The organism is Gilliamella sp. ESL0250, assembly GCF_013345045.1.
In the GTDB taxonomy this organism is placed as follows: domain Bacteria; phylum Pseudomonadota; class Gammaproteobacteria; order Enterobacterales; family Orbaceae; genus Gilliamella; species Gilliamella apicola_H.
On record NZ_JAAEDV010000001.1, the window covers coordinates 230686 to 346028 of the forward strand.

95 protein-coding genes and 1 pseudogene (2 of these 96 only partly in view) are annotated in these 115343 nt (G+C 33.9%); 69 read left to right on the forward strand and 27 right to left on the reverse strand.

The annotated features are described in order from the left end of the window. The 4 genes in view from lpxK to GYY69_RS01100 are tightly spaced (at most 17 nt apart) and all read left to right on the forward strand, a layout consistent with a single transcriptional unit that may run on beyond the window. Positions 1–32, forward strand: the 3' portion of a protein-coding gene (gene lpxK, locus GYY69_RS01085) for a tetraacyldisaccharide 4'-kinase (RefSeq protein WP_174796022.1). The gene continues 976 nt to the left of window position 1, outside the view; 32 of the gene's 1008 nt are visible here — the last part of the coding sequence; its start codon lies off the left edge, out of view; it ends in the stop codon at positions 30–32. A gap of 3 nt (positions 33–35) precedes the next feature. Then, entirely contained in the window at positions 36–221 is a 186-nt protein-coding gene (locus tag GYY69_RS01090) for a Trm112 family protein (RefSeq protein ID WP_174796023.1), read from the forward strand. Positions 222–238: 17 nt separating this feature from the next. Continuing rightward, positions 239–1003: a 3-deoxy-manno-octulosonate cytidylyltransferase gene (kdsB, locus tag GYY69_RS01095; protein WP_174796024.1), complete on the forward strand. Its 765-nt coding sequence runs from the start codon at positions 239–241 to the stop codon at positions 1001–1003. A gap of 3 nt (positions 1004–1006) precedes the next feature. Then, entirely contained in the window at positions 1007–1699 is a 693-nt protein-coding gene (locus GYY69_RS01100; protein WP_174796025.1) for a DUF2461 domain-containing protein, read from the forward strand. A 914-nt stretch (positions 1700–2613) separates the two neighbouring features. Here the strand turns inward: GYY69_RS01100 and GYY69_RS01105 are convergent. Beyond that, positions 2614–4212, reverse strand: a complete 1599-nt coding sequence (locus GYY69_RS01105) for a phosphoethanolamine transferase (protein WP_174796026.1) — start codon at positions 4210–4212, stop codon at positions 2614–2616. Positions 4213–4514: 302 nt separating this feature from the next. On the opposite strand from GYY69_RS01105, the gene GYY69_RS01110 reads away from it, so the two are divergent. The 20 genes from GYY69_RS01110 to sstT all read left to right on the forward strand — a co-directional run bounded on the left by GYY69_RS01110 (position 4515) and on the right by sstT (position 31284). Then, on the forward strand, positions 4515–4733 hold the full coding sequence (locus tag GYY69_RS01110; protein WP_238786499.1) for a Flp family type IVb pilin: 219 nt from the start codon (positions 4515–4517) through the stop codon (positions 4731–4733). Positions 4734–5663: 930 nt separating this feature from the next. Then, on the forward strand, positions 5664–5918 hold the full coding sequence (locus GYY69_RS01115) for a Flp family type IVb pilin (protein ID WP_202984914.1): 255 nt from the start codon (positions 5664–5666) through the stop codon (positions 5916–5918). A gap of 204 nt (positions 5919–6122) precedes the next feature. After that, the gene (locus GYY69_RS01120; protein WP_202984915.1) at positions 6123–7442 is read left to right on the forward strand and encodes a CpaF family protein; all 1320 of its coding nucleotides are present in this window, start codon (positions 6123–6125) and stop codon (positions 7440–7442) included. A gap of 221 nt (positions 7443–7663) precedes the next feature. Further along, positions 7664–8365 carry a type II secretion system F family protein gene (locus GYY69_RS01125; protein ID WP_174796028.1) on the forward strand — a complete coding sequence of 234 codons (702 nt, stop codon included), beginning with the start codon at positions 7664–7666 and terminating at the stop codon, positions 8363–8365. Positions 8366–8368: 3 nt separating this feature from the next. Continuing rightward, complete coding sequence (locus GYY69_RS01130) at positions 8369–9241, forward strand: type II secretion system F family protein (protein ID WP_174796029.1); 873 nt, start codon at positions 8369–8371, stop codon at positions 9239–9241. Between the two features lie 82 nt (positions 9242–9323). Beyond that, positions 9324–10670 (forward strand): tetratricopeptide repeat protein, encoded by a 1347-nt coding sequence (locus GYY69_RS01135; RefSeq protein WP_174796030.1) that lies wholly within the window; start codon positions 9324–9326, stop codon positions 10668–10670. 44 nt (positions 10671–10714) lie between these two features. After that, entirely contained in the window at positions 10715–11593 is an 879-nt protein-coding gene (locus GYY69_RS01140) for a hypothetical protein (RefSeq protein WP_174796031.1), read from the forward strand. A 26-nt stretch (positions 11594–11619) separates the two neighbouring features. Next, positions 11620–13023, forward strand: a complete 1404-nt coding sequence (locus GYY69_RS01145; protein ID WP_174796032.1) for a type II and III secretion system protein family protein — start codon at positions 11620–11622, stop codon at positions 13021–13023. 18 nt (positions 13024–13041) lie between these two features. Then, positions 13042–14205, forward strand: a complete 1164-nt coding sequence (locus GYY69_RS01150) for a hypothetical protein (RefSeq protein ID WP_174796033.1) — start codon at positions 13042–13044, stop codon at positions 14203–14205. A 33-nt stretch (positions 14206–14238) separates the two neighbouring features. Next, positions 14239–14727, forward strand: a complete 489-nt coding sequence (locus GYY69_RS01155) for a TadE/TadG family type IV pilus assembly protein (RefSeq protein ID WP_174796034.1) — start codon at positions 14239–14241, stop codon at positions 14725–14727. 3 nt (positions 14728–14730) lie between these two features. Next, a complete protein-coding gene (gene tadF, locus GYY69_RS01160; RefSeq protein ID WP_174796035.1) occupies positions 14731–15486 on the forward strand; it encodes a tight adherence pilus pseudopilin TadF in 756 nt (251 codons plus the stop codon). A gap of 26 nt (positions 15487–15512) precedes the next feature. Next, on the forward strand, positions 15513–17528 hold the full coding sequence (locus GYY69_RS01165; protein WP_174796036.1) for a TadE/TadG family type IV pilus assembly protein: 2016 nt from the start codon (positions 15513–15515) through the stop codon (positions 17526–17528). Positions 17529–18066: 538 nt separating this feature from the next. Further along, positions 18067–18528, forward strand: a complete 462-nt coding sequence (locus GYY69_RS01170; RefSeq protein ID WP_174796037.1) for an A24 family peptidase — start codon at positions 18067–18069, stop codon at positions 18526–18528. Positions 18529–19544: 1016 nt separating this feature from the next. Continuing rightward, complete coding sequence (locus GYY69_RS01175; RefSeq protein WP_202984916.1) at positions 19545–20780, forward strand: NRAMP family divalent metal transporter; 1236 nt, start codon at positions 19545–19547, stop codon at positions 20778–20780. A 14-nt stretch (positions 20781–20794) separates the two neighbouring features. Next, positions 20795–21571: a 5-oxoprolinase subunit PxpA gene (locus GYY69_RS01180; RefSeq protein ID WP_174796149.1), complete on the forward strand. Its 777-nt coding sequence runs from the start codon at positions 20795–20797 to the stop codon at positions 21569–21571. A gap of 161 nt (positions 21572–21732) precedes the next feature. Continuing rightward, positions 21733–23331: a 5-oxoprolinase subunit B/C family protein gene (locus GYY69_RS01185; protein WP_174796039.1), complete on the forward strand. Its 1599-nt coding sequence runs from the start codon at positions 21733–21735 to the stop codon at positions 23329–23331. Next, positions 23324–25072, forward strand: coding sequence for an acetyl/propionyl/methylcrotonyl-CoA carboxylase subunit alpha (locus GYY69_RS01190; RefSeq protein ID WP_174796040.1), 1749 nt, complete (start codon positions 23324–23326; stop codon positions 25070–25072). The genes GYY69_RS01185 and GYY69_RS01190 overlap by 8 nt, the downstream gene beginning before the upstream one ends. A 133-nt stretch (positions 25073–25205) precedes the next feature. Next, a complete protein-coding gene (locus tag GYY69_RS01195; protein ID WP_194240576.1) occupies positions 25206–26555 on the forward strand; it encodes an SWIM zinc finger family protein in 1350 nt (449 codons plus the stop codon). After that, positions 26545–29859 carry a hypothetical protein gene (locus tag GYY69_RS01200; RefSeq protein WP_174796041.1) on the forward strand — a complete coding sequence of 1105 codons (3315 nt, stop codon included), beginning with the start codon at positions 26545–26547 and terminating at the stop codon, positions 29857–29859. Before GYY69_RS01195 ends, GYY69_RS01200 begins: the two co-directional genes overlap by 11 nt. A gap of 183 nt (positions 29860–30042) precedes the next feature. After that, positions 30043–31284 (forward strand): serine/threonine transporter SstT, encoded by a 1242-nt coding sequence (gene sstT, locus GYY69_RS01205; RefSeq protein ID WP_442902768.1) that lies wholly within the window; start codon positions 30043–30045, stop codon positions 31282–31284. A 197-nt stretch (positions 31285–31481) separates the two neighbouring features. On the opposite strand, the gene GYY69_RS01210 is transcribed toward sstT, so the two are convergent. Next, positions 31482–32552, reverse strand: a complete 1071-nt coding sequence (locus tag GYY69_RS01210; RefSeq protein ID WP_174796042.1) for a DUF3829 domain-containing protein — start codon at positions 32550–32552, stop codon at positions 31482–31484. 1208 nt (positions 32553–33760) lie between these two features. Here GYY69_RS01210 and acuI point away from each other — a divergent pair. Beyond that, positions 33761–34756, forward strand: a complete 996-nt coding sequence (gene acuI, locus GYY69_RS01215) for an acrylyl-CoA reductase (NADPH) (protein WP_174796043.1) — start codon at positions 33761–33763, stop codon at positions 34754–34756. A gap of 174 nt (positions 34757–34930) precedes the next feature. Here acuI and GYY69_RS01220 read toward each other — a convergent pair whose 3' ends face one another. Continuing rightward, positions 34931–35995 (reverse strand): DUF3829 domain-containing protein, encoded by a 1065-nt coding sequence (locus GYY69_RS01220; RefSeq protein ID WP_174796044.1) that lies wholly within the window; start codon positions 35993–35995, stop codon positions 34931–34933. Between the two features lie 785 nt (positions 35996–36780). On the opposite strand from GYY69_RS01220, the gene GYY69_RS01225 reads away from it, so the two are divergent. From GYY69_RS01225 to ggt, 8 genes are all read left to right on the forward strand, one after another. Then, positions 36781–37008 (forward strand): ChaB family protein, encoded by a 228-nt coding sequence (locus GYY69_RS01225; RefSeq protein WP_065639159.1) that lies wholly within the window; start codon positions 36781–36783, stop codon positions 37006–37008. A gap of 687 nt (positions 37009–37695) precedes the next feature. Next, a complete protein-coding gene (locus GYY69_RS01230) occupies positions 37696–39132 on the forward strand; it encodes a 6-phospho-beta-glucosidase (protein WP_174796045.1) in 1437 nt (478 codons plus the stop codon). A gap of 27 nt (positions 39133–39159) precedes the next feature. Beyond that, on the forward strand, positions 39160–39477 hold the full coding sequence (locus tag GYY69_RS01235; protein ID WP_065639161.1) for a PTS cellobiose transporter subunit IIB: 318 nt from the start codon (positions 39160–39162) through the stop codon (positions 39475–39477). Positions 39478–39631: 154 nt separating this feature from the next. Then, positions 39632–41632 (forward strand): PRD domain-containing protein, encoded by a 2001-nt coding sequence (locus GYY69_RS01240; protein ID WP_174796046.1) that lies wholly within the window; start codon positions 39632–39634, stop codon positions 41630–41632. 14 nt (positions 41633–41646) lie between these two features. After that, positions 41647–41985 (forward strand): PTS cellobiose transporter subunit IIA, encoded by a 339-nt coding sequence (locus GYY69_RS01245; protein WP_065639215.1) that lies wholly within the window; start codon positions 41647–41649, stop codon positions 41983–41985. A gap of 15 nt (positions 41986–42000) precedes the next feature. Continuing rightward, entirely contained in the window at positions 42001–42486 is a 486-nt protein-coding gene (locus GYY69_RS01250; protein WP_174796047.1) for a hypothetical protein, read from the forward strand. A 14-nt stretch (positions 42487–42500) separates the two neighbouring features. Beyond that, on the forward strand, positions 42501–43850 hold the full coding sequence (gene celB / locus GYY69_RS01255; protein ID WP_174796048.1) for a PTS cellobiose transporter subunit IIC: 1350 nt from the start codon (positions 42501–42503) through the stop codon (positions 43848–43850). 622 nt (positions 43851–44472) lie between these two features. Beyond that, positions 44473–46176, forward strand: coding sequence for a gamma-glutamyltransferase (ggt, locus tag GYY69_RS01260; protein WP_174796049.1), 1704 nt, complete (start codon positions 44473–44475; stop codon positions 46174–46176). Between the two features lie 131 nt (positions 46177–46307). Here the strand turns inward: ggt and rplI are convergent, their stop codons facing one another. Genes rplI through rpsF form a run of 4 tightly spaced genes read right to left on the reverse strand, consistent with a single transcriptional unit; the run spans position 46308 to position 47687 of the window. Further along, entirely contained in the window at positions 46308–46757 is a 450-nt protein-coding gene (gene rplI, locus GYY69_RS01265) for a 50S ribosomal protein L9 (protein WP_065639166.1), read from the reverse strand. Positions 46758–46779: 22 nt separating this feature from the next. Continuing rightward, on the reverse strand, positions 46780–47007 hold the full coding sequence (rpsR, locus tag GYY69_RS01270) for a 30S ribosomal protein S18 (RefSeq protein ID WP_025314965.1): 228 nt from the start codon (positions 47005–47007) through the stop codon (positions 46780–46782). A gap of 4 nt (positions 47008–47011) precedes the next feature. Beyond that, a complete protein-coding gene (gene priB, locus GYY69_RS01275) occupies positions 47012–47317 on the reverse strand; it encodes a primosomal replication protein N (RefSeq protein ID WP_446718871.1) in 306 nt (101 codons plus the stop codon). Continuing rightward, entirely contained in the window at positions 47304–47687 is a 384-nt protein-coding gene (gene rpsF, locus GYY69_RS01280; RefSeq protein WP_174796051.1) for a 30S ribosomal protein S6, read from the reverse strand. The genes priB and rpsF overlap by 14 nt, the downstream gene beginning before the upstream one ends. Positions 47688–48166: 479 nt before the next feature. Between rpsF and GYY69_RS01285 the strand changes: the two genes are divergently transcribed. The 10 genes from GYY69_RS01285 (at position 48167) to msbA (GYY69_RS01330) (ending at position 60611) form a co-directional block, all read left to right on the forward strand. Then, positions 48167–48514, forward strand: coding sequence for an HIT domain-containing protein (locus GYY69_RS01285; protein ID WP_174796052.1), 348 nt, complete (start codon positions 48167–48169; stop codon positions 48512–48514). Positions 48515–48521: 7 nt separating this feature from the next. Then, on the forward strand, positions 48522–49151 hold the full coding sequence (locus GYY69_RS01290; RefSeq protein ID WP_174796053.1) for a hypothetical protein: 630 nt from the start codon (positions 48522–48524) through the stop codon (positions 49149–49151). Next, positions 49152–50195, forward strand: coding sequence for a beta-N-acetylhexosaminidase (gene nagZ / locus GYY69_RS01295; RefSeq protein ID WP_174796054.1), 1044 nt, complete (start codon positions 49152–49154; stop codon positions 50193–50195). Continuing rightward, a complete protein-coding gene (locus GYY69_RS01300) occupies positions 50176–51417 on the forward strand; it encodes a sigma 54-interacting transcriptional regulator (RefSeq protein ID WP_174796055.1) in 1242 nt (413 codons plus the stop codon). The genes nagZ and GYY69_RS01300 overlap by 20 nt, the downstream gene beginning before the upstream one ends. Positions 51418–51653: 236 nt before the next feature. Continuing rightward, the gene (locus GYY69_RS01305) at positions 51654–52577 is read left to right on the forward strand and encodes a glycosyltransferase family 2 protein (protein WP_174796056.1); all 924 of its coding nucleotides are present in this window, start codon (positions 51654–51656) and stop codon (positions 52575–52577) included. Between the two features lie 19 nt (positions 52578–52596). After that, positions 52597–53403 carry a glycosyltransferase family 32 protein gene (locus GYY69_RS01310; protein ID WP_174796057.1) on the forward strand — a complete coding sequence of 269 codons (807 nt, stop codon included), beginning with the start codon at positions 52597–52599 and terminating at the stop codon, positions 53401–53403. A 12-nt stretch (positions 53404–53415) separates the two neighbouring features. Then, positions 53416–55590: a glycosyltransferase gene (locus GYY69_RS01315; protein WP_174796058.1), complete on the forward strand. Its 2175-nt coding sequence runs from the start codon at positions 53416–53418 to the stop codon at positions 55588–55590. Between the two features lie 286 nt (positions 55591–55876). After that, positions 55877–56974, forward strand: a complete 1098-nt coding sequence (locus tag GYY69_RS01320) for a glycosyltransferase (RefSeq protein ID WP_174796059.1) — start codon at positions 55877–55879, stop codon at positions 56972–56974. A 101-nt stretch (positions 56975–57075) separates the two neighbouring features. Then, positions 57076–58812 carry a lipid A export permease/ATP-binding protein MsbA gene (gene msbA / locus GYY69_RS01325; protein ID WP_174796060.1) on the forward strand — a complete coding sequence of 579 codons (1737 nt, stop codon included), beginning with the start codon at positions 57076–57078 and terminating at the stop codon, positions 58810–58812. Positions 58813–58838: 26 nt separating this feature from the next. After that, positions 58839–60611 carry a lipid A ABC transporter ATP-binding protein/permease MsbA gene (msbA, locus tag GYY69_RS01330; RefSeq protein ID WP_174796061.1) on the forward strand — a complete coding sequence of 591 codons (1773 nt, stop codon included), beginning with the start codon at positions 58839–58841 and terminating at the stop codon, positions 60609–60611. Positions 60612–60646: 35 nt separating this feature from the next. Here the strand turns inward: msbA (GYY69_RS01330) and GYY69_RS01335 are convergent, their stop codons facing one another. Then, positions 60647–61714: a glycosyltransferase family 2 protein gene (locus tag GYY69_RS01335; protein ID WP_174796062.1), complete on the reverse strand. Its 1068-nt coding sequence runs from the start codon at positions 61712–61714 to the stop codon at positions 60647–60649. A gap of 19 nt (positions 61715–61733) precedes the next feature. Beyond that, entirely contained in the window at positions 61734–62711 is a 978-nt protein-coding gene (locus GYY69_RS01340; protein WP_174796063.1) for a glycosyltransferase family 8 protein, read from the reverse strand. A gap of 150 nt (positions 62712–62861) precedes the next feature. Here GYY69_RS01340 and GYY69_RS01345 point away from each other — a divergent pair, with 150 nt between their 5' ends. Further along, entirely contained in the window at positions 62862–63827 is a 966-nt protein-coding gene (locus GYY69_RS01345) for a glycosyltransferase family 8 protein (RefSeq protein ID WP_174796064.1), read from the forward strand. Positions 63828–63848: 21 nt separating this feature from the next. Here GYY69_RS01345 and GYY69_RS01350 read toward each other — a convergent pair. The 3 genes and pseudogenes from GYY69_RS01350 to GYY69_RS01360 all read right to left on the reverse strand — a co-directional run bounded on the left by GYY69_RS01350 (position 63849) and on the right by GYY69_RS01360 (position 67349). Beyond that, positions 63849–64610 (reverse strand): annotated as a pseudogene (locus GYY69_RS01350) (IS5 family transposase). Positions 64611–64778: 168 nt separating this feature from the next. Continuing rightward, positions 64779–66377, reverse strand: coding sequence for a phosphoethanolamine transferase (locus GYY69_RS01355; protein WP_174796065.1), 1599 nt, complete (start codon positions 66375–66377; stop codon positions 64779–64781). A gap of 30 nt (positions 66378–66407) precedes the next feature. Beyond that, the gene (locus GYY69_RS01360; protein ID WP_174796066.1) at positions 66408–67349 is read right to left on the reverse strand and encodes a glycosyltransferase family 8 protein; all 942 of its coding nucleotides are present in this window, start codon (positions 67347–67349) and stop codon (positions 66408–66410) included. Between the two features lie 150 nt (positions 67350–67499). Here GYY69_RS01360 and GYY69_RS01365 point away from each other — a divergent pair, with 150 nt between their 5' ends. The 4 genes from GYY69_RS01365 to tsaB all read left to right on the forward strand — a co-directional run bounded on the left by GYY69_RS01365 (position 67500) and on the right by tsaB (position 72405). Further along, positions 67500–68477 (forward strand): glycosyltransferase family 8 protein, encoded by a 978-nt coding sequence (locus tag GYY69_RS01365; RefSeq protein ID WP_174796067.1) that lies wholly within the window; start codon positions 67500–67502, stop codon positions 68475–68477. 11 nt (positions 68478–68488) lie between these two features. Continuing rightward, positions 68489–69463 carry a glycosyltransferase gene (locus tag GYY69_RS01370; RefSeq protein WP_174796068.1) on the forward strand — a complete coding sequence of 325 codons (975 nt, stop codon included), beginning with the start codon at positions 68489–68491 and terminating at the stop codon, positions 69461–69463. Between the two features lie 325 nt (positions 69464–69788). Further along, positions 69789–71693 (forward strand): helicase C-terminal domain-containing protein, encoded by a 1905-nt coding sequence (locus GYY69_RS01375; RefSeq protein WP_174796069.1) that lies wholly within the window; start codon positions 69789–69791, stop codon positions 71691–71693. A gap of 31 nt (positions 71694–71724) precedes the next feature. Further along, positions 71725–72405: a tRNA (adenosine(37)-N6)-threonylcarbamoyltransferase complex dimerization subunit type 1 TsaB gene (tsaB, locus tag GYY69_RS01380; protein ID WP_174796070.1), complete on the forward strand. Its 681-nt coding sequence runs from the start codon at positions 71725–71727 to the stop codon at positions 72403–72405. 52 nt (positions 72406–72457) lie between these two features. Here tsaB and GYY69_RS01385 read toward each other — a convergent pair whose 3' ends face one another. Further along, positions 72458–72724, reverse strand: coding sequence for a GrxA family glutaredoxin (locus GYY69_RS01385; RefSeq protein ID WP_174796071.1), 267 nt, complete (start codon positions 72722–72724; stop codon positions 72458–72460). 811 nt (positions 72725–73535) lie between these two features. On the opposite strand from GYY69_RS01385, the gene GYY69_RS01390 reads away from it, so the two are divergent. The 4 genes from GYY69_RS01390 (at position 73536) to GYY69_RS01405 (ending at position 76449) form a co-directional block, all read left to right on the forward strand. Then, a complete protein-coding gene (locus GYY69_RS01390) occupies positions 73536–74225 on the forward strand; it encodes a DUF2884 family protein (RefSeq protein ID WP_174796072.1) in 690 nt (229 codons plus the stop codon). Positions 74226–74288: 63 nt separating this feature from the next. Next, positions 74289–75140 carry a bifunctional methylenetetrahydrofolate dehydrogenase/methenyltetrahydrofolate cyclohydrolase FolD gene (gene folD, locus GYY69_RS01395; protein ID WP_174796073.1) on the forward strand — a complete coding sequence of 284 codons (852 nt, stop codon included), beginning with the start codon at positions 74289–74291 and terminating at the stop codon, positions 75138–75140. A gap of 75 nt (positions 75141–75215) precedes the next feature. After that, complete coding sequence (ppiB, locus tag GYY69_RS01400) at positions 75216–75707, forward strand: peptidylprolyl isomerase B (protein WP_174796074.1); 492 nt, start codon at positions 75216–75218, stop codon at positions 75705–75707. Next, complete coding sequence (locus GYY69_RS01405) at positions 75676–76449, forward strand: UDP-2,3-diacylglucosamine diphosphatase (RefSeq protein WP_174796075.1); 774 nt, start codon at positions 75676–75678, stop codon at positions 76447–76449. Before ppiB ends, GYY69_RS01405 begins: the two co-directional genes overlap by 32 nt. On the opposite strand, the gene modC is transcribed toward GYY69_RS01405, so the two are convergent. From modC to modA, 3 genes are read right to left on the reverse strand one after another with little or no spacing between them, the layout of a single operon-like run. Beyond that, a complete protein-coding gene (gene modC / locus GYY69_RS01410) occupies positions 76428–77108 on the reverse strand; it encodes a molybdenum ABC transporter ATP-binding protein (protein ID WP_174796076.1) in 681 nt (226 codons plus the stop codon). The genes GYY69_RS01405 and modC overlap by 22 nt on opposite strands. Before the next feature lie 5 nt (positions 77109–77113). Next, positions 77114–77803, reverse strand: coding sequence for a molybdate ABC transporter permease subunit (modB, locus tag GYY69_RS01415; protein WP_174796077.1), 690 nt, complete (start codon positions 77801–77803; stop codon positions 77114–77116). Positions 77804–77834: 31 nt separating this feature from the next. Beyond that, positions 77835–78587 carry a molybdate ABC transporter substrate-binding protein gene (gene modA, locus GYY69_RS01420; RefSeq protein ID WP_174796078.1) on the reverse strand — a complete coding sequence of 251 codons (753 nt, stop codon included), beginning with the start codon at positions 78585–78587 and terminating at the stop codon, positions 77835–77837. A gap of 285 nt (positions 78588–78872) precedes the next feature. Here modA and GYY69_RS01425 point away from each other — a divergent pair, with 285 nt between their 5' ends. The 9 genes from GYY69_RS01425 to amtB all read left to right on the forward strand — a co-directional run bounded on the left by GYY69_RS01425 (position 78873) and on the right by amtB (position 89106). Then, positions 78873–79661 (forward strand): TOBE domain-containing protein, encoded by a 789-nt coding sequence (locus GYY69_RS01425; protein WP_174796079.1) that lies wholly within the window; start codon positions 78873–78875, stop codon positions 79659–79661. Between the two features lie 15 nt (positions 79662–79676). Next, positions 79677–81149, forward strand: a complete 1473-nt coding sequence (gene modF / locus GYY69_RS01430) for a molybdate ABC transporter ATP-binding protein ModF (RefSeq protein WP_174796080.1) — start codon at positions 79677–79679, stop codon at positions 81147–81149. 383 nt (positions 81150–81532) lie between these two features. Beyond that, positions 81533–83536: an excinuclease ABC subunit UvrB gene (gene uvrB, locus GYY69_RS01435; protein WP_174796081.1), complete on the forward strand. Its 2004-nt coding sequence runs from the start codon at positions 81533–81535 to the stop codon at positions 83534–83536. A gap of 25 nt (positions 83537–83561) precedes the next feature. Further along, the gene (locus GYY69_RS01440; protein WP_174796151.1) at positions 83562–83912 is read left to right on the forward strand and encodes a RidA family protein; all 351 of its coding nucleotides are present in this window, start codon (positions 83562–83564) and stop codon (positions 83910–83912) included. A gap of 169 nt (positions 83913–84081) precedes the next feature. Next, the gene (gene purE / locus GYY69_RS01445; RefSeq protein ID WP_174796082.1) at positions 84082–84582 is read left to right on the forward strand and encodes a 5-(carboxyamino)imidazole ribonucleotide mutase; all 501 of its coding nucleotides are present in this window, start codon (positions 84082–84084) and stop codon (positions 84580–84582) included. Position 84583: 1 nt separating this feature from the next. After that, positions 84584–85654, forward strand: a complete 1071-nt coding sequence (purK, locus tag GYY69_RS01450; protein WP_174796083.1) for a 5-(carboxyamino)imidazole ribonucleotide synthase — start codon at positions 84584–84586, stop codon at positions 85652–85654. A 48-nt stretch (positions 85655–85702) separates the two neighbouring features. Beyond that, the gene (gene dgt / locus GYY69_RS01455; protein WP_174796084.1) at positions 85703–87190 is read left to right on the forward strand and encodes a dGTPase; all 1488 of its coding nucleotides are present in this window, start codon (positions 85703–85705) and stop codon (positions 87188–87190) included. 275 nt (positions 87191–87465) lie between these two features. Further along, entirely contained in the window at positions 87466–87804 is a 339-nt protein-coding gene (glnK, locus tag GYY69_RS01460) for a P-II family nitrogen regulator (protein ID WP_160432205.1), read from the forward strand. Positions 87805–87825: 21 nt separating this feature from the next. Further along, entirely contained in the window at positions 87826–89106 is a 1281-nt protein-coding gene (gene amtB, locus GYY69_RS01465; RefSeq protein WP_174796085.1) for an ammonium transporter AmtB, read from the forward strand. Between the two features lie 121 nt (positions 89107–89227). Here amtB and GYY69_RS01470 read toward each other — a convergent pair whose 3' ends face one another. The 5 genes from GYY69_RS01470 to fdhD all read right to left on the reverse strand — a co-directional run bounded on the left by GYY69_RS01470 (position 89228) and on the right by fdhD (position 94990). Further along, on the reverse strand, positions 89228–89704 hold the full coding sequence (locus tag GYY69_RS01470; RefSeq protein ID WP_174796086.1) for a hypothetical protein: 477 nt from the start codon (positions 89702–89704) through the stop codon (positions 89228–89230). Between the two features lie 979 nt (positions 89705–90683). After that, positions 90684–91619, reverse strand: coding sequence for an EamA family transporter (locus GYY69_RS01475; RefSeq protein ID WP_174796087.1), 936 nt, complete (start codon positions 91617–91619; stop codon positions 90684–90686). A 179-nt stretch (positions 91620–91798) separates the two neighbouring features. Then, positions 91799–93037 (reverse strand): nucleoside permease, encoded by a 1239-nt coding sequence (locus GYY69_RS01480; RefSeq protein WP_174796088.1) that lies wholly within the window; start codon positions 93035–93037, stop codon positions 91799–91801. 56 nt (positions 93038–93093) lie between these two features. Beyond that, positions 93094–93912, reverse strand: coding sequence for a purine-nucleoside phosphorylase (locus tag GYY69_RS01485; protein ID WP_174796089.1), 819 nt, complete (start codon positions 93910–93912; stop codon positions 93094–93096). Between the two features lie 271 nt (positions 93913–94183). Further along, complete coding sequence (gene fdhD / locus GYY69_RS01490) at positions 94184–94990, reverse strand: formate dehydrogenase accessory sulfurtransferase FdhD (protein WP_174796090.1); 807 nt, start codon at positions 94988–94990, stop codon at positions 94184–94186. Positions 94991–95177: 187 nt separating this feature from the next. Between fdhD and GYY69_RS01495 the strand changes: the two genes are divergently transcribed. Beyond that, positions 95178–95708: a DedA family protein gene (locus tag GYY69_RS01495; protein WP_174796091.1), complete on the forward strand. Its 531-nt coding sequence runs from the start codon at positions 95178–95180 to the stop codon at positions 95706–95708. On the opposite strand, the gene mscM is transcribed toward GYY69_RS01495, so the two are convergent. The 3 genes from mscM to GYY69_RS01510 form a co-directional block, all read right to left on the reverse strand. Next, positions 95705–98323 carry a miniconductance mechanosensitive channel MscM gene (mscM, locus tag GYY69_RS01500; RefSeq protein WP_174796092.1) on the reverse strand — a complete coding sequence of 873 codons (2619 nt, stop codon included), beginning with the start codon at positions 98321–98323 and terminating at the stop codon, positions 95705–95707. The two genes, GYY69_RS01495 and mscM, sit on opposite strands and share 4 nt — an antisense overlap. A 4-nt stretch (positions 98324–98327) precedes the next feature. After that, positions 98328–99176, reverse strand: a complete 849-nt coding sequence (gene asd / locus GYY69_RS01505) for an archaetidylserine decarboxylase (protein ID WP_174796093.1) — start codon at positions 99174–99176, stop codon at positions 98328–98330. A 343-nt stretch (positions 99177–99519) separates the two neighbouring features. Next, positions 99520–100932 carry a sodium:proton antiporter gene (locus GYY69_RS01510; RefSeq protein WP_174796094.1) on the reverse strand — a complete coding sequence of 471 codons (1413 nt, stop codon included), beginning with the start codon at positions 100930–100932 and terminating at the stop codon, positions 99520–99522. Between the two features lie 243 nt (positions 100933–101175). Here GYY69_RS01510 and rlmF point away from each other — a divergent pair, with 243 nt between their 5' ends. Together rlmF and dld are read left to right on the forward strand one after the other, a co-directional pair. Continuing rightward, complete coding sequence (gene rlmF, locus GYY69_RS01515) at positions 101176–102150, forward strand: 23S rRNA (adenine(1618)-N(6))-methyltransferase RlmF (RefSeq protein WP_174796095.1); 975 nt, start codon at positions 101176–101178, stop codon at positions 102148–102150. Positions 102151–102331: 181 nt separating this feature from the next. Further along, on the forward strand, positions 102332–104029 hold the full coding sequence (gene dld / locus GYY69_RS01520) for a D-lactate dehydrogenase (RefSeq protein ID WP_174796096.1): 1698 nt from the start codon (positions 102332–102334) through the stop codon (positions 104027–104029). A 152-nt stretch (positions 104030–104181) separates the two neighbouring features. On the opposite strand, the gene mutS is transcribed toward dld, so the two are convergent. Continuing rightward, complete coding sequence (gene mutS, locus GYY69_RS01525) at positions 104182–106740, reverse strand: DNA mismatch repair protein MutS (RefSeq protein WP_174796152.1); 2559 nt, start codon at positions 106738–106740, stop codon at positions 104182–104184. An 854-nt stretch (positions 106741–107594) separates the two neighbouring features. Between mutS and GYY69_RS01530 the strand changes: the two genes are divergently transcribed. Beyond that, the gene (locus tag GYY69_RS01530) at positions 107595–107780 is read left to right on the forward strand and encodes a hypothetical protein (protein WP_174796097.1); all 186 of its coding nucleotides are present in this window, start codon (positions 107595–107597) and stop codon (positions 107778–107780) included. 876 nt (positions 107781–108656) lie between these two features. Here GYY69_RS01530 and pssA read toward each other — a convergent pair. Together pssA and ydiK are read right to left on the reverse strand one after the other, a co-directional pair. Then, complete coding sequence (gene pssA, locus GYY69_RS01535) at positions 108657–110012, reverse strand: CDP-diacylglycerol--serine O-phosphatidyltransferase (RefSeq protein WP_174796098.1); 1356 nt, start codon at positions 110010–110012, stop codon at positions 108657–108659. Between the two features lie 199 nt (positions 110013–110211). After that, positions 110212–111264: an AI-2E family transporter YdiK gene (ydiK, locus tag GYY69_RS01540; RefSeq protein WP_174796099.1), complete on the reverse strand. Its 1053-nt coding sequence runs from the start codon at positions 111262–111264 to the stop codon at positions 110212–110214. Between the two features lie 101 nt (positions 111265–111365). Between ydiK and eco the strand changes: the two genes are divergently transcribed. From eco to GYY69_RS01560, 4 genes are all read left to right on the forward strand, one after another. Next, positions 111366–111860, forward strand: coding sequence for a serine protease inhibitor ecotin (gene eco, locus GYY69_RS01545; protein ID WP_174796100.1), 495 nt, complete (start codon positions 111366–111368; stop codon positions 111858–111860). A 338-nt stretch (positions 111861–112198) separates the two neighbouring features. Then, a complete protein-coding gene (locus tag GYY69_RS01550; protein WP_174796101.1) occupies positions 112199–113308 on the forward strand; it encodes an extracellular solute-binding protein in 1110 nt (369 codons plus the stop codon). 101 nt (positions 113309–113409) lie between these two features. Further along, entirely contained in the window at positions 113410–114546 is a 1137-nt protein-coding gene (potG, locus tag GYY69_RS01555; protein WP_342354051.1) for a putrescine ABC transporter ATP-binding subunit PotG, read from the forward strand. Between the two features lie 279 nt (positions 114547–114825). Next, positions 114826–115343: the 5' portion of an ABC transporter permease subunit gene (locus tag GYY69_RS01560; RefSeq protein ID WP_174796154.1), read on the forward strand. The gene runs 394 nt beyond the window's last position; the window shows 518 of its 912 coding nt (coding positions 1–518); the start codon lies at positions 114826–114828; its stop codon lies beyond the right edge, outside the window.

A 115343-nucleotide genomic window follows, 5' to 3' on the forward strand; every position in this document is an offset into this window, starting at 1 on the left:
TATTAGCCAAGACAAAATCTCAAAGAGAATAAAACATGAAAGAAATCTTATTAAGTGCACTTGCTTGTCCTAAATGCCATGGGCAACTACAATATGATGCCAACAATCAGCAGTTAATTTGCCAAGCAGATAATCTAGTTTATGCAATCAAAGATAACATTCCTGTATTGCTAGAAAGTGAAGCAAAGCCACTTAATCAATCACAGCCTGTTCAAGAATAAGAGTTAAGGTATTAATTATGAATTTTTCAGTTATTATTCCTGCTAGGTATGCTTCAAGTCGTTTGCCAGCTAAACCGCTAGCGGATATTCATGGTAAACCTATGATTGTTCGAGTGATGGAGCAAGCAAAAAAATCGTCAGCCACTCGAGTGATTATTGCAACAGATCATCAACAAGTTTTTGACGTAGTCAAGGAGTATGGCGGTGAAGTCATTCTTACTAGTGACAAGCATAATTCGGGTACTGAAAGGTTAGCAGAGGTCATTAATGCTTATCAGTTTGCTAATGATGAAATCATTGTCAATGTACAGGGGGATGAACCTTTAATTCCACCTGTTATTATTGATCAAGTGGCTGAAAACTTAGTGCAATATAAAACCGGAATGGCAACATTAGCGGTGCCTATTGCTTCTGTTGAAGAAGCATTTAATACCGGTGCAGTTAAAGTTGTGACCGACAAAGATGGATATGCGCTTTATTTTTCTCGTGCTACGATTCCTTGGGAACGAGATCGTTTTGCTAAATCGGTTGATCTATTAAAACAATCCAGTATTGGTGACTTTTATCTTCGTCATATTGGTATTTATGCTTATCGTGCTGGCTTTATTCGTCAGTATATCAACTGGGTGCCATCTTCACTTGAGCAAATTGAGATGCTAGAACAACTTAGGGTACTTTGGTACGGTGAAAAAATTCATGTTGCAGTGGCAAAACAGCCTCCTGCAATAGGGGTTGATACGCTAGAAGATTTAGAAAAAGTAAGAGCATTATTTAAGAGGTAAGCAATGGCAAACTTCACTGGTTTTACACAAGCAGGGCTTAATTTTTTGCAAGATGCTTGGATAAATAACAGCAAACCTTGGTTTGAACAACATCGCGCTATTTATGATAACGATTTAGTTAAACCCTTTAGGCTTTTGGTTGAGCAACTAGCACCAGAGATGCTTAAAATTGATAAATGGTTTGAAACTCGCCCTGCAATTGGTAAAACGATTTCACGTATTCATCGTGATACTCGTTTTTCAAATGATAAATCACTTTATCGTAGTCGCTTATGGTTGACCTTTAAACGACCTAATCGAGATTGGAAAGAAGCACCCGCTTACTTTTTTGAAATTAGCCCAAGTAGTTATCAATATGGACTTGGTTATTATTGTTCATCAAAACAAACGATGGATATTTTTCGAGAAGAAATTCGTAATGATACTAAGAAGTTTTTAGCGATGACGCATTGCGTTAAAAAACCATTTGAGCTTGTTGGTGAAAGTTATAAACGACCGTTAATCAAAGAGCAAGATGCAAAAATAGCAACATGGTATAACCGCAAAAATCTTGCTGTTATGGTAACAAGTGAGCATATTGAAGATGTGTTAAGTAGCGATTTGCCCAACAAATTAATGAAAGGATTTAAACAATTAGTCCCGCTTTATGATTATTTAATGCGAGTGGAAATGATCAAAAATATACCAAAACTGTAATTTACTTTGAGTAGCAGTAATGTTTAATTTATCACTATTGCGTTTTAGAATTATATTTTTACATATTTAAATGATGTTTTGATATTAACTATTTGGAAAATTTAATATTAATTCTTTTACACCATTTATAATAAATTATGTTTCAACACAAACTAGCAAAAAACATGATTTTATAGGTGGCTTCAATCCCCTCCTTTACTATAAAACGCATTATGTTTCCTATACTGGCATATAAAACCAAAAAAGAATACATAGTGGTAAAGGTATTAATATTGAAATGGATGTAAACAATTTAACAAAATTCACGAAACCAGCGAGTCCAAAAACGGATGGTAAAACAAAAAGCGTGATATGTACCTTAATTGTGATATGGCATAATCAGCAAATATTTGAAGATTCAAAAAATAGAAAAAATATTAACTTCTACAATGTAGTTAAACTGTATAAAGCGATTTCAGCTAAAAAGCCTTATGCATTTTTAGAGGATTAGCTTAATCGTCAAGTGTAAACAGCCCAGCGTTTTCCTACAACATATTTTCGCAAGACGAGTTCTTTCAACAGTTGACTTAAAGTTCTTGCCGAAACGTTATATCTCTAATCACAGAAAATGTGCCCACAAGTTTGATATACCTAAACGTGATTTATGTTATCAATAACCTGTTCTTACTAGGCTATTAGTGATGGGTAATTTAAGTCGTTAGGCTCACTGTTAATAATGCGTAAGCCTTACTGGAAAATTATCCACATTCTCAACTAAGTCTACTATTGAAAATAAACGAGACAAGCATGTAATAGCAAAAACAGGGGTATTTGTTAGGTTATTTATCTTTTTTGACAACGCTAACAAGCTAGCCCCTCTTTAATGCTATTGCGTCGATATTCGCAGTTTGTTACTCAACATATTAAGTAAAGGATTAGTGCTTGTTAAGCACTTCTAAAAAAGGCATGACATTACCGTCTGGCATAAATACTCGATCATTACTTTTTTCTTTCTCAAGAATAGTTTGATCAATATTGTATCCTAATAGAATAGATAAAATATATTTATTCATCAGCCCACTTAAATAACCTGTTGATCCTCGAAACGATTCGATAAATTGGCAGTCATAGTGGTGATTAGTTGATGTAAACATAAATGGAATTAAAAACTGGTCAGGATTGTTTCCTATACCGTGCCCTACATTAACAATCTCACCATGATCCGAGGTATAAATCACAGTATAATTATCACTATATTTATTGATAACATCATACAAGGCCTTAATTGTACGATCGGTATGATGAATAGTCAGATCATATTCTTCGACGTCAGGTAAAGCCTGCTTATCAACTTCATCATAATTTTCATAGGGTTTATGGCTACCACGCAAATGGACAAAAATAAATTTTTTCGGTGAATTATCGTTTTGTAGGGTTGCTTCTAATAGCTGACTCAAACTAATATCATATTTTTTGTCACTAAAGGAGACAACATCACTTTTACGTGCGATAAAACCAAATTTAGTATTAAATGAACCTTGAATTTCCTGCGCAATCGAAGCTAGCCAATAGGTTTTGTAATGATTAAACTTAGCCATTTCAATAATCGATTTATTATTAAATAAATTATCACTACTTTCGGGTACACTGAATGAAAGTGTCATTGGTATAGAATCCCTAGTAAAAGCTGCTGTAGAGTGGCTATTTTGGATAATACATCCTCCATTTTGACTAAAAATATTGGTCATAAAAGGAGTCGTTTGCTTATGATAACCATAGGCGCTATAACGGGTTACTAAAGAAGATTCGCCCATGATAAATACGATCAAGTCTTTATCGGATTTGTTAGGCGGTAAAAGAACAGCTTCATTAAATTTTTCAATTTCATGAATATTTGAATAGATATCTGTTGATGTATAACTAACCAGAAGATAGGATAAATTACCCAATGCAGCGGGATAAAACCTACGAACTATATCTGCACTATTTTTATAATGTCCTAGTTTAATTTCATTTTTTGTGATTGAGGCGGGAGCCATAGTACAAATAATTACTAAGATAAGTAGATAAACTGTTAAGGGGATTAGTGGTCTAAATTTAACAGAAACTACTTTTCTAAAGATAAATAAAATAAGAAAAGTCGCAATAAATGCGGGTCCTGTTATGATTAAAACTTGTTTAGACATTGACAATGCTTCATGAGAATTAGTCTCTACAATAGAGTCAAGCACGCCATCTGATATTATTTGTCCGTAATAGATGGAATAACTTATTTCGGACAAAAATAGAAATAGAAATAGTGTGCTAAGGGCAATAATAAAATAGTGACGGCTACAAAGACCGATATGCACAAGTACAATAAAACATAATGTTGTTGTTAAGATAATATACAGAAACAGTTCCTTAAACACGAACTTTTCATACGCATAACCGGATTTTGTAAAATATACATAAGCTAAAATAGCACTAAGGATGATATAAACCAACAGTAAAATAAGAGAAGACCAATTTTTTTTAGCTCCAAATAATTTCATTATATTACCTTACCTTTATTATATTTTTGACATATTTTCAAATTAGAATAACCAATTGTTTTATTTAAATAGTTATATACTGAATCAGCTTTTATTTCAACTATTAAAGAACTTTATTATAAAACAATATAGCTATAATAAAATAAATATAGTTGGATGATATTTGGCAAACAATAGTTTATGTAAAATACACTATTAGCTTGAATTTTATTCAATTTGTTATTAGAATAAAAAAAGATATTAAAATAAAAAACAATTCATTGATATAACAATTATAAACAATATGGTATGGAGAAAATGTGATGATATCTGCAGTGAATATTCTAGTTGGCTCTTTTCTTGCTAAATTTGTGCAAAATAAGCAAGGTGTATCAGCAATTGAATATGCGATTATATCGGCTGGAATTACAACAATGGTATTAACGATATTTAAAGGACAACAAGGTTTTTTGGTATACGATATGTTTAATAGTGTATTTTCGTCCTTAAAAGATAAATTAGCCGTAATTGCTAGTTGGTAATGACGGCCTTTATTATATAGTTTATTAAACGAAATAGGTAGGAAGTTGCTAATTGTTGTTAGATTAATATTTGTTAAAAAATTAATCTAACACTTTCTTGTTACTGGCAATATATAGATGATTACATCATAATGAAAAATATGGGCTATTGATTTAGCAAAAAGGTTTTGGTCAATAGCTAGACAATTTGTAACAGACTAGAAAAGCCAGATAACGGGAGTTTATTTCATCGAATAGTAAAAATGAACGCTATTAAACAATAAATTATGATCTCAATTTTCCAATTAAATTTGAAAAAACCATAGAAAATAAATGAAGGCGACAAGCTAAACGGCAAACAAGAGTGTATTTATTTTGATAATGAGGTCATATCAAGAAATACGAGAGCATCAAGTTATTAACGCATGTGATTTTTATCGCATAAACCAAATATTCAATAACTCCGTCATTCCTCAAATAAGTGGACAAGCAGAAAGAGTAATTCACTCTTTAAATGGAAATGGAGCATATTCAGCAAATATCTATTGATTCAATAAACCGGAAACACCAAATTAAGTGGTGTTTTGGAAAAACGCCTTATGAGTTTTAGAGGATTATTTTAATTATAAAGTGTAAACAACATCGTGTTTTTCTAAAACATTAAAATGCTATGTATTCTACAGCTAAACCGAAAGCAAACGAATTTTGCCTTTATTTATACTGATATATTCACACAAATTTTTAGTTTAAATATCAATCTGAAATAAAGGTATGTTTAGTAATCATTTTTTTTCACATTATTGATTATAATCAATTTTTAAATGGTGGTTAATTGAAATTTTTTGATGAATAATTAGCTATTTTAAATTTATATATGTATAATGTTTAAGCTTTCGATAAGAAGGTAAATCAATTAAATAAAAAATGTAAGAAATATTTAAGGAGAAAATTATGATGTATTTATCAGCAGTTCATGCTCAAGTAAGAAACGCCTTGGGCAAATTTGTTAAAAGTGAACAAGGTGTAACTGCGATCGAATATGCAATTGTTGCAGCTGGTGTTGCTGCTGTTGTATTAGCTATCTTTAAAGGTGATAGTGGTCCTGTCCATGATATGTTACAAAGTGTATTTAGTTCATTAAAAAATAAATTAACAAGCACAATAGGTGCAGCTATTAGTGGTACACCTGGTACTCCAAGCCCATAAGTAATTATGGCGTTCAAGGGATATTTTACTTTTATAAGGACGGTTATTATCGGTAGATAATTAGAATATAATCGTCGTTTTAATAGTTAAAATCCCTTAGGGATCTATCTTGGTATAGATTATTGTCGTTATTCTTACAAGTAAAAGTTACTAGAACTGTTTATCGGTTTCTAGTAGCTTTTGTTAATTTACGATCAGTTATTAATGAAAAGCACTATGGTTAATGAACGATTTAAGTTTCCTGAAGAATGGAGTAAAGTTCGTGATTTAGTTTTTCAAGTCCTTGATTTGGAACTTATTGAGCAGTTAAAGAATGAACCAACTAAAATTCAACGTGAAGTGCAAAATGTGATTAGGGATATCGCTAATTCAGGTAACGCTTATATTTCAACTGATGAATCCAATGTATTGGCTGGTATGATTTGTGATGAAATCATTGGTTATGGTCCAATTGATTCATTAATGAAAGATGAAACTGTCAGCGATATTTTGGTTAATGGTCCTTATAGTATTTATGTTGAGCGGGGAGGAGTCCTTAGCAAAACGGATAAATTTTTTATTAGCGAACGCCAGCTACTTGATATTGCAAGACGCTTAGTTAACAAAGTAGGCAAAAATATCGATGAGTCGCACCCGTTAGTTGATTCTCGGATGCCGGATGGTAGCCGGCTTAATGTTGTTATTCCACCAATTGCTATTGATGGCACCTCGATGTCAATTCGTAAATTCGGTGCTGGTCGTCGCACATTCCATGATTTAATCAACTATGGTTCTTTAAACGAAGACATGGCTAACTTTTTAGTCATTGCGGCGCGTTGTCGGATGAACATTATTATTTCCGGTGGAACGGGTTCGGGTAAAACCACAATGCTAAATGCATTATCTGGATTTATTGGTGAGCATGAACGTACTGTTACGCTTGAAGATGCTGCCGAATTAAGACTACAACAAGACCATGTGGTTAGAATGGAAACAAAAGTAGGCGGAGAAGATGGTCGCGGAAGAATAACTATGCAAAATCTATTAGTTAACGCACTACGGATGAGGCCAGACCGAATTATTTTAGGGGAGTGTCGTGGTGAAGAGGCATATGAAATGCTTCAAGCCATGAATACTGGACACAATGGCTCAATGTCTACACTACACGCCAACACGGCTAAAGATGCATTATCTCGCCTAGAAAGCATGATTATTATGGCTCAGCCTGAATTGCCGATGGTTGCAATTAGGCACTATATTGCTTCTTCGGTTAATTTTATCATTCAGGTTTCTCGCCTTCCAGATGGGCAACGTAAAGTAATGAGTATTACTGAAATTATGGGTTTAGAGTCTGAAAATATTGTTACTCATGATGTGTTTAAATTTAAAATTCATGATGATAGAAACGAACAAGGTAAGATTCAAGGTGAATTTGTCTGTAATGGGCTGGTTAAACGCTCTGCACTTTATGAAAGCGCTCAATATTATGAAATGTCAGACGTATTAGAAAAGCTAATGTTAAACGCAGTAGGGCTCAAAGTATGATTTTCATCCTTTCAGTTGTACTTATTCTCGTCTCTATTATAAATATGTGGGTATTGCGTCGTCGTAGAATACGATTGCAAATTTTTCATAATGTCGAAGTGAAGAATACATCATTATCTAGTTTGGTTGAAAACCAACTATCCCGACAGAAACAATCTTTTTGGGATAGAATCAGCTTTGATTTTAAAGTAATGATTAGCTCCTATCACAATCTGCTTATAATGGGGCAATCGAAAACTCGGTTGCTTATTTATATTTTAGCAGGTACGGTTGCGGGCATCATATTGAATGAAAAGTACCTCCATTATGATAGCTATATTGTAATTCCAATTAGTGCTGTTGCCACAGTTGTTCTAAATGTTGTTATTAAAAAGCGGAAGTTGAAAAAAGAATTTTACGAAACATTCCCCGAAGCAATAAATGTTATTTCAGGTGTTGTATCATCGGGTGGTGCAATAACAACAAGTTTTAAAACATGTGGAGATTCAATTAGTGGTATTGTAGGTAAAACAATGAGAGAAGTGGATAGCCGAATAGAAATCGGTGATAACATTGAGGGAGTTTTAATAAACTCTTATCAACGACTCCCTTTTCCAGAATATTATTTTTTTATTTTAACGGTAATGGTTAATCTTGATAGTGGGGGAGAATTAAAGGAAGTCTTGAGTCGATTAGCTAAAATGCTAGCCAGCAATCGAATTTTAACTAAAACCAGAGATGGTAAAACAGCGGAATTAAGAATGACGATGACAATATTAGGGTGTATGCCTTTTGCTTTTATCTTTATACTTAAATTAGTTTCACAGGCAAATTATGATTATTTGGTTAATACAACAGTTGGTCACTATATTTTGTATTATGTTGTTGGTAGCGTGGTTATTGGTCTTATCATTATCAAGGGGATGATTAGCAAGATCATTTAAATTATGATTAGTTTACTAAATATAATAATCCCAATTATTTTAATCTATATCGGCAGTAGAGAGTTGATAAACTCCTATTTACTGTATCAAAGAAAGGAAAAACTCAGTTTACTTTTAAATAGCGAGAATAAAGAAAAGAAAATAACTAAAAAACATATTAACCAAAAGAATGTTGCTTTTGAAAAAATTGCGGCAAAAAATAGTGTAAGTTTAAGTTTTTTGCGTCGCTTTCAAGAACAAAATAGTTGGAAGATTTACGCTGTTGTTATTGGATTTTCATTTTTTTATCTTGTAAATCAAATCTTTTCATTGGTTATAATTGATTCAAATATCTTATTGATTGTTTTAGTTTTTATTATTATTGTGGTCATTATTGTGCCCGATAGGCTGTTAAAAATACAAACAGCTAAAAAAATCAGAAGAATTTCACGAGACTTACCACTGATCATTGATATGATGGCAATTATGGTTAAATCAGGCATGACAGTTGAAAATGGTTTTAGGTACTTAAGCACGAGAGTGAAACCAATTAATAGAGACGTGGCAGCTATCTTAGAAAGGGCTTGTTTAATGATGGATGTTAATGGTATCGAACTCTCAATTGATTTGATTCAGCGAGAAGTACCTTGCAAAGAAATCAGAATGTTTTGTGTTACGTTAAAGAGAAGTATTAGTTATGGAAACTCAATTTATGAGGCATTATTAGAATTATCTTCTGAAATTAGAGAGATACAAAAATTAACAATAGAAGAAAAAATTGCTGCTATTGCAGCCAAAATGACATTACCGATGATGGGATTTTTCTTAGCGCCTGTTCTTGTGATTATTACAGGACCTATTGTCATGAATATTATATCAACATTAAGTAATAGATAGGGATGTAGAGATAATGAACTATTTTTCAATATACTGTAAACCAAGAAGGTTAATAAAACCAAAATTTATTGTGGTATGTTCAATGTTGTTTGTTGCTGTTGGATGTCAAAACAGTACCGTCAGATACGATTTGAATGAGCAACAAAAGATTTATATTCATGAAACAACAAAAAATTACGGCGGCTTAATTGAGCTTTATAAACAACGCTTACAACGTTCTGATATCGAGGATACAAGATATAAACTTGCTCAAGTTTATTACCTTTCTAATGATTTTGAAGCAGCAAAAAGAACATTAACCCCTGTTTTAAATAAAAGTAAGAATGATAATCTTTTTGCTTTGTATGCTCATGTTGAATCTAAAATGGGGAATAATGACACAGCATTAGAATATTTAGATAAAGCAATTGCAATCAATCGTAAAAATGGTGAAGCATATAATATAAAAGGTATCGTTTTGCTGAAAAAGAAACAATATGATGCTGCACGTTATTCATTCAGCCTAGCTAGAGAAAACTTTTATGATGAAAACAAAGTCACAAATAACCTAGCAATGCTATCAATTTTGAATAAAGACTATAATGAAGCTTATAAGCACCTAAATATTTTATATACAAAAGGATATCGTGATCAAACTATTCTTCACAACTTGCTTTACACGTTGGTGAAATTAAATAAAATGCAATTAGCTAAAACATTCTGTTTAAGGCATCGATTATCTAATGATCCAGAAATCCTGATTCAAGAATTAAAACAGATAGAACCAGTTGATGCGATTAAATTTAATGAGATTACACCAGCACAAAGTGATAATCAAAAGCGCTATACGACTGAAAAAATAGCCTCACAGCAAGTATCCAAAAAAGATACCGCAGTTAAACCTAAAAAAGAAACTAATTCACAAACTACCGCTAAGTCAGAAATTAGTGCTAAATTATCAAATGTAGCCAAATTAGAAACAGAAACTGATCAGAAAATTGCTCCTCGACAAGCCGCTGTAACTAATTCTGGCACGGATACTAATCCATCTACATCTAAACAAAATAATCAAGTCAATCAGGCGATGGCTTCGTCGACTATTTTAGCTGTTCGATCAGGCGAACACGGTAAATTCAGCAGAATCACTTTCGAAACAGTTAATCAATTAGGCAAAAAGCAATACTTAATTGAAAAAATCTCGCCAACGGAATTTAAATTATCATTTTATGATGTAACGCTTCCTACTGCAGGAATAAATTATATTATTAATCGAATTTCCCGTAGTGATCGAGATTTTGCCAATGTAACCGGAACTTTTACTGCTGAAAAAACATTAATTCTACAAATAAAAACTAAACAGAACTCAATAGTGAAGGATTTTGATGCAGGTCTTAATTCTAACGGTAAAGCCCACTGTTTTGCATTTGATTTTTATTTAGAGAATAAATAAATGCAAAAAAAATAACAATAAATATAAAATCATATGGAGTTTGTATGAAAGAGAAAAAAATAATTGTTCTGTATATATTAATGCTAGTTGTGGGACTGGCATTGTTGTTTACAAAGTCATCACCTACACCTGTTGCTGAGCCACCGGTTCAGCCGCAAGTTGAAGTTAAAGAAGAACCTAAAATAGAAGTACCAAAAAAAGAAATTATAACAGTGGCTGTTGCAAAGAATGATATTAGTAAAAAGACAATCTTGACTAAAGATTATTACTATTTTAAATCAATTGAGGTCGATATTGAGTCTAATGAAAAATCCAAATATGTGACCAATGCGAAAGCAATTGATGCTTATGTTGCTAAAAACAATATTGCAAAAGATACTCTTATAGAAAATAGCTTTGTTGCTTCACCTAATTCAGAAGATTATAGGCTATTGGCGCTAAAAGAAGGGAATTATATGTTTCCATTCAAATTAGCACAGATTGATTCTTATTTGGTGAAAAATCTAAAGAGTGGAGATCTCGTTGATCTTTATATATTTTATAGTGATGATGAATCAACGAAGTTTAATAATAAAGATTATAAAGCGGATAGACTCGTTTCGCCTAGTGATGATTTTGTTAAAAATCGGATAAAACCTATCATTGTAGGTAAAAAAATTCTCTATATTAATGCAGATGATGGAGTTGATTTTAAATTTCAAAAACAAGAAGCAGGTCAAATTCAATTAGAGCTTTCAAATCAAGAAATTAAATTATTAAGAACATTGATGACAAATTCTTCGATTATGATGTATCCGAGTACTTATAAAAGAAATGTTGATGATGGATTACGTTTGTTAAGTGATAAAGAAAAAAGCTGGCCATTAACTGATAAAGCTATTTTTTCAAAGAAAAAACAGATTAATTTGCTAAAAGGTAACTAAGAATGCTAATAAAAGTTAAATCAATTATGAATACAATTAAACAGCTAGTTTGCTTATTATCTATTGGCTTTTCTTCTTTGACTTTTGCTAATATCCATAATTTACAGATTGGGCAAACCAAAACAATTGTTTTGCCTGAAAATGTTGGTACTGTTTTCATTAGTCAAGATAGTGTAGCAAATTATGAAGTTGTTGATGGTAAATCATTAATTATATATGGTAAGTCGAATGGTAGAACTAGCTTGCTGGTTTATGATGATGCAAATAACATTATTATTAATGATACTATTAATGTTGATCCGCTTTTATCTCAAATTACGCATAGATTGGCACAAAATTTTCCAAATAGTAGCGTAACGATAGATCGTTATGATAATGGTGATCCAAGTGGGCGGTTTGTTTATGTACTAAATGGCACTACACCAGATACGACGACAAAAGGTAAAATTATGGCGGTTGTGGGTTCACTTGTTGGGCAAAGTGGAGAACGAATACGCAGTACAGCAACAGGCGAGTCAGGAAATCGGGAACTTACCTTCCAAGACTACTATGTTTATAACAATATTATTGATAATATCAGAGTAATTGAAGAGTATCAGGTCAATGTAAAATTAACTTTTGTTGAGGTCAGCAAAAAATTTACCGATTCATTGGGTATTGAGTGGCAAAGTTTAACCTTGGATAGTATGCTAAATGGTGGATCTGAGATGAACAATATTGGTGAGTTTACCCTATTAGGCCTAAAAAAGGGGTTTAATATTCATAATATCACCACAATGATTCGTGCAATAAAAAATGACCGTTTAGCCAAGATTTTAGCGCAACCTAACCTATCTGTACTGTCTGGTGAAAATGCGTCATTTTTAGTTGGTGGCGAGATTCCCATAGTAACTAAGAATAAAGATGGTGATGCTAATGTTACTTATAAAGAGTATGGTATTAAATTAAATATTAGTACCAAAGTAAATAATGATAAACGGATTAGATTATTTATTAATAATGAAGTGAGTTCAGTTTCAGGAGCGTATGCTTTTAATAACTATAATATTCCCACTTTATCCACTCGAAAAACCAGTTCAACCATAGACCTATCTGATGGAGACAGCTTTGTTATTGCGGGATTAATTAATGAACAAGATTCTGAAACATTATCTCGTATTCCTTTTGTTAGTGAGATTCCAATTTTAGGAGCATTGGCTCGTAGCTCAACGACAGGCCGTGAAAAGACTGAAATGGTCGTATTTGCAACCGTTAATTTGGTTACATCTAATAATAGTTTTGATAGTGTAGAGTTACCAATTTTAGAACGAACTGATGTAATTAATAGTTTCTTTAATATTAAAAATAACATGGATAAACAACGACGCAAAACAGTACCAATATCTAACGAGAGTGAAAAATTTATTAATGACATGGGTTTTATTGAATAAAAGGTTAGTGGGATTCTTATGCAATTATTTGGTAATAAAAAAGATAAAGATATATCAAAAGAACTTTCACAAGAATTTGTGGTTGGGCGTATTTCTGGTTTTCACGTTGCTATTTTAAGCAAAAGAAGTGAATTGATTGAAAATATTCGTTCTATACTTTTTCTCTACAATGTATTAAGTATGGAGATCATCTCGTTAGACTTATCTGAATTAAAAGAGGAGCCACGTTGGAACAAGTACGATGCAATTATTCTAGATATCCAAGATGAAGATGATGCTGAGTTATTATCAGAAAATGTTAATCGTTGTATTCCAATTAAAACATCAACCATACTCGTTGGTAGCCATGATTCAATCCAATTTTCTGAATTATTACTAAGAAAAGGAATACATTTCTTATTAGAAGAAGGTCAATTGGAGAAAATCCCTTCTATTTTACATTCAAAGAGTTTGACACCACAAGGTTCAAGCCAAAGGGTTGGTAGCATTATTACATTTTTAGGTTGTAAAGGCGGAATTGGCACATCATCATTAGCGGTTCATACACTAAAACATATCAGTTTGTTAACTAATTATCCTCTTCTCTATGTTCAAGGTGCAACAACTAGCCCTAATGCTGATTTTTTATTTGAAATGCCTATTCCCCAAGATGGTTCAATAGTTGATGTTGAATTTTCTTTACAAGTAAAAGTTGAATCTAGCGATAAGATTTGGAAATATGATGATTTGAATTCTGGACAATTCAACATTACTGTTATTGATCAAAATATGGGATTATCATCTTCATTTAAGCATTTTGATGAGATGATTACACTTTCAAATATCGTTTTTATCGTAACAAATCGGGATCCTTTCTCTATTAAAGTGGCTAAAAAAATGCTAGATGAAATTTCTCGAGCAACCACACAAAATTCAGATTTATTAAATAAGCGCTTTTTGGTTTGTTTAAATGATAATCTTCCTTATGATAAAAAAAATGCTTTACGAGATAATGATATTGAAGAGTTTTTAGGTCGAAGTATTGATTTTACACGTAAATTTATCCCAAGGATGGATAAATTTAAAAAAGCACATAATAACAGTGAAATCAAAGAAATAGCTTCAGCTATTATTGGTAATAAAAAAATCAAAAAAAGTAAATCAAAAACATCTTTTTCAATATTTAAGAAAAAGAAAGATTAACCCTTTATATAATAATAGAGTAGGGCAAAAATTATGTTGAAATATTGGAAATTGTTGTTTCGTCAAAAGAGAGCAAGTGTTTCAATAGAAGCTGCAATCGTTGTTCCTTATTTGGGTGTTCTGTTTTTGTTTGTACTTGAATTTAGTCGAATTATGGCTATTGGTTCGTCTTTGGATTTAATGGTTACAGAGATAACAAAAAAAACTTCACTTTATGAATACAATGATTATGACGAAGTGGTCAACCATTTCGCTTTACTTGAAGTACCGATGTGGCCCTATTTGACTAATGGAGAAGAATTAGATATAACACTAACTTATTGTGAAACAATAGAAGAAGCAATAGAGAATAAGTGTCAAGACGCTCTCAGCGATAATACTCACATATTAGTATTTGATTTGGAGTATCATTATTACGCCATTTTTTCCGAACTATTTAGTCGTATAATTGACTCTTCTTTGAAAAAGAAAACAATTGTGTACCGTGAGTTTTATCCAATTGAACATAGAGAAACGGATTAAAAAATGAAATTTTCTGGTAATTTTTTGCACAATAAAAACGGCATACTTTCCATAGAGTTTGCAGCGTGTCTCGGTTTGTTTTCGGTTATAGTATTCATTATCTATGATGTATATAGTACCATCATGCTACAAAATAGATTGGAGCGAGCGAATTATGCAGTAGCATCAATTTTTCGCGAAAGATCATCTTTGTTTCCTGCTATAAATGGTTCTGATTTTTCATTATGCGGTAATTCTAACCCCTGCTTTCAATCCTATGAGCTGTTTGATAATACTCAAGCGAAAAAACTCAGTCAAATAGCGAGTTCATTACTAAATGGACGTGATGTTGCTTTAAAAATAGATGGTTTATTTATTTTTCAAGATGTTGCTCACCCTGCGAGCTTGGAAAGGGCTGAGCTTGTCGCGTTAAGCGCTGAATCTTGCCCTTCTGGTAACTGTAATAATGGAATAAGAAACTATTTTACCTCGTTACCCAGCATCAATAATCGTTCAAATTCACTCTATAACTATTCAAAACTTACTCCGTATGTTCCAAGAATTGCCGACCCTACAAGTGGGTTAGCAGGACGTTGGATTCCCTTATATCGCGTTAGTATATGTATTGTTAACGAAGAGAGCCTTTATTTAAAATGGCTCAACTCAAACAGACAATCCACGGATACTTTACCAAATTTATGTAGTAACATTGTAGTGTTGTCTCGCTGTAATGATATTTTGAACGTTGATGAGACTGCTTGCCCAATTTATCATCGCTAATCAACATGCTTTTTAGAGGATTATACATGAGCAATAATAAGTATAACCAAATGAATGATAATAAATCTTTTTTTAAGTGTACTTCAGGAGCTGTTGCTGTAAGCTTTGCGATTATGCTTCCTACTCTATTTATTTGTATGTTAGTTTCAATAAATTATGCCGAAACAATGCGTAATCGTGCTCGGCTCTCTGAAGCAACAAACGAAGCCTCGTTAGCCATTATAGCTTTAGACAATAAAAATGTTGGCAATGAAGCAATTGAACAAAATCGTAAAATGGCATTGAACTATATTAATTATTTTACCGATCAAAAAATTAGTGACAATTTAGCAAAAGAAAGTGGTGCTACTATCAATATAGAATATAGCGAAAGATCAGGAGTATATAGTGTTGTTTATGCACAAAAATCTAATTCCCTAACTAGTAGTGATAAAAATAATAAAAAAGATGATGTGTTAAATCTATCTATACCGATTGAAGGTAATACGGAAAGTTATGGTAATACAAAAAAATTTCAGCGTTTTGATGCATATGATATCGCATTTGTCGCCGATTTTTCAGGTTCAGTAACGTGCAAATATCAATCGGTAGACAACCCAAATTGTAACAGTTACTCCGAAGCTATAGATGCTGGTCAGCAACGTCTCGAATATATGAATAATGCAATAATTGGCATTATTAAGAGGTTTAATGGAGATTCAACTAAGTTTGCATTGGTTCCTTATGACATTGGCGTACCTGTTAAGCAAAATACAGCAAACCCTGCTGATGGAGAGAGCTATGGTTGTTCGGTTATGTACAAAATGAAGCCACCTTATGGCAAAGACAAAATTGATTATAATTTTTGGGCCAATAAAAATATTGCATATGGAAAATGGAGTAGCTTAAAAACAAATGGGGCGATTACTATAGATAAAGATAATGAAGGTAAAGATGATTATTCATCCTATGACTATTTCAATAAATTCAAGAACACCGTTTATTATTATTTAGACTATTTTAATTATCGTTATTATTCACAAATAATTGGACCTGCAAAAGGACTTTATAGTGATGGAGCTTTAGTGAGTGGAGGATTGTGTCGAAGTCGATCTCCTAGTGAACAGATTAATATGGGAAATGCAAAATTTGCTTGTGGTGAAAATAATCCTGATTACCCATTAAGCAGTCGAAATAAAAACATTGTTAAAGAACAATATGGTAAGGTAGTTCAACTGTATAACTATATGTTTTCGGGAAATTTTAATGATGTGCATTATTCATTTGCTAATACTAAAACAGTTGATGTAGACGGTACAATTAATGAATTATTTGAGGGAATGGATGGGAAAACGATAACATTTAATCGACCGATTTCGCCAGCGAGTAGTGATTTTTCACCATTTTTGGGAATGTGCCAATCCCCTTTATATAATAATGGTATTATGAGTGAAAGAGTGATTAATATGAATTCTAATGTCCAAAGGTATCAAGAAGCCTCAAGGCATATCGGGACATTTAAATTATCCCCTTATTTAGTTCCTTTTAGTTCCGATAAAGATCACAATAGAAAATTACTCAGGTATATGGAGCATGGAAATTGGCAACCAGGAGGAGGAACAGATACAATGACTGCACTGTTACGGACTGTTCCCATAATGGCAAGTAGTACCGCTGATAATAAATTGATAATTATTATTACTGATGGCAAAGATGATGCTGGGGCCGATATTCTTAGAGATCAATTTTTGGATAAAGGTATTTGCCAAGCAATAACTAGCGGGTTAACTTCGTCAGACAATAGAGACAAAGGTCTTATTGCGAGGGTGGCTAAAACGGCGGCGATCCACTATATAATGCTCAATCCAGAGGCAAATAATTTGTCAACAGATGCTCAATATGAAGCAATATACGGCAAATGGTTCACTAAGTGTATGAATGGTAATGTACAATATTTACATGAGGCTCAAGATTATCAGACATTACTTGATACAATGACAAAAATTATTCAGACAGAGACGGGAAATTTTGTTATCAAAGATGAGTCTAGGACTTTAGATTAAGGCTATCATTCGTGAATAGCGGTTCTATGCTGTTGTATAACAATAAAATCAGGAATACGGATTATTAAACTTGAGAGGTTTAGGGGGCGCTGTACTATTTACAGTTCTTTGGTGGGAATACTTTTACCGCTTTTTTAGATGCATTAGATTAAGTTTATGGTATGGGAGAAGTAATCATTTAGAGTCGGCGTAAAAAAGATAGTGATATTCGACTTTATTTCCAATATTCTGGATGTATTACCAGTACTAAAGATGAAAAATTGCTAATATGGAATATTATTGATGGTGCTTTTAGAAATATCTTGTACGTAACGTAGCAACATTTAGAAACTACGAAAGTAATTTTGTTAAGCTTGATGGCGATAAAGAGTATCAATTTTATTGGTATGATGAATGACAAGTCTTTGGTATGGTGGTGGATGTAAATTTGACTAAATGATTGGAATAAGAAATTGGAAACCTGCGATTGGAATGCATTTTTTTGTAGATGCAATGAAAAATTTTATAGTAAAGATCACGTTCAGAGGCAAGGAAAATAATGATTAGTCATGGATTAATTAATGATATTATTTTGTTACTAATTTGGGGATGCTTGTTGGTTTCTTGTTATACTGATTTAACACGCCGCACGATTTCAAATTATATTGTTGGCATAATATTCATCCTTACTATTTTGAATTTTATTTTTGGAGATGGTCAACTAAACTATAGTGCATCGGGCATATTTTTAATCTGTGGTTTTTTTATGTTTTATTGTCGATTTGTTGGTGCAGGGGATATAAAATTAATTACTGTACTTTTAATCTCTATTCCATCAGGCAGCAGCGTTCTGTCTTTTTTGATGATAATCACACTCTTTGGGCTACCGCTGGCAATCATCGCAATTATATATAAGCATCTAAAAAAACCAGAAGGTGGCGTTACCTTACCTTATGGGATAGCAATTAGTGCGAGCTATTTTTTAATTTCATCAATCACACTATTTAAGGTCATTTTTTAATAATTAATTTGCCATTGCCATTTTTAATATAAGTGGACTTCGAATAAACATTAATGTTTCCCAGCCAACAGCAGGAAGTTGGGAAACTTTCTCTCTTTATCTAATCATCAATTATATTTACTACTTAAACAGTAATTGCAACATGCATAAATGTGAATTTACAAAAGATAAATAATAGGCTGACTAAAATGTATAATTTTATATACCAATATGATTGTTTAATTTTAAAAAAGGTGATTATTTTAGATTTTAGTACTTCATACTGAGTGCAAAACTAACTTAGAAAATGACAAGGGTCTTTGTCGTTTTTAAAATCAACTAATCTCATATTATTGAGTGTATAACAACTTGTTGGCCATTTCAATTTCTAGTTCCATTATATTAAGACATTAGATAGTAATTGTGTTACGCATTATTTTTACCCCGCCTTATTTTAAATACCAGTCAGACAATTGGATAGATAGTGGAAACCATTGACCGATTTTCTTTGTCTGAGAGGATCAGTGTTATCATGTCTAGATTGTAAGTTAAGTAAACATATTATAAAAATATCATTAAAAATTATTGAAAATATCTTTATGGGTAACTCTATTTTTGTTTTATGTAAAACATAAAACAAATTTATGAAAAAAAACTTACCTTATATTTAAATTGGTATAAGATGAATTTCTTTAGTTTTTTATATTGAAATGTAGGGTTATCTGAAACTTCTTTACAAAAATTATTATTTTTAGTAATGTTAATTAAAGATATTTACCCTATTTAAGGGTATTTTTGCACATTAATTGAGTGCAAGTTAAAAATTGAGTTATCTCCTTTATCATTAATAAGTTCGTTATTCTTTGTTGATGAATCATTATAATTATTTTTTATTAGTTTTTTACTTTAAAAACAGTAATTATATTTATCCCTATTTATCAAAATTTGTTAGAGCTATGGCATAGTCATTGTCTGTAAATACTATTTGGTATAACTATAGTCATAATTCTAGAAATAAGTTTAGAGGAAACATGCATATGGAAAATAATAGCGGTAGTACCGTTGCTTTTGTTAAAAATCGGCGTGCCTCATTAATCAGTGCTATTTTTTTAATGGCGACTTCGGCAATTGGTCCGGGCTTTATTACCCAAACAGCCACTTTTACCGTCACCCTTGGTACTGCTTTTGGCTTTGGTATTTTAGCCTCTATTATTATTGATTTTGTTGTTCAGCAAAATATTTGGCGAATTGTTGCGTTAACCAAAATGAATTCTTCAGATATTGCTAATGCGACGATTCCATTTAGTGGCTATATACTTGCAGTGCTGATTATATTTGGTGGATTGGTGTTTAATATTGGTAATATAGCCGGCGCTGGTTTAGGTTTAAACGCACTTGTTGGGCTTGATCCTAAATGGGGTGGGGCAATTAGTGCACTCTTAGCGGTTTATATATTTTCATCTCGTAAAGCCAGTCATTTTATTGATCGTTTAATGATTGGTTTTGGTTTGCTCATGATTATTTTGACCTTGTTTGTGGTATTTGCTTCTCAACCACCTGTTGGGCAAGCTTTAAAGGAAACGGTTTTTCCAAGCAGTGTTGATTTTGCCTCTATTACGACTATTGTTGGGGGAACGGTTGGGGGGTATATTTCTTATGCTGGTGCTCACCGTTTACTTGATAAAGGTATGGTTGGTGCTCAGCATATTGATTATGTTTCGGGCGCGGCAACCAAAGGAATAATGGTTGTGGGTTTGATGCGTTACATCTTATTTTTAGCCATTTTAGGTGTGGTTGCAAGTGGTGTAACAATTGACATTTCAAGCTATGCTGCCAATCCCGCATCACAAGCCTTTCAGGCCGCTTTAGGTGAATTGGGGTTACGTATTTTTGGTTTGATTTTATGGGCGGCTGCGATAACTAGTATTATTGGCGCAGCTTATACTTCAATGACTTTTATTACCCCTTTTAAACGGGAAATTACAGAAAAGCAACGCCAGTTTGCCACTATTATTTTTATTGCCATTTCGCTAACTATTTATTTAATCATGGGAACCGCACCTGTATCATTATTAGTTTTTGCGGGTGGTTTTAATGGCTTAGTTTTACCGCTTGGTTTAACTATTTTTGTCTATATTGGTTGGCGACGTGCTGATCTTATGTCTGGATATCATTATCCAAGATGGTTATTGCTGTCAGGTATAGTTGTGTGTGCAATTACTTGGTATATGGGCATAATGTCGGTCGCTACTATTTTTAACTATTTAAAATAGAGGACAATATGACAATCACTAAATGTATTGATTTAAACAGTGACCTTGGCGAGAGCTTTGGTCAATGGCAGATGGGAAATGATGAGGCACTGCTAAAAGTTGTTAGCAGTGCCAATATTGCTTGCGGATTCCATGCAGGATCGCCAGCGGGTATTTTAAAGACATTAAAAGCGGCCAAAGCAAATCATGTCGAAGTTGGTGCTCATGTCGGTTATCCTGATTTAGTTGGTTTTGGCCGTCGTAATATGGATATAGCCGCCGATGAATTAACCGCAGATGTGATTTATCAAATTGGTGCACTCAAAGGGTTAGCCGCTTCAATTGGTGCTAAGGTGAGTTATGTTAAACCTCATGGTGCATTATATAACACAATTGCGCATGATAAGCGTCAGGCAATGGCAGTGATTGATGCACTTTGTTCGGTTGATTCAACACTGATTTTAGTTGCGCTTGCGGGCTCAAAACTCATTGAGTGGGCTAAAGAAAACGGCTTGCGTGTGGTTGCCGAGGCTTTTGCTGATAGGGTATATCATGCCGATGGTACGTTAGTGTCTCGTAAAGAAGCCGGCGCTGTGTTGCACGATCCCGATCTAGTTGCAGACCGTATGCTACAGTTAGTGAGTGATGGTGGTGTGACTTCTGTAGATGGGCAGTTTGTCGGTATTGAGGCGGGATCAATTTGTGTTCATGGCGATAGCGCTGGTGCCTTAACAATGGCGCAAAAAGTTCGTGAAAAATTACAACAAAATGGCATTAATATTGTTTCGTTTGCTAAGGTAAATAATCATTAGATTAGTTAAGTTTTGGAAACTTAATTAAGTTAACGAAAAAATAGAACTATGATTAGATACGAATTTGTTAAGCCGGCAATAAATTTAGTCTCTGATATGACACAACGCTATAAAATAGTTATAGTTAGGGATTGGATATTTACTATATATAGAGGTGCTTAATGCGATTTTTACCCGTTAATGTTGATGCGTTTATTGTTGAATTAACAACTCTTGAGCAAACGATGGCGCTTACCAATGCACTGCAAAGTGTATTTATACATTGGCATATAGAAGAGATAATCCCCGCAGCGCGCACTATATTGATTCGTTATAACCCCATTGCGACTAATGCTAATACGCTTGTTAAGCATATCGCTAAATTGGATATTTCAGCAAGTGTTATGCAATCTGGTGAATTGGTGACAATACCTGTTCATTATAATGGCGAGGACTTAGCCCAAGTGGCTGAATATCTAGGTATAACTGTTGCTGAAGTCATTGCAAGACACACCAATAATGAATATCAAGTGGCTTTTTGTGGTTTTGCGCCTGGCTTTGCTTATATGGTGTCTAAAAATGCTCAGCTTAATGTACCGCGTCGTCCATCACCACGAGTTCGTATTCCAGCTGGTTCAGTTGCTTTAGCAGGTGAGTTTAGTAGTATTTATCCTCAAGCTAGTCCCGGCGGTTGGCAACTTATTGGTATAACCGATACCGCTGTATGGGATTTAAATCGCGATCAACCTGCACTATTGAAACCCGGTAGCCGAGTTAATTTTGTTGATGCTAGCAAATCCACTAAGAAGTATCATTTGCCTACCGCTAAAAAAGGCGATAGCAACAGCAATCAACAACAGGATATCAAAATATTAGCAACAGGATTACAAACACTTCTACAAGACGCAGGGCGCATTGGTCAGGCGGCATTAGGTATCTCTGAATCTGGAGCGATGGATAAGGGAGCATTACATAGCGGTAACCGCATTGTGGGCAATCCAATAAATGAAGCCGTATTAGAAATTACGCAAGGTGGTTTTAAAGCGCAGGTAAACCGTGGTATGTTGGTTGCTGTTACAGGGGCTGAGTGTGATATACACATTACAACATCAGATGGCGAAAAGTATAATGTGGCCATGTATCAACCGATTCAATTGGAAAAAGGCGATATTATTAGTTTGGGAAGCGTAAAATGTGGTGTGCGTAGTTATTTCTCTGTGCGTGGTGGTTTTCAAGTATCACCTGTTTTAACCAGTTGCTCTTATGATACACTTGCTCAAGTCGGACCATCGCCACTAAAAATCGGTCAAACGCTAGCTATTAAGAAAATTCAAACTTTAAATGCGGTGTCGTTAACCGAAACACCAATGATACGCTATCCTACTTGTAATGATGTTATTGTACTCGATATTGTGCTTGGGCCGCGTACTGATTGGTTTACAAAGCAAGCGGTAGAATTACTTTCTTCTCAACTATGGCAGGTGACACCTGCATCTAATCGTATTGGTTTACGTTTGTCTGGTGACATGCCTTTAAGCCGTGACAAAGCGCAAGAATTACCCAGTGAAGGCACCTGCATGGGAGCAATACAAATTCCAGCAAATGGGCAGCCGGTACTATTTTTGAATGATCATCCTTTAACAGGGGGCTATCCTGTTATCGGGGCTGTGTGTACATACCATTTAGATTTGGCCGGTCAAATTCCAGTCAATGCCAAAATAAAATTTAATCCTATAGGGATGTTTAAAGAAATTGAAGGGAGTGATATTGATCATGTCTGAAAATAATCAAAAAATAACTCACAAAGTATTGATCGCTAACCGAGGCGAGATTGCCGTACGTATTATACGTGCTTGTCGTGATATGGGTTTTTTGTCTATTGCAATTTATGCCGATGCGGATATTGATGCACTTCATGTACAAATGGCAGATGAAGCTTATGGATTATCAGGCAACTTACCGAGTGAAACTTATCTCGATATTGATAAAATCATTGCTATAGCCAAAAAATCAGGCGCTACAATGGTGCACCCAGGTTATGGGTTTTTATCAGAACGTGTTGAATTTGCTAAAGCAGTGCAAAATGCTGGTTTAATATGGATTGGACCAAATCCAGAAACGATCGAAATGTTAGGCGATAAAGTCAGAGCCAGACAACTTGCATTGCAAGTTGGCGCGCCTTTAGTGGCTGGAACTAAACAACCAGTGCAAGATGTTAAAGAGGTCGTTGAATTTGCGCACGCTCATGGTTTACCGATAGCGATTAAAGCGGCATTCGGTGGCGGCGGTCGGGGATTAAAGGTGGCTTGGCAAATGGAAGAAGTTGAAGAACTTTATCATTCCGCTGTACGCGAAGCGACTACTGCCTTTGGTCGTGGTGAATGTTTTTTAGAACAATTTTTACATAATCCTCGGCATATTGAAGCACAAATCATTGCAGATACATTAGGTCATGTCGTTGTGGTTGGAACTCGTGACTGTTCACTGCAACGTCGTAACCAAAAATTAATTGAAGAATCACCAGCACCGTTTTTAACCGAACAATTAGAGCAACAAATTATTCAAGCTTCGATTGATATTTGTGCTAAAGCAAATTATGTCGGTGTGGGTACAGTTGAATTTTTGCTTAGTCAGGATGGCAAGTTATCCTTCCTTGAAGTAAACACAAGATTGCAAGTTGAACACCCAGTTACAGAAGAAACAACGGGTGTCGATCTTGTTATCGAGCAACTGCGCATTGCCCAAGGTTTACCGCTTAGTATTAACCAAACGCCTAAACCACGAGGTCACGCTATTGAGTTTCGTATTAATGCTGAGGATGTAGCTAATGGCTTTTTACCCGTAGCTGGTACCATTAAACGGTTTGATGCACCATCGGGGCCGGGAGTACGTTTAGATAGTGGGGTGGTAACGGGTTCAACGATCCCTGCAATGTTTGATTCACTCATAGCAAAACTGATTATTGTTGGAAATAATCGTGAACAGGCCATTGCAAGGGCTCGTCGTGCTTTAGCTGAGTTTTCGATTGAGGGGGTGGCAAGTGTATTACCATTTGCACGTGCGGTTATTGAACATCCAGATTTTTGTGATGATTTTAAAATGCATACGCGTTGGATCGAAACTGAATTGACTGCAACAATAACGCCGACCAAAAGGCAAATACCACAAAAAGAAGCAACGCTGACTCACACATTTATCGAGATTGACGGTAAACGTTGTAAACTGGGTTTTCCTGCACAACTCTTTGCTGGGTTATCCTTGCAAACGGAAGCTAATTTAGATACATCTTCCAGCGTGAAAGAAGAAATCTCTGAATTGATTGTCCAGTCACCTGTGTCGGGTAGTCTTTTTAAATGGGTGATCAATGATAATCAAAGCGTAAACGCAGGCGATGTTATTGCTATTATGGAAGCCATGAAAATGGAAGTTCAAGTTATTGCACATCGAAACGGCGTTTTAAAACAGACAATCAAAGAAGGCAATTATGTCAACGCGGGATCACCTGTTGCAGAAATCATTTAGATAGCGTTGATAAAACAAGAATATTTTTCATCAAAGTAGTAAAAAAACATCAAATATAGACAATATATTTTGCTTATTTTATACTCATGAGCATGATATTTTGTCTATTTTTAATGTGTTAGGATGATTTATATTGAAGTTTTCTCAGCAATCAAAACTCACTAATGACGTATTAGCCTTAGCGTTATCGCCAGCCTTAACACCAGATGGAATTATTGACAACCCTCAATTTTTTGCTGGTTATGCTCTTTACCCACAGATTCTTGCTAGATCTTTACTGGTTCTGGCTGATATTACTGCGACCCGATATTTTAAACCAGTGCCGGTGACTTTGCGTGATCCTGTTTTATCTGCGCAAGGGAATCAATTAAGAGCAGAAGTTTTTTCTGCCTGCAACAGTGTTTATGCCCGTTTAGATTTGCTACAACAAGGATTTGATGGAAAAATATCACGAGGCACAACCAATGTAGATATTGGTATTAGCTTAAGGCAAGCGCTAACTCAGGTTAATAATAAAGATAAACTTTATCTCAATATTGGCAATCAAGGTTTGGCAACGCACCATATCCAAAAACAAGATAGAGATGTGATTGGTATAAAAGCCATTATTGAGCGCCCTGTTGCAATGCCAGATAGGTGGATTCGAGCACTTGGTAATGTAGCTGAAATTCATACCAAAATGGTCGCTGTTTTTACGGTAACGGGAATACAAGCACAAACGTTTATTGCGGGATTGCCAACCGTGACTAGTAAACAACAATCAAGCTGGCTAGTGCCATCCAATACCGGTATTAAATTGATGGCTCAAGGCGATATCAATAGTGTGTATATTTCGGGGCTACACCGGTTAAGCGCACTTAAGCGATTAATGACCAATATTAAACGTTTAACTTTTTACCGGTTAGCAAGTGGCGAACAAGGACCCTGCATGGTTGAAGTTGAACTCGACGGTGCAAGGCTTACTTTGAGCTTAACTGCACAGCCATGGCAAGGTTATTCTGGCGAAGGCGCCTTGCTTGAGTTGCTTGCACCAAAACAGCAATTACAAAATGCTCAACTTATTCAATCTATTTTACAATTTGATTCGCTGATCGATCTGGCTCAGCTAGCGATAAAAACAGGTTTAGATACTCAGCGCATTAATAGTTCGCTGGCGTATCTAGCTGTTTCAGGTAAGTTGGGTTTTGATGTACACCAAAATGGCTATTTTCATCGTCAATTGCCTGAAGATCCTAATCGACTTATCAAAGATAATCCGCGTTTAAAATCGGCCTATAAATTGCTTGAATGTATTGATCGGGTTGATGAAAACACATGGATGGTTCACTCGAATAACGAAGACTATCGTGTCCGTTTTGTTAGGCAGAATAGTAAAATGACATCACAATGTACTTGCTCATGGTATCTGAATCATCAACTCAAAAAAGGACCGTGTAAACATATTTTAGCAGTGCAAATTAAGGAAAATATTTATGAATGCTAACTTAGCAAAAGCCGAAGCGATTTTTACTTCTTTGAATTGGAATAATGTCACAGCTGACAATATTTTACAACAACCGCTAGGTAGCAAAGAGCAGCAAAAGATTGCACTTTTAGGATTAAAAAGTGGCAAATGGGGTGACTATGTCAAAGTTGGTAACGCTTTTCAATGGCAAGATTATGTTAAGTGTAATAAAGCATATTTAGCTTTGTATGCCATTCGGATTGGGGTATCAGTGAGCCGAGCGTTAAAACTTGCTCATTATACTTATTCATCTTTGTTATTGCCGGTTATTATTGAACGTGGTGAGAATTATGCACAAAATTTTGTGCAACAAGCGTCTGCGCCTACAGATCTTGCTGTTCAGTTGGTAGATCGTTTAAATTTGATTATTCCTGAAAATCAAAATTATATCGCCGATTGGACGTTGTATGCGGCGGTTGCTATGCGTGGTTGTGATGTTGTAAAGCATTTTTCAGTTGCTATTCATGATGCTGATATTGTCGACCCTTTTTACGATAAAATCCCTCCAAATATAGCTCAATGTCAGCGTCGATTTATCGAACATATTCATATTGCTATTGCGTTAAATACACCTGCTACAGGGTCTTTTAGTGAAGTGTTTCGCTTGGGGGTAACATTAGGTTGGCTTGACCGAGAGCAAGCAAAAGAGTTAATTTTTTTAGCCTTAGATATCGCTATTCGTCCTATAGATCGTAAAGTATGGTTAGATACACTTTATGATTTAGGTGTTACCAATGCTGAATTGTGTCAGCGAGTACCTGTTTTAATTCCATTACTAGCCATGGGTGAATCAGCAATCATTAATCGATTAGCACCCGTTTTAATCCCCTTTGTTGATGATGAGTTATTAGTTGAAGTGATGACGGCATGCTTATCATCTAAAATAAAATCGGTCAAAAAATTAGTGTTAAAGATTGCTCTAAATCGCAAAAAGCCCAAAAATGCTGATTTGTTTATGCCTTTGTTAAACCTATTACTTGACCAAACTGATGAGTCAATTGTGGCTTTAACTAGCAAACTAATTACAAAGTGGCATCTTGATAATCATACCGTACAATCTAATTCCTCCGAGTTACAACATCTTTGGCAACCAACACCGCCACTTTGGCAATTACCGCCTTTTGAATTAGAGCCTATTTCCGCTGATGTATTAACTGAGTTAGCCTCTGAATTAGTAAAAAGAAACATATCTGGTCATGATAGTGTGACGGAAAGATTTTTAGCTGTAGCCAATATTATTGCTTATCACGATCCTCAAGCAGCAAAAGCGAGTTTAGCGGGTATAAAATTGCGGGTTGACCAGCTTCTTGGTTTTCTATTTTATTGGCGTAAAGGCGAAGATATTCCGTATCATAAATATTTGTCTGATTTATTGAAAGCACGTGATTATATTGTTTGTAAAAACTTAGGCAAAATACCTTGTTTACTGTCGACACCAAGCATGAGTGATCTTTCAATAACAGTGGATGATCTTAGTCAACGATTAGCGATTTATCAACAGTTGAAAATTGATGCATTAGAGGCGGATCTGTTTTTAGCCTTGACTCGTCTTGATGTTTCGACACAAACATCATCAACGATAGAAAAACTCAAGAAGTTAAATGTTGCAGTCGTTTTGCAATCAGGACAAAAAATGCCAATTGATGCTGGCTCTTTAGTATTACAGTATCTGGACGATCCAGTAATCGAACCTAAATTAGCGTTAAATACTTATATTGAAGACGTACTGTCCCTGCCACAATCATTAAATTATTTTCCTAAACGTATTGGAAATAACGGGTTTACAAAAATTCTTGCTATTTTTCCGTTATGGAACGATAGTGCAATACCGTCAGATATTGATTGGGCAACAGATTACCATCAAGGTTTTGAGTTCCAGCAAATTGTTAACAGACGTTCTCCTTTTGATGCACGTTCTGCAATGACATTGTTAGCTATGCAACGCGCTAATTCGCCTTATGTGGCTAGCAATATGGCTCAAGCAGTAAATGATGCATGGCAAAGAGGTTTGCTTATTCCAGGTGTGGCAGATGTTTTGTTACTGGAGCGGTTTAGTCAGGTTCCTTGTCGTATAGCTAGTTTGGTGTCAGTATTAACCGATATTGCAAAACAAGGCATTCTTTCGGTGGTTTGGCCTATTTTGGATCAATTAATCATCGCATCATGTAAAGCGCCGAGACTGTTATCAGGCACGCTTGAAACTGTTGATGCGATAGCTGAGTTTTTACCAGAAGTTCAATATGCTGTCGATCAAGGCATAGCCGATGCCAATCAATTGCAATTACTTGGCATCAGAATGTTAGCCAGTAAAGAGGGGAGTGCTAATGCGATTAAGAAAGCAAAAGCCATAGTTGAAAAACTACCTAAAATCGCCCCTTTAACACAAGATGTATCGATGCGAGCTCCTGATGATTTTGACCAAGTATGGTCAAAACCGCAAAAGGCTAAAGTTGTGCCTGAAGATAATGTTTCAATTACTATTAGTAAGCCTGTAATAGATCAATCATCACGCTTTTCTAAAGCATTGGCTAAATCACTAATGTTTACTTTAAAACTCCCCAATGTGTCTAACCAAGTTTTCCACATAGTAAAAAATGATTGGTATTATGATTTAGAATACGAATTCCAATGCGAAGCTTACCCAGCATTATCAAAAGATCAACAAGTTATACCTAATTTTCAATCAAGAGTTTGGTTACATTGGTGTATTAACAAACAGTTACTTGTTGTTGAAAAAACACGTAATTGGCAAGAAAATAACGATGGGCCATTATCAAGTAAATATAATTTGATTTTTTTAAACACAGATAATCTGATTTTTTCAAAATCGTTAGTGACAGTGATTATCGGATTGTTGGCTCAAGACAGTGATACTTATAAAGCAAATTTTATTTTTGAAAAAAATGTTAAAAAAGGAATCATTGATGCAGATACCATGCGTAAAGCTATTATGTTGTTTCTCGATTATCCTGATTTAAGCCCCGCTAAATTAATTCGATTACTAGAAAAAAGACCAAGTTTATTGCCAATATTTTGTCCAGTATTAATTGAATGCATTAAGTTTGTTGGAAATCTAGTAAAACAAGGTGAAAAAATACCTGTTTGGATCAATCGGATTTTAGATATGTCATTAACCTATGCCCCTTATTTGAAAGAGGCAACTAGGCGCGGTTATCTAACTGAACTTGATTCTCAATGGCAAGGATTAGCGGATATTGCCCAAGCAAAAGCAAAATCAGTGGCAGTAAACAAAGCAAAACAACTACTTGAATTACTTAAGTAAGATGGTTATTTTTGGAAAATTGATTAGAACACCTAAAATATGTCTAATATAAAAGCAATGAATAATTAAATTTAATCATTATGTAAAGTGATATATAAAAAAACATTATGATGATGATTATTTTCTATAAACATAATGTTGAATTATGTTATTGTTTTGCCTTTATTTTAATAAACAAGGAATATTATGACTCATTCTTCTCATCCGTTGGTTCGTTTTTACTTAAAAGTAGGGTTGATACCGCAGATTTTATTGGGCTTAATATTTGGTATTATTCTCGCCGCAGTATCGAAAGATACCGCATTAGGAATGTCTCTTATAGGTGGACTATTTATTAATGCCTTAAAATCGGTAGCTCCAATACTTGTGCTCATTTTAGTGATTGCATCAATATCCAACCATCAGCATGGTAAACAGGCGAATATGAGATCGTTAATTACCCTTTATCTTGTTGGAATGATGTTAGCTGCACTATTAGCAACCATTGCTAGTTTTTTATTCCCATCGCAAATTTCATTTGGTGACACACTAAATAACCTTGAGCTTTCTCCGCCTAATGGCATTACCGAGGTGTTAAAAACGTTATTAGGCAAAATGATCGACAATCCTGTCAATGCGCTGATAAATGCAAATTATATTGGTCTTATTGTATGGGGAGTTGGTATTGGTTTAGCACTAAGGCACGCTAGTGAAAGCACTAAAACAATGATGAATGATCTGTCTTATGCTATCTCATTTATTGTCAGAATTATTATTCGATTTGCGCCTTTGGGAGTCTTTGGACTTATTGCTTCAACATTAGCCGAAACAGGTTTTGATGAGCTGAAAAAATATGCTCATTTATTAATTGTATTAGTTTCTTGCATGGTGATTGTTGCATTGGTTATCAATCCATTACTTGCTTATCTAGTTATGCGAAAAAATCCATATCCACTTGTATTCACTGCTTTAAAAGAGAGTGCAATTCCTGCTTTTTTTACACGTAGCTCAGCAGCAAATATTCCTGTCAATATGGAAATCTGTAAAAAATATAACATGGATGAAGATACCTATACCGTTGCTGTGCCATTAGGCGCAGCAATTAATATGTCGGGGGCGGCTGTTACTATAACGGTGTTAACTTTAGCCACAGTTAATTCAATGCCGGCTAGTGCTGGTATACATGTTGATATCTATTCTGCGGTATTACTTTGTATTGTAACTTCAGTATGTGCTTGTGGGGCATCGGGAATTGCGGGGGGATCTTTACTGCTTATTCCTGTCGCGTGTAGTATGTTTGGTATTCCTAACGAAATTTCAGCTAAAGTGATTGGCATTGGGATTGCTATCGGTGTGATTCAAGATTCGGTTGAAACTGCATTAAATTCGTCAAGTGATGTTGTGTTTATTGGTGCAGTTTCGTCGGCAGCGCAAAATAAAAAATGAATATCAACGCAGATTAAATATTGAATTCTATTTGCATTCAGCTACATAACCAACTACATAATGATATGCAGATGGTTATTTAACCAAAATTCATGCATTGCAAACGGTGTAATATTTACACCGTTTTTATTTATACCACTATTTATTGTCATTGATAATGACTAAAATGTTAGCAATGAAACGATGTTTATCTATTTTTAATTGATTACTTGATTATAGCCGTCAATTACACTTTTAAGTTCGCTATTCAAAGAATCAACTTCTCTTTCTATAGTATTGGTCTGTAAATTTTTTAAAACTACTTTCATTTGATTAATCAATCCAGGTAAACGATCAACGAAACGGTCATAATACATATCGTTTAAACCTTGTTGTTTAATCAAGTTATTTTTGCCTTTATTCGTCATTAATTCATTGGTTATGGATTCTATTTGCTGAATTTTTTGTTCAAGGGCTGATTTATCGAGATTTTTAAACTGGTTGTTTTCGTTAAAGCTTTCATTGATTAACTCGATAACATCTTCAGATAAATCCATGATTTCCATGCAATTGTAGTTAATTGTTAACCCTTTGTTTTTTATTTCTGATTTTTGAAATGCATGGATTTCTTTGTATAATTTACCATAAGCTGCTAAAGCCACACTTTTTGCTTCAACATATTGGTTATAAAGCATGTCAAGATTATTTAACAGTTCAGGTAATTTGGCAAAGTCATCCAATTTGTACTCATTATCTAAATAATATTTAGCTATCTGGTCATAAGCTAATCCTATTTCAACGTATTTATCACTTAATGCTTTGCCTGCGGCATCAAGTTCGGGTAACTCTGGTTTTAATGCTAATAACTCAGTAATGAATTGTTTATATTCATCAAGCTCCTTTGGTTCTGGGTGATAGCCGATAAAAAGTTTCGTTGGATTTTTTTTCACATAATTGACATCAATTTTACCGTTTTTATCACTGAGACCTCTTAAAAACCCCTTAACACTGCTATCAAGATGATAAAGAGAAGAAGTCATCTTGCCACGCCCATTCCCTCTTAATTCATCTGCAGCTTCGGAGACATTAGCATTAAAAACCTCTAGCCATATATTACCTTTACGCGCTTTCAGTGCAAATTGCCGTGAAACATCTTCAGTCTTTTTAGAATCAGAAGGTTTAGCCTCTGAAGTTGCTGTGGGTTGTTGTGTTTTGTTTTCGGTTGGTTTGTCATCACAGCCAATCATCAAAAATCCAGCAATCAATACGGTTAAAAATTTTTTTTTCATTATTTATTTCCTTAATTTTGGCTTTATAAATTCAGTGTGTTAATACTTTATTATCTTTTAATGATTATTTCTAATAAAATATGAAGTTGGAACGATAAATTGCGATGTTTATGCTCAATTTTTATAATAATTCTGGCATTGATTGATACGATGGTTATTACATGTTTTAACAAATAGATACTGCGAAGTGTTAATTAATCACGAAACGGTATAGAATCCTGAATATTTTTTACAAAAAATATAATCTAAAAAGTGAATATCACATCACCATTAAAGTATGTATCTTTTTTGTTTTTCCCATTTGTTTGTTAACGTGCAGGTTTTGTGAGTATTTGATTGATACGATGATTATTATACTTTTTAATAAATGGGATACTGTGAAGTGTTAATTAACCACGAAACGGTATAGAATCCTGAATATTTTTTACAAAAATATAATCTAAAAAGCGAACATCACATCACCATTAAAGTATGTATCTTTTTCGTTTTTCCCATTTGTTTGTTAACGTGCAGGTTTTGTGAGTATTTGATTGATACGATTATTATTACACGTTTTAACAAATAGATACTGCGAAGTGCTAAGTAATCACGAAACGGTATAGAATCCTGAATATTTTTTACAAAAATTTAGCTTGCTGTCTTAATTTATCTTCAATTTGACTTTGTTGTTTGTTAGCTGATTATAAATGATCGGACGACTGACCATAAATATTTAGCCAATCGATGGCGGTGTTTTTTTATGATATAGACTCCATATCGCTTGTCTGGGATACGGCGTTAGGTATATGCATTACTGTAATTTCTGAAATTACTATCAACAACGCGAATAATTACTAGAATTTATCTATTTTTTATTCGATACTTTTGTGATATTAAATTTTTTAATTTACAGTGAATCTTCTATCTGTTTAATGTTATCTTTAGTAAAAGTAGTGTTTGTCTTTTCACTTATCTCTTTATTCTTTGCTATAGACCATAGGCTATCGAAGTCTTTGTCGTAGTGTTTTCATCTTCAAAGATTGTCTCTTTCACCTCTAAAGCTTAGTAGCATTAGGATTAATCCTACTTTTCGAAAGCACTACCAGTTTGATCGTTGTCATATGTAACATATCGCGTTGCTTTTTCTTGAATGACTACTTATTATTGGAAACTTGTATTTAAGGCAATTGCTCACTTTACTTGAGTACCTTAAGCTATAAGGAAACATTATGTCATTCAATGCCATTATTCTAGAAAAAGAAGAAGCGACTGGGGTTACCTGTTCACTAAAAAATATTAATAAACAACAATTATTAGCACAACAAGGTGATACATTGATCCAAGTGGCGTATTCAAGTATTAACTATAAAGATGCATTAGCTATCACCAACAAAAGTCCAGTTGTAAGGCAATGGCCAATGGTGCCAGGGATTGATGGTGTTGGTACGGTCATTGAATGTGCTAGTGGCCGTTATCAAAAAGGCGATAGGGTGATTTTAAATGGGTGGGGGTGTGGCGAAACTCATTGGGGCTGTTTGGCGCAATATGCTTATTTACAATCTGACTGGTTGATTCCGCTACCTAACAATCTTACCGCTTATCAATCAATGATCATTGGCACAGCCGGTTATACTGCAGCTTTATGCGTCCAGCGTATTGTTGATTTTGGTGTAAAACCACAAGATGGCATGGTATTGGTAACGGGAGCAAGTGGCGGAGTGGGTTCGATTGCCATTACTTTACTAACTAAATTAGGTTATCAAGTTACGGCGTCGACCAGTAAAACTGATGAAGCACATTATTTACAAAAACTCGGGGCAGTTAATGTTATTGATAGCCAAACTTTAAAAGAAGCAGGCAAACCCTTACAAAAAGAACAGTGGTCAGCGGTTGTTGATGCGGTTGGTTCGCACACTTTAGCAAATGCTTGCGCTCAAACTCAATATGGCGGTATTGTCGCTTGTTGTGGACTTGCTCAAGGAATGGACTTACCAGCAACAGTTGCGCCATTTATTTTACGAGGAGTAACTTTGGCTGGGGTGGATAGTGTTATGGCAAGTTATGATAAACGTGTGTTGGCATGGAATTTATTAGCGCAGCATCTGGATGAAGAGATCTTATCTTATGTCGGCAGAACAATCACATTAAATGAGTGTGTGGAAGTGGCAAATAAAATGATCGCAGGAAAAATAAAAGGGCGCTTTGTTGTTGATGTAAACAAATGAATCTAGGTATTGCTAAACAGTGGTATCTTGATAATTACTGTTAATCACTTGTTCGCTCATTTACTATAAAGTTATAAAAAAAGCGGTGTAATATTTACACTGCTTTTTTATAACACTATTTATTGTCATTGATAATATCTAAAATGTTAGCAATGAAACGGTTTTTATCCATTTTTAATTGATTATTTGATTATAGCCGTCAATTACACTTTCAAGTTCCCTATTCAAAGATTCAACTTCCCTTTCCGCTGTGTTGTCCTGTAAATTTTTTAAAACTATTTTCATTTGATTAATCAATTTAGGTAAACGATCAACAAAACGGTCATAATACATATCGTTTAAACCTTGTTGTTTAATTAATTTACTCTTGCCTTTATTCGTCATTAATTCATTGGTTATGGATTCTATTTGCTGAATTTTTTGTTCAAGGGCTGATTTATCGAGATTTTTAAACTGGTTGTTTTCGTTAAAGCTTTCATTGATTAACGCAACAATATCTTCAGATAAATCCATGATTTCCATGCAATTGTAGTTAAGAGTTAACCCTTTGTTTTTTATTTCTGATTTTTGAAATGCGTGGATTTCTTTGTATAATTTTTCGTAAGCCGCTAAAGCCACACTTTTTGCTTCAACATATTGGTCATAAAGCGTGTCAAGATTATTTAACAGTTCAGGTAATTTGGCAAAGTCATCCAATTTGTACTCATTATCTAAATAATATTTAGCTATCTGGTCATAAGCTAATCCTATTTCAATGTATTTATCACTTAATGCTTTGCCTGCGGCATCAAGTTCGGGTAACTCTGGTTTAAATGCTAATAACTCAGTAATCAATTGTTTATATTCATCAAGAACTTCTGGTGTTGGGTGATAACCGATAAATAGTTTCGTTGGATTTTTTTTCACATAATTGACATCAATTTTACCGTTTTTATCACTGACGCTTTTTAAAAATCTCCCGACTTTGTCATCAAGATGATAAAGAGAAGAAGTCATATTGCCTCGTCCTCTTAATGCTTCTGCAGCTTGGGAAACATTAGTATTAAAAACGTCTAGCCATATATTACCTTTACGTGCTTTCAGGGCGAATTGTTGTGAAACATCTTCAGTAGTTTTAGACTCAGAAGATTTAACTTCTGAAGCAGCTGTGGGTTGTTGCGTTTTGTTTTCGGTTGGTTTGTCATCACAGCCAATCATCAAAAATCCAGCAATCAATACGGTTAAAAATTTTTTTTTCATTATTTATTTCCTTAATTTTGGCTTTATAAATTCATTGTGTTAATACTTTATTATCTTTTAACGACTATTTCTAATCAAATATGAAGTTGAAATAATGAATTGCGATGTTTATTCTCAATTATTCGTAATAATTCTGGCATTGATTGATACGATGGTTATTACAAGTTTTAACAAATAGATACGGTGAAGTGTTAATTAACCACGAAACGGTATAGAATCCTGAATATTTTTTACAAAAATATAATCTAAAAAGCGAACATCACATCACCATTAAAGTATGTATCTTTTTCGTTTTTCCCATTTGTTTGTTAACGTGCAGGTTTTGTGAGTATTTGATTGTTACGATGATTATTACACGTTTTAACAAATAGATACTGCGAAGTGCTAAGTAATCACGAAACGGTATAGAATCCTGAATATTTTTTACAAAAATTTAGCTTGCTGTCTTAATTTATCTTCAATCTGGCTTTGTTCTTTGCTAGCTGATTATAAATGATCGGAAGACTGACCATACATATTTAGCCAATCGATAACGGTGATTTTTTTATGATATAGATGCCATATCGCTTATGGGATACGCGTTAGGTATATTCATTACTGTCATTGCTGAAATTACTATCAACAATGCGAGCAATTCCGACTCGTTAGATCACATCAGCGGGTTCTTAAATGAAATTAGCACTTGTATTATTTTATAAATGGGAATACATTCATTGGAGTGCTATTTTTACCATTACCATTTTAAATTTTCAGTCATCTAAGATTAATTTATGAGGGAATGTGATATGCCATATAAAACTCGTGAAGATTTACCCGATTCAGTACGCCATGTTTTGCCTGAGCATGCGCAAGATATTTTTAAAGAAGCATTCAATAGCGCGATTAAGGAATATCAAGATCCGCATAAGCGACGTGATAATAGTGATCCCGAAACGATTGCTTTTAAAGTGGCTTGGGCAGCAGTCGAAAAGGTTTACCACAAGGGTGAAGATGGTAAATGGCAACGTAAATAATCATTAGGCAACCCAGTTAAATAATAATTCGATAGAAATAATTTATATCATCCTAATTTTTTTACTAATCATTACTTTTATGAGAATAAAATAAGTTAGGATTAGATTATTTCTATCACAAGTAAAAACGGATTTATTATATTGGTTTTCTTTTTTATCCTAGTTAGAAATAAACGCTATTTATTTTTCTCTGACTTACGTTAAATCTATTAACGAAGTAAAACGTAATTAACAGCAATATATTAGTTATCTGTAAAGCCATTACGAGTTGGGACATTTTATAGCATCAGGTCGAAAAGTTCCGCGCACAGGCGGAATGATTCTTTGCTAAGTAGAAAGCAAGAAATAGCAATTTTAATCATAAAGGAAGATCCATTTTATATTCATTACATTGCTCAATACCATATTATCGAGTTTGTTCCCTCGAAATAGGCTGATGAGTTTGAAGAATTTATTTAAAATTTGCTTTAACTATTTAAAATTTAAAATTATTTTTGTTATTTTTATCGTGTACCTATAAAGTTCTAAATATCAAAAAAAGTAACTCACCTTACTAATATTAATTCATAACTTTCCTCCAAAATATACTTATATTTTTCCTGATCAATACGGAAAAAGTTGGTTAGTAATTCTATTTTTTTCCTTTTATACTAAAGTTGAATTCTCAATAAACACAGGTACTTGATTATGAATAATAAAGGTTTACCAAAAGATTTTTTATGGGGAGGTGCCGTTGCAGCTCATCAATTAGAAGGGGCTTGGCAAGTCGGTGGTAAAGGAGTGAGTGTCGCTGATGTGATGACGGTGGGTTCACCTAAAAGCTATCGAAAAATTACTGAAGGTGTTATTGACGGTGAATATTACCCAAATCACGACGCTATTGATTTTTATCATCACTATAAAGATGACATTAAACTCTTTGCCGAAATGGGTTTTAAATGTTTTAGAACCTCTATTGCGTGGACGCGTATCTTTCCAAAAGGTGATGAACTTGCACCAAATGAAGAAGGATTAAAATTTTATGATGATCTTTTTGATGAATGCTTAAAATACAATATTGAGCCAGTTGTTACCCTTTCCCATTTTGAATTGCCTTATTATCTTGTTACTGAATATGGTGGCTTTCGCAATCGTAAATTAATTGATTTTTTTGTGCGTTTTGCCGAGGTCTGTTTTGATCGTTATAAAAATAAAGTCAAATATTGGATGACTTTCAACGAAATTAATAATCAGGCTAACTTTAATGAAGATTTTGCACCATTTACTAATTCAGGGATTTACTATAAAGCGGGCGATAATCGCGAGCAGATCATGTATCAAGCTGCACATTATGAATTAGTTGCCAGTGCTAAAGCGGTGCAAATTGGTCATGCCATTAACCCTGATTTTGAAATAGGTTGTATGTTAGCAATGATACCAATCTATCCAGAGACCAGTAAACCCGGTGATATTTTAATGGCACAAAAGGCGATGGAGCGTAAATACTTTTTTGCTGATGTGCATGTCCATGGTGAGTATCCAAACCACATTAAAAAATATTGGCAACGTAAAGATTTTCAACTTGATATCACCGATCAAGATCTTGAGATTTTGAAAAGCGGCAGCGTTGATTACATTGGTTTTAGCTATTACATGTCAAACGCAATTAGGAAAAAAACTGGTAATGACAGCTATGAATATAACGAAAAAACCGATCTGATTGGTAATCAATATGTCAAGGTGTCTGATTGGGGATGGCAGATTGATCCCGAGGGATTACGTTATACGTTAAATTGGTTGACTGATATGTATAGGCTTCCATTATTTATTGTAGAAAATGGCTTTGGGGCTTATGACAAAGTAGAAGCCGATGGTTCGGTGCAAGATTTATATCGTATTGAATATTTACGTGATCACATAAAACAAATGAAGCTAGCTGTTGAAGAGGATGGTGTCGATTTGATGGGATATACCCCTTGGGGATGTATTGATCTTGTTTCAGCGGGGACTGGCGAAATGGAAAAACGTTATGGATTTATCTATGTTGATAAAGACAACAAAGGCAACGGCACACTAAAACGTAGTCGCAAAGCCTCATTTGCATGGTTTAAAAAAGTCATTGAGTCTAATGGTGAAGTTTTATAAAGCATATAACTATTTTTAGGAGAATTTATGAAAAAAGCATTAATTATTTGTGCCGCAGGGATGTCATCATCATTAATGGCAAAAAAAGTGACAGAATATTTTGCTAGCAAAGATAAAGCGGTTTCGGTTGATGCGGTATCAGCAACTGAAGGGGCAAATATGATTAAAAATAGTGATTTTTCACTTTTTTTAATTAGTCCTCAAACGATGATGATGTTTGATAAATTGAAAAGTTTGGGTGATGAAGTGGGTAAACCTGTTGTCAGTATTCCTTTTCAGGCCTATATACCCATTCAATCGGGCATTGAACAATTAGCCAAGTTAATTGAGGATAATATCCAATAATTTCAATCAATTTTTGTTTTAGATATAGGTTTGGCGTTTGCCAAATGGCAGCGCCTTATTATCTGGCTGGGGCTGTGGCGTGATTACCTAACGAGCGAAAACCGTCACTATATTATTAACAATATGGTTTTAGTTGGCACAGGTTTGGATAATTGTGATTAAAAACAAACAACGTAACCTTATTAGTTTATTGGTTCGTTCTAAAAATTTATTCAAAAGTAGTGCGTGGTTAGCAACTGAGCTATCATTATCAGATCGCACTGTTCGCACTTATCTTAATGATTTAAAACCATTGGTCGAAAGCCATGGTGGAGCTATCGTTAGTAAACAAGGTTATGGCTACCAACTACAAATTAAAGATAGAACTGCTTTCAATTTATTTCTAATTGAACATCATCTATTAGATCGCAATGAAGAACAAGCGAATTGTCGAGAAGCAACTCAAAGAAAACATCATATTCTTAATCTGTTATTGTTAGAATGTCAAAAAATTGATATAGAGGCATTATCAGAGCGATTATTTATTAGTTCTTCCCAACTCAATAAAGATATTTTAGAAATTAAGCATCAACTTAAACCGTATGGTCTGACAGTCAAAAAAAGTCAATCCTTGTTTTATGTTGAGGGCGAGGAAAAAGCAAAACGACATTTCATTTTGAGTTATTTTTTCCATGATGGCTCGATTAATCTTTTGCAGCACCTAACGCATTTAAATAACTTTAGTGATGTCATTAGTTTTGATTCGTTAACCATTATTATTTTAGATGAATGCCGTGAGGCAAAAATAAAATTATCCGACGTGATGATGCAAAATATCGTGTTACATCTGTCATTAAGCATTAAACGCTTACAGTCAGGGCTTTCTATTCAAAATCTTGATATGTCACAATCGACAAAAAATACTTTGGAATATCAAGTCGCTAAAAATATTATCAATAGAATTGAAAAGGTAACAGGTTTTTGTTTTCCAAAAGAAGAACAAATGTATTTAACTTTACATTTAATGAGTAAATCAAATTTTTGCCAAAATGATTTTGATGCTGGGTTATATTCATCTTTGACTAATTTACTCATCAAGATAGAACAAGAAACGGGATATTTATTTTTAAATGATGAGCAATTGAAAAACGGCATTATCCAACACTTAAAACCGATGATTGTTCGCTTAAAGCAACATATTAAACTGAAAAATCCATTGCTTAATGAAATTAAAGACAATTCTCCAGAATTGTTTGAGTTAGTTAAAAATTACCTGAGCCAGCTTCCTGAGCTTAAAAAATTTACTATTCATGATGATGAATGGGGCTATTTAACTTTGCACTTTTTAGCTTCGATTGAAAAACTGAAAAATGAACAAAAAGCCAAAGTATTAATTATTTGTGCAACAGGCCTTGGTAGTGCCCAACTACTAAAAAATCGCGTTGAATGTGAATTTAATGAAAGAATCAAAATTGTTGCCACGCAAGGATATTATGAAATTGAGCCGAAGATATTAGACAAGATTGATTTTATTATCTCGTCAGTGGATCTTTCATCAAAAGTATTTAAAGTTCCAGTTTTTCATGTTTCAGTATTTTTTACCGAAGATGATGTACAAAAAATTCGCCGTCATCTTTCGTCACCTAATATGCTTATTTCGACACATAAAGAGCCAATATTAACCTCAAGCTGTTTAGATCATGTTATTGATGCTTTGCAAATGGTAGATGATTTATCCGCTGATTATTTTTACCGATGTGAACAGCCGCAAAGTAAAGAACAAGTTTTAAATTGTTTACTTGATCTTTTAGCGCTAAATGAAACTAGCGATTATAAACAACAGATGATAAAGCAAATGGAAAACCGTATGCGATTAGGCGATATTTTCTTTAGCCCAACCATTGTTGTGCCACATCCAGCAATGCCAGTGGGAAAATTGCCTAAAATTGGCATTGCAATAATCCCTGATGGTGTATTTTGGGATGATAATTACCCACAAATCCGATTTATCTTTATGATTTCCCCCTCGATTTATCAAAATCCGACTCTTGCGATGATGACAAAAGCGATTGTTAACTTGATTGATGATTTAGAAATGCAATCAAAACTATTGAAAACACATAATTTTCACCAATTTAAACAACTTTTTATCCAACTTATTGAAAAAGGGGTATAGCAATGAATCAGGAAATGAGCTCAGAGGATATTCAACTTATCGCTTTTAATATTATTTTATATAGTGGTAATGCTAAAACTAAAATTCACGATGCTTTTAAGGCGATGAGACAAGCCGATTTTATTACCGCCAATCAATTGCTTGAAGAAGCAAATAAAGAGATCTTACAAGCACACCATTCACAAACACAATTACTGCAAAATTATGCAAATGGCACCAAAATCACGATGGAAATTATTATGGTGCATGCACAAGATCACTTAATGACAACCATGAGTTTTCGAGAAATGGCGATTGAAATGTTACACCTATATGAAAAACATCATGAGCTAGAAACAACATTAAAGGGCTAAATAAGGAGTGGCATAATGACACAAAAGCTAACAATGCATAAAAAAATCAGCCTAACCAATCTCTATTTTAATCGATTTTTAGCGATTCGCTATACCGTCGCATTTTTTTTATTTTTGAATCTTTATTGGGCAACCTTTTTAATGGGGTCATTGTCGATGGTAGCGATTTTACCGCTTGCTCTTTTTGTTTTAGGCATACTCACCACATGGGAACAAATTAAACTTTATCGAAATCACTGCAATAAATTGCCTTATGCAAGGTTATTTTATCGTGTCTTAGCGATAGTTTTTGTGACACTAATGATTACGCTCTATACCCCTTTGTATCACTTCTTTTTTCCATTTTTAAAACAGACGCCAGATGCTTTACATGTATTAATGGTGTTACTGACGGTAAGCCTAATCATTATCACCTTAATGCTTAGCAAGTTAAATAAAATTCAACATAATCAGGATTTGCATTTCAAAAGAATCCAAGCTTACGAAGAATTTATTAATTAGATGAGGAAAACAAAATGAATACGGGATTTGTTATTTTACAGAAATACCTGATGACGCCCATGGCGAAAATATCACAATTTAAAATTGTTCGAGCTGTAATGGCGGCGGGAATGGCGTCAGTACCTTTTTCTATTGTTGGCTCCATGTTTTTAGTATTCAATACGTTGCCAATGACATTTACGGGTTTAGAAGGCTTCTTTGAAAATACTTTTTTTAGAGTGAGTGATCTCTATATGATTGCTAATACAGCAACAATTGGTATTTTAGCCCTCTATTTTAACTTTGTTGTTGGTTATGAAATGACTAAGATCGAAGCGGAAGAAACGGGTCTTAAAGTTAATGCTCTCAATGGGGCGATGCTATCCGTTTTTGCCTTTTTCATGACCTTGCCTGAATTAATTATGCAAAATGGTGTGATTACCTTACTCAATGATCAAAGTAATTTAGTCTTTAATGGGCTACGCTTAAAACCCTTTGTCTTTCGGTTGGGGACATCGGGGATATTTATTGCCATCGTTATGGCTATTGTGGCGACTCATCTCTATTTTTTATGCGTCAGACGCAACTGGGTTGTGAAAATGCCTGAAACAGTACCATTAGGTGTTTCACGTTCCTTTACTGCACTGATCCCAACTTTTGTGATTGCTTTTTTTGTGATCGTTCTTAATGGTATTTTGATCTATTTTGGCACTGATATTTTCAATATTATTGCCGTGCCATTTGCTTTTGTAACCAATCTCACTAAAAGTTGGTTGGGTATTATGGTTATCCTATTTTTAATTCATGCATTATGGGTGGTTGGAATTCATGGTGCGAGTATTATTGGGGCATTTATTACCCCTATTATGTTAACTAATATGACTGAAAATACGGCGGGAGCACATATTCCTTTTGCAGGTGAATTTAATAATTCACTCGTGATTTTAGGGGGATCTGGTTCTACCTTATTAATGACATTCTTTATTGCATTTTTTGCTAAATCTAGCCAACTAAAAATCTTAGGACGAGCATCTGCAGTGCCAGCAATATTTAATATCAACGAACCAGTTATTTTTGGTATGCCGATTGTATACAATCCTTATTTAGCACTGCCTTTTTTCTTAGCACCTATGGCTTGCGGAACATTAGGTTATCTGGCTATTAATACCGGTTTTATTCATCCAATCATCGCATTAATTCCATGGCCATCGCCAATGGGATTAGGGGCATTTATTGGCACTGGCGGTGATTATAAAGCGGCTATTGTTGCCATATTTTCAGCTATTTTAGCTTTGCTAATTTATATTCCTTTTGTCAAATTATATGACAATAAATTGTATAAAGATGAGCAAGGTAAATCAGAAAGTCAAATTCAAACAGCTTAGTTTTTTTATGTTTTAGATAAGAGCGTACGCACTTTAATTAAATGGGTTACGCTCTTTTTTATTTATAATCATAAAGATCAATTACGCTTCTTTTTTATGAGGGTCAAGCAATCATTTCGACTAAATTTACTACTTTTTTATACTTAAACGTCGTGTTTCCTGAAACTTTTTTACAAAAATCAGCTTTATTTAAAACGGATTATGTTTTTTATGGTTAATTATGTTAAGAAAATACATCATCCTTGACACCTATTAATAACATTTTCCAACAAAGTTTAATTATTTCTCACTTATGTTCATCAAATAAGATAGATAGGCAACTCTATGTAGATGAGTTTTATTATCATCGATTGCATTGCATATTAAATTATCAGCCTCTATTGAGTAAAACTAACTGATCATCTTATTTTTGGTATTAGCAATTATTGATACTCCATGCAAATGACACGTTAGGGTAAACCATTGCATTGTAAATATCTGATCAATATTTGCTCAACATTTTTATTTTCTATGTTATATTGATGATTCCCCTTAACCGATTGTTGCATGATTTATTAATGTGATTCATGTATTTTGCTGTTAAGTGGGTACGATAAATAATACTTTAATTAGGAGGTGCAAAATGTTTTATCTTAAACGTAAGTTGATAAAGTATTGCTACTTTATTGTATTTTTACTGATAAGCCAACAAGTACTTGCTGTCGAAAACGTAACACAAAAATTAGAAGCTGGTGCAGTTGCTTCGCCCGATTATTATGGTGCCATTGCTGCACAAGAAATTTTAAAAAAAGGTGGAAATGCGGCTGATGCTGCCGTGGCTACCGCTTTTGCTCTTGCTGTTACTTATCCTGAAGCGGGTAATATTGGTGGTGGGGGCTTTATGACCCTTTGGATGGATGGTAAGCCTTATTTTATTGATTATCGTGAAGTTGCACCAAGCAAAGCTGATAGAGATATGTATCTTGATGAACATAAAAATGTGATCCCTAATTTAAGTTTATATTCTTACAAAGCCTCGGGAGTGCCAGGAACGGTTGCTGGTATGTGGGCGGTGCATCAACGTTTTGGTAAATTATCTTGGAAAGAGGTGATGGCGCCGGCTATTCGATTTGCTAATGAAGGGTTTACCGTAGATAAACAGCTAGTTAAACGTTATCAAGAAGCAGCCGAGCTTGCACCTGCTAATGGTCACTTTAAGCAATACTTTGATGCTATGCAAGCAGGAAAGGTATTTAAACAGCCCGAACTTGGCAAAGTCTTAGCGCGTATTGCAAACCAAGGTAGTGATGGGTTTTATAAAGGCGAAACAGCCAAATTAATTGCCCAACAGATGGAAAAAAATGACGGTTTAATTACGGAAAACGATTTGGCAAATTATCAGGCTAAATGGCGAGATCCTTTAGTTGCTAAATGGCAAGATATGCAAATTGTTACCGCCCCTCCGCCAAGTTCAGGTGGTGTTGGTTTAATTCAACTCTTATTAATGAAACAAGATCTTGCGAATGAGTTCAAAGATGTGAAAGTGAATTCGCCACAATATATTCACTTATTAGCAGAAATAGAAAAACGTGTTTTTGCTGATCGGGCTGAATATATGGGGGATCCTGATTTTATCTCTGTACCCGTTACACAATTGATTGATGCTAATTATTTAGCGCAAAGAGCTAAGCAAGTTAATCCAAAAGCTATTTCGATTACTGAACAAGTTAAACCTGGTTTAGACAATAATCGCGAAAAATTACAGACAACGCATTTTTCTATTGTGGATAAATGGGGCAATGCGGCATCTAATACATATACGCTCAATGGCTGGTTTGGTTCGGCGGTTGTAATAGAAGGTACAGGTATTATACTCAATAATGAAATGGATGATTTTAGTAGTAAACCTGGTGTTGCTAATCAGTTTGGTGTTGTGAGCAAAGATGCTAATGCAATCGAGCCAAATAAACGCCCTTTATCTTCTATGACGCCAAGTATATTTATTAAAAATAATGATGTTGCAATGGTTATTGGTACACCGGGCGGTTCAAGGATTTTTACTTCAATTTTCCAAGTGGTGACGAATGTCTTTGATAACCATATGTCATTAAAAGCAGCAATAGATGCTCCGCGTTATCATCATCAATTATTACCAACTAATCTTATCTTTATTGAGCGTTTTCAAAATAGAGTACCAGAAGATTTAAAAGCTCAACTCAAACAGATGGGGTATCAGTTTAAGCAGCAAGATTTTAGCGGTGATATTCAAGCCATAAAAATCACTGACAATAAACCCGAAGCTGTATCAGATATTCGAGGCAGAGGTAAATCAATTATTGTTAGATAATTGCTTTTTAATAGCATCTAGTGATGTGCAATAAGTCAATGAATTTTTATTTGGCTTGTTATTGTACCGAAAATAGATAATAAAAAAACCCGTTTTATTAACGGGTTTTTTTTATTTGTATTGAGTGATAATTATTCAGAAATAATTTCAACAATAACTTTAGCAAAAGCTTCACTGTGTACTTGGAAGAACACTTCGTGTTCGCCAGTAGTACGCAGTACACCATTTGGCAGGCGAACTTCGCTTTTTGATACTTGAATACCACGAGCTTTAACTGCATCTGCGATATCACGAGTACCGATTGAACCAAATAATTTGCCTTCATCACCAGCTTTAGAAGTGATAGTAACTTTACCAAGTGCATTAATTTCAGCAACGCGTTGTTCAGCGGCTTTTAATGTCTCAGCAAGTTTTGCTTCTAATTCAGCACGACGAGCTTCAAAAAATTCGATATTCTTTTTAGTCGCTGCTACTGCTTTACCTTGTGGAATCAAAAAGTTACGCGCATAACCCGCTTTAACATTAACTTGATCACCTAAGCTGCCTAAATTAGCAACTTTATCGAGTAGAATAATTTGCATTATATGTTCCCTCTGTTGCTAATTACTGATGGTTGTCAGTGTATGGTAATAATGCCAAGTAACGAGCGCGTTTGATAGCGCGAGCTAATTGACGTTGATATTTTGCACTTGTACCAGTAATACGGCTTGGTACAATTTTACCACTTTCTGTGATATAGCTTTTTAATAAAGAAACATCTTTATAATCAATTTCTTTAACGCCTTCTGCAGTAAAACGGCAGAATTTGCGACGACGGAAATAACGTGCCATTTGGCTATTCTCCTAATAGTTTAACTTGGTCAGCATGTAAAACAAGTTGGCTTGTTTGATTACGTTTAGTGTGGGTACTTATAAATCCACCAACTAAAACTCTACTGCCTTTTTTTACGTAACTTAACTCTTGTTGTCCACTAGCAATTACAGGCATGATGCACCATGCTTGCCTTGTGAGTTCTGCTTCAATCTGCTCAGAAACATGTTCTAAATAAAATTGACAATGCGAAATCCCACTTGGACTGATTTTTCGTATCGGTGTTTTTTTTACAATACCCGATAACACTAAACGATTATTCGTCGGAATCATCGTCCATGTTTGCTTCGTTAAAATCTTCTTCAGAGCTACGACGCTCATCTTTCGCTTTTAACATAGGTGAAGTTTCAGTTACAGCGTATTTGGTGCGCATAATTAAACTGCGAATTACTGCATCATTGAAACGGAAGTTATCTTCAAGCTCATTAACAGCTTCTTGAGTTGCTTCAACATTCATTAACACATAGTGTGCTTTGTGCAGTTTTTCGATAGGATAGGCTAATTGACGACGACCCCAATCTTCTAGACGATGGATTTTGCCACCATCAGCGGTTAACGTACCAGTATAACGTTCAATCATACTTGGCACTTGTTCACTTTGGTCTGGGTGAACCATAAATACTATTTCGTAATGACGCATTATCGCTCCCTACGGATTAATCAGCTTTCTGTCGGGGCAACCGCAACCCATTGAAAGCAAGGAACATGAAAATAGGCGGTTGAAATCGACGGGGCATTATATATCAACTTATCATATTTGACAAATGAATATAATAAGTTGATTTGAGGACTTGTTTTACTTTTTTATGAAGGAAACTTCTGTTTTATCTTAGTTTTTAACAGAAGATATAGCTTCATATTATATCTGAAACGTAAAATATAAAAGATGAATATAATCAGTTGTATACCTGAGTGTTTTTAAGGTGTTGGTTCACTATTTTACAAACTATGCATATCATTTAAATAATAAATAAAATTTACACAGTTTTGGACGTTTTTTATATAAAAATGTATTTTAAATATGTAACGATTTCTATACATTTTTGCTATTAAAATGTGTTATGCTTGTCAGTATATATCAATTTTACGCATAGACGTTTGTATAAAAGGAGAAGTTTGATGGCTCAGGAAACTATTTTTAGCAAAATTATTCGAAGAGAAATCCCTTCCGATATCGTTTTTCAAGATGACAAAGTGACCGCATTTCGAGATATTTCTCCTCAAGCGCCAACACATATTTTAATTATTCCTAACAAACTTATTCCAACCATAAATGATATCACTGAACAAGACGAAACGTTATTAGGGCATATGATGATTGTCGCAGCTAAAATTGCAAAACAAGAAGGCATTGATGAAAGCGGATATCGTTTAATCATGAATTGTAATAAAGATGCAGGGCAAGAAGTCTTTCATATTCATATGCATTTATTAGGTGGCAAAAACTTAGGTCGATTAGTAGGTTAACTATTATATGAAACGGATAAAACGTCTATTTGTTATTAGTGCAATGACTTGTGTATTAGCGGGTTGTCATCTTATTAGTCATACCCAAAAAGTTGAAGTAAAACCACCCGTTGATGTCACTGAACCAGATGATACTGGAGTGATTGAAACACCTCCTCAGATCATTAAACAAACTGATTGGAACACTATATTATCACCATTTGTAAATAAAATATTACACGTGTCACTTTCAAATAATGACAATAAAATTATTTTAATTAGTGACATTCAAAATCGTAGTGGTGATTATCTTGTAACAAATCAAATTGATGACGCATTACATCAATTGATGAATAAACAAAATATGTTTACAGTTGTCAATAAGCAGTCAACCAACCAAGCTAAACAAGCGTTAGGTATTTCGGCTGATGATAAGTTTGTGTCACGTGGTAAGATGATAGGGCTAGCTAAATCAATCAATGCTAGATATGTGCTATTTACAACTATATATAAAGCACCAACTGATAGTAATGATGCTAACCTTTCAGTTGAATTGCTATCAACACAAAACGGAGAAATCTTAACAAGAGTAACATCGAAAGACTTCCCTTCACAACAAAATACCAATAAAGATAATGTTTCAGAGGCACATGAATAAATGGGACCATTATTGATTGATGTCGAAGGCACTTCATTAACCGATGAAGATAAAGTGCTTTTGAAACATCCACTAGTTGCAGGAGTGATTTTATTTAGTCGTAATTATCAAGATCAAGCTCAATTAATGGCATTGATAAAACAGATTCGAGCGGCTTCTTCACAGCGTTTATTAATTTCGGTCGATCATGAAGGTGGGCGTGTTCAACGCTTTAGGCATGGTTTTACAACGATTCCTCCTGCACAATCTTTTGCGGTGCTTAATAATCTAGAGCAAGCTAAGTCATTAGCTTTTGATGCTGGTTGGGTACTTGCTATGGAACTCATCGCCTTTGATATCGATCTTAGCTATGCACCTGTTTTAGATTTAGGTCATGACTGCTTAGCTATTGGTACTCGTTCGTTTCATCAAGATGCTAATATCGCTTATCAAGTTGCTTCTGCTATGATTGATGGTATGCATGCAGCAGGTATGAAAACAACGGGCAAACATTTTCCGGGACATGGTCATGTAATTGCTGACTCGCATAAAGAAACACCCATTGATGATCGTGAAAAATCGTTGATTGAACATGATATGCAAATATTTGCTAAGCTTATTGCTGATAAAAAACTCGATGCGATTATGCCAGCACATGTTATTTATCCTGCTTTTAATAATAAACCAGCTAGTGGTTCATCGTATTGGCTTAAAACAGTACTTCGCGAGCAATTGCATTTTGATGGTGTCATCTTTTCTGATGATTTATCAATGGAAGGTGCTTCAATAATGGGCAATTATGCCGAGCGAGCGCAAGCGGCATTATCCGCAGGCTGTGATCTGCTTTTAGCTTGTAATAACCGGCAAGGGACGTTAGCTATTTTAGATCAATTAACTGCGTTAGATAAGGTTCATCCTTTAACATCAGATAAAGCAAAACGTTTACTAACCAATACAAAAATGACCTATTCAGAATTAACGAAAAGCTGTGAGTGGCAACATCGACGTGATAATTTAGTAAAACTTAGTGAAAAGTGGGCAAACTATGCAAGTTGCAATCATTGAAATTGATAATAACCAACTTCTGGTTGCGTATAATGATGTCGCTAAGGCGTTATTTTCTGATTATGTTTTAGTATTAAATCAACCATTTGATTATCAAAAGATCTTCAATCTTGATAATACAATCAATATAGATGAACAAGATAATACAATCATTGTTTTAAACTCTCAGCATTTTTTATTACAAAGAGTGATAGGATCGTCTAAAACCCTATTTATTTTACAATCAATTGATTATCTCAAAAAACGATTATCAAAAATCAAAGTAGTGGGGGAGCATGCTTTTGATATTTTTGCTACCCAAAGTTTGGTTATGCAAAAGCTCATTGCTCAAGCTAAAGCTTTTTCTATGCAACGCGAACCATTATTAATATCTGGTGAAACTGGCACAGGTAAAGATTTATTGGCTAATGCTTGCCATCAATATAGCTCTCGCGGTGATCAGACCTTTCTAGCATTAAACTGTGCAGCCATGCCCGATGAAGTGGTCGAAAGTGAATTATATGGACATGCAGCAGGTGCCTACCCTGGAGCAATTGAGAGCAAAAAAGGCTTTTTTGAGCAAGCCAATGGTGGTTCAGTGTTGCTTGATGGCATTGATGAGATGTCTTTTCAAATGCAAACCAAATTACTTCGTTTTATTAATGATGGTTATTTTCGTCGTGTGGGCGATGATAATGAAGTCTATGTTGATGTAAGAATTATTTGCGCTACAAAAGTCGATTTAGCCGAGTTGGTCGAACAAGGTAAATTTAGAAAAGATCTTTATTACAGACTCAACGTGCTATCGCTTAATTTACCCTCTTTGCAAGAACGTAAAGAGGATATTGCACTACTCACTGACATTTTTGTTAATGAGTTTGCCAATAAACAAGGCATTACACCGCCAAGGATTGATAATAATGTGATTGATTATTTGAGCGGTTACTCATGGCCCGGGAATGTAAGACAACTAAAAAATATCCTCTATTCAGCATTAGCGCAATTAACCTCGCCGATATTAACTGTCAAAGATGTTATGTTACCAACTTCAACCACATCGCAATTATCATGGGTGAGCAATATTGAAAATAAAACCCTTGATGAAATGACAAAACAATTTGAGAAAGAAATCTTATTAAAATTATATGGCCAATACCCAAGTTCAAGAAAACTGGCTAAAAGATTAGGTGTATCGCATACAGCGATTGCGAATAAGTTAAGGGATTATGGGATAGGGCGGTAGGTTTGTTTACATCATTGATGTTGTGGAATTTTATTAAGCTTAATACTGAATTTAATTAAAAAGTTATTTTTTAAATTTACTTATATTTTTAATTATATTGACTTAAGCTTATTACTCTTTATAAAATAGTTTATTATTTGTAAAAATAATAAACATGATCTTTCCTTGGTTTTTTATTTCTTTGCTGTTGGGTTTAAGTAGATTGGTAAAGTGTTTATAAATGTTTAGGAATAAATATGACATTACTTTCAGTTGTTTTGCCCATGTATAATTCAGAAAAGTATGCTTATTCTTGTATAAATAGTATACTTTCTCAATCTTTTATTGATTACGAATTAATTATAATTGATGATGGTAGTTTTGATTCTACAAGAGCTATTTGTGAGCAGTTTAGGTTTGACTCAAGAATAAAGTATTTTTATCAAAAGAATGGGGGATCGCATAAAGCTAGAAATTTGGGTATCGATAAAGCAAGTGGTAAATTACTTACATTTATTGATTCTGATGATATTATACCCAATAATTATTTTGAAGAGCTAATTAAAATGTATAAAGATGGAGTGGATTGCGTATTTTGTGATATTTATCATCAAAACCATGAAGGATTAGTTAAAAGCTTTTTTTTTGAGCAAGAAACTTTATCATTAAATAAAACGAAAGAGATCATTTATATGTTAAGCATTGATTCTTTTCCTGCTCCTTATGCTAAATTGTATAATTTAAGTAAAATTAGAAAGCTTAGCCTTAAATTCCTTGAGTCTGATAATTATTTTGGATTTGCTGAGGATTTTTATTTTAATTCATTATATTTAATTAATTCTCAAAAGTTAGTTTATACAAAAAAAACGTATTATATCTATAATAAACTTAATCAAAATTCTCAATGCAATAATCCTGATCCAGAAGTGCAAACAAGAAATAATATCGATAGAGCTAAAGTAATTTATTCAATATTACAATATATGTTTAATAAGAAACTTAATGTTTCTAAGTATAATGCTATTTTTTTTATGATTAGAAAGCATTTACAATGGGGTGGAAATGTTACTAAAGAAACATTGTTAAACTTATTAACACATTCAAATTTACCAAAATATTACATGAAAAGAATATACGGTTTCTCTTTAAGTATTTTCTTGTTTAGTTATTTTAAAAAATGATGAGGTCTTTTTATTTACCATGATTCCTAAAATAATTCATTACTGTTGGTTTGGCGATAATCCTAAACCAAAAAAAGTTTTAGATAATATAGCTAATTGGAAAAAGAAACTTCCTGGTTATAAATTTGTAGAATGGAATGATAATCACCTTCATTTAGCAAACAACAATCGGTATGTTAAAGAAGCCTACCAAACAAGGAAATTTGCCTTTGTATCTGACTATTTTAGAATATATGCCTTATGGACTGAAGGTGGTATATATTTAGACACAGATATTACTTTATCTCAGAGCTTTGATTCTTTTGATTATTTTTTAGGATTGGAGTTCTTTTCTTGTTATGAGAATTGGAGAGGAATAATTCACCCTATTTCAACTGCAACATTAGGGGCATCTAAGTGTAATGATTTTATTAAAGAAATTTTAGATACGTATGAGCATGATAGTTTTATTAAAAATGGTGAAGTAGATCTTACAACTAATGTTGAGCGAATTACGACTATTTTAAAAAATAAAAATTTAGTTGCTGAACCATTTGATAAATTTAATACTTTAAAAATTTCTCCTAAAGAAATTATTTTTCCATCACATTATTTTTGTGAAGAAATAGAAGGATACTTAAACTATTGTGTTCACCAGTTCTATGTTTCTTGGAAAGATGATACTGATAATGTAACTATTCCAATCAAGGTTAAAAAACCATTTAAAGTCAAATTTCGGATTAACAAAAAAATACAATTTGTTAGATTGAATAAAGAAATAATACCAAATAAAATATTAATTTCGTTTTCATTTAAGAAAAAGAAATATGCATTTATTATTGTTTAAATAGGATACTCAATGTTGCAACCTAAATTGACTGTTATAGTGCCTGTTTATAATACAGAAAAATTTTTGAAAAAATGTTTGGATAGTCTAATTAACCAAACTTTAAAGGATATTGAAATTATCTGTATTAATGATGGTTCTAAAGACAATTCACATCTTATTCTAAAAGAATATGCAAATAAAGACTCCCGAATCAAAATTCTTAATAAAACCAATGGTGGGTTATCATCAGCAAGAAATATGGGAATTGATCATGCTAATGGTCATTTTGTTACTTTTTTAGATTCTGATGATTATGTTGAAAATAACGCATATGAGTTAGCCTTATCGCGATTTGTTAGTGATGAAGTAGATTTTGTGCATTTTTCAACAAATCTGATAATGGAAGATAATGATTGTGAACGTTATAATCAAGATTATTTTCAACATAAATTTAGTGGTTTAGTTAAATTAACAAGTTACGTTATCCAATTTTTAGATGTTTGTGCATGGAATAAAATATACAAACTTTCGATTATCCAAGATTATCATATAAGATTTCCAGAAGGTAAACTATATGAAGATAATCCTTTTTTTTGGTCATATGCATTAATGTGTAATTCTGCATACTTTATGCCTGAAAAACTTCATAACTACCTAAGTAGAAAAAATTCAATTATGAATTTAACTTTAAAACTTTCTAAATCTAAAATTAATGAATTAAATCATGAGTTAGATAGATTATTGTGTTTCGAAGAACTTTTAACTTTCATTTTTAAATGGAATTTATTTTATAAAGTGGTTTTTATATTAGAAAAGTTTTTTGAACGAATTTTTTGGGATGAAATAAATCATTCATCACATAAAAACATTGAGAGTGTGTTAAAAAAATCGACAAATATAGTCAACAAATTTTCTTTAATCTCTTTATTTCCTAGAAATCGTTTTTTCAGAGCGCTATCGAAAAAAAAATATTATAAAATTAAATATCTTGAGTATATCACAAGAAAGCAACGTTTATTTGGTTTATATCATTCGTCAAGTAGCACTACTTTATGTTTATTAGGATTAAAAATTAAAAGGAAAAAATCTAAAAACAAACTGGAAAAGATTTCAAAAGAAACAAATGATAAGTTTAATAATTTATATAATGAATTGTCAAAGTTACAACAAATACTTGTTCCAAGTATTTTAAAACAAAAAAAAGGAAATTTTTTATCTAATAAAAATAATTTAATTTTCTTTAATCAAATGAATTTAAATCAATTTAAGTATTATTTTGAAAATTTATCTGTTGTAGCTAATTTAACAGATGATATTGATAAATCTAATGCAGTATTTTCATTTGAAAATCAAGATATTTTGGAAATGGTAAAAATTGCTGTAGAGGAAAATAAATTATTTTATTATATATACACTGGTTTTATAAGTAACATCTTACCTCCTTATGGTTCAGCAATGCCTACCTTTTGTTCTGCTATTTCATTTGTTTTAGACAGCCGAGGTTATTTTAATGATGGTAATGTGGCAACAGATCTAGAAGAACTTTTAAATACAGAATTTGTTAATGAAAAGCAGTTACTGAGATCTAGAAATATTATTAACAAAATCGTTAAAGAAAAAATATCCAAATATAATAATTTTAAAAGCCTCTCTAATATTTATAAAGAAAAGCATAAAAAAAACATACTTGTTGTTCAATCTGAACATGAAATTTATAAAAAATTTTGTAAAGTGAATTACTCCTTTGAAGATATGCTTAATGAAGTTATTTGTAATAATCCAAATGCGAATATAGTGATTAAATTTTCTATTAATTGCTGTGAGAAGCAGTTAAAACGCTACAAAAGTATATTAGCTAATTTAGAGTCGGATTTAACTATAAAATATTTTGAACATCATGACACTCATCCATTTGATTTAGTAAATCAAATGGATGAAGTTCATGTACATAATGATATGATAGGTTTAGATGCATTAATGTGTGGTAAGCTCGTATATGTTTATGGAATTCCTTTTTATGCAGGATGGGGATTAACAATTGATAAAATTTCACTACCTCGGAGAAAAAGAAAACTTTCTATAGAAGAATTATTTTATATTTCATATATTCTTTACTGTAATTATGTTAATCCTGAAACTCAAACTATTTGTGAAATTGAAGAAGGAATTGATTACCTTCTTAAGATAAAGAACATCTATCATTGATATCTTTTTTATATTTAATAACTTTTAAAAAATTACTTTTTTATATGATTTGAAAATTAGCAAAATGTAGTTAATTATATGATGGATTTTAACTGCATTTGGCTTATTATCGGTCCTAATCTTTAGTTAGGAATCATCAATAGTTTTTTGTATCATTTTATATTGTTAATTTATTAGCTATTTGCATATTAGTGTTGATATCATTTTTATCGCTAAAACTAATTTGCCCATTTTATGGGATGCTGATAAAATATTTAATTTATAATGATTTCTAATAAAATAAAAAATGAGTAGTTTACCAATCCTTTCGGTTGTTATTCCAGTATATAACACACAAATGTATATAGAAAAATGTTTAGACAGTCTTGTTAACCAAACAATAGATAATATTGAGATTATTTGTGTTAATGATGGCTCCACAGATAATTCATTTGCAATTTTGCAAAAATATCAAAATGCGGATAAACGAATTAAAATTATTAATCAAAATAATGGCGGTTTATCTTGTGCTAGAAATGTGGGGATTGAACATGCCAAAGGAAAATACATTACTTTTGTTGATTCAGACGATTTTGTTGAATCAAATGCTTACGAAAACTCACTATTATATTTTAATAATAATAAAGTAGATCTTGTTTATTTCTCTACTCGGCTTGTTATAGAAAATCATGTTAATCGATTTCAGGATGAGCAATATTTTGAACATAAATGTATAGGCTTAGTTAATTTATCTCATGATGTAATTGCACAAATGGATGTTTGTGTATGGAATAAAATTTACAAACTTTCAATAATAAAAAAATACCAAATTAGATTTCCTGATGGACTTTGGTATGAAGATAACCCATTTTTTTTGTCTTATGCCTTGGTGTGTAATTCCGCCTTTTTTGTAAATGATAAATTTTATAATTATCTTATAAGAGATGGATCGATCATGAGCCAATATAATAAGAAAGGTAAAACTTATAATAAAACATCACACGAATTAGATTCATTATTGGGCTTTGAATATTTGCTCAATTTTGTGTTTAAATGGAAGTTGCAAGAGAGATTTAAGCCCTTATTAAGAGATTTATTTAAGCAAAATATTTATGAGTCTTTGCGTCGCCTTCCTCTGAATAAACGGATACTAGCTTTAAATAAAGCAACTGAAATTGTTAATTTATTTAATCTTAATTTTTATTTTCCTCATGATCGTTATTTAATATTATTGTCCGATAAGTGCTACCATAAAATAGGAAAAATAAATGAGTTATTTTTAACAAAGAAACAACGCTTGTTAGGTATTTGGGATGCAAATAAATATTATATTATTTGTTTTTTAGGTATTAAAATAAAAATAAAAAAAGAATTGATACAAGTCTGTTATAAATTATGGTTTTGATTTTATTACTTACTGATCTTATTTTGACTTACAATAAAATTAACGAGTAAGGTGCTATTTATAGTATAATACTTAGTAATTCTATTCTTAAATACTTTATTATGTCTCAAAAATTAAATTCAATTACTACATTAAAGAAATTATGGCCATTTATTTGTCCACTAAAAAAGGCATTAATTGTTGCTGTGGTTGGGCTTTTAATCAATGCGGCTACAGATGCAACTTTAATCTCGCTTACCAAACCGTTACTTGATCATGGTTTGATGGAAAAAAATTATTCCCTTTTAATTGCGATTGCTATTGCAATCATTGGTTTGATTTTATTAAGAGGGTTATCTAATTACATATCAACTTATTGTCTTTCATGGCTATCAGGAAAGGTAGTAACTAAATTTAGGATAATGATATTTAATCATTTAATCAAAAGTCCTATAAGTTTTCATGATAGGCAATCTGTTGGTGATCTTGTTTCTGTAATTACTTTCAATACTCAAATGCTATCAAAAGCTTCTTCTGATGCATTGATTATACTTATTCGAGAGATAACATATGCAATTGGATTGTGCATAGTTATGTTATATGGAAGCTGGAAATTAGCTTCAGTCCTGATTGTTTTAGTTCCTCTAATCATTTTTATTGCTCAATTTATTGCAAAAAAGTTCCGACAAACAATTGCGTCAATGCAACAAGGGATGGGACAAATTACCACAGCTAGTGATGAAATGTTAAAAGGACATAAGGAAATTTTGATCTTTAACGCTAGGGAGTATGAAAAACGCAATTTTAATTACATCACAGATTGTGTTAGGCGTGGAATGCTAAAAATGGAAATTATTTCTAGATTATCTACACCTATCATCCAATTAGTTGCTACTTTAGGATTAGGTTTTATACTTTATTTAGTTGCTAGCCAAAATTTAGATATTACTCCGGGATCTTTTACTGTCGTTTTTTCTGCAATGGTTGCGGTTATGCGCCCGTTACGAGAACTAACAAGCTTACATGTAGAACTACAAAAAGGTGCAATTGCGTGCGAATCATTATTCGATATTTTAAGCTCCCCACTAGAAGATGATCAAGGTTCTATTGTTGCAGATAGAGTTAAAGGGGATATTGAGTTTAAGAATGTGACTTATACTTATCCTACTAGGCATACACCAGCACTCAATAATATTTCTTTGAAAATACAAGCAGGGCAAACAATCGCACTAGTTGGTCGCTCTGGTGCAGGCAAATCAACAATTGCGAGTTTGCTTCCTCGTTTTTATGATATTTCACATGGTGAAATATTGTTAGATTCTGTAAATATTAAAGAATATACATTAAGCTCATTACGTAAGCAAATAGGTTATGTTTCTCAAAATGTCCATTTATTTAATGGAACAATTGCTGAAAATATTGCTTATGGTGAAAAAAATCTGCATAGTAGAGATGATATAATTAAAGCTGCAAAACTAGCTAATGCAATTGAATTTATTGATAAGTTGGAAAAAGGTATTGATACTCAGGTCGGTGATAATGGCATCTTGTTATCTGGTGGTCAACGACAGCGTATTGCAATCGCCCGTGTATTATTGCGTGATAATCCGGTTTTAATTTTTGATGAAGCTACTTCAGCATTAGATAATGAGTCTGAACGACTTGTTCAAGATGCCATAGAAATACTACAAAAAAATCGGACGTCAATTATAATTGCTCATCGCCTATCTACTATTGAAAAAGCAGATCGAATTTTAGTTATTGATGATGGAAAAGTTGTTGAAGATGGAAGCCATCAATCATTAATCAATTTAGGTGGAATTTATGCTCAAATGCATAAGATGCAATTGTGTTCTTGAAATAATTAAAATAGATAATGAATAATATGACTAAAAAAAGTAATCCAAATCATATAAATGATATAGATAAAGACTCATCTACATGGAAGACCTTCTTAAAACTATGGCCATTAATTGCAGAACATAAGTTTATTTTATTTTTGTCTGTTATTCTATTAATTGCTAGTGCTTTTGCGGATACCTCATTGATTGGGTTACTTCGACCATTGCTTGATCGCGGTTTTTCTATGAATGATCAAGATTTTTTACTAATGGCACCTTTTTACATTTTTGGGTTAGTTTTACTTCGAGGGATTGCAAATTATGGATATTCTATTTTCCTTTCATTGATTTCAGGAAAAATTGTAATGAAAATTCGACAGAGGCTATTTAGTCATTTTGTTGATGCCCCTGTTAGTTTTTATGACCAAAACTCCACAGGTCGATTATTATCTCGCATTACTTATGATACCGATCAAGTTGCATCTTCTTCATCTGATGCTTTAATAACGATTGTACGTGAATCTGCTTTTATTTGTGGATTATTTTATACCATGTTTAGTAATAGTTGGCAGCTATCTTTATCTTTGATTATTATTACGCCAATTGTGATTAGTTTAATCGCCTTTATTTCTGTAAAGTTTAGAAAATTAGCAAAGAACATGCAAAATTCTATGGGCAGTGTCACTATGTCTGTTGAGCAAATGTTAAAAGGGCATAGAGAAATTATTATATTTGGTGCTCAAGAAGAAGAATCAAAAAACTTTGATAAAGTGAGTAATAAATTTCGCCGTGATGGTATGCGATTGGTTTCAATATCTGCATTATCTACCCCAATAATTCAGGTCGTTATCTCTTTTGCAATTGCATTTGTATTATTAACAGCAAGCAATCCTGATTTAGATATTACTCCAGGTCAATTTACAGTTGTTTTTTCTTCATTAGTTGCGTTAATGCAACCGATAAAAAGTTTAACTAGTGTGAATGCTGGATTTCAAAAAGGTATGGCTGCTTGTCAAACATTGTTTGCTATATTAGAGCAGCCAATAGAAAACGATAAAGGTTCTTTAAATATTAAAAAAGTAAAAGGGGATATTGCTTTTGAAAACGTATCATTTGGATATGAAACTAGGCATGAGCTAGCTTTACAAAATATTAGTTTTTCTGTTTCTTCTGGTAAAACCGTTGCTTTAGTGGGGTATTCTGGATCTGGTAAAACAACGATAGCCAGTTTACTAACTCGTTTTTATGACGTTTCACAAGGTAAAATTTTAATTGATGGTATAAATATACAAGATTTTACCTTGTACTGTTTAAGAAACCAGATTGGATTAGTGTCTCAAAATGTCCATTTATTTAATGATACAATTGCGAATAATATTGCATATGGTAAGATCGGTGAATTTTCCCAGTATCAAATTGAAGATGCTGCCAAAAAAGCTAACGCTTATGATTTTATACAACAGTTTGATAAAGGCTTCAACACATTAGTTGGCGAAAATGGTGTATTGTTATCGGGAGGACAACGTCAACGTATTGCAATAGCTCGAGCTTTATTAAGGGATAACCCGATCCTTATTTTAGATGAAGCTACATCTGCTCTAGATACTGAATCAGAACGAGCAATACAAAAAGCTTTAGATGAATTACAAAAGGGGAGAACGTCTATTGTCATTGCCCATAGATTGTCGACTATTGAGAATGCAGATGAGATACTAGTTATGAATGAAGGTAGAATTATTGAAAAAGGTACTCATTCCGAATTATTAAACATGAACGGCATGTATACAAAGTTATATAAAGGTAATTTTAACGACTAATTAATTTTTTCACATTTAGATTTAATAATTAATTACTAAAATTTATCTAATGAAGAATATTGTCTGTAATTGTTTTTAATATCTAATTTTGGATATTGTTTGGTAATTACGCATTTTAATAGTGCCTTTTTCGTTGAAAGAGAACAGTCATGTTGTTTTACGAATTTTAAAATATAAAAAGTATTTCTTATAATATTGGGTTTATTGTTTGTATAAATGCGAATTAGTATTTTCAATAAACCTAATTCCTTAATTATATTATCTTTTTCTTGCTTTCGTTTAATTATATTCGATCTTAAGATGGTCTCTAAATAAGTTACATTCATAACCAAAGTATAATTGAGTTTTGCTTTATTTGATAATGGTAACTCATTAATTTGTTGTATACACTTTTTTAAAACATTTTTTAATGTTTCTGTATATATATTGTCAATATATAGATTTGATAACGAAGATGATCGGACTCGGTGGAAATGTGCATTCTTATTATTAAAATAATAAGATGCTTTTGCGTTAGTCATAATAGCAAGTGATACCAGATGATCTTCATGATTAGTTCCACTAAACTTTTCTGTGAATAGCTGCCGTTTAAATATATATCTCCATACTACACCAGAGTAATTGACTTTTTCTAATAAATAATTTAGTAATTCTGTCCCCGATTTAAAAATTGTTGGTTCTATATCCATAATTTTATTTGCTGCATCTATGGGTACGTTAATCTTAAAAGTTGTATAGTCAAAGTAAAATATATCTAAGTTAGGTTCGGCTTTTAATGATGATTCAAATTGATACAATAGATTTGTATTTAGAATATCATCTGAATCGATAAATAAGATATACTCACTAGTTGCTAATTCTACTCCTTTGTTTCGAGCTACACTTACCCCCTGATTAGTTTGTTGAATAATTTTTATATAGTCGAATTTTGATGAATATTTTTGGATAATTAGCAGTGTGTCATCAGTTGAACCATCATCTATGCAAATAATTTCTTCGGGTAAACAGCTTTGATGAATTAATGAGTCTAGACAATTAGCAATGTAATTTTCTACATTATAACAAGGTATAATTATCGAAATAGGAGCATTATTATTTATCATATAATATTTTTATTAAGAATTATTTTTTTAAGAATAACTTATATTTTAAGTAAACCCCATAATAGTAAATAGCTTTGTAATAAGCTCTATTTTTCATTAAGTATTTAGCATAATTTCTTATTGACGAACTATCTGCACTTAAAGGTAAATTATCACTTTTCCATGGTGATAATTGAAAATAATGCTCAAAGATTTCAGATTGATAGACTTTAAACCAAGGCTTATTTTGTGAAATATAATGCAAAATTACTGTATAAGGCCTAATACTTTTTTCTTGATGAGCATCAATTGAAAGTTTAATTTTTGTATTGAACTTTATAGGAAGTAAGAGTGTTTTCTTTTCTAGCAAAATATTTAAAACGTCTTGATCTGCGAATTTATATATGTTTCCATCATTAATTAGCTCAAGTGCTTTTTCTGAAATATTTTCTTCACACCATTTTTTTGTATTTATTAGCAGTACGCCGGCATTAAAATATCTAGTTGAATCGATACGATACATTTCGCTAATTGTTTGTTGCATATCTTTTGTGTCACAGACTACTCCGGCAATATAATTTTCAATATTATATTCGGCTATTTGAGCTAATGATTGTAAACATATTATATCACTATCAAGATAGATTAATTTATCAGTTATTGTTTCTAATAATTTTGGCATGATAAAACGAATACACGTTGATATTGTAGCAATATGTAAGACTAAAGTTTTAGGATTAATTATGAAATTACTATTCAAATAATAGAGTGTAATTGAAACGTTATTGCTACTTAATTCTTTGAATTTATCAAGATTAATTTCGGAGACCTGATCAATAAATAAATGGAAATTTAGATTATAATTTGGCGTGTTTTTTATTACCGATAACATCGCAACTCCCGCTGGGATTGCATAATTATCATCAAATCCTAAAGCAATATTAAGTATTGAGTATTTAGGATCATAATTATTAAAAAGGGGTTTTATTTGATCAATAAATTTATTAACGTTAAACATGTAGACAATTTAGATATTAAAAATATATGGTTAATTATATATTTAATTCTTGTTAAAATATAGATTAAAAAATTGAGTAAGATTAAATAAATTTACACATGGCTATATTTTATTTAGAATAAAGGAAAGTCCTTTAACTAAAAGTAATAAATGTTTAACTTAAATAAATATATCAGTGAAATTCAGGTTTTTAAAGAATTAGAAAAAGAAAATTTAGATATGATGCACATAGCATTAGCATTCGACGATAATTATGCAATGCCAGCAGGCGTCACTATTTCTTCAGTTATCTGCAATAATCCTGATATACATTTATGCTTTCATCTGTTTATAGATCAAATATCCCCTGCTAATTTGGAAAAATTCAAACATTTGGTAAGTACAACAACTACAATAAAAATATATTATCTCAACAGTAATTTTCGAATTAATTCAAAGACATTAGTTTTAGGCTATTTATCTGCAATGTCGTGTGTTAGATTTATCATTCCTGATGTATTGAAAGATGAAACAGAAAAATTCTTGTATATTGATAGTGATATTTTATGTTTAAAACGAATCGACACATTATACAATACAGAATTAAAGGATAATATCGCTGGTGTCATACCTGATGATAATGTAATGAAAAATATTATAAAAGATTTATACTTAATTGACTCAGAAAAATATTTTAATGCAGGTGTTTTACTTATAAATACTAAACAATGGGCGATAAACAATTTGACCGAACAGTGCATGAATATGATAAATGATGGAAATGTTTATCGTTTTGCTGATCAAGATGTTTTAAATATTTTATTAGAAAATAAAACTCTACTTTTACCAATTAAATATAATACTAAGATTCAAATTTCAATTTCCTGTAAAGAAGAACAGTCAATTGCACCATATACTGTATTATTGCATTACGTTTCAGGATATAAACCATGGTACCAAACATTTAATTCTGAATTATTTAAAATATACTTTAAGTTATCCCCTTGGAAAACTACTAAACGCCCTCTAGCCTTAAAAAAATCTTGGTTACGTCATTATGCTAAATTCAGCTTAAAAGAAGGAAGAATTGCCATAGCATTAAAGTTCTATTATCTTTATTTGTTTAGGGGCTGTTGATCTTTTCTGTACATAAATTGCTCAACAATACATTGGCAGCCACATTAACATAAATGCCAGTGATACCATACTGGCATAATTCCTTTCTAACTTATCATATCTAGTTGATATTGAAAGATATTGCTTGATTCTAGCAAAGGCATTCTCGACTAAATGACGATAGCGATAAAGTCACCTATCTATACTGCTTTTATCTATATCCTTACCATAATTACGTTTAGCAATCACCGTTCGTCCGCCTTTTTGACGAACAAAGCACCGAAAAGGCTCGCAGTCATAACCTTTATCGGCTATCACTGTATTCACTTCATCGAGCTTTCCAACTAGGTTTTCTGCATAAGTGATATCATGTTGTTGTCCTTCAGAAAGCTCAAAACAAATAGGCAAACCACCACTATCAACCGCAAGATGAATTTTAGTTGAATGACCACCACAGCTCTGACCTATTTGCTCGGAATGCTCCGTTGCAGCGCCTGTACTATGTTGATGAGCCCTGATAATCGAGCCATCTAGGAACACCCATTCAAAATCCGCTAGTTGTGATAAATGTTTGAAAATATCAACTAATATTCCTTTTTTAGACCACAAATTAAATCGTCTATAGACGGTGCTCCATTCACCAAACTCTTCTGGCAAATCTCGCCAAGGAATACCGGTTCTCATTCGGAAAAGGATCCCTTCAAACGTCATCCGATGCTCGGATTTATTATAAACTCGGCCGGTATTTTTCATTATTTGTAGTAGCTTTTCCCACCGTTTATCTGTTAGCATTGTTCTTGGCATGATGAATCGAGTTAGGGTTGTTTTTTGCAGAATTATTATAACTCACATCATGCCGTCTAAAAAATAACCACTAAAGATCAACACGCCCTAATAAGTTTGTATGAATTGTTTAAAACAGTTTAGAATAATATAACAAGCAACTTTACACATTAAAAAGGCATAAAACAATCATGGTTGGTATTGTTTTATAATTGCCTGATATTCATATGATTGTCCATCTACCGATAATATCAAATCATTTTTAATGAAAGATTGATCAATATTTACAGAGTAACCGAGTAATTTGCTTAATAAAAACACAAGATTGGATGTGTTTATCATGTTTTCATCGTTACGATAGCTTTCAATTTCTTGGCAAGGATACTCATCATATGTTGAATATATCATTAAAGGAATTTCAAATTGGTTACTAAATTCTTTTGTTTTTCTTAATAGTCCATGCCCTAAATTAACAATTTCACCGTGATCCGGTGTATAAATTAAGATGAAATCATTCAATTTTTCTTTCAGTATTGTATAAATCTGTTTTACAACTCGATCTGTGTGGTGAATAGTAAGATCATAGTCATCTCCTTCTGGTAAAGCAGACACATCTAGTTCATCGTAACCAAGCTTATAAGGTTTATGGCTTCCAGCTAAATGAAGAACGATAAAATTTTTCTCATTATTTTGAAAATCTGTCTGAATCAGTTGTTGCGGAAGTTCTAGATCATCTTTCAGATTTTCGATAAAGGTATTACTTAGTTTTGCTATAATAGAGTATTTGCTACTGTGTGGACCGGATTCTCCATTTTTAGATATCCAGTAGGATTTATAATTTTGAAAATTAGCCATTTCAATTATATTTTTTTCATCTAATAACGGGTGTTCATTTTTTGGTTTTGCGAATGAAAATAACATTGGGACAGCATCTCTTGTAATTGAAGCTGGTGAGTGCACTTCATTTATTATACAACTATTTATTTGCGTGAAAATTTTTTGCATTTCAGGAGTTGTATTTTTTTTGTATCCATAAGTACTATGTCTACCACGGTATGCCGATTCACCTAAAATAAATATTATATTTTTATATTTTTCAAAGGTATCGGAATTATTTGTGTCAATTATCGAAGAATTGAATTTTTCATGCTGAATAACATTCGTATATTTTTCGGAGAATCCTAAATAATCAACTATTAATATGGCTGTATTCCCAATTACAACAGGATATTTCACTCGTATATACTTATTCAAAGAAAAAAACGGATCAACTTCAAATTCAACAATATGTCTTTTATCTGATAAATAATAGTATAAAGTGTTTTTAAATAAGAAAAAGCAACAAATAAACATTATTGACCAATATAATGTTTTGCTTCTAAAAGATATACTTATTTTATTATATATGAAATAAGTATAAATTATCGAAAAAAGAAAAGAAGGCAATATGATTGATAGAAATTCATTTTTTATCATTATATAGCTTTGATTTGTATCATTTTCTAAAGCAGTTTTCAAAAGAGAATCAGAAATATAACCATATTTTAAATTAAAAAAGAGCTCAATAGCTAAAATAAAATTGAAGAGTCCAAATATAAGTAATTTTATCCATTTTGTTTTAGGAAAAATTACCAGAAAAAGTAAATAAATTAATAATGTATAACTAATATTAGTTAAGTTATTTATATTTATTATATTGTATGCAATAAAAATAATTGCAAAGTATAAAGTAATAAAAACTTTTTGTTTACTTGAAACAAAAAGACTTAGATTTTTGTTTTTAAACATTAAACACAGCCTTTAATCATTATCTATAATCTAATTGCAAAATAATTTCTTTATTAAATAAGTTGAGTAAAATTTAAATCCTTTAATAATTGATCCTTTTTTAAAACATTGTGTAGCATAAACTCTAAAATCAACGGTTCTCATTTTATTTTTATATGATTTTAAAGAACTATTCGCCCATGGAGTAAAATGTTTGTAAAAACTATATAAATCTTGGGCGAGACCATTATGTTCTTCGTACCACATTTTTCTTGGTCCAGTAAAATGAACAAAGTAAGGTAAATTTTCTTTATTATAAAAAAACTCTTCTTTTTGTTGCTCTGTCATCCAAGTAAATAAATAGTTCCATTTAGAATCAATTATTTTTATATGATTTTGTAATGTAATATTTAGTGCATCTTGATCTGCATATTTTAACGAGCTATTTTTAAATAAAATTTCGTTAGTTTTTTCTTCAATATTAAACATTATCCAATTTGGTATATTAATATAAAGTACTCCAGCATTAAAATAGTCATTAGAACTTAATTTTAATCTTGACGAATTTACATTGGTTTCTTCTTTTATCGAGTCTAGGCCAACTGCACAAACAGAATTATCAATATCAATATCACTTATAGCTGATATATTTGAGAAACATAACACATCTGCGTCAAGGTATAGTATTTTTTCTACATTATCCGGTAACAATCTGGGAACCATTAATCGAATAAATGTTGAATTATTAATATGGTTAGTTGTAAATTTATGCCGATATCTATCAAGGTCAGTTTGCTTAATTTCGTAAGTAACAATTGAGTTAGAAGTCTGTTTTAATCTTTCTATATCGTTTTTTTTTGCATTATATAAGAAAACATGAAATTGTATTTTTTCATTTAAATTATTTAAAATAATTGATTGAATAGATACTGATACATGTTCAAGATAATTAGAATCGGTGCAATATGCTATGTGTATAATATTGTTTTTCATGCCGGATTTTGTTTGAAAAAATTTACATTATTTATGTCATTACTAAATTCAGATGTCAATATAAAATTGATTATCACTTCATGGTTTATTTTAACATATGTTACAATAATCTAATTATTTTAAACCAAAGCTGAAAGTTAGCATAATAAGATGAAAGAGAAACTTTTTATTAGTAAAACTACTCCGTTATTTAATAATACTATAGGGGCTTTAGATACCGTACATATAGCATTTTGTTTTGATGATAACTATGCAATGCCAGCAGGTATTGCAATGTCATCAGTTATATTGAATAATCTGGATAAAAATCTGGTTTTTCATTTGTTCGCTAATAATGTTTCAAATGAGAAAATATTAAGATTTAATCAATTAAATGAAGAAAATACTTCTATCATTTATTATGAAATTAGTGATGATTTCTCAATTAATCCGGATACTTTATTATTACATGTATCGGCTTCTACTTGTTTACGTTTCGTTGTTCCGCAAATTTTGAATAAAATAGCTTCTCGTATTTTATATTTAGATTGCGATATTCTGTGTACGAATAATCTTAATGAACTGATTAATACTGATTTAACAAATAAATTTTCAGCCATAGTGCCGGACGTTGGAAAAATGCAAAAAAAACAATGTGCAGCATGTGATATTCCATATGGAGAATACTTTAATGCTGGAATGATTTATATTAATACGGATATGTGGGTGCAAAATAACCTTACGGAAAAAGCTTTTGCGATGATTAACAGTGGTAACGTTTATAAATTTGCAGATCAAGATGTTCTAAATATCTTAATGCAGGGTAAAACAGTATTCTTACCTAAACGCTTTAATTATCTTACTGCGCTGACTGTGGATGGAAAAGAAGATAATCTTATCGGCGATGATGCCGTGATTATTCATTATGTCACCGGTAATAAGCCTTGGTATAAACTATATTTGACACCACTTTATCAACGTTATATCAAGTCTTCTCCATGGGTAAACGATAAATTATTGCTAGCTAATGAAAATGCCCCATCAACCACAAGAAGATATGCTAAATTACTTGCTAGTCAGCATAAATATTTTTCTGCATTGAAGTATTATTTACTTTATTTGAAACATAAAGCGTTCAGAAGACGTTAAGGAATAATGTCGTGATTAATGTTGAGAAATTTATTAACAAAAAAAATGAATTATTATCCTGTGTTTTTTTGAATAATAAACATGTATTACATATTCTTTTGTGTTTTGATGATAATTATGCTCTATCAGCTGGTGTAGACATTGTTTCAGTTATTGAAAATAATAAAAACAATCAGCTCTATTTTCATATTTTTACTCATAACATTTCGCAAGAGAATAGAAAAAAATTTGCGTCAATCAAGTTTGATAATGCTTCTATAACTGAATATGTTATTAATGATGAGTTTAAAATTGATCAAAAAAATACAAAACAATTCCCTATATCAGCATGTGTTCGGTTAATAGCTCCAATAATTTTAAAAGATATAGCTGAAAGATTGCTTTATATTGATAGTGATACACTTTGTTTTAAAAATCTAAATTTTATTAATGAAGTTAATTTAGATTCTGCTATTGTTGCAGCTGTTGCTGACGAGCCATATATGCAAGAGTCTCAGTGTGCTAAATATAATATAACATATGGGACATATTTTAATTCTGGTGTTATGTTAATTAATATTCCACTTTGGTGTCAGGAGGATATTACTTCTAAAACACTAACACTATTGAATAGTGGTGAAAAATATCAATACCCAGATCAAGACGTATTAAATATTGCAATAGGTGAAAAAAGGATTTTATTAGCAACGAAATATAATAATTTATTGGCGTTATCAATAAATGGCAATGAAGATTCAATTGTCCCAGATAATACTGTATTGATTCATTATATTACTAAAAACAAACCTTGGCACCAGCCTTATCGTTCAACATTATTTGATTTTTATTTACAACAATCACCATGGAAAAATGATGAGCTACCTTTATATAGTTGTAGAAAAACTTCCTCAATCCGAGCTTATTCTCGATTAATGTTTAAACAAAAAAAATATTTGTTATCAATAAAGCATTATTTAATTTATTTAAAGGTAAAATTTACAAAGTGAAATGTATGAATTTTTATTGTTAACATATTGTAATTTTTAAGTGATTATTTTATTACTTATTAAGAGAAAATTTGTTGATTAAGCAATTATATTCATACACTTTATTTTTATTTAGTTCTTTGAACTGCCAGTATTTTTATATATCTTTTTTACTTAGTTATTGTTATAGTTCTAACAGTTTAAAAGTTATTAGTGATTCAATTCTGTTACGACAATAAGTCGTTATTCCAATTAGCGGCTTGTTGTTTTCATAACATTGTATAATTCCAAAGTTAGTTTTCAAGTTTGTTGGTATTTTAAACTTATTTTTTATTAGGTATTTTAAGTGATTGATGATTTTGCTGAGAATGGTTTGCTTGCTAAGGCTATTAATGGATTTGTGGCAAGAGAGCCACAACGAAACATGGCAAGTAAAGTCTCTGAATCAATAAAAAAACAGCGTTCTCTTGTGGTTGAGGCGGGAACAGGGACTGGCAAGACCTTTGCTTATTTAGTTCCTGCATTACGTAGCGATAAAAAAGTAATACTTTCAACTGGCTCTAAAAATTTACAAGAACAGTTATTCAGCAAAGACTTACCAATAATCAAAAAAGCATTAAATTACACAGGCAAAATAGCCTTGCTTAAAGGTCGAGCTAATTATCTTTGTTTAGAACGGCTATATCATCAATATGCAGCAGCAGGAGATCTTGATAAAGATTTACGTGTTGATTTAGTTCGTGTAAAAAATTGGTCAATTAAAACTAAAGATGGAGATATTAGCAAATGCACTACTGTCACAGAAGAAAACCTAATTTGGCCAATATTAACAAGCACAAATGATAATTGTTTAGGCAGTGATTGTGAACACTATAGTGATTGTTATGTTGTCAAAGCGCGTAAACGAGCCCTAAATGCAGATGTTGTTGTAGTTAACCATCACTTATTTTTAGCTGATGTTGTAGTAAAAGATACTGGTTTTGGCGAACTTATTCCTAAAGCAGATGTCATGATTTTTGACGAGGCTCATCAACTACCAGATCTTGCTTGTCACTATTTTGGTGAGCAGCTAACCAGTCGGCAACTTTTTGACCTAGCTAAAGAAATTAACCTAGTTTATCGTACCGAAGTCAAAGATATGTCCCAGCTACAGCAATGTGCGGATAAACTACAAAAATGTACGCAAGACTTACGAATTGTTATTAACCAACAACCACCAAAAGGTAACTTGCGTTTTTTATTTAACCAAGAAGCAGTTAAAAAAGAGATTTCTTATCTTGTCGATGCATTAGACTTTTGTCATGAAGTTTTGTTATTGACGGTTGGGCGTTCGACAACATTAGATAACTGTTTTGAACGAATTAATCAATATAATACGCTATTAAAACGCTTACAGGAGACAAATGTAACTGGTTTTAGTTATTGGTATGAAAGTAGCCATAACTATTTTGTTTTTGCGCTAACGCCCTTGTCTGTTGCCGATAAATTTACTGAACTATTAACACAGCGAAAAGGCAGTTGGATTTTTACGTCAGCAACGTTATCGGTTGATAATCAATTAGATTATTTTACTAAACGCTTAGGGCTAATAAATGCCGATTCACTAATATTAGAAAGCCCATTTGATTATATTAACCAGACGATTTTGTGTGTTCCACGTTATATTCCATCGCCAAATGAGCAAGGCAATGCTGAAAAATTAGCTAATATTTTATTGCCTGTTATTGAAGCTAATAATGGTCGTTGTTTCTTTTTGTGTACCTCATATGTAATGATGAATGCACTAGCTAAACAATTTCGAGAATTAACCAAATTGCCAGTATTAGTACAAGGTGAAACCAGTAAAGTTAAATTGCTTGAACAGTTTATTCATACGGGAAATGCGCTACTTATTGCTACGAGCAGTTTTTGGGAAGGGATTGATGTTAGAGGTGATACCTTATCATGTGTTATTATAGATAAATTACCGTTTACGTCTCCTGATGATCCGTTAATTAAAGCACGTATGGAAGATTGTCAAATGCAGGGCGGGGACGCATTTAATGATGTACAATTACCAGAAGCGGTGATCACCTTAAAACAAGGTGTAGGGAGACTAATTCGCCATCACAATGATCGAGGGGCGGTTATCATCTGTGATAATCGTTTAGTAATGCGACCTTATGGTGCAACATTTATTAATAGCTTACCACCCTCACCAAGAACACGGGATATAAATAAAGTTATAAACTTTTTAATAACTAAAAGCTAAATGATAATAGATAAAATATTTTGGAAAAAAAATGAGTACTATTTTAGCCATTGATACCTCAACAGAAGCTTGTTCGGTTGCTTTACTTTACCGTAACGAAATCACTCACGATTTTATTGTATCAGCTCGTGATCATACTAAACAAATATTACCGATGATTGATAGACTTCTTAAACAATCAGACTGTTCACTTACGCAAGTTGACGCAATCGCCTTTGGACAAGGTCCAGGTAGTTTTACCGGCGTTAGAATTGGTATCGGCGTGGCTCAAGGTTTAGCGTTAGGTATTGATAAACCCATGATAGGTGTATCAACGCTGATGACTTTGGCTCAAGGTGTTTATCGAACAACGCAAGCAACAAACGTTATTGCCGCAATTGATGCTAGAATGAGCGAAGTTTATTTAGGACAATATCATTATAAAAATAACCAATGGCAAACAGTTATTTCGGAATGTGTTATCTCACCCCAAAAAGTAATAGAAAAAGTGAAAAAGATGAGCAATGATAGCTATTGTGCCGGCACAGGTTGGCAAACTTATCCTGATATGATTAACGATATAAAACAAAGCGATATCTTGTTACCTCATGCACAAGATCTTGTTGTTCTTGCTAAGAATCAATGGCAAAAGAATGAGCTCGTGAATGTTGAAGATGTCGAGCCAACTTATTTACGTAACGAAGTGACTTGGAAAAAGTTGCCAGGACGATAAAATAAAAAAAGCCACTCAAAGGTGGCTTTTGGTTCAAAAAGTTGTGTATTATTTATTCTTTAAAAAGTCCTAAATGCGCTTTTGCATAAGCCTCAAAATCAGTACAGCCACCGATCGGTTTTTCATCAATAAAGATTTGTGGCACCGTTTCTACTGGTTTACCCACGCTTTTAGAAAGATCTTCTTTAGTAATGCCTTCTACATTAATATCGACATAGCGATAAGAAAAATCATCACGCTCTTGAGAAAGTTTTTCAGCTAATTCTTTCGCTCGAACACAATAAGGACAACCTTGACGTCCAAAAATTACTGTATACATTTTTGCCTCTAATCGTTTATCTTTAAATATAGCCTTACTATACTTAACTTTTAAAGAAAAAAAAACAGTAAAATATAGTTAATTAAATAGATTATACCTATTGATAGTGAGATTGGAAAGATGATCGATTATTATTCATAAAAATTTGAATTCACTTGCTCATTTTTTTGCAATTTAGATTTAATATTTAAAATATTTCTATTTATTAAAATTCATCATATATCATTTTTAAAAATTTTTAAAAAAAAATAAATGAGCAAAGGCTCAGAACAACGGTTAATAAAGAGTTAAAACGATTATAGCAAATCAAAGAAGGATAATTAAATTGCTTTATTTGGTGAAACTTAATTATATACATGATTAATCGAAAACTTAGAATTATCCATTTTTTTATTTTATACTAAAACACATAGTTACCTGAAAGTTTTTGACAAGTGCTTATAATTCTGTTTAGCAAAAAACAAATCGAGTTTCCAATAGTTTTGGCTTAGGTTATGTCCGATATTCGATTATTCGTAAAGTGCAAATTAGCACTACGAGTGCCGTGATGCAGTGGGTAGCACTTCACGGGAGTGTGTCGATTCTTTTAGGAAAAAACTGAATAACTGAGCAAAGTATAGATGTTCTTAAAGAGGGCGTATAATGGATAATACGAATAATTGCATATAATGCGTCTAGCTAAAATATCATATAAAGCAATTAGAGTGTTGAAAGATTATCGCTTTTAAAATTATAGCACTCATTTAATTTTATTATGTTAATTGTTAGGTAGAAGTTATAATCTTCATTAATTAACTAGCTGGATATGAATATGCTGAAAAAATTGTTATTGACTGCTTTATTACTACCTATCACCGTATTTGCTGCTAAAAAAGAGTGTGGCGTTAAACCCAGTTATGATATTACGATTAGCAAAGAAAGTGTGCATATTTTTAATAAAAAAAATGATTTCACTATCATGCCAAATGGAATAGTGGTTTTAAATAAACAATCAGTAACACTTAATCCGCCATTACAAAAAAAACTAGTTCAATTTCAACAAGATTTACGCCAACAGTTACCGCAATTAGAACAACAATCGTTAAGTCTTTTATTAGATGTGAAAATGACTTTTGAACAGGCGATAAAAAATCAATTGGGCGACGATAATGAACTAAAAAGTGAATTAAACAAGTTATATAAACGTTTAGTCAAGTTGTTACATGCTTCGATTATTACAGAAAATGGCAATACACGATTTTCTTACCAAAATTTCAATAATCTAAAAAAAGATGGCGAAGATATCGGTCAGCACATTTTTTATAATATTGTGGGAGGAAGTATTTTGCATTTCGAGTTCTTTAAAAATTTAGGCGCAATCAAGCAAATCTCTAAAAATGAGTGGAAAGCTCAAAAACCTAAATTAAAAGCTTTTGATGCTCATATTTGTTCTGTGATTACCGATATTGATGCGCAATACAAAGAAATATTAACTCAACTTAATCAATCTATTCATAAGTAAATAGACATTAATAAAAACTTTTGCGAAAATGATGCCTTTACTATGATAGCTAAACGGAAGCTTATGACTGCACATATCATTGATGGAAAAGCATTAGCACAACAAATACGAACTGACATTGCTAATAAAGTTAACACACGTATTGAAAAAGGTCTATCTGTTCCAGGGCTTGCAGTAATTCAAGTGGGTTCAGATCCCGCATCAAAAATCTATGTCAAAAATAAGCAAAAAGCTTGTGATGATGTTGGTTTTATTTCATTTGCGTATGACCTCCCAGCGTCGACTACTGATGAGTTGTTGGCATTAATTGATGAACTCAATCAACGATCAGATGTGCATGGTATTTTAGTACAACTTCCTTTACCTGATAATATTGATAAAACTAAGGTGCTTGAACGTATTGATCCGAGTAAAGATGTTGATGGTTTTCATCCTTACAATATTGGCCACTTATTACAACGTGATCCGATTTTACGACCATGTACACCATATGGTGTGGTTAAAATGCTTGAATCAACAGGTATTAATTTATCAGGATTAAATGCCACTGTGGTTGGTGCATCAAGCATTGTAGGTCGTCCTATGGCATTAGAATTATTGCTATTAGGTTGCACAACAACCATTACCCATAGTCGTACCGTTGATTTAGCCAAACATGTGAGTAATGCAGATATCGTTGTTGCAGGAGTTGGCATTCCTAATTATGTTAAGGGTGAGTGGATAAAACCAGGCGCAATTGTTATTGATGTTGGTATCAATCGTCTGCCAGATGGTAAATTAGCTGGCGATGTGGAGTTTGAGGCTGCCGTTAAACGGGCTGGTTGGATAACGCCTGTGCCAGGTGGAGTTGGTCCAATGACTGTTGCTATGTTGATGAGTAACACGCTTGAAGCCTGTGAAAAGTTTAGCAAATAAATAAAATTACTTTAAATTCATTGAGTTTGGAATTAATAGATTTACGTTAAATTAAAAAAGGAGTAGGGATTTTTTATGATTACATTTCACACTAATTTAGGTGATATTAAAATCAAAACTTTTGACGATAAGGCGCCAGAAACCGTTAAAAATTTTGTTGAATATTGCAAAGACGGTTTTTACAACAACACAATCTTCCATCGTGTTATTAATAATTTTATGATTCAAGGCGGTGGATTTGAGCCTGGTATGAAGCAGAAAAAAACAAAATCGCCAATAAAAAATGAAGCAGATAACGGACTAAAAAATGATCGTGGCACTTTAGCGATGGCACGAACATCTGATCCACACTCTGCCACTGCACAATTTTTTATCAACGTAGTGGATAATGATTATCTTAACTTCCGCTCTGCTGATGTTAATGGCTATGGCTATTGTGTTTTTGCACAAGTCGTCGAAGGGCTAGACGTTGTTGATAAAATCAAAGTCGTTAAAACAGGGCGTAGCGGTATGCATTCAGATGTTCCTGTGGAAGATGTCATTATTACGAGTGTTACGGTTGAATAATCCTGTTCGTTATTTTATCGCTGATATTCATCTAGCCGATAATGAGCCTGATGGTTATATGGGTATAACCGCAGGCTTTCTGTCTTTTTTAAATACACTACCCGATAATTGCGAACTGTATATTTTAGGTGATTTATTTGACTATTGGGTTGGTGATGATGTCAAAACCAATATACAACAACAAATTGCACTGGCATTACAAGCCTTATCAAAACGTCATATCAAAAAATATTTTGTGCATGGTAATCGTGATTTTCTGTTAGGTAAAAGATATGCTCAGCAGTGTGATATGATTTTATTGCCAGAAATTAACTGCTTGCCCAATCAAGAAAAAAATATTGTTTTTTTACATGGCGATTTATTATGTATTGACGATCTTCAATATCAAAAATTTCGAAAAGTTATGCACAATAAGTGGTTACAAAAACTGTTTTTATTACTTCCGCGCTTTGTTCGGCTTAAAATTGCGGCTAAGTTGCGGCAAAAAAGTAGCCTGCATAATCAAATTAAATCTGAATCTATTATGGATGTCAATCAACAAGCGGTGGTTGAAAAGATGGTTGAATATAATGCGGATATTATGGTACACGGGCATACACACAAACCTGCAACACACCACTTTCAAATTGAAGGCACCCGAGCAACTCGTATCGTGCTGGGGGCATGGCATGATGGCGTGACATATATCAAACAAGAACAAAATAGTAATACTTTAGCTCTTTATAACCATTCTTTTAAATAATCACTTTGTAAAACATGCTCGACTTTACCAAACTCGCTCAGCTTGCCTTGTTCTAAAATTGCTACATTATTGGCTATCTTTTTAACTTCATTAATATTATGTGTTACATAAATAATCGGTATATTTAAATCATTGGCTAACTTATCAATATAAGTTAATAGCTCTTTTTTTCTGGGCATATCAAGGGCGGAAAGCGGTTCGTCCATCAGCAACAATAGAGGATTGGTTAATAGTGCTCGACCGATTGCTACCCGCTGTTTTTCGCCACCAGATAACATTGCTGGATAGCGATTTAATAATGAGTGGATATTAAGTACTTTCACGATTTCGTCAAATTTTGAAGAATTGAAGTTTTTAGCACCATAAGTTAGATTTTTAATCACATTATAATGAGGAAAGAGTAATGCATCTTGAAAAACCGTACCAATCTGACGTTTTTCAGGAGCGATAAAAAGGTTCTTATCACAATCAACCAGTGATGTGTTATTGAGTTTGATATAACCTTGGTCGGGTTTAATTAATCCATTAATAAGGTTGATTAGCGTTGATTTCCCCGATCCTGAAACGCCTAAAATAGCAGTAACGCCTTGGCAATCCATATCATGATTGAATTGGAACGAAAATGAAGCTAATTGTTTGCTAACCTGTATTTTTAACATAGTGATTATCCTGCTAGCTTCTTCTTATGCCATCGATTTAATAATTCGGATAAAAAAAGGGCAATGAGTGACAACACAATCGAAATAATACAAAGTCGTAATGCACCTTGTTCACCATTAGGGATTTGCAGAAATGTGTACATTGCGAGTGGTAAGGTCCGAGTTTCACCTTGAATATTTGATACAAATGTAATTGTTGCACCGAATTCTCCTAAACAACGTGCAAAGCCGAGAACCATTCCCATTAAAATCCCAGGAAAAGCTAAAGGTAAAGTGATAGTCATAAATACTCGCCATTTATCGGCGCCAAGGGTACGAGCCACATTTTCAAGACGTATGTCAATTGAGTCAATGGCTAAACGAATCGAACGTACCATGAGTGGAAATGCCACTATCGCTGAAGCTAAAGCTGCACCTTGCCAATTAAAGCTAAAACTGACATGAAAATTGTTATTTAACCACCCACCAATAATGCCGTGCCGTCCCATGGTGATTAGTAATAAATAACCTAAAACAACTGGTGGCAAAACAAGTGGAAGATGCACAATGCTATCAAATAGCGATTTACCCCAAAATTGACAGCGAGCTAATATCCAAGCTGTTAAAATACCTATTGGTAAACTAAAACCAATTGCTGCAAAGGCTATTTTTAAACTAAGTAGCAAGGTTTGCCATTCAAATTCGCTTAATAACATAGTTGTATCTTTTTATACCACCTGCGGTAAATTACTTTGTTATGAACCCATATTTTTCAAAAATGACTTTAGCGTGCGGTGAATTTAAATATTGATAAAAATCGTTCGCTTTTAAGTTTAATAACGTGATTGGGTATTCAATAGATTTGAATGTATTTGCAGGGAACGTTCCAACAATTTTCACTTTATCACTTACTTTGGCATCGGTGCTGTAAACAATGCCAAGAGCGGCTTCGTTACGCTCAACTAACATCAGAGCGTCTCGCACATTGCTAGCTGGGGCAAATTGTGGTGATAATTTGTCAAATACTCCTAAATGAGTGAGTGATTCTTTTGCATAAAGGCCCGCAGGAACGTGATCTGGATCACCAATGGCAATTCTTTCGTTTTTAGGTAAAATCGCTTGCCAATTGGTATTGTTATTAATTAAGACGTTATCTAATGGTGAACTTTTTGGGGCAATAAGAACTAATGCATTTTTTAATAGGTCTTGTTTATTCTTCGCAATATTATGCTCAATAAGGTAAGCCATCCACTTTTGATCGGCTGACATAAATATATCGGCAGGGGCTCCTTGTTCAATTTGTTTCGCTAATACTGATGACGAAGCAAACGAAAATACAATATCCACATCTTGATGTTGAGCTTTATAAAGCGTCGCAATATCTTGCATCGCATTAGTTAATGACGAGGCGGCAAATACAGTCAATTTTTCAGCTGCCATTGCTGAAAAAGACATCGCTATCATTGCCAAAGCACTAATAATTTCAATCAATTTCTTCATTTTTTCCTCACAATAAAAATAAGTTAATTTTGATGATTCATGTTTTTGTAGATATTTGGCTGTGATGGAATATCTCGAGTGATTAAGTAAATAATCTAACAATCGCTATATAAAAAAATATATATCGATATTAGCAAAATTTATTTATAAAGTACAACTAAACTGATGCCAGACCCAGACAGCAATCGATAAGATTTGTAGCATATTTTGATGGAATACTAAAAAGCGTTTACAATAATCACTCATATCTCCTCCAACTTGGTTGGTTGTGCATGGTGTTAAATTATGTTCTCTCCTGAAATTTTATTAACGTTGAATATTCAGCAACGGTTATTTACTGATCCACGGCGCATTATGCTGTTAAAAGCAATTGAACAAACCGGCTCATTAAGTCAGGCTGCCAAGCAAATTGGCGTTAGCTATAAAACAGCGTGGGACGCTATCAATGAAATTAACAAATTAGCACCTAAACCTTTTTTAATTACTGCAATTGGCGGTAAAAATGGTGGTGGCACTAAGCTGAGTGCTTATGCTGTTAGGTTCATTCAACTTTATGATCTATTAACTCAGCTGCAACAAACTGCATTTAACATATTGAGTGATGATAAGGTTCCATTGGATGATATTTTAAAAGCTACTGCAAGATTATCATTGCAAACAAGTGCACGAAATCAGTTATATGGCACAGTTAAGCAGATTCAAACAAGCGATGTTGCTGGTTTTATTACTGTACTACTCTGTGATAATCAAACTGAGTTATCAGTTTACATTACGCAGTCGAGTATTGAGCGGTTAAAGTTGAGTATTGATAAAACTGTCTTGTTGCTAATTAAAGCTCCGATGATTGAATGGGCAAATACAAAAGAGGTAGAGAATGAGAACCACTTGTTGGTTACCGTTGAAAAGATCACAACAGATGGCAAATGGAGCGAAATTACTTTTTCATTATCTTCTGGCGTCGTGCTTTATGCTAGTAAATTAGCTGATGAAGTTAAACAATCAGCCTTAACCGTAGGTAAACAAACTACGTTATTTATTCATCCACAACATATTATTGTTGCGACATTAGTTTAGCAATATGAGGTTACCATGCTACAAATAGAAAACGCACATTTTAAAATTAGTGATTACCAAGTTTTTATTATTGAATCGCTGTTAATCAATCAAGGCAGTCATGTGGCCTTTGTGGGGCGTAATGGTTGTGGTAAATCTATACTAGCTAAAGCACTGGCCGGAGAACAAAAATTATTAACTGGAAAAGTTATCAATCAATTTAAATCTATAATCCGTATCTCGTTTGAACAGCTTCAAAAGCTGATTGATGATGAATTTAAGCGTAATAATACAGATATGCTAAGCGAAGGTGAAAATGATATAGGCTTAACTACTGAACAAATCATTCAAGAAAATAATTTTAATCAACAACTTTGTCGGCAATTAGCAACACAATTTGGAATTAATCACCTACTAACCAGACGCTTTAAATATCTTTCAACAGGCGAAACACGCAAAACCTTAATTTGCCGAGCTTTGATGCAGCAACCTGATTTTTTGATATTAGATGAGCCATTTGATGGTTTAGATGTGGCATCACGTGCAAATTTAGCTAAAATACTTGCTGATCTTGCAAAACAAAACATTACTATTATTCTTGTTCTAAATCGGTTTAATGACATTCCTGATTTTATCGAAAATATTGGTATATTAGCTGATTGCCAACTCTTGAAAATTGATACAAAGAGTACAATATTAAACGATGCAACAGTTAAGCAATTAGCTGATTTGGAAAATATACCCAATATGCCATTACCAGAAGCTGATGAATCACCAACACGATTAGCAGATCAATTAGATCGAGTCATATTAAATAATGGCTATGTCCATTATGACGATAAAACAATTATTAATGGATTAACTTGGCAAGTCAAAGCCAAACAAAATTGGCAAATTGTTGGACCTAATGGTGCAGGTAAATCGACGCTATTAAGTCTAATCACCGGCGATCACCCACAAGGGTATAGCAATGATCTTACTTTATTTGGTCGAAAACGTGGCTCGGGCGAAACCATATGGGATATTAAACGCCATATTGGTTATGTCAGCAGTAGCTTGCATTTGGATTATCGTGTTAGTTCTAGCGTTAAAAACGTATTATTGTCTGGCTATTTTGATTCGATCGGTATCTATCAGGCTCCTAGTGATAGACAAGCTAAATTGGCTGATGAATGGTTACAGTTGTTAGGTTTACAGATGCAGGCGGATAATCCATTTCAATCGCTCTCTTGGGGACAACAACGATTAGTTTTGATAGCTAGAGCTTTAGTCAAACATCCGACACTACTTATTTTAGATGAACCATTGCAAGGGCTAGACCATCTTAATCGAGAATTAGTCAAACGCTGGATAGATCGCTTAATTAGTGAAGGACATACGCAGTTACTCTTTGTGTCTCATCATGCAGAAGATGCGCCTAAATGCATCACTCATCGATTAACTTTCGTTCATGACTTTGATGATAGCTATCAATATCGCTTTGAACAGTTAAGCGAAATAATTAGTTAAACCTATTAAAAACAGGTTTAAAAATAGGGAAAACCATAAAAATAAAATGGATTTTTTTATGAAAATTTATCTTGATATTTGAAAAAAGTTTATAAAGGTTACACTTATGAAGTTATCCCCGTTACCTGTGGATAACTCTGTGAGTAGTTTATTGAAAAAAGCGCTAACCTCAGTCACTATCAGGATTTTTCTTGATTTGATTGCAACTTAATCATGAAAATATTTTTTGTTTAATATCAATTGTTTATCATAAATCAAGGTATAAATTTATTGGCTTTTTTATACATAAGAAAGGGAACTGAACGAAAAATAGAAGATTTTTAAAGGTCAAGTCCTTTTGGGGATAATTTTTATTAATAGGTAAAATATTAGGTTGTGATGTAATGAAAAAATTTAAATTATGTTCCGAATTTAAGCCTGCTGGTGATCAACCTGAAGCAATAAAAAAAATTAATCAAAATATTGAAGATGGAATTGCTCATCAAACATTATTGGGCGTAACGGGATCAGGTAAAACCTTTACTATGGCAAACGTTATTGCTACGCATAACCGCCCAACAATCATTTTAGCGCCCAATAAAACACTGGCAGCTCAGTTATATGGCGAAATGAAGGCTTTTTTCCCTGAAAATGCGGTTGAGTATTTCGTATCTTATTACGATTACTATCAACCTGAATCTTATGTACCTTCAACCGATACATTTATTGAAAAAGATGCTTCAATCAATGAGCATATAGAGCAGATGCGCCTTTCTGCCACTAAATCGTTACTCGAACGACGTGATGTGGTGATCGTTGCTTCAGTATCGGCAATTTATGGTTTAGGTGCGCCAGAAACCTATATGTCAATGATATTGCACCTAACAAAAGGCACGATAACCGATCAGCGTTCAATCTTAACTCGCTTGGCCGAATTGCAATACATGCGTAATGAAATCAACTTTAGTCGTGGTACGTTTCGTGTTCGAGGGGATGTGATAGACATCTTTCCTGCTGATTCAGATGAACTTGCCGTGCGCGTAGAGTTATTTGATGATGAAGTCGATCGTATTGTTATGTTCGATCCACTTACAGGTAATAGTATCAATGAAGTATCACGGATTACTATCTATCCAAAAACACACTATGTAACGCCAAGAAATATTATGGAAAATGCCATTGCGCAAATTAAACAAGAGCTTAAAGAGCGACAAAAAGTATTGTTAGATAACAATCGCCTACTGGAAGAACAACGTTTAACTCAGCGAACACTATTTGATATTGAAATGATGACCGAACTGGGCTATTGCTCTGGCATCGAAAATTACTCGCGCTTTTTAGCCCAGCGTAATCCGGGCGATCCGCCAGCAACGTTATTTGATTACTTGCCACCAGACGGATTATTATTTATTGATGAATCGCATGTTGCAATTCCACAAATCGGTGCAATGTATAATGGTGACCGCTCACGTAAGCTTAACCTAGTTGAATATGGCTTTCGTTTACCGTCAGCGTTAGATAATAGGCCTTTAAAGTTTGCAGAATTTGAAAATATTATGCCACAAACCATTTATGTATCAGCAACACCCGCCAAATACGAAATTGAAAAATCAGGTGGTGAAATTATTGAACAAGTGGTTAGACCTACAGGACTATTAGATCCTATTATTGAAATTCGACCGGTTGCAACACAAGTTGATGATCTGTTATCTGAAATCAAAATTCGTATTAACAATGACGAGCGCGTTTTGGTGACCACACTTACTAAACGGATGGCAGAAAATTTAACTGATTATTTGTCAGAACATGATGTCAATGTCAAATATTTGCATTCAGATATTAACACGGTTGAACGAATGGAAATTATTCGAGACTTACGTTTAGGAAAAGTGGATGTGCTAGTGGGAATTAACTTATTGCGAGAAGGTCTAGATATACCTGAAGTTTCTTTAATAGCAATATTAGATGCTGACCGTGAAGGTTTTTTGCGTTCTGAAAGCTCGCTCATTCAAACTGTAGGACGTGCAGCTCGAAACGTGAATGGTAAAGCGATATTATATGCTGATAGAATTACTCCAGCTATGAAAAAAACAATTGACGAAACCGCTCGCCGTCGTCAAAAACAGGAAAACTTTAATACAGCACATGGCATCACACCAAAATCAGTACGTAAAGAAATTAAAGATATATTAGAGGCCGGTTTAAGTACCAAGAAATCGACAGCCAAAGTACAAGCATTTGAGTCAGGTAAACCTTATCATTATGTCTCAGTTAAAGAAGTACAAGCAAAAGTGAAAGAACTTGAAACAATGATGTATGAAGCGGCTCAAAATCTTGAATTTGAAAAAGCGGGTGTACTACGTGATGAAATAAAAAAATTGCGTGCGGATTTTATTAAAGTATCTTAATGACTCATCCAAAAAGGAAAATATGATGACAATAACACGAATTGATCCTGATGATCGTTGGTCTGAAGCTGTGATTCATAATAACGTGATTTATTACACAAGTGTTCCTACTAAGCTTGAAAATGACGCTTATATACAAACCAAAAGTGCATTGGCTGAAATTGATAAAATATTAGCACGAGCCGATAGTGATAAATCACTTATATTGGATGCGACATTATTTTTGGTCAATAAAAGTGACTTTGCTGCAATGAATAAAGCGTGGGATGAATGGGTAGCTAAAGGGAGTGCGCCAGTTCGTTGCACAGTGCAAGCAGGCTTGATGAAAAAGGAATATCTGATAGAAATTAAAATTGTGGCTGCTGTAAAAGATTAACATTTTCATTATCGCCGATACTATTCGGCGGTATCACTTTGATTATTCAAATTATACCACCTTGACTTGGTGCATTTATTGTCAATAGATAGAATCGTTACTATCCCAATCCCCTAAATTTTAGTGTATACTTTACATACATCTCATTTTAATTATTCAAACATTCGCTATGCACACTCAACCTAAAATTGCCATTGTCATGGGTTCTAAAAGTGATTGGGACACTATGCAACAAGCTGCAGATATCTTAGATGCATTGACTATTCGCTACCATGTTGAAATCGTTTCTGCTCACCGTACGCCCGATAAGTTATTTCGCTTTGCTGAAGATGCTAAGCGAAAAGGTTTTGAGGTGATTATAGCTGGTGCCGGTGGTGCGGCTCATTTGCCAGGCATGTTAGCTGCTAAAACATTAATTCCCGTATTAGGCGTTCCCGTACAAAGTGCTGCACTAAATGGCATAGATAGCCTCTATTCTATCGTGCAAATGCCGAAAGGGATTCCGGTTGGTTGTTTAGCAATTGGTAAGGTTGGTGCAGCTAACGCGGCATTACTTGCTATGCAGATTCTTGCTTTACATGATAAAGATATTTATCAACGCTTATCTACATGGCGATTAACTCAAACTGATGAGGTATTAAATCAGCCTGATCCAAGAGTGAATGCATAACATGAAACTTCAATCTGTTTGTGTACTGGGGAACGGACAATTAGGACGAATGCTTAAGCAAGCTGGTGAACCATTAGGTATTAAAGTCTATCCAGTTGGACAGGAAGTCGATCCGACAGTTATTCCATATCAACAGTCGGTAATAACAGCTGAAATTGAACGATGGTCTGATACCCCATTTACACAGGTATTAGCCAAGCATCCCCATTTTATCAATCGGGATGTTTTTCCACTTATTGCTGACCGTTTAACTCAAAAACAGCTGCTTGATGAACTTGGCTTACCTACAGCTAAATGGTTTGCGCTTAATCAACCCCAAGATTGGCCAAAGTTATTTGATGAACTGGGTGATCTATTAATTATAAAACGTCGAACTGGTGGTTATGACGGACGAGGGCAATGGCGTATAGCCATTAATCACCCAACCACCGTCCCAGATGATATTTATCAAAACGCCATTGTTGAACAGGCCATTCCATTTGAAAAAGAGATGTCATTAGTGGGTGCGCGTAATGCAAAAGGTGAAACGGTATTTTATCCACTTACCAATAACTTCCACCAAGATGGTATATTAAAAATAAGTGTTGTACGACCGAACGAATCTCCTTCATTACAAATAAAAGCTGAGCAAATGCTATCTGCCATTATGCATAAATTAAATTATATTGGCGTAATGGCAATGGAGTGCTTTATTGTTGGAGAGGAATTACTGATCAACGAACTTGCCCCTCGTGTACATAATAGCGGTCATTGGACACAAAATGGTGCCTCAATAAGCCAATTTGAATTGCATCTTCGCGCAATATTAGGATTACCACTCCCTAAGCCTGATGTCTTTGCGCCATCGATTATGGTCAACTTAATTGGTACAGAATTAAATCTTAATTGGTTATCTATCAATTTAGTGCATCTACATTGGTATGAAAAAGAAGTCAGAGCGGGGCGTAAAGTAGGGCATTTAAACTTAACGCATAGCCAGTTTAGTCAATTATTAAAATCGTTAGAAGATCTAATACCGCTATTGCCTAATGATTATCAAAAAAGTGTTGAATGGGTAAAGCAAAATTTATAACGATTTAGTAATTTAAATCAATTAAGGCATGAAATTAGAGATAGAACCATGATCAACTTTAATCAAAAAATCAATTATCAACGTTATGCTAGCAAAAAGAGTGAAGCACTGTCAGATGAATACTCAATAGTACGTTGTTTTGAAAGTGATCGTGGACGCATCATAAACTCAGCCGCCATTCGTCGCCTACAACAAAAAACGCAAGTCTTTCCATTAGAACGGAATTCTGTGGTCAGAACGAGACTAACTCATTCTATGGAAGTACAACAAGTGGGCCGTTATATTGTCAAAGAAATCATCAACCGCTTGGGTAAAGCTGGAAAATTAAAAAAATATGGGCTTGATAATTGTATAATGGCGATTGAAAGCTTAGTTGAAATGGCCTGTTTAATGCACGATATAGGTAATCCTCCATTTGGTCATTTTGGTGAGGCCGCCATTAATAAATGGTTTACACAACGCTTAGGTCTTGGCAAATCTACAATTTATCCAGTGCTTGAAATCAATAACAATGATGATGACAAAATAAAAGAACTTAAAACCAAAATTCGCCAAGATTTATCAAATTTTGAAGGTAATGCGCAAGCAATTCGTTTAGTGCATACTATATTACGCCTCAATTTAACTTATTCACAAATTGCCTCGATTCTGAAATATTCTAGACCAGCTTATTGGTCTAAGCAGGTTCCCATCGAATTTTCTTATTTAATGAAAAAACCGGGCTATTATTTATCAGAAGAACCATTTATTGAGGAACTTTCTAAACAACTTGATATCAAACCATTTCATCGTTATCCATTAACTTACATTATGGAGGCTGCCGATGATATCTCATACTGTATTGCCGATCTTGAAGATGCTGTTGAAAAGAGAATCCTAACGGTAAAACAGCTTTATATTCAATTAGCTGAAGCATGGGGACCAATTAAAAAAGGTGATTTGTTTGACACAGTGGTTAAATACCCTTATGAAAACCTAAAGCAGAGTGGGTATGATGCAATTGGCATCGATCAATTTTTTATGTATTTACGCGTCAACTCCATTGGTAAACTGGTACCGCATGCAGCCGAACGATTTATTGAAAATATTGAAGCAATTTATCACGGCGCTTTTAATCATGCTTTACTTGAAGATTACGGTGCCGAATATAAATTGCTCAATATTTTTAAAACAGTGGGATTTGAACATATATTTAATCATGAGTCGGTCGAAAATATTGAACTGCAGGGATACCGAATTATTAGCGGATTGCTAGATATTTATAGCCCATTGCTTGATATGCCTACCGAAGATTTTTTAAAATTAGTTGAAGACCAACATCACAAAGATTATCTTATTGAAACGCGTTTATATCATAAATTATCATCAAAACATTGTGTCGCTTATGAACAAGCAATTAACAAACTGCATCCAAATAAAACAGGTTTTGCTTGCATGGAATTTTATTATCGGTGTCGCTTATTACAAGATTATATTAGCGGTATGACTGATCACTTTGCTTATGACGAATATCGCAAGCTAATGGTGACATTCTAACTCGTAGAAATTGATTATAATGGATGAGCACCACGAATATGCATTGGCACCATATTAGTGCATAGCAAGATAACAATATATTAAAGCAAATCTTGATTATTTATACCTTTTTTAGTATGTCAAACTAAACTACATAGCCTACATTTTTATAACGTCTATCTTTTATTATCTTATATAAATTCAGCTTAAATAACCCTATTTGGTTCAAGTAACCATTTGTTGGCATGCTCTTTGCATCATTTATTTTGTAATCTCATATTTATTAGGAGCGATTGATGAAACTAGTCACAGTAGTTATAAAACCGTTCAAATTAGAAGAAGTTCGGGAAGCCTTATCTGATATAGGTATCACAGGATTAACCGTTACCGAAGTCAAAGGTTTTGGACGACAAAAAGGTCATGCAGAGCTATATCGTGGCGCCGAATATAATGTCAATTTTCTACCTAAAGTTAAAATTGACTTAGCTATTAGCGATGAGCAGCTTGACGAAGTCATTAGTACCATTGCTAAAGCAGCACATACGGGAAAAATTGGCGATGGCAAAATTTTTGTCACCTCACTTGATCATGTGGTACGTATACGTACAGGCGAAACCGACGACTCGGCGCTGTAATTTATTGTTAAGGATATCATTATGTTGAAAAAATTTATTCTTTCTTTAGCTATTTTATTTTCAAGTACTGCCTTTGCTGATGAAGCCGGCATAGTTGATAAAGCCGATAATGGATTTATGATGATCTGTACTGCTTTAGTACTTTTTATGTCTGTGCCCGGTATTGCTCTGTTTTATGGCGGTTTATTACGTTCCAAAAACGTGTTATCGATGTTATCTCAAGTCCTTGTAACCTTTTCACTGATTGCCGTATTATGGATTACTTATGGTTATTCACTCTCTTTTGGTGAAGGAAATTGGTTTTATGGCAATTTTAACCACTTTCTATTAACGGGTATTGGCATTACGGATGTGTCAGGTTCGATTTATGAACTCATTTGGGTGGCATTTCAAGGATCATTTGCTTGTATTACCTGTTGTTTAATTCCTGGTGCCTTTGCTGAACGAATGCGTTTTTCAGCCGTATTAATCTTTATGGTGTTATGGTTTACATTTTCGTACATTCCCATGGCACACATGGTATGGGGGGGCGGAATTTTGGGCGATGAAGGCGCGCTTGATTTTGCTGGTGGTACTGTTGTGCATATTAATGCAGCAATTGCCGGAGTTGTTGGCGCTTATTTAATTAAAAATCGTCTTGGCTATAACCGTGAACCACTAAAACCATTTAACTTACCTTATGTCTATCTCGGCGCAGCAATTCTTTATATTGGTTGGTTCGGCTTTAACGCAGGATCATCAACGCATGCTGATGAGATCGCAGGTTTAGCCTTTATTAACACAGTTGCTGCAACAGCAGCTGCGGTTTTAGCATGGACATTAGCTGAATGGTCTTTACGAGGCAAACCATCATGCCTCGGTTCAGCATCAGGTGTGATAGCGGGGTTAGTTGGCGTAACGCCTGCTGCGGGCCTTGTTGGCGTAGGTGGTGCTATGCTAATTGGGCTTATTTGCGGTTTTGCTGGTGTCTGGGGCGTATCAACACTCAAAAGAATTTTAAAAGTTGATGATACCTGTGATGTATTTGGCGTACATGGCGTATGTGGTATAGTAGGCTGTGTATTAACGGGTATATTTGCATCAGAATCATTAGGTGGTATTGGTTATGCCGAAGGCATTACTATGATAAGCCAAGTCGGAATTCAATTAATGAGCATTATGACGTGTGTAATTTGGACAGCGGTTATTTCTTTTGTTGCTTATAAAATTGCAGATCTTTGTGTTGGCTTGCGTGTTTCAGAGGAGCATGAGCGAGAAGGCTTAGATATTAACAGCCACGGCGAAAGTGCATTTAATAGTTAATCACTAAGTAAAATTGTTATTAATTAATTTTTACACATAAAAATGATTAAAATGAAAAATAATTTACAGGGAAGATCCCTGTAAATTATGGCTTTTATTAATTATTGTTAAGTAAATATTTTTAATTATCCCAAAGCATAATGGCATTATCTTCAGTTAAGACTAAAGGCGGTGCAAAAAGGTACTCTTTTACTTTGGTCGGTAAAACCTGCATATCATTAAAATTAAACTGCAATTCTGGATAAACATTAGCGATTGCTTTTATCCGAGTATTTAGTAATTCCTTTACTTTATCAGACTCTTTGGCAATGGCGATTTCATCTTTCAACATGCCAATTTGTTTTTTATGGTGTTCTGACTCAAATACCTCATGAAAGATAAAAGAAAACCCACTTTTATTATTGCCTTTGTGCATATCATGGTACTCTCTGTATTCAGAATGATGTAATTTAAGTTCCTTAACACGCAAGGCAATAATCTCATCAATATGATCGGTATAATAATTTAATGTAGGATCTAAATAAGCTAGCGTCCTGTGCTCGGGTATTGCTGCATTACTATGTACTAAGGTAAATAAAGGCTTTTTATATGTTTTCATTCTTTAACTTCCTTTTTAATTAAGATAAAAAGATAACAAGGCCTCCAATGAAGAAAAGCGAATATTACTTTTTTATGTAAAATGTTTCAGGTTAATATAATGCTTAAATATAAAAATAAAAAAATTCAAAAATTTAATAAATTTTCCATTAGATATTCAAATTAATGAATTTAAATTTCAAAGCATAACAGCTTAAAAAATAAAACACTATTGGGAATAACTACTATACGAAAAATAGTTAGATTGTAATAATAAATAGTCTTATTTACTTATAAACCTTATCTAAAGGCTAATTACGGGATGTTATCAATACTGTAAAACGCTTAATTTAATATTAGAGAAAATAACTTAATAGCAAACGACCGACTATTTTAGATAAAAAAACTAATACCATTTCACAGTAGTCATGCTTATATAAGACACATTTAATTTTGGAAAGTTCAATAATATTGCTAGATTTAATCTTCTTGTTAAAGATTTTTCTTAAAATCTCACGATAATTAAACCGAAAAGAAAGTAAATCTACCATAATCATTTTTTATATATTTGACTATTAAAGCTATTAAAATAACGTAGATCATGGAATCATTTGTCTTTTGAGCTAACATCTGCAATGTAGATCATACTTATTAGATGATCTTAAATGGTGATGATAGATTAGATTTTCAATACCTTTAGGTATTATCACTTCATTCTATCACTTTTTGCTAAATAATAAATACTGGTATTATTAGAGATTTCTGTCCAGTATTTGGCTAATGATTAATAATAAAATTAAGGCGAGCTAGGTTAATTCAACGATATGATATAGATTAAGAATGTTAAAGTTAAAGTAGATTGAACAACAAATTTTTTGTAAATCTAAGCGTGATTGGCTTAATTGAATTGCAATGAGTCTTCATTAATTTTGAATGGAAACATCAAAACTCAATCAAAGTAAAAAGGTAGGAAAATTCTTCTCCTACCCAATAATCTAAAATTAATCAGATTTTTTAATATGCTTTAAGTTAGATAATGCAATTGCTAGTAGGATAATACCCACCCCAATCCATTGGATAAAATAGACTGATTCATGCAAATAAAAAAATGAACAAGACACCGCAACAGGTAATTCAGCGGCTGAAAGAATCGCACTTAATGAAATACCAATTTTAGGGATACCAATCGAAAATAGAAAGGGTGGTAGCACCGTTCCAAGTAATGCTAATAAAAATCCTAATTGATACAGTTTATCGCTAATATCAAGTTTAAAGAAAAACAACGGCGGAAAAATCAAAAATGTAACAAAACATGCACCAGTAATCATTAGAGCACTTTTTTCAAGTTTAGGTAACTCATTGCCGATATTGCTGCTAGTGCTAATAAAAAGCGAATACATTAGCGCAGCTAAAAAACCAAAAAAACAGCCTGTTAAATTTAAAGTAATATCTTGGTTAAACATGCCTGCAGCTAAACTACTACCCAATATAATTACAATTACTGTTGCAAGTTGAATAATCGTAGGTTTATTTTTAAAAATAACAAAATCGATAATGATGCTAATCCACAAGTATTGCATTAATAAAATAATTGCAATTGATGCAGGTACTAACTGAACGCACTGATAATAACAAATACCCACTAATCCAGGAAAGAGTCCAACGGCACAAACCTTCCATTTTTTTGTTGATTCAGGATTTTGAGTTGTCGATGTCGCTAATGGTGTGTTAGTTGATGCAGATACTTTGGGTTTATGTACAGCTTTAACAATAAAATGAATACTCCACAACATTAGCATACCTAAAAAACACTGGATACCCGTGACTTCCCCTAATGTATAGCCCGCTTTATAAGCTGTTTTTACAATTGAAGATAGTACACCAAAGCTGCATGCGCCTAAAAAAACCAGAAAACCACCTAAAAAATTATCTTTCATATCAAAATCTCATCACACTAAAAAATAACATTGTCGAAAATTATCGACACAAAAATACAACAAAAATCTTCAAGGGCGGTTGATTTCAAACAACCTCCCTAAGATTTTTTAACAAGTTAAATTAAATAATTAAGCGATAAATAATCTTTTAAAATCGATTAATTTAAATGGATTTGCCATTATCCAGCAGAATTGCTTTTAGTATGGTCATAATTAAATGAATAATAAAAAACAATGCCTAAGACAAGTGCATATGAAGCAAAAATTAACCAAATTGTTTGCCAATCTTTGTTGCCATCGTGTGTACACATGTCAACAACAATACCACTTAAAATTGAGCCAAAATAAGCACCAATACCATTAACCATCGTCATAAATAACCCTTGAGCGCTGGCTCGAATATCAGAATTGACCTCTTTTTCAATAAAAATAGAGCCTGAAATATTAAAGAAGTCAAATGCGCACCCATAGACAATCATTGAAAGCATTAATAGCACAAATCCAAAAGGTGTTGGATCGCCAAATGCAAATAAACCAAATCTAAGTGTCCAAGCAATTAAGCTTATCATTATGACTTTTTTTATGCCAAATTTTTTGAGAAAAAATGGGATAGTTAAGATAAAAGCGACTTCAGCCATTTGCGAAACAGATAATAAGATAGCAGGGTATTGCACAATCAAACTATCTTTAAATTCTGGAATTTTAGCAAAATCATGCAAGAAAGCACCACCGAAAGTATTGGTAATTTGTAATATAGCGCCAAGCAACATAGCAAAAAGAAAAAATACTGCCATGACAGGTTTTTTGAATAACACAAAAGCATCTAATCCTAAATAAGAAATCCAAGATTGTTTTTGGTTTTTAGATACAGTAATATTAGGTAATGTTGCACTATAAATTACAAGTAAAACCGAGGCAGAGCAAGCAATATAGAGCTGAGCATTGCTCAACTCGAATTTGCATAAGCTAATAGTCCACATTGCGACGATAAAGCCAACTGTGCCAAATACTCGTATTTTAGGAAAGACAGAGACAGTATCTAAGTTTGCTTTATCTAAGCAGTGATAACTGATTGAGTTAGATAAGGCAATAGTTGGCATAAATGCTAATGCATTGGCTAACATCACCCAAAATAAAATGGCTGAATCAGTCACCGATGCGGCATAAAAAAGCGCAATAGCACAAACAGAATGGCAAAATAGATAAAGATATTTAGCTTGCAAAAACTTATCGGCAATGATGCCAATAATAAATGGTGTAATTAATGCAGCTAAACCTTTAGTACTAAAAATCATCGATACTTCAATACCTGAAAAGTGTAAGGTATTAAATAGATAAGCACCAAAAGTGGTTAGCCAACTTCCCCAAATAAAATATTGGAAAAACATCATTATTTTTAATCTATTTTGTATGTCCATTGTTTATTCCTAAAATAAAGTGAACTTTTTATAGAAAACCAATATAAAAGTATCGATTAAAAACGTTCAATCGTTTTTGTAATAAGTTGTAAAAAGGTTGCTTTAACGCGTTCAGCTGTTTCAATGACTTCTTCGTGTCCTAATGGTTGATCTAAAATTCCGCAGGCCATATTGGTTAAGCACGAAATACCAATGGTTTTAATGCCAGAATGGTGCGCTATAATTGCTTCTGGTACGGTTGACATACCCACTGCATCGGCACCTAACACGCGAATCATTCTAATTTCAGCAGGTGTTTCATAAGTTGGACCTGTCCACCAAGCATAAACACCTTGTTGTAAATTAATATTAATTTCTTTGGCTACATCAAGGACTGTTGAGCGTAATTGCTTGTTATAAAGCTCACTCACATCTAAAAAGCGCACACCTAAATCAGGATTATTTGGTCCAATGAGCGGATTATTAGCCGTAAGATTGATATGATCAGTAATGAGCATTAAATCTCCCGGTTTAAAACTGGTATTGACTGCACCACATGCATTAGTGATAATTAATTTTTCAACGCCAAGCATTTTCATCACACGAACAGGGAAAGTGACTTGATCTAATGAAAATCCCTCATAATAGTGAAAGCGTCCTTTCATTGCCACGACGGTTTTGTTACCGCATTTGCCAATAACTAATTCATTGGCATGGCCTACTGCTGCTGATTTGGCAAAATGTGGAATTGTGTCATAAGGGATGTGAACAGCATCTTCAAGTGTATCGGCAAAAGGCCCTAAGCCTGAACCTAAAATAATTCCAATAGTTGGTTTTTTGTCCGTGTGTTTTTGAATATAGTTAACGGCTTGTTGAATATCAGAAGTTTGATGCATGATAGTATCCTTTCAAAAATTAAATGTTATAAAGTAAAATAGAATGAATAAACAGTTTGAACCGATTAATTAGTTCAGTTAGACAATAAACTTATAAAATAATTAAAAAAAGTAATGATGTATATTATGAAGATTTTTGCTTAATAAAGAAAGGTACGAATTGCGATATCTTAGAATGAATTAAATAATGAGTTTTTTTATTTTTATTATTCAAATTATTAAGTTAAAAATTAATTTTATCCATCAATATGGGTTAATACTAAAATCGTCATTAAGCTAGGCGATCATCGCCAGAATAGATTACCCCTTTATCGCCTCTAAAAAATCCCAATAAAGTTAAATGGCACTGTTTAGCCAAATCAACGGCCATTGAGGTTGCTGCCGAAACCGCTAATAAAAATTCCACACCACACTTGGCCGTTTTTTGCACCATTTCGTAGCTGGCGCGGCTTGAAACCAATACCACACCATGTTGATAGTTAGGATTATTAGGTAATTGCATTGCTCTAAAACCAAGCAGTTTATCTAATGCGACATGCCGGCCGATATCTTCAAACCCCGCCATAAATTGGCCTTTCAAATCCAGCCACACAGCGGCATGAGTGCAACCCGTTTGTTGACCGACTTGTTGAACTTGCAATAAGCTATTTAAGCTGCCACTAAAATCAGCTAACTTAATTTGATTTATTCGTGGCAAAGTGGGGATGACTTGACAAACTTGCTCTATCTGTTCAGTGCCACAGATACCGCAACCCGTGCGTCCTGTTAAATTACGGCGTTTTTCTTTCAGTTCACTAAAGCGTCGCGACGAAAGTTCAATCTGGACTTCTATACCTTTTGGGGTATCAATAATATCAATGCCATAAATATCATTAACCGATTGAATAATATTTTCAGTTAACGAAAATCCCATTGCAAAATAGTGCAAATCTTTGGGGGTTGCCATCATCACTACATGCGAAATACCGTTATAAATTAACGCAACAGGTTTTTCGATAGCGATCACATCAGTTTGAGTGTTTTGCAACTCACAGTTTTTAAATTTTTGTACTAGAATTGATTCAATACCGATCGCCATGATTTGTCTCTTGTTAATTGGGTTGTAATTAAAACGACTATATAAGCACAAGCTCAAATGTGAATTAACCTAATAAACATTAACGCGTGTAAGTTTCTATCAATAGATAGCATGCTTAGCGCTAAGTAACCCATATTATGGTAAAATAGTTGACCATAATCAATTCATAATTCACAAACATAAGCCTATGTCATTACACGAAATCACACTGGCCATTATGCAGTTTATTGAGCATCATCAAATTTGGGCATTGCCAATTATATTTTTATTAGCATTTGGTGAATCATTGGCAATCATCTCGCTTTTGGTTCCTGCAACTGCCATTTTATTTGGGGTAGGGGCTTTAATTGGTGGAGGAGCAATATCGTTTGTACCGGTATTAATTGTTGCCACGGCGGGCGCTGTAGTTGGCGATTTACTTTCTTATTGGCTAGGAAAACACTATCATCAACAAGTTATTGCTTCATGGCCACTTAATAAGCACCCGAAATTAGTTTATCGTGCCGAACAATTCTTTCAAAGTTATGGAACATTTGGGGTATTTATTGGTCGTTTTTTTGGACCACTACGCGCAATTGTGCCATTAATAGCTGGCGCAATGCACATGCCAGCCACCAAATTTAATTTAGCCAATATTGCTTCTGCGCCAGTTTGGGCATTTGTATTGCTTGCACCAGGTGCGCTTGGTGTGCCTTGGCTAGAAACACTCTTTGGCTAAAGCGTGCCTATGGTATAACTACGACGTCCACTTTTGCGCCCCAATGCTTCTAAATTGGTTTGCAATGGTGGAAATGGTAGCGTCAAATGATGTTTACGATAAGCTTCAAGTATCAGCTTATGTATAGTGCTTCGCAGTACCATTCGGTGTCCCATTTCAGCAGCAAAAACACGTAATTCAAATAATTGAATGCCTTCTTGGATATCTACCAAAAATACTTGTGGTTCAGGATCGTTAAGCACATATTCACATTCATCTGAGGCTTGTTGTAAAAGTTTGATAACCAGATCACTATCAGCATCGATAGTTGCGGGAATGGTTAATACAATCCGAGTGATCGAATCTGATAACGACCAGTTTACCAATTGTTCGGTAATGAAAGCTTTATTGGGCATCACAATTTCTTTACGATCCCAATCAACAATGGTAATTGCGCGGGTATTAATTTTGGTGATATTACCGGTCAAATCGCGAATTGTCACAGTATCGCCAATGCGCACCGGTTTTTCAAATAAAATGATTAAACCAGAGATAAAATTGGCAAATATTTCTTGTAAACCAAAACCTAACCCTACACCTAGTGCAGCAATTAACCATTGAATTTTAGACCAGTCGATACCAATAAACGAAAACGCAATCATACTACCTATCATTAAGGTAATATATTTTGAAACCGTCGAAATCGCATAACCTGTTCCTGGGGCTAAATCTAAATGCTGTAAAATGCCTAACTCCAATAAAGCAGGTAGATTTTTGACGAGTTGCACGGTAATTGTCATCACTAAAATTGCAATACATACCGCACCAAGGGTGATGTATTGTTCAATTTCGGTACCATTAACAATGGCACTGGTTCCCCACAGCTTAATATTATTCATAAAAGCGAAAGCCGAATGCAGTTCAGACCACAGCAAAATCATAGTAATGAGCGCAATCATCATAATAATCGATCTAACTAAATGTAAAGATTGGGCACTAATAACATCTAAATTAATAACAGGTTCATCGACACTTTCGTTCAGTGAGTTAAGATCATCTTCTTGTGATTTTGCCCGCTGCATCCGTTCTAAACGGCGTTGCTTGGTGCGTTCAAATTCAATACGACGCTTTTGAATCCACATCCAACGGCGAATCATGTAATAAATAACTAATAGTGCAAACCAAATAATAACTGATGCTTCAAGGCGGCCTAATAACACTTGCGCAGTTGATAAATAGCCCAAACAAGCAGCAATAATGGCAAGCCAAGGAGCACTTAATAAGATAAACCACAAAATATGACTTAATAAATTATCGCCTGTTCCTTTTTTATCAATATAAAGAGGCACGCCAGCGCGATGGATGGCGTTAGTCATAAACACTAAAGCAAAACATAAAAAAATAAAAGCTGTACGACCAATTGTGGCAGCAAATTGGCGGTTGTTATACTCGTCAAAGCTCATCACTATCATCACTAATGGAATCACAAGCCAAATCGAAAGCTGATAATATTTCATTGCCGAGCGTACGCTCCGTTCAGACCAACCAAAATGGCTAATAAATAGCCCATTAGATGATGCAAAGTGCGCTGAAATAATAAACACCCATAAAATTGGCGCTGCTGCATTTACACCATAACCTAATGCATATGCAACAGGATAATCCCAATTAATTTGCAATGCATAACCAAACACCGCCCACAAAATTGGCACCGGTAACGCCATAATTAATGAAAAGATAACTACTTTTAGGGTTAAAGAATAACTATCTTGTGTCACTTTACCCACGCGGCTGGCTGATTGAGTTAAAAAGGTATTATATTTGGTGCGCATTTTAAAATGCGTAAACACAAAGAGTAACGATAAAATGATTAAAAATAGCGGTTTGGGTGCACTCAGTACCTCAGTACTGGCATTATAAAGTTGTGAAAGGGTATCGATTGAAAAAATGACATAAACCACATCTTTAGCTAAATTGATTGGATAACTCAAGGATATTGGATTAACATCCGCCACCCAAAAGAAGTACCTATGTGCGGCATCGTTCACTTCATCGATCGCATTAGTTAATTGTTTATTAGCAATTTTTAATTTGGTCAATTCTAAAATTGTGGTATCAGTACCTGAAATAAGTGTCTTAAGTAATTCGGCCTGTTCCCGAATTAAACGGCGATATTGTGTTGCTTCTTTGACGTTATTAATCGGACTTGTTAAGGTTGGATAATCGTCTAACGCAGTTAAAATATTACTATAATTAAGTTGTTGGGCTTTGGCCTCAGCAATTTCGGCATCTAGTGCTTGTGATTTAGGCTTTTCGGGTAATCGTAATAACTGTTGACGCAAGGTTTCGCCCAGAGCGGTTGAAAAGCTCAACCACTCACCTTGCTCGTCAAGCGTTGCTAGCGTATTTTGTACGTGTGAAATCTGCGTAGTGATATTGTTTTGCTCATTAACAATGCTGGTTAAATGCGTTTTTTGTAACTCCATATTTTGCCGGAGTTCATCATTTTTATCACTCAATTGTTGAACAACTTGCGAAAGATCATCCTCGCTATTAATGATGGGCGTGGTTTCTTCGGCAAAGGTTAGTGAAGAAAACAACACAGCAGCAAAGCATAAAAAACCACGAATCCACATAAAGTTATATCCTATTAGCTAATTTTTGACCTACACGTGCAACATCGCCCACTTTAAGGTGGTTTTCAAACTCAATTGCATTTGATGCAAATAACGTAATCACTGTTGACCCCAATTTAAAGCAACCCATATCTTGCCCTTTTTGTAATTTGACTTCACCTGAATATGTCCAACGTTTCATGACACCCTCGCGCGGTGGCGTAATGACACCTTCCCATGGTACTTCGATACTACCAACAATGGTTGCTCCGACTAAAATTTGCGCCATTGGTCCAAAATCAGTTTCAAAAAGGCATATTACACGTTCATTACGTGCAAAAATATTTGGAATGCTTTCCGTTGTCGCCTTATTGACTGAAAACAGTGAACCAGGCACATAAATCATCTCACGCAAAACACCATCGCAAGGCATATGAAAGCGGTGATAATTTTTAGGTGATAAATAAGTGGTTGCATATGAACCATTTTTAAAAAACTTGATCATATCAGGATGACAAGCAAGCAGTGATTCTAAAGAATAAAAATGCCCTTTAGCCTGTAACAGCTGGGTATCTTGAACTGTACCAAACTGACTAATAACGCCATCAGCTGGCATAACAACGACACTATCGGTAGCATCAATTGGGCGTGCATTCTCATTTAATTCACGGGCAAAAAAGTCATTAAAGGTTTTAAACGCTTTAATATCGTTAATTTTTGCTTCGCTCAAATCCACTTTATACAGTTTACAAAAGCCCATAATCATCCATGTAGTGACTTTTCCCAACTGTTTTTTTGCCAGCCATCCAAATATGATGGTTAATAGCTGCTTAGGAAGAAGATACTGAATAATTGCTTTTAACTGATTTAACATATATAACTCTCAAGTAAAGATAGAAATACGGCATTATACCAAGATTTATACATAAAGTGTAAAACGGCTAAAATGAATAATGTGTAATCGGTAATATCGAGCACCAATATTGTAAACACTTTATCATGCCTAAGAAAGTTAATGGTAAATAATTAAATATGGTATTCATTGCTAGTTATTTAAATTCTATTTAACAAAAATGACATGACACGGCTAAAGATAAAAATTAAGCTTGGGTTATACTTCATCGGATTAAGAAACACATTACCTAATTTCTAGTGAATATAGAATGGCTATTTGCCGTATCACAATCATTTGAATGGGGGCTTGTGAACCGCCTAAGTTAACAGAGTATAAAAAACACTAAATTATTGATAATAAACACCGGAATTAAAATGCATATTGACCATTTCATATAGCCAAAAAAGCTTGGCATGTTAATTTTATTTTGCGTTGCAATGTTTTTGACCATAAGGTTGGGTGCATTACCTATATAGCTAAGCGCTCCCATAAAAACCGATCCCATTGAAATAGCCAGTAAGGTTTTTTCAAGCACTGTCATTAAGGTCGTGGCATCGCCCGAAGCTAGATTAAAAAAGACTAAATAGGTTGGCGCATTATCTAAAAAGCCAGAAAGTAAACCTGATAACCAAAAGTACATGCTGTTGATTGGCTCACCTTGTGTATTGGTTACCAGTGATACGATTGGGGCTAATGCGCCATGACTACCAGCTCGTAACATGGTAAGTACCGGAACGATAGTAATAAAGATGCCTATAAATAGTTTAGCAACTTCGATGATAGGTTCCCAATTAAATTCGTTACCTGCACGTACCTGTTTAGGGGTGATTAGCATTGAAATGAGGGTAATGATAATAAACAAACTATCGCGAATTAAATTGGGTAAAGTAACATATGTACCTAAAACTGTAAAACTAACCGATGAATGCCAAATGCCAGACATTAGTACGCAGGTAATAATTGCTATTAATAAGAAAATATTGTTTTTTCCATAAATTTTAACGTTCTTGGATTTTGAAATGGAATTCAGTTCTGATAAATTGCCATATTGCAAACGAAAGTAGTGGCAATCAATAACATAATAAATTGCTAATAATAGTAATGAGCTAAGTAGAACTGGCAACAGCATATGTTTAACTGTCCACCCAAAATTAACGCCTTTTAAAAAACCAATAAATAACGGTGGGTCGCCCAGCGGGGTTAATCCTCCGCCAATATTAGCCACTAAAAAAATAAAAAAGATAATAGTGTGCATAGAACAATTTCGATTACGATTGGCTCGGATCAATGGCCGAATCATTAACATGGCAGCACCTGTGGTGCCCATGATCGACGCTAATAGCGTACCAATTGCCAGTAAAGTAACGTTGCGTTTGGGTGTACTGAGCGCATCACTCTTAATCAAAATTCCTCCCGAAACAGTAAACAGTGCCAGCAATAACAAAATAAAAGGAATATATTCGGCTACCACTGCATGAGCGGTCAGGTTGACGGTAGTTTGTAAACCAAATGCATACAAAGCAAACAGCAAAAACAAAATTGTCCAAAAAGTAATAACTTTGCCATAATGATGATGCCAAAGCCGAGGCAAAAATAGTGGCATTAATGCAATTGAAAGCAAAATTCCCACAAACGGAATACCCCAAAAGAGTGATAAATCTTGACCGTTAAAATCCATAGCAAAAAGGTCAAAAGGTATGAGGGTTAAGGTGATAAGAGGTATAAGGGCTTTCATTGTGGATTTGTTTTTGGTTTTAAAGTGGTGAGGGATTATAGCAAAGAGTTTTTAATTTATCGAATGTTGAATATGGGGATTAGGTAAAAATAGTTATATTGGGAATTTAATTGCATAATAATAACCTAAAAAAAACAATACCCCACCGTAACAATTTTGATTAATTTGTTAGCTGGGTTTTCGTATATTGTAGTTAAGCCGTTATAATAGCGATTATTTGATTTTGGATAAAATAGGACAACCGTGCAAACCTCATTAAAAAAGCCCCAATTACATTGCCGAAACAAACATCGAAATGGTTATGATTTTGCAAAGCTCATGAGTAGACTTCCAGAACTGTCTCAATATGTAAAGCCGAATCTATATGGTAATTTATCAATTGATTTTGCCGATCCGATGGCAGTTAAAATATTAAATAAAGCCTTGTTATTTAATGATTACCAAATAAATTATTGGGATATTCCAGATGGTTATTTATGTCCGCCCATTCCGGGTCGAGCGGATTATATTCACTATTTAGCCGATTTATTGGCACAAGATAATCAAAATAGCATTCCGATAGGTAAGCAAATTCGCGTTTTAGATATTGGCGTTGGTGCCAATGTGATTTATCCCATTATTGGTTGTGCTGAATATGGTTGGTCGTTTGTGGGAAGTGATATCAATCCAGCGGCTATCAAGGTTGCCTCTTTAATAATACAGGCCAATGCGTTACTAAAAAACACTTTGCAGTGTCGATTACAAAAAGATAATCAAGCCATTTTTAAGCATATTATTAAGCCTAACGAATTTTATGCGTTAACGATATGTAATCCACCTTTCCATGCTTCGGAACAAGATGCGCTGGCAAGTGCACAAACTAAACTGAAGAAGTTAGGTAAATTAACGCATTCAAAACCAAAAACCGTACTTAATTTTGGTGGGCAACATGCAGAGTTATGGTGCAAAGGGGGCGAGGCCGCTTTTATTGCTAATATGATTCGCGAAAGTACTGAATATAAAACCCAATGCTTGTGGTTTTCGTCATTAGTGTCGAAAAAAGAGACCTTATCATTAATCAACAAAAAGTTGAAACAAGCCAATGTCGTTCAAAGCCATATTATTCCCATGGCACAAGGGCAAAAAATTAGCCGATTTGTCGCGTGGTCTTTTTTTGATCAACATGAGCGCCAACAAATTTTGTTAAAAAATGCCCAAAAGACAGAGCAACCACAATAAATTAGTCCACTTTTTTGTTATTCAAGTGAGCAGATTTTGTTGTAAAAAGTAGCTTAAATTCATTTAGTTTATTCTAATAAAATACCGATAGCTTATTGTATTGCTTTTGGTTAAGATGGGTGGTTATTTAATAACCATTATTAACACAACCCAATCTTCAATATGCATAGGAAATACCGATATGAAAAGTAATCAAACAGCTCAACTTATTGAGCAGCTACAAGGTATTGTTGGACATAAATATACTTTAACAAACCCTAACCGTACGTTACCTTATCGTCAAGGTATTCGTTTTGGTGAGGGTGATGCATTGGCCGTTGTCTTACCCGGGACGTTAGTTGAGCAGTGGCAGGTATTAAAAGCGTGTGTTGAAGCGGACGTGATTGTTATCACACAATCAGCCAATACGAGCTTAACAGGGGGATCGACACCCGATGGTAATGATTATGATCGTCCCATTGTTATTGTCAGTACTCGTCGATTAGATGGGATTAAAGTGATTGAAAATGGTGAGCAGGTTGTTTGTTTGCCGGGTAGTACATTATTTAGGTTAGAAAAAGAGTTAAAAAAATATCATCGTGGACCGCATTCGGTCATTGGTTCATCTTGCATTGGCGCTTCTGTGATGGGCGGTGTATGTAATAATTCTGGTGGAGCACTTATTCAGCGTGGGCCAGCGTATACACAAATGGCAGTGTTTGCGCAATTAGACCAGCAAGGGCAGTTGCGCTTAGTGAATCATTTAGGGATTGAACTGGGGGATGATCCAGAAACGATTTTACAGAACTTGCAAAATCATACCTATACCGATAAGGATATTAAACGTGATGCTGGTTTAGGGCATGATCATCATTATTGTGATCATGTTCGTGAAATTGATGCTGATACACCTGCACGATTTAATGCTGATCCCGCCCGTCATTATGAAGCATCAGGTAGTGCAGGGCGCTTGATGGTTTTTGCGGTGCGTCTTGATACTTTTCCACTTGAGCAAAAATCGGCAGTCTTTTATATCGGTACCAATGATATTAATGAACTAAATGGTATTCGTCGCCATATTTTAGGGCAGTTTAAAACGTTGCCTGTGTCGGGTGAATATATACATCGTGTGGCGTTTGATATTGCTGCGGTTTATGGAAAACCGACCTTTCTAGCTATTAACAAGTTAGGTACCGATATGATGCCGCGCATGTTTGTTTTTAAAAATTGGGTTGATCGTGTTACGGCAAAAATCCCATTTTTCCCTAAAAACTTTTCGGATCGGTTTTCTATCTTCGCCTGCAAATTTTTACCTAATCATTTACCAAAGTCATTGCGTGATTATCGTGATCGTTATGAACATCATCTTATTTTAAAGATGGCAGATGATGGGATTGCTGAAGCTGAAGCTTTTTTGAAAGACTATTTTCAAAATAAAAATGGTAATTATTTTTTGTGCAATGAAAAAGAGGCCGAAGCGGCAATGTTACACCGTTTTGCAGCAGCGGGGGCTGCAACGTCTTACCGAAATGTACATAGCAAAACAGTAGAAAACATTGTTGCATTAGATATTGCACTAAGGCGTAATGATACCGATTGGTTTGAAACACTGCCAGAAAGCATCGATCAAAACTTTATTTACAAAATGTATTATGGGCATTTTTTCTGTTATGTGTTCCATCAAGATTATATTGCTAAAAAAGGGGTAGATTGCGATAAAGTTAAGGAGGAGATTTTAGCATTGCTTGATCAGCGTGGTGCGCAATATCCAGCCGAGCACAATGTGGGGCATTTGTATCATGCCAATGAGGATTTGAAAAAATTCTATCAAGAGCTTGATCCTACAAACAGTCTTAATCCGGGTATAGGTAAAACGTCCAAAAAGAAAAATTGGGCTTAATACATGGTCGAGTTATGTTAAATTGTAGACACCGTCAAGTATTGAAATTTAACCGCCAAAAAATACTATCTGATGGTGTTTTATTGAACAGCTCCTGTGAATCTTTTTTAGACGGATAACAACGCGATACAACAGCTATCGCGTTATTCAGATCATAGTAATTTTTTTAATTGATATAACATCTCTAATGCTTGTTTTGGCGTTAAAGCATCGGGATCGATCTGTTTTAACGCTTCTTCTACTTCTGACGGTTCGGGCTCGTCGATTAAAGAAAGTTGCGATTTATCGACACCACTGTTAGCAGATTGTTTTGAGATAATTTCAAGCTCTTTCAATTTTTGTTTAGCCCGTTTTAATACTGCCTTAGGCACACCTGCAAGCCCTGCCACAGCAATCCCAAAACTTTTACTTGCAGCGCCTTCAGAAACCTCATGAATAAAAGCAACGTTGTTATCGTGTTCAATGGCATCGAAGTGGACGTTATAAACGCCTTGCATATGTTCTGGTAACTGGGTTAATTCAAAATAATGGGTTGCAAAAAGCGTCATTGATTTGATTTGATTGGCTAAATTCTCAGCACAGGCCCAAGCTAAAGAAAGCCCATCATACGTTGAGGTACCCCGACCGATTTCATCCATTAAAACAAGACTTTGTTCTGTAGCATTATGCATAATGTTGGCCGTTTCGGTCATTTCGACCATAAAGGTAGAACGACCTGATGCCAAATCATCAGAGGCGCCAATTCGGGTAAAAATGCGATCAACAGGTCCAATGATTGCTTTAGAAGCAGGGACAAAACTACCAATATAAGACAATAGTACAATTAAGGCCGCTTGGCGCATATAGGTACTTTTACCGCCCATATTGGGGCCAGTAATAATTAACATTCGCCTATTTGGCAATAGTGATAATGAGTTTGCAATAAATGGTGTTTGTAAAACTTGCTCAATTACCACATGTCGTCCATCTTTAATTTCTATACCGGCATTGGTCGATAGTGTCGGTTTTTGGTAGTTAAGGGTTAATGCCCGTTCTGCTAGATTGGTAAGCACATCAAGTTCGGCAATAGCCTCAGCGCTAATTTGCATATCGGCTAGATCTGGCATTAACAGATCAAATAGCTGTTCGTAAAGTTGCTTTTCAAGTGCTAAGGCTCGCCCTTTAGAGGTGAGCACTTTATCTTCGTACTCTTTAAGTTCAGGGATAATGTATCGTTCTACATTTTTCAGCGTTTGACGGCGAGTATAATGAATTGGCGCTAAATGGCTTTGTCCGCGGCTTATTTGAATATAGTAACCATGCACTGCATTAAATCCGACTTTTAACGTATCAATGCCAAGTGTTTCACGCTCTCGAATTTCAAGCTGTTCTAAGTAATTGGTTGCCCCATCAGCTAAACTTCGCAATTCGTCTAGTTCTGCATTATACCCGCTGGCAATCACGCTACCATCACGAATAATCACGGGGGGCGCTTCGACAATGGCGCGCGTTAATAGATCGGCGATGCTTTCAAATTGATTTATCTTGGCACGCAAACCAATTAAAGCGGGTGAAGTTAAGCAAGTCAATAGTTTTTGTAATTGCGGTAGCAGATTATAAGCATCACGCAAACGGGCAAAATCACGAGGCCGAGCGGTACGCAGTGCCAGCCTTGCTAAAATACGTTCTAAATCACCAATTTGCTTTAATAGCGGATTAACATCATCAATATAATTTTGTAATTCACTAATCGCCTGTTGGCGATTTTGTAATATTGTCAGATTACGGATTGGTGAGTGCAACCAACGTTTAAGCATTCGGCTGCCCATTGGAGTTTGGGTTTGATCAAGTATGTCAGCAACGGTATTTTGTGTTCCACCCGTTAGGTTTTCGGTAATTTCCAGATTACGGCGAGTTGCAGCATCTAGCACAACAAAGTCATTTGTCGATTGCTTAATAATGGAACGTATATGGGGCAGAGCAGTGCGCTGGGTATCTTTAACATATTGCAATAAGCAACCAGCTGCACAAAGTGCATAATTGCACGCCTCTACACCAAATCCAACTAAATCATTGGTGCCAAATTGCAAATTAAGCTGTTGTTTTGCCGTTTCAAGATCAAAGTCCCACTGTGGACGACGGCGCAGACCATGGCGATTTTCAATTAATGGCATGGATTGAAATTCTTCGGGATATAGCAATTCAACAGGGCTTGTACGTTGCAGTTCGGCTTGCATTGCTTCGAAGTTGTCACATTCAAAAACATAAAAACGACCAGAACTAATATCAAGTGTGGCGTAACCATAATGGTTTTTATGTTGCCAGATTGAAGCAAGTAAATTATCTTTGCGATCTTCTAGTAATAATTCGTCACTGACTGTGCCCGGAGTAACAATACGAACGACTTTTCGTTCAACTGGTCCTTTGGTTGTTGCTGGATCGCCTATTTGTTCACAAATAGCCACCGATTCACCTAGCGAGATTAACTTGGCTAAATAACTTTCAACCGCATGGTACGGCACACCCGCCATAGGAATCGGTTCACCATTAGACGAGCCACGCTTTGTGAGCGAAATATCTAAAAGCTGCGAGGCGCGCTTGGCATCATCATAAAACATCTCATAAAAATCACCCATGCGATAAAAAAGCAAAATATCAGGGTTTTCGGCTTTTAATCTTAAATACTGCCGCATCATTGGGGTATGGTCGGTTAAATTGTCTTCATTTATCATGGCATTATTTGGGTTTTTATCTTTCAACGTAATAAGTCAAATTCACAAGTCTTACAAAGTATCATTAAAACGCATAAAATTGCACTGATTCCTCATTTTTAGGGTCATTAAAAGTTTGATAAATGTAAGCTGTATGATGTAATCATTCATATAATAATTTTATTATAACTGATTATTAGTCTATTACAGAGGGTTATTTGGTGCTTAATGTAAAATGGATCTATTTGTGTTTTAAAGTATTGGGTTTATTATTTTAAATTATAGACTCGTTTATACGGTTTGATTATTCGACAATTTGAATGTAAAAAGTTTTTTATCTTTATCTAGCAGCGTAATTTTTTACGTCAGTTTTGTATTTTAATAAAATGGGGTATTTAGCATTTAATTCTTTTTTTACGATTAGTTTAGATTCTTATATTATAATATTTAGCCATCTCAATATTATGTTGTATCTTTCTTGTTGATGTATTTTATAAAAATGTAATCAAAGAAATTTGTTATGCTCGCAAAAGAATTAGACAACACAGCCCTTGGCTCAAAAGTAAGGGAATAAATTGTGACTGAATCTTTAAAGGTCACACTATTGAACGTGATTGAGTTAGTGCAGCTTTTTTTTAAAATCTTAATTTTAAAAAACTTTCAAATTAATAAAATGGGCAAAAGTAAACAATGGATCGTTATTATCAATTTTATTCAGTAAATTATCGGAAATATTCCGCTTTTTTTCTAATCTATTGGTCAATGATCGTAGTACAAGCAATTTTTTTATTTGTTTGTGTAGCCCTACAAACAATTCGTCCCTTCATTCTTTTCCTTTATTTTTACCTTTCTTATTTGTAATCTTGATTGGTATAATGTATCAAGCTACAGCAGAAAATTTTTTAGATAAGCATTTGGAAATATTTTATGATAAAGAAAAAATAACGATTGCATCATCTAAATTGGGTAAAAAAAATTTTTCGTTTTCTCAAATGAAATTTTTTACTATTTATCGAAACAAAGGTGCTTTAGATTCTATTAGCTTTGCTTTAGATATTTAAGAGGTTGAGGGTGGAACAATAAATAAAATACGTTATATTAATCACAAATTTTCTTATTATGATGACGAGAAAAAGTAAAGTTATGACATTGCAAATAGCTTTATAATTAAAATAAGAAATGGTATTTTATTATGGCAATATGAGTTAATTAAAGATAAATATCATTCTAATCCTTCAAAAAGAATATATCGTTTGGTACAAGTTTATAAACGTAACTAATCAGATCATATTAAAAAAATATGTAGGAAAACGCCAAGTTGTTATCACTTCGTGATTCAAATAATCCTCTAAAAGTTCATAAGGCGTTTTACTGGAAATCGCTGGGGCTTTTGTTTTTCCTCTTTTTTTAATCACTACATATTTGCTGATTATGCCAAATTTCCGTTAACGTACCTATCCCATCGTTTAGCAGGACAACCCAACAAATATCCTCCAATGATTGATATTGCATTTATTCAAAAGTTGAAGAACAATAGCAAAGCCTACACTCGTTGGGAGGTATCGCTTAGGTTTAACTATAAATCGGATGATAGAAAAAGGTGACAAATAAGGTTAGTACTTTGCACGAGAAAATTTGCCAATAACTAACACCTACCCAAAACACGCAAAAGCACCCGATAACAAATTGATTTCACTCAAAAACGCCAAATAAAAATTAAATAAAATCAACGTGATGATTAAATGGTTTTTGTAAGAAAAACACGCCAATTTTTATAACACTCAAAGATTAATATAGGCATTAATCCTTCGTCGGAATGAGCCGATAACAGAGAGAGGTTAGCACGCCAAACAGGGATGTTTAGCGTGGCTATGTTTATCAGGAAAGTTTTTTTAATTTTTTCAAGGCTTTTCAGCACCCCCCAAAATGAAACACTTTTATAACAACCGCTTAATAATTCTATCCACTTTTATTCGACTAAGTCGTTTTATTAATTTATGGACTTGGCTAGGATAAAATTGGCTCGCTTGGATTTGTTGAAAGTGCGTAACCAACGTGGTTTTTTGGCGAATAGTGTTAAGCTCTTGGCTAAATTTATTGCTTAATTCTTGTTTGGGATCGTGTATTAATATGCCGTTTTCCAGATCTAGCCGCCATGCTCGTGGGTTTAGGTTATTGCCAGTTATAAGCACCCATTTCTTATCTACCCAGATACCTTTTAGGTGATAGGTTTGGTTTTTATCTTTCCATAGGCGTATGATGAGTTGTTCCTTATCAATAAAAGGTTGAAGGCGCTCAATAAAGCTTCTTAAGTTGATTTCGTATAAGTACGGTAATCCACCCGATATATTAAAAGGTTTATCTGGTGGAATATAGAAGTCGTTGGCTTCTTTGTCGCCAATAATCAGTTCGACTTGTCGGCCTTTACGTAGCAGGCGAATGATGTCGCGTACTAAAATGCTTGGCAAATTAAAGTAAGGCGTACAAAAGGTGATTTTTTGCTCGGTTACATTAATGAGATGATGGATAATTTTATTTAATGCGTTATTGCGTCCAAGCCCCATAATTGGCGCAACTGACAAGGTTTGGTTATCAGTATTGGCATTGTATTGATAGCTAGCATCCATTAAATGTTGGCGTAGAGTTTTAATTTCTGACTTGATTTGTTTGCGGGTTTTGTGCGTACCCGTATTAAGCAGTTGCAGCGCTTGATATGGCAAAAAGTGGTCGTGAATAAACTGTACCATGCTGTCCGCTAATAATGGGTTAGTAATAAAGTGGTAACGGTCATAACGGTATTTTTCACGTTTGTGCAAGTAGACATTGTTAATGCTAGCACCGCTGTAAATGACAGTGTCGTCAATGATAAATCCTTTTAGATGCAGTACACCAAGTATTTCGCGTCGATTAACTGGCACGCCATAAATGGGAATGTCGATATCAGGGTGTTGCTGTTTTAGTTGGTAATAATAATTAGCGTTGGTATGGGCTTTGTCTTCGCCTATTCGTCCTCTTTGCGCACGATGCCAGTCAACAAATATTTTGATATCTAAATTTGGGCGCTGTTGTTTTATTTGATACAGTTCGTTAAGAATTTCTTGCCCCGCTTCATCTTGCTCTAGGTAGAGCGCGACAATATAAATACGGTGCTGAGCTTTTTTTATACTTTCGATTAAAGCAAGTCGGTACGCTTTCGGATTAGCACATATGTGGTATTGCTTAGCATCTTGTTGAATTTTTGCTAATTCATCAAGGTACTTTTGGTGATTGTATTTTATAAATGGTATTCGCATGATTTATTTATCATTATAACTGGCTAGCTACGTGACGATTTAGTTTATCTATGTAACCCGAATAAGGCCAGCAAAATAATACTCCTTTTAAATTATGTGCATTTTTGGCTAAGTTGCTTTCGATTAAGTGGCTTTTTATTAGGCCTTTAGCAACGTGTTTATGCTCTTAATGCTTTATTACTGGGTGATGATAAATGGTTTAAGATTGTTCATCAACCCATGTTTGAATTATTTTGTATGTTAATGCTAGAACTACAGGTCCAATAAATAGTCCCATTATGCCAAAGCCAAGTAGTCCCCCAATCACCCCAAATAATATGAGTAAAAATGGTAAATTGGCGCCTTTTTTTATTAAGTAAGCTCGCATTACACTATCTAAAGTGGTCAAGATAATTGCCACAACAATTAATACGATGCCCGCAACGGTGTTGCCCGCCCAAAATTGCCAAAGGATGCACCCAAGCATAACAACTACTGGACCAATTTGTGCCACACAGCAAATAAATAAGATTAGCGTTAGTACGCCAGATAACGGCATGCCGGTTAATATAAAACTTACTCCGCCAATTAAGGCTAAAGTGATGGCGGTAACCACAACGCCAAGTGCCACTGCACGTATGGATTGCCCTGCTAGAGTGACGGTGGTTTCGCCATATTGTTTTGATAGCCTATTGGCTAATAAATAGACGTATTTGGTGATGTTTTCACCTTTTAAAAAGAGCAATAGGCTAAAAATAATCATCACACCAGCATGAAAGATGAATATGCCAATATTGGTGGCTTGTTCAAGTAACCAGCCTATCATAGTGCCAACATAAGGCTGTATAGCTGTCACTAAATCGGTACCATCAGTTTGAATCAGGTTTAACCATTTTTGGTGTAGCTCGGAACCAAAGGCCGGTATGCTTTCAAGCCAGTCAAGGGTAGGTAGTTTTTGATGGGATAATGTTTTGGCCCATTCAATAAGATGGTGGCCATTTTGCGCTACCGAGCTAATAATTAATATAAAAGGTATAATGCAAACAAACGATAATATTAGCGCCATTACTAAGAGTGATAACCAGCGTTTGTTAAATAGTTTTTGTTGAATTTTTATCATTAATGGCCAAGTAGCGATGACCACCATCACCGCCCAGAAGAATCCGAATAAGAAAACTTCAATAACACGATAGGTAATAATGATTAGCAAGCCAATAATTAATAGGTTTAAAATCAGTTTGAGTAGATCGGTAGTGTTTTTTTCTGCTGGCATTTTTGTACCATATTTATTAATCTAGATTGCGTTATTATACGCATTATCATTCAAAATTAATATGATGGTGTTTATGATTAATTATTTAATGGAGATTTGAAATGAAAAAATTACTTTTATTGACATTATTAGGTGTGGCATTAACCGCATGTGCAAATTCCCCAAAAGTGAAGCCTGTTGCACAAAATGCTAATGATACAGCACCATTCCCCGCAGCTCAAGTTGGCTTTACGCGTTATGCTATCCATTTGCCTGCTATTGCTAATGAAAACGATACAAAAGTCGAAGTGATTATTGGTAAAGATATGAACGTTGATTGTAATTTTCATAATTTAGGTGGTGTAGTTAAGCAAGAAGAGCTTAAAGGTTGGGGGTATTCTTATTATGTTGTAGAAAAAACGGTTGGTAATATTTCAACCTTAATGGCTTGCCCTGAAGGTACTAATAAAAATCAATTTGTGACAATTAACCATAACTTAGGTTTATTTAATTATAACAGCAGTGTACCGTTAGTTTTTTATGTGCCAAATGATTTGCAAGTTAAATACCGCGTTTGGCAACCAAATGCTAAAATTATGCAAGCTAGCGCCGAATAATCTCATTAATTATTATTAATTGGCTATTACTTACTCCTTGAGTGGTTAAAATATAACCACTCAATACCTAAACTTCTAATATTTGATTTTTTAAGTGGACATCTTTTAAAAAAAAGGTATTTTATCCCTCGTAATGCAAGGTTAGCTCTACTCGTTCATTTATTTTATTAATGACTTGTGATTGCCTGATTACCTCGGTTTCGCTAGGCGATTATGATATTGGTTATTTATATCATTGTTATCATCGTCGATGGCAAAATTTGGGGGTCCGTTGTGTCTTTGCAATGGGCTTGTGTCTGACATGTAATATCCCTACAACTAGAGGAGAAGTGGTGAGCATGTTTACTCAACGTAAAACAATTCTTTCAATCGTGGCTGGTGTTTCACTAGCGTTATCTCAATCTGTTATTGCTAAAGATCGCGTCGTGCATTTTTACAATTGGGCTGGGCAAATCGGTTCTAATACTATTTCGGATTTTGAAAAGGCGACTGGCATCAAGCTTGTTTATGATGTGTATGATTCAAACGAAATCCTTGAAGGTAAATTAATGGCGGGCCATTCTGGTTTTGATGTGGTTTCTCCTTCTGATAGCTTTTTAGCTAAACAAATTAAATCAGATGTTTATTTACCATTAGATAAAAGGAAGTTACCGAATTGGAAAAATCTTGATCCAAATTTAATGAAGTTAATGGCAACCCATGATCCCGACAATAAATATGCTATCCCTTATGTGTGGATGACAACAGGTATCGGTTATAACATTGATAAAGTTAAAGAACGTTTGGGCGAAGACGCGCCAGTCGATAGTTGGGATTTAGTCTTTAAGCCTGAAAATATGGAAAAACTCAAAGATTGTGGTGTGGCATTTTTAGATGCGCCAACCGAAATTTTTGCGAGTGCACTTCGATATTTAGGTAAAGATCCAAACAGTACTGACGCTAAAGATTATACTGGTGCTGCTTATGAGTTGTTAGAAAAGGTGAGACCAAATATTCGTTACTTCCATTCTTCACAATATATTACCGATTTAGCAAATGGCGATATTTGTGTAATTTTAGGTTGGTCTGGCGATATTTTACAATCACGAGATAGAGCAAACGAAGCGAAAAATGGTGTGCATATTGGTTATCAAATTCCAAAAGAAGGCGCATTAGTCTTTTTTGATACCTTTGCGATTCCGAAAGATTCAGACAACCCTGGCGAAGCTCACGAGTTTTTAAATTTCGTGATGAAACCTGAAATTGCTGCACAAGTCACTAACGACGTGAACTTTGCTAGTGCTAATAAAGAAGCAAATGACAAATTTGTAAAACCAGAAGTGAAAAACGATCCAGCGGTTTATCCAAAACCAGAAGTGATGGAAAAATTATTCACTTTGCAAGTTAAAGATCCTAAACTTGAACGTGTAATTACCCGCACATGGACAAAACTCAAAACGGGTAAATAATCGATATTTTGTATATCGCATTAAAATGATAATTCTAGACGGATGGGCTATTGAGTCTTTCCGTCTCGTTTTTTTTGGCTTGTTGTTATGAGGAAAATAGAGTGAACAATAAAACAACAAATCAGGTACAGCCTAAAAAAAAGATGGTAACTCCGTTATTGGAGATTAAAAACTTAACCAAAGTTTTTAATGATGATTATTATGCCGTTGATGATGTCAATTTGACTATCTATACTGGTGAAATTTTTGCCTTATTAGGGGCATCGGGTAGTGGTAAATCTACGTTATTACGAATGCTCGCGGGTTTTGAACAGCCTACGTCGGGGCAAATCATTCTTGATGGTAAAGACTTATCGCAAGTCCCACCTTATGATCGTCCCATTAATATGATGTTCCAATCGTATGCTCTGTTTCCTCATATGTCGGTTGAGCAAAATATAGCCTTTGGTTTGAAGCAAGATAAATTAAATCATAACGAAATTAAACAACGCGTTGAAGAAATGCTAGCACTTGTGCATATGGAACAATTTGGCAAACGTAAACCACACCAGCTATCAGGTGGTCAGCGCCAACGTGTGGCTTTAGCCAGAAGTTTAGCCAAACGTCCAAAATTATTGTTACTTGATGAGCCTATGGGGGCGCTTGATAAACAACTTCGTGATCGAATGCAACTTGAAGTGGTGAGCATTTTAGAAAAAGTGGGCGCAACGTGTGTGATGGTGACTCATGATCAAGAAGAAGCCATGACCATGGCGGGGCGCATTGCGATTATGAATAAAGGTCAATTTGTACAAATTGGTGAGCCTGAAGAAATTTATGAACATCCAAATAGCCGTTATAGTGCCGAATTTATTGGTTCGGTAAATGTTTTTGACGGTATTTTGCAAGAGACACAAGAAGATGGTTTAATCATTAGCTGTCCTATGATTAAGCGGCCATTAAAAGTTGATTATGATTCGCCAGCAGTTGAAGGTGTACCGACTCAAGTCGCGCTGCGTCCAGAAAAAATTAAATTATGTGATGAAATCCCTGAAGATGCTTATAACGTTGCAACTGGTGAAATTGTCGAAATCGCTTATCTTGGTGATCTGTCGATTTATCACGTTAAATTACCAAGTGGGCAAATTATTATTGCGCAGCTACAAAATGAACATCGCTATCGCAAAGGCATGCCAACTTGGGGTGACATAGTTAACTTAAGTTGGGAAGTAGATAGTTGTGTTGTACTTACTGAATAAACAAAAGAGGATATCATAATGCGATCCATTGTATTCGGATTGTTGTTAAATGCATTTGTGTTGCTCAATGTTTATTGGCGTTTTGCAACAACAGGGGCATTTGATAATTTATTTTTAGATGCGTTATTTACCGCAATGACATTGAGTTTTTTATTGTCATGCTTGGGGTTATATTTAGTAAATTATAAACCATCTAGGTTTGCTTATCGGCTGATTATTGCTGGTAGTATATTATTTGTTCCTGCGGGGCTTGTGGCAATCTATTTTGCTTATAAAAAAATGCAACAACAACGCTCAGAAGCCGATCTAATGACTCTTTATGGGCGGTTAATTGTTATTGCCATTCCTTATTTATGGATGCTTTTGCTCTTTTTATTGCCATTTTTAATTGTATTTAGAATTAGTTTTTCTGAAAAAATCTTTTCGATTCCGCCTTATACTGATTTGTTTAGTTTCGATGATGGGTTGCTAAATATTGCTTTGAACTTTGGTTATTATATTAACTTAGTTACTGATAATATTTACATTGAGTCTTATTTAGAATCATTAAAAATTGCGGCTATTTCAACCATATTATGTATTTTAATTGGTTATCCATTAGCATGGGCAATTTCAAAATGTAAACAATCTACACGTAATATTCTATTATTGTTGATTATTTTGCCGTCTTGGACGTCATTTTTAATTCGAGTTTATGCGTGGATCGGTATTTTAAATCAAGAAGGCTTGTTAAATCACTTTTTAATGTGGTTAGGGGTTATTGATCAGCCGCTGGTGATTATAAAGACTTATTTGGC

Coding starts and splice junctions, on each gene's coding strand:
- GYY69_RS01470 (WP_174796086.1), bottom strand. CDS start 89,704: ATGAAAACATATAAAAAGCCTTTATTTACCTTAGTACATAGTAATGCA.
- GYY69_RS01225 (WP_065639159.1), top strand. CDS start 36,781: ATGCCATATAAAACTCGTGAAGATTTACCCGATTCAGTACGCCATGTT.
- GYY69_RS01120 (WP_202984915.1), top strand. CDS start 6,123: ATGAAAAGCACTATGGTTAATGAACGATTTAAGTTTCCTGAAGAATGG.
- GYY69_RS01300 (WP_174796055.1), top strand. CDS start 50,176: ATGCAAGTTGCAATCATTGAAATTGATAATAACCAACTTCTGGTTGCG.
- GYY69_RS01480 (WP_174796088.1), bottom strand. CDS start 93,037: ATGGACATACAAAATAGATTAAAAATAATGATGTTTTTCCAATATTTT.
- GYY69_RS01310 (WP_174796057.1), top strand. CDS start 52,597: ATGATTCCTAAAATAATTCATTACTGTTGGTTTGGCGATAATCCTAAA.
- GYY69_RS01335 (WP_174796062.1), bottom strand. CDS start 61,714: ATGATAAATAATAATGCTCCTATTTCGATAATTATACCTTGTTATAAT.
- GYY69_RS01285 (WP_174796052.1), top strand. CDS start 48,167: ATGGCTCAGGAAACTATTTTTAGCAAAATTATTCGAAGAGAAATCCCT.
- fdhD (WP_174796090.1), bottom strand. CDS start 94,990: ATGGCGATCGGTATTGAATCAATTCTAGTACAAAAATTTAAAAACTGT.
- GYY69_RS01145 (WP_174796032.1), top strand. CDS start 11,620: ATGAATACAATTAAACAGCTAGTTTGCTTATTATCTATTGGCTTTTCT.
- GYY69_RS01385 (WP_174796071.1), bottom strand. CDS start 72,724: ATGTATACAGTAATTTTTGGACGTCAAGGTTGTCCTTATTGTGTTCGA.
- GYY69_RS01185 (WP_174796039.1), top strand. CDS start 21,733: ATGCGATTTTTACCCGTTAATGTTGATGCGTTTATTGTTGAATTAACA.
- msbA (WP_174796060.1), top strand. CDS start 57,076: ATGTCTCAAAAATTAAATTCAATTACTACATTAAAGAAATTATGGCCA.
- GYY69_RS01100 (WP_174796025.1), top strand. CDS start 1,007: ATGGCAAACTTCACTGGTTTTACACAAGCAGGGCTTAATTTTTTGCAA.
- uvrB (WP_174796081.1), top strand. CDS start 81,533: ATGAAAAAATTTAAATTATGTTCCGAATTTAAGCCTGCTGGTGATCAA.
- GYY69_RS01090 (WP_174796023.1), top strand. CDS start 36: ATGAAAGAAATCTTATTAAGTGCACTTGCTTGTCCTAAATGCCATGGG.
- GYY69_RS01485 (WP_174796089.1), bottom strand. CDS start 93,912: ATGCATCAAACTTCTGATATTCAACAAGCCGTTAACTATATTCAAAAA.
- ppiB (WP_174796074.1), top strand. CDS start 75,216: ATGATTACATTTCACACTAATTTAGGTGATATTAAAATCAAAACTTTT.
- GYY69_RS01315 (WP_174796058.1), top strand. CDS start 53,416: ATGTTGCAACCTAAATTGACTGTTATAGTGCCTGTTTATAATACAGAA.
- GYY69_RS01250 (WP_174796047.1), top strand. CDS start 42,001: ATGACACAAAAGCTAACAATGCATAAAAAAATCAGCCTAACCAATCTC.
- eco (WP_174796100.1), top strand. CDS start 111,366: ATGAAAAAATTACTTTTATTGACATTATTAGGTGTGGCATTAACCGCA.
- asd (WP_174796093.1), bottom strand. CDS start 99,176: ATGTTAAATCAGTTAAAAGCAATTATTCAGTATCTTCTTCCTAAGCAG.
- GYY69_RS01130 (WP_174796029.1), top strand. CDS start 8,369: ATGATTAGTTTACTAAATATAATAATCCCAATTATTTTAATCTATATC.
- acuI (WP_174796043.1), top strand. CDS start 33,761: ATGTCATTCAATGCCATTATTCTAGAAAAAGAAGAAGCGACTGGGGTT.
- GYY69_RS01405 (WP_174796075.1), top strand. CDS start 75,676: ATGTCATTATTACGAGTGTTACGGTTGAATAATCCTGTTCGTTATTTT.
- GYY69_RS01110 (WP_238786499.1), top strand. CDS start 4,515: ATGATATCTGCAGTGAATATTCTAGTTGGCTCTTTTCTTGCTAAATTT.
- GYY69_RS01290 (WP_174796053.1), top strand. CDS start 48,522: ATGAAACGGATAAAACGTCTATTTGTTATTAGTGCAATGACTTGTGTA.
- rpsR (WP_025314965.1), bottom strand. CDS start 47,007: ATGGCACGTTATTTCCGTCGTCGCAAATTCTGCCGTTTTACTGCAGAA.
- GYY69_RS01345 (WP_174796064.1), top strand. CDS start 62,862: ATGTTTAACTTAAATAAATATATCAGTGAAATTCAGGTTTTTAAAGAA.
- GYY69_RS01360 (WP_174796066.1), bottom strand. CDS start 67,349: ATGAAAAACAATATTATACACATAGCATATTGCACCGATTCTAATTAT.
- GYY69_RS01305 (WP_174796056.1), top strand. CDS start 51,654: ATGACATTACTTTCAGTTGTTTTGCCCATGTATAATTCAGAAAAGTAT.
- GYY69_RS01340 (WP_174796063.1), bottom strand. CDS start 62,711: ATGTTTAACGTTAATAAATTTATTGATCAAATAAAACCCCTTTTTAAT.
- rpsF (WP_174796051.1), bottom strand. CDS start 47,687: ATGCGTCATTACGAAATAGTATTTATGGTTCACCCAGACCAAAGTGAA.
- GYY69_RS01140 (WP_174796031.1), top strand. CDS start 10,715: ATGAAAGAGAAAAAAATAATTGTTCTGTATATATTAATGCTAGTTGTG.
- GYY69_RS01425 (WP_174796079.1), top strand. CDS start 78,873: ATGTTCTCTCCTGAAATTTTATTAACGTTGAATATTCAGCAACGGTTA.
- GYY69_RS01125 (WP_174796028.1), top strand. CDS start 7,664: ATGGGGCAATCGAAAACTCGGTTGCTTATTTATATTTTAGCAGGTACG.
- GYY69_RS01230 (WP_174796045.1), top strand. CDS start 37,696: ATGAATAATAAAGGTTTACCAAAAGATTTTTTATGGGGAGGTGCCGTT.
- GYY69_RS01355 (WP_174796065.1), bottom strand. CDS start 66,377: ATGTTTAAAAACAAAAATCTAAGTCTTTTTGTTTCAAGTAAACAAAAA.
- GYY69_RS01200 (WP_174796041.1), top strand. CDS start 26,545: ATGAATGCTAACTTAGCAAAAGCCGAAGCGATTTTTACTTCTTTGAAT.
- kdsB (WP_174796024.1), top strand. CDS start 239: ATGAATTTTTCAGTTATTATTCCTGCTAGGTATGCTTCAAGTCGTTTG.
- dgt (WP_174796084.1), top strand. CDS start 85,703: ATGATCAACTTTAATCAAAAAATCAATTATCAACGTTATGCTAGCAAA.
- GYY69_RS01175 (WP_202984916.1), top strand. CDS start 19,545: ATGGAAAATAATAGCGGTAGTACCGTTGCTTTTGTTAAAAATCGGCGT.
- GYY69_RS01105 (WP_174796026.1), bottom strand. CDS start 4,212: ATGAAATTATTTGGAGCTAAAAAAAATTGGTCTTCTCTTATTTTACTG.
- rplI (WP_065639166.1), bottom strand. CDS start 46,757: ATGCAAATTATTCTACTCGATAAAGTTGCTAATTTAGGCAGCTTAGGT.
- mutS (WP_174796152.1), bottom strand. CDS start 106,740: ATGATAAATGAAGACAATTTAACCGACCATACCCCAATGATGCGGCAG.
- pssA (WP_174796098.1), bottom strand. CDS start 110,012: ATGCGAATACCATTTATAAAATACAATCACCAAAAGTACCTTGATGAA.
- modB (WP_174796077.1), bottom strand. CDS start 77,803: ATGTTATTAAGCGAATTTGAATGGCAAACCTTGCTACTTAGTTTAAAA.
- GYY69_RS01510 (WP_174796094.1), bottom strand. CDS start 100,932: ATGAAAGCCCTTATACCTCTTATCACCTTAACCCTCATACCTTTTGAC.
- GYY69_RS01135 (WP_174796030.1), top strand. CDS start 9,324: ATGTTGTTTGTTGCTGTTGGATGTCAAAACAGTACCGTCAGATACGAT.
- GYY69_RS01390 (WP_174796072.1), top strand. CDS start 73,536: ATGCTGAAAAAATTGTTATTGACTGCTTTATTACTACCTATCACCGTA.
- GYY69_RS01530 (WP_174796097.1), top strand. CDS start 107,595: ATGTATCAAGCTACAGCAGAAAATTTTTTAGATAAGCATTTGGAAATA.
- celB (WP_174796048.1), top strand. CDS start 42,501: ATGAATACGGGATTTGTTATTTTACAGAAATACCTGATGACGCCCATG.
- dld (WP_174796096.1), top strand. CDS start 102,332: ATGAAAAGTAATCAAACAGCTCAACTTATTGAGCAGCTACAAGGTATT.
- GYY69_RS01495 (WP_174796091.1), top strand. CDS start 95,178: ATGTCATTACACGAAATCACACTGGCCATTATGCAGTTTATTGAGCAT.
- GYY69_RS01475 (WP_174796087.1), bottom strand. CDS start 91,619: ATGAAAGATAATTTTTTAGGTGGTTTTCTGGTTTTTTTAGGCGCATGC.
- GYY69_RS01235 (WP_065639161.1), top strand. CDS start 39,160: ATGAAAAAAGCATTAATTATTTGTGCCGCAGGGATGTCATCATCATTA.
- nagZ (WP_174796054.1), top strand. CDS start 49,152: ATGGGACCATTATTGATTGATGTCGAAGGCACTTCATTAACCGATGAA.
- GYY69_RS01365 (WP_174796067.1), top strand. CDS start 67,500: ATGAAAGAGAAACTTTTTATTAGTAAAACTACTCCGTTATTTAATAAT.
- GYY69_RS01440 (WP_174796151.1), top strand. CDS start 83,562: ATGACAATAACACGAATTGATCCTGATGATCGTTGGTCTGAAGCTGTG.
- GYY69_RS01115 (WP_202984914.1), top strand. CDS start 5,664: ATGATGTATTTATCAGCAGTTCATGCTCAAGTAAGAAACGCCTTGGGC.
- ydiK (WP_174796099.1), bottom strand. CDS start 111,264: ATGCCAGCAGAAAAAAACACTACCGATCTACTCAAACTGATTTTAAAC.
- purE (WP_174796082.1), top strand. CDS start 84,082: ATGCACACTCAACCTAAAATTGCCATTGTCATGGGTTCTAAAAGTGAT.
- modA (WP_174796078.1), bottom strand. CDS start 78,587: ATGAAGAAATTGATTGAAATTATTAGTGCTTTGGCAATGATAGCGATG.
- modC (WP_174796076.1), bottom strand. CDS start 77,108: ATGTTAAAAATACAGGTTAGCAAACAATTAGCTTCATTTTCGTTCCAA.
- purK (WP_174796083.1), top strand. CDS start 84,584: ATGAAACTTCAATCTGTTTGTGTACTGGGGAACGGACAATTAGGACGA.
- amtB (WP_174796085.1), top strand. CDS start 87,826: ATGTTGAAAAAATTTATTCTTTCTTTAGCTATTTTATTTTCAAGTACT.
- GYY69_RS01190 (WP_174796040.1), top strand. CDS start 23,324: ATGTCTGAAAATAATCAAAAAATAACTCACAAAGTATTGATCGCTAAC.
- GYY69_RS01245 (WP_065639215.1), top strand. CDS start 41,647: ATGAGCTCAGAGGATATTCAACTTATCGCTTTTAATATTATTTTATAT.
- GYY69_RS01165 (WP_174796036.1), top strand. CDS start 15,513: ATGAGCAATAATAAGTATAACCAAATGAATGATAATAAATCTTTTTTT.
- GYY69_RS01150 (WP_174796033.1), top strand. CDS start 13,042: ATGCAATTATTTGGTAATAAAAAAGATAAAGATATATCAAAAGAACTT.
- GYY69_RS01220 (WP_174796044.1), bottom strand. CDS start 35,995: ATGAAAAAAAAATTTTTAACCGTATTGATTGCTGGATTTTTGATGATT.
- GYY69_RS01170 (WP_174796037.1), top strand. CDS start 18,067: ATGATTAGTCATGGATTAATTAATGATATTATTTTGTTACTAATTTGG.
- ggt (WP_174796049.1), top strand. CDS start 44,473: ATGTTTTATCTTAAACGTAAGTTGATAAAGTATTGCTACTTTATTGTA.
- folD (WP_174796073.1), top strand. CDS start 74,289: ATGACTGCACATATCATTGATGGAAAAGCATTAGCACAACAAATACGA.
- GYY69_RS01550 (WP_174796101.1), top strand. CDS start 112,199: ATGTTTACTCAACGTAAAACAATTCTTTCAATCGTGGCTGGTGTTTCA.
- tadF (WP_174796035.1), top strand. CDS start 14,731: ATGAAATTTTCTGGTAATTTTTTGCACAATAAAAACGGCATACTTTCC.
- msbA (WP_174796061.1), top strand. CDS start 58,839: ATGACTAAAAAAAGTAATCCAAATCATATAAATGATATAGATAAAGAC.
- GYY69_RS01155 (WP_174796034.1), top strand. CDS start 14,239: ATGTTGAAATATTGGAAATTGTTGTTTCGTCAAAAGAGAGCAAGTGTT.
- modF (WP_174796080.1), top strand. CDS start 79,677: ATGCTACAAATAGAAAACGCACATTTTAAAATTAGTGATTACCAAGTT.
- GYY69_RS01320 (WP_174796059.1), top strand. CDS start 55,877: ATGAGTAGTTTACCAATCCTTTCGGTTGTTATTCCAGTATATAACACA.
- glnK (WP_160432205.1), top strand. CDS start 87,466: ATGAAACTAGTCACAGTAGTTATAAAACCGTTCAAATTAGAAGAAGTT.
- GYY69_RS01210 (WP_174796042.1), bottom strand. CDS start 32,552: ATGAAAAAAAAATTTTTAACCGTATTGATTGCTGGATTTTTGATGATT.
- mscM (WP_174796092.1), bottom strand. CDS start 98,323: ATGTGGATTCGTGGTTTTTTATGCTTTGCTGCTGTGTTGTTTTCTTCA.
- tsaB (WP_174796070.1), top strand. CDS start 71,725: ATGAGTACTATTTTAGCCATTGATACCTCAACAGAAGCTTGTTCGGTT.